Consider the following 85394-nt stretch of genomic DNA (forward strand, 5'->3'; position numbering starts at 1 on the left):
GATGCTCACAGCAAGGCGCTGGACGCACAACTGGCCAAGGTCAAGGACTCGTCCCTGACGCCATCGGCGCAGGTGTTGGCGGCGATGGCCGAGCACAAGGAAAGCTTTGCTCAGTTCTCCTTGCGTCAGAGTCAGGTGCACGCAGAGTTTTTCCGCAGCGAGCCGCTTTCAAGCGAAGAACAAGCTAAATTTGAAGAGCTGGCGCGCTCGTCGCTGGCTCAGCAGGTGGAGCTGGAACAGAACGAAGTCGGCGATTTCGATGTGTTTGTCGGGTCGTATCAGGCGAGTATTCTGGCGATCAGCAACTAAACTGCCAGAGTAGGTCCCCTCTGTGGCGAGGGGGCTTGCCCCCGTTGGACTGCACAGCAGTCTCAAAACCGACACACGCAATATTTCGGATAAACCGAGTCGTCTGCATTACGACTGCTTCGCAGCCGAACGGGGCGATGCGGCGGTCCGACAAGCCCCCTCGCCACAACGGCCTCTCTTAGAATTTTCCGCTCATAAGGTAATTCGAAAAAGTTATTTATTTTCGGATTCTTATATCATTTAGTCTCCTTTTCACGCCGACTCTCGGTCGCCTGACAAGGAGCTTCCCGATGAAACTGACTTCCCCTCTTCGCCTTCTGGCCGCCGCGTTTCTGGCTTCGGCGAGTTTCCTGGCTCAGGCGGCAGATGTGACCGTCGCCTACCAGACCACCGTTGACCCGGCCAAAGTCGCCCAAGCCGACGGCACCTACGAAAAAGCCACCAAAGCCAACATCGACTGGCGCAAATTCGACAGCGGCGCCGACATCATCGCCGCCATCGCTTCCGGCGATGTGCAAATCGGCTATCTCGGCTCCAGCCCCCTGACGGCAGCAATCACCCGCAAAGTTCCGGTAGAAACCTTCCTTATCGCCACCCAAATCGGCGCCGCCGAAGCGCTGGTCGCTCGCGATGGTTCCGGGATCAAGACTCCGCAAGACCTGATCGGCAAGAAAATCGCCGTACCGTTCGTTTCCACCGGCCACTACAGCCTGCTGGCCGCGCTGAAACACTGGAACATCGACCCATCGAAAGTCACCGTGCTCAACCTCGCGCCGCCGGCGATCATTGCTGCGTGGAAACGCGGTGATATCGACGCGACCTACGTCTGGGACCCGGCTCTCGGCGTAGCCAAGGAAAACGGCAAAGTACTGATCACCTCGGGCGAACTGGCCAAGTTCGGTGCACCGACTTTCGATGCCTGGATCGTGCGTAAGGATTTCGCCGAGAAGCACCCGGAAATCGTCACCGCGTTCGCCAAAGTGACCCTCGATGCCTACGCCGACTACCGCAAAGACCCGAAAGCCTGGCTCGCCAATCAAAGCAACGTCGACAAACTGGTGAAACTCTCCGGTGCCAAGGCCAGCGACATTCCATTGCTGTTGCAAGGCAACGTGTACCCGCTTGCGGCTGATCAGGTGATCACCCTCGGTGCGCCAACCACCAAGGCCATCACCGACACCGCGGTGTTCCTCAAGGAACAGGGCAAGGTCGAGGCCGTGCTGCCGGACTACGCGCCGTACGTCAGCGCCAAATACATCACCAATTGATCGGGAGTTAACCGCGATGGCTTTGCTTCAGCTGGAGCGCATCTGCGCACAGTACCCAGGCAGCACGGAACCTGTGCTGGCGGATATTTCCCTGAGTCTGGGGCCCCAGCAGTTGCTGGTCGCCCTCGGCCCGTCCGGCAGTGGCAAGACCTCGCTGTTGAACCTGATTGCCGGTTTCGTCGAGCCCACTGCCGGGCGCATCACCCTTGACGGCGTGCCGGTCAAAGGCCCGAGCGCCGAGCGCGGCGTGGTGTTCCAGGACGACGCCCTGCTGCCTTGGCAGGACGTACTGGCCAACGTCGGCTTCGGTCTGGAACTGGCCGGCACTCCGCGGGAAAAACGTGAACAGCGCGCCCGGGAAATGCTCGCGCTGGTGGACCTTTCCGGTTTCGAAAATCGCCGAATCTGGCAGCTCTCGGGCGGGCAGAAGCAACGTGTTGGCCTCGCCCGCGCCCTCGCAGCAGACCCTCGGGTTTTGCTGATGGATGAACCCTTCGGTGCCCTTGACGCCTTCACCCGCGAACAGATGCAGGAGCTGTTGCTGCAGGTCTGGCAACGCACCGCCAAACCGGTGTTCCTGATTACCCACGACATTGAAGAAGCGGTGTTCCTCGCCACGGATCTGATTCTGCTAGCGCCCAACCCCGGGCAAATCGTCGAGCGTCTGAGCCTGGACTTCGGTCAGCGTTACGCTGCCGGTGAATCGGCGCGGGCGATCAAATCCGACCCGCGCTTTATCGAAACCCGCGAACACGTGCTCGCCAAAGTGTTCTCCCAACGCAGTGCCGTTCAGCGGCAGGAGCGCGCATGAGCACCTATGAAATTCCCGCCGCGACGGTGAAGTCGGGTTCGACGGCAATTCCGCTGCGTCGCAGTTTGAACACGCGCTGGATCAGCGTGCTGACCCTGGTGGTCCTCCTTGCCATTTGGTGGGCCGTCACGGCCACTGGTTTGATCGAACCGCTGTTCCTGCCGCCACCCTCCGCCGTGCTGCAAAAAGGCTGGCTGCTGGTGACCACCGGCTACATGGATTCGACCTTGTGGCAGCACTTGGGCGCGAGCCTCAGCCGTATTGGCCTGGGCCTTGGTTTCGCCGTGCTGACCGCCGTGCCGGTCGGCATCGCCATCGGCCACAACCGCATCGCTCGCGGCATTCTCGATCCGCTGATCGAGTTCTATCGCCCGATTCCGCCGCTGGCTTATCTGCCGCTGATCGTGATCTGGTGCGGTATCGGTGAGTTATCAAAAGTGCTGCTGATCTACCTGGCGATCTTCGCGCCGATCGCGATTGCCACCGCCACTGGCGTACGCACCGTCGACCCGGCGAAATTGCGCGCCGCGCAGTCGCTGGGCGCAACTCGGGCGCAGTTGATTCGGCATGTGATTCTGCCCAGTGCGTTGCCGGACATCTTGACCGGCGTGCGGATTGGTCTGGGTGTAGGTTGGTCAACGTTGGTGGCCGCTGAATTGATCGCCGCCACCAGCGGTTTGGGCTTCATGGTGCAGTCGGCCGCGCAATTTCTGGTCACCGATGTGGTGGTGCTGGGGATTCTGGTGATCGCATTGATCGCCTTCGCCATGGAAATGGGCCTGCGTGCGCTACAACGCAAACTGGTGCCATGGCACGGCCAGGCTCACTGAAAATCATCATGTGAAAAACCCTGTGGGAGCGAGCCTGCTCGCGATGGCGGTGTATCAGCCACAGCCATGTCGCCTGAAACTCCGCTATCGCGAGCAGGCTCGCTCCCACAAAAGCTCGCCCCCCGAATTCAAAGAGAAATACCATGAGCAGCCTGACAATCGTCCCTTTAAGCTCCGCCCTCGGCGCGCAAATTAGCGGCATCGACATCAGCCAGCCGCTGAATCTGGAGCAACGCGACGCCATCGAACAAGCGCTGCTCAAGCATCAAGTGCTGTTCTTCCGCGACCAGCCGATCGAGCCGCAACAGCAAGCGCGATTCGCCGCCTATTTCGGCGACCTGCATATTCATCCGATCTACCCGAACGTGCCGGAGCAGCCGGAAGTGCTGATACTCGACACCGCCGTCACCGACGTGCGGGACAACGCGATCTGGCACACCGACGTGACCTTCCTGCCGACCCCGGCCATGGGCGCTGTGCTCAGCGCCAAACTGCTGCCGGAATTTGGCGGCGACACGCTGTGGGCCAGTGGTATTGCGGCGTATGAGGCACTGTCCGCACCGATGAAAACTCTGCTCGAAGGGTTGACCGCCACTCACGACTTCACCCGTTCGTTCCCGCTGGAGCGCTATGGCAATACACCGCAAGCTTTGGCCCAGTGGGAAGAAGCCCGGCGCAAGAACCCACCGTTATCGCACCCGGTGATTCGCACGCACCCGGTGAGCGGGCGCCGGTCGTTGTTCGTCAATGAAGGGTTCACGTCGAAGATCAACGAGCTGTCGGAAACGGAAAGCGAGGTGATTCTGAAATTCTTGTTCGCCCACACCACACGGCCGGAGTTCACTATCCGCTGGCGCTGGCAGAAAGAGGACATCGCGTTCTGGGACAATCGCGTGACCCAGCATCACGCGGTGGATGATTACCGCCCGGCACGGCGGGTGATGCAGCGGGCTACGGTGTTGGGGGATGTGCCTTTCTTCCGGTGAGCCGATCGTTCCCACGCTCCGCGTGGGAATGCCTCAACGGACGCTCTGCGTTCGGCTCTGCATGGGACGCGGAGCGTCCCGGGCTGCATTCCCACGCGGAGCGTGGGAATGATCAGTACAGAGTTATTCAGCCGTCGAAGGCTTCTCCCAAAGATTGACCCCACCCTCCTGGGCAAACCGGTCAATCTCCGCCAACTCTTCCACGCTAAAACTCAGGTTCTTCAACGCCCCGACGTTCTCGATGATCTGCTCCGGCCGGCTCGCGCCAATCAGCGCAGAGGTCACCCGTGGATCGCGCAGGGTCCAGGCCAGCGCCAACTGCGCCAGACTCTGACCACGGCGTTTGGCGATTTCATTAAGCGCCCGCACATGGGCGATATTGGCTTCGGACAAGTGCGACGCCTGCAACGAACCACCACCCGGACGATTGACCCGCGCATCCGCTGGCACGCCATTGAGGTACTTGTCGGTCAACAGCCCCTGAGCCAATGGCGTGAAGGCGATCACGCCGGTACCGAGTTCATCGGTGGTGTCCAGCAGGTCCTTTTCCACCCAGCGATTCAGCAGGTTGTAGGCCGGTTGATGAATCAGCAACGGCACTTTCCACTCTTTCAGCAACCCGGCGATTTCACGGGTTTTCACCCCGGAATAGGACGAGATGCCGATGTACAGCGCCTTGCCCTGCTGCACCGCCGTGGCCAGTGCGCTGGCGGTTTCTTCAAGCGGCGTGTCCGGGTCGAAGCGATGGGAATAGAAGATATCCACATAGTCGAGGCCCAGGCGTTGCAGGCTCTGGTCGAGGCTGGCCAGCACGTATTTGCGCGAACCACCGCCCTGACCGTAAGGGCCGGCCCACATGTCCCAACCGGCCTTGCTGGAGATGATCAACTCGTCGCGGTACTGCTTGAAGTCTTCACGCAGCAAACGACCGAAGTTGATCTCGGCGCTGCCGTACGGCGGGCCGTAGTTATTGGCCAGGTCGAAGTGGTTGATACCGAGATCGAATGCCGTGCGCAGCAACGAACGCTGGGTATCGATCGGCGTGCTGTCGCCAAAGTTGTGCCACAAGCCCAGGGACAGTGCCGGCAACACCAACCCGCTGCGGCCTACACGGCGGTAAGGGATGGAATCGTAGCGATTTTCGGCAGCGGTGTAGGTCATCGAATCCTCTCTTGTCTGTCTTGAATGTGGTATCGACTGCTTTGCAAGTTGCCCAGCATACGCTTGGACAAACGCCGATAAACCTCGGACTCGACTAATTGCTGAAACGTTTCACAGTTTTCATCTTCAGTGTCAGGCGTATCGCCAAGATCGCAGCCTTCGGCAGCTCCTACGCTCGACCGCATATCACCATAGGAGCTGCGGAAGGCTGCGATCTTTTGATCTTCGCTTGCCTTCAAACGGCGCCTCCACTGGAGCATTTGGGTCAGCCGGAGGATATTGCTCGCGTTGCGTCGTTTCTGGCGGGACCGGATTCGGCTTGGGTGAATGGGCAAATTCTGCGGGTGAATGGTGGGTTGGTTTAAGCGCAGCGGTGCCTATGCTCAATAAGTATCAAGGACACCGAGGTGACCCCATCGCGAGCAGGCTCGCTCCCACAGATGACCGAGCTCTCATCCAGCAACGCGGTTGAATGTGGGAGCGAGCCTGCTCGCGATGGCTGCCTCAAAAGCAATGTATACCTGAAGGGTGGACTCACCATGCACACAGCAATCATCATCTTCTTCGGCCTGGTTCTGCTGGCGCTGATGCTGTTCATCGGCGAGAAAATCGGTTTCCCCCGCCAGACCCTGGCCTTTAGCTTTGTCGTGCTGTGGCTGGCGTTGACCTTGATCAACGGCGCGGTCGGCATGGTCAACGCCGGCCAACCGTTGAGCACCGAACTGGTGGTGGGTAGCGCGGTGTTCGGCGTACCGGTGGCGGCGTTGGTGTTGTTCATGGCGATGAGCACTGACGCCTGACAAGACGTCAGCGCCACCCGCGTAGATCAACGCACCAAGTGCAGGAACTGCATGTGCCGTTCGTACTGGTCGAGGATGTCGTTGATGACCTGCTCCTTGGTGTAGCCCACCAGATCGTAATCCTGACTGCCCTCTCTCAAATGCACCTCGGCCCGGTGGTAGCGGCGGTTGTTGAGTTGCTTGGAACCCATGCCGCCACGGGCGAATGACGGAGTGAAGTAACCGCGCATCTGTACCTGATAGATGAACGGATGCAGTTCGCCGTGACCGATCTCCAGGCTGACGTTGTCATTGGCCGGATCAGGCTGAGCGACCACATGCAGACCCTTCTCGACGAACACTGCGGTCACGTCCTCAATCGCCGGACGCACCGTGGTATCGAGGAAGCGATAGACCTCATCCCGAGACGGGAAATGCACCGCCTGACTCAAACGCTGACGCCATCCACCGCGCCGTGATCCGGACACCGGCGCAAGGGAATGCAGTTGCGCGATCTGCTTCTGCGATTCCAGATAAAACGCCTTGTGCAGCCCCCACATCATCAGCAGCAAAATCATCGAGAACGGTAACGAAGTCAGCACCACCGCTGACTTCAACGCATCGATGCTGCCGGAGAACAGCAGCGCGCTGGTCACCAACGCCGTCATCGCGCCCCAGAACACTCGCAGCCATTTCGGCCCGTCTTCATCCGGGTTACCGCCCTTGGCGGACAACGTCGACAACACTACGGTGCCGGAGTCGGCGGATGTCACGAAGAATACGAAACTGATGAACACCGTGACCGCAATCACGGTTTTGCTCCACGGATAGGTTTCCAGCAGCAGGTACAGGGTCATCGACGGGTTGTCGATGGCCGACATGCCGAGCGCGCTCATGCCGTGGTTGAGGACTTGGTCGATGGCGCTGTTGCCGAAGATCGACATCCACGCCAGGGTGAAACCGAGCGGGATCAGCAGCACGCCGAAGACGAATTCACGGATGGTCCGGCCACGGGAAATCCGCGCGATGAACAGCCCCACGAACGGCGACCATGCAATCCACCAGGCCCAGTAGAACACCGTCCAGCCACCCAGCCAGTCGCTGGGTTTGTCATAGGCGTAGAGGTCGAAACTTTTCATCGGCAAGGCGCCGAGGTAGTCGCCGATGTTCTGGATCAGCGTATTGAGCAAGTGCTGGGTGGGGCCGGCGAACAACACGAACAGCAGCAGCGCACAGGCCAGCAGCATGTTGATGTCGGACATCACTCGCACGCCTTTATCGACGCCGGACACCGCAACGATGATCGCCGCGCCCATCATCAACGTGATCAGGCCGACCTGAATCCACTGGGTGTGGGCGATGCCGAACAGGTAGTCCAGGCCCGAATTGAGGTGCAATACGCCAAAGCCCATATCCGCGCCGAGGCCGAATACCGTGGCAATGATGCCGAAGCCGTCCACCGCGTAGCCGATCGGGCCATTAATGCGCTTGCCGATCAGCGGGTACAGCGCCGAACGCAGGGCCAGCGGCAGGTTATGTCGATAGGCGAAATAAGCCAGCGCCATGCCGACGAAAGCGAACACGCCCCAACCGTGCAGGCCCCAGTGCAGAAACAGAATCTGCATCGCCTGACGCGCCGCATCCGCCGTGCCGGCCTCGCCTTGCGGCGGTTGCGCCAGGTGAGTCAGCGGTTCGGACACGCAAAAGAAAAACAGCGTGATGCTGATCCCGGCGGCGAACAGCATGCCGGCCCAGGACAGGTAGCTGAATTCGGGCTCGTCGTGGTCGGCACCGAGCTTGATCTTGCCGTAGCCAGACAAGGCGGTGACCACCACGAAGACCAGATACAGCGTCATCGCGAGCATGTAGTACCAGCCGACCGTATTGGCCGCCCAGTTTTGCGCTTGCAACAGCCAGGCACCGGCCTGCTCGGGCATCGCCATGACGACAACGGCGAACAACAGAATAAAGGTCGCCGCGAAATAAAAAACCGGCGGATTCATGCGGACCTGGCCGCTTGCAGGGGTGGACGATGCACTCATGAAAGGTGCACCTCAAGGGGGTGAAACAGGGCAATCAATAACGGACTCGGCAAAGGCAAGCCTCCTGTTGTGAGCGGGCAGCAAACCGGCGGTTTAACTTGAATGAGCGTTCAAGTTAAACATGGATAGGGGGCTAAGGACTAATCGCAGGGCTCGGCGGTAGCTTTGTGGCGAGGGGGCTTGCCCCCGTTGGGGCGCGAAGCGGCCCCCCAAAATAACCCAGGCAACACATTCCTCCAGCCAGTTTGAGAGACACAGGTTTTACGACTGCTTCGCAGCCGAACGGGGGCAAGCCCCCTCGCCACAGGTGTTACAAACTGGCTTACTTCTGTGTCCCATCATCATGCTGCAGATTCGCCTGGGTCAGGTTGCACCCTGCCGGCACGCTGCGGGTCAGCCAGACGTTGCCGCCGATGGTCGAGCCCTTGCCAATGGTGATCCGCCCCAGAATCGTCGCGCCGGCATAGATCACCACATCGTCCTCGACGATCGGATGCCGCGGATGGCCCTTCTGCAACTGGCCGTCTTCGTCCGCCGGGAAGCGTTTGGCACCCAGGGTCACCGCCTGATAAATCCGCACGCGCTCGCCAATGATCGCAGTCTCGCCGATCACCACACCCGTCCCGTGATCGATGAAGAAACTGCGACCGATCTGCGCCCCCGGATGGATGTCGATGCCGGTGGCCGAGTGGGCGATTTCCGCGCTGATCCGCGCCAGCAGCGGTAAGCCGGCGCGATACAAATGATGGGCCAGACGATGGTGAATCACCGCCAGAATCCCCGGATAGCAGAGCAACACTTCATCGACACTGCGAGCCGCCGGGTCGCCGTGATAGGCCGCCAGTACGTCGGTGTCCAGCAGAGTGCGCAGCCCCGGCAAAGCGAGAGCGAAGTCCTGAATGATCTGAATGGTTTTGGCCTCGACTTCCGTGTCGGCCTGGGCACTGTGGCGCGCGGCGTAACGCAGTTCGAGCCGCGCCTGAGCCAGCAACGCGTTCAATGCGACGTCGAGTGTGTGACCGACGTAGAAATCTTCACTCTCCTCGCGCAAATCCACCGGGCCCAGACGCATCGGGAACAGCGCACCGCACAAGGCTTCAAGAATGTCCGCCATGGCCGCTCGTGACGGCAACTCGCGACCACCCTGCTCGCCGCTGGCACGGCCGTTTTGTGCGCGCCACTGGTCGCGCGCCGTACGCAGTTGGCTGACGATGGTCTGCAATTGCCAATGGCTGGAACGCTCGCTCACGGTAAAAACTCCTCACGGGCGGCCGGACTGTCTGGCCGCGTTAACCGCGATTACTTTACGGCAACGGCTTGCAGCCGAATTAAGAACCAATAGTGCTGTGCTCAATACTTTTGGCTATAAGCGATTGGCAGTTGCCCCACTAAATACCCGTGCCTATAGTCCTGACATCTTCCTCCGCCAGTACGGACCCATGATCAAACAACAGCTTGCCCGCTTTAACCGCCTCGACCTGCTCGGTCATCCTACTCCCCTGGAAAAACTCGAACGCCTGTCGACTTGGCTGGGCCGCGATGTGTACGTCAAACGCGATGACCTGACGCCATTGGCGCTGGGCGGCAACAAGCTGCGCAAACTCGAATACCTGGCCGCCGATGCCTTGGCCCAAGGCGCTGATACGTTGATCACTGCCGGCGCGATCCAGTCCAACCACGTGCGCCAGACCGCTGCCATTGCGGCCAAGCTTGGCCTGGGCTGCGTGGCGCTGCTGGAAAATCCGCTCGGCACCGACGACAGCAACTATGTCGGCAACGGCAATCGGCTGTTGCTGGACCTGTTCGATGCCAAGGTCGAGCTGGTGGAAAACCTCGACAACGCCGACGAGCAATTGGAAGCGCTGGCCGGGCGTCTGCGCAGCAACGGTAAAAAGCCGTATCTGGTGCCGATTGGTGGCTCGAATGCATTGGGCGCTTTGGGTTATGTCCGTGCAGGCCTGGAACTGGCTGAACAGATCAAGGACACCGGGCTGAATTTCGCCGCGGTGGTCTTGGCATCCGGCAGTGCCGGCACCCACAGCGGTCTGGCGCTGGCATTGAGCGAAGTACTGCCGGATTTGCCAGTGATCGGCGTGACTGTTTCCCGTAGCGATGAAGCACAACGACCGAAAGTCCAGGGCCTCGCCGAGCGCACGGCCGAACTGCTGGGCGTGAGCCTGCCGGCGAATTTCAAAATCGAACTGTGGGACGAATATTTCGGCCCGCGTTATGGCGAACCGAATGCCGGGACATTGTCGGCGCTGAAGCTGCTGGCGAGTCAGGAAGGGTTGTTGCTGGATCCGGTGTACACCGGCAAGGCCATGGCCGGTTTGCTCGACGGCATCGGGCGCCAGCGCTTCAATGACGGCCCGATCATCTTCCTGCACACCGGTGGGGCGCCGGCGTTGTTTGCCTATACCTCGGTGTTTTAAGTTCCTCTGTGGCGAGGGTGCTTGTCGGAACGCCGCATCGCCCCGTTGGGCCACGAAGTGGCCCCAAAACCTGTGATCAGGTTCTTTCAGATTGATCGCGTTGGCTGGCTTTGCGACTGCTTCGCAGCCGAACGGGGGCAAGCCCCCTCGCCACAGGAAGCATCACACCAATATTCATTTAATGAATAACAAACTGAATATTTAGTATTTTCCTATCTAAATACAACATCATATAGTCGCGCCGCAGGCGAATTTGCAGCAAGACGCATAAGCTGCTTTAGGGCAGGATATCGCAGTCGTTCAAATCCCGAATTTGCCAACTTTCCTTAAGCGTCTTCCATAAGAAAACACAGGGGCTTGTCATGAATTTTTCCGCATTACGTCGAAATCTGCTGGTGGGTTCGCTGGGCCTGGCGCTGAGCGCCGGCCTGCTCGGGCAGGCAGTGGCCGGTGAGCAGCTGCAAAAAATCAAGGACGCAGGCGTAATCAACGTCGGTCTGGAAGGCACTTATCCACCGTTCAGCTTCGTCGACGAGGCCGGCAAACTGAGCGGCTTCGAAGTCGAGTTCTCCGAAGCCTTGGCCAAAGAGCTGGGCGTGAAGGTCAAACTGCAGCCGACCAAATGGGAAGGCATCCTCGCAGCCCTGGAATCCAAGCGTCTGGACGCGGTGATCAACCAGGTGACCATCACCGAAGAGCGCAAGAAGAAGTACGACTTCTCGACGCCTTACACCGTTTCCGGGATTCAGGCGCTGACCCTGACCAAAAACAAAGACACCATCAAGACCGCCGCCGATCTGGCCGGCAAGAAAGTCGGCGTAGGTCTGGGCACCAACTACGAGCAGTGGGTGAAAGAGAATGTGCCTAAGGCTGACATCCGCACCTACGAAGATGATCCGACCAAGTTCCAGGATCTGCGCGTCGGCCGCATCGATGCCATCCTGATCGACCGCCTGGCCGCGCTGGAATATGCCAGGAAGGCCAAGGACACTGCCGCCGCCGGCGAAGCGTTCTCCCGCCAGGAAGCCGGTATTGCCCTGCGCAAAGGCGAGCCTGAGCTGCTGGCCGCAGTGAACAAAGCCATCGACAAACTGCGTGCCGACAGTACGCTGAAAAAGCTGTCGGAAAAATACTTCAGCGCTGACGTCACTCAATAATGGGAGAAGCTTTCCAACTTGCGCTGGACTCCGCGCCCTTTCTGCTCAAGGGCGCGTACTACACGGTCATCCTGAGCCTGGGCGGAATGTTCTTCGGCCTGCTGATGGGCTTCGGCCTGGCGTTGATGCGGCTGTCGCGCTTCAAACTGGTGAGCTGGATCGCCCGCATCTACGTGTCGTTCTTTCGCGGCACGCCGTTGCTGGTGCAACTGTTCGTGATCTATTACGGCTTGCCGCAATTGGGTATCGAACTTGATCCGCTGCCGGCGGCCCTGATCGGCTTCTCGCTGAACATGGCAGCCTACGCCTGCGAAATCCTGCGTGCCGCCATCAGCTCCATCGAGCGCGGCCAATGGGAAGCCGCCGCCAGTATCGGCATGACCCGCGCGCAAACCCTGCGCCGGGCCATCCTGCCGCAAGCGGCTCGCACGGCCTTGCCACCTTTGGGCAACAGCTTCATCTCGCTGGTCAAGGACACTGCTCTGGCGGCCACCATTCAGGTGCCGGAGCTGTTCCGTCAGGCACAGCTGATTACCGCTCGCACCTTCGAAATTTTCACCATGTATCTTGCCGCTGCGCTGATCTACTGGGTTCTGGCGACTGTACTGTCGCACCTGCAGAACCAGTTGGAAGCGCGGGTCAATCGGCACGACCAGGAGTCCTGACCCAATGATTGTCGTGGAAAAACTGACAAAGCAGTTCAAGGGTCAGGTGGTGCTCAACGGCATCGATCTGCAGGTGAAGGAAGGCGAGGTGGTGGCGATCATCGGCCCCAGCGGCTCGGGCAAGACCACCTTCCTGCGTTGCCTGAATTTTCTCGAGGAACCTAGCAGCGGCCGGATCAAGGTCGGCGACATCGAGATCGATGGCAGCCGTCCCCTGAACCAGCAGCAGAGCCTGGTACGGCGCTTGCGCCAGCACGTGGGTTTTGTGTTCCAGAACTTCAACCTGTTTCCCCATCGCACGGCCCTGGAAAACGTGATCGAAGGCCCGTTGGTGGTGAAAAAGATCCCGCGTGCCGAAGCCGTTGCCCTGGGTAAAAAGCTATTGGCCAAGGTCGGCCTGGCGGGCAAGGAAGACGCTTACCCGCGACGCCTCTCCGGCGGTCAGCAACAGCGTGTGGCGATTGCCCGAGCGTTGGCGATGGAACCGGAAGTGATCCTGTTCGATGAACCAACCTCGGCGCTGGACCCGGAACTGGTGGGTGAAGTGTTGGCGACCATCCGCGGCCTGGCCGAGGAGAAACGCACCATGGTGATCGTTACCCACGAAATGGGCTTTGCCCGGGACGTAGCCAACCGCGTGGTGTTTTTCGACAAGGGTGTGATCGTCGAACAAGGCGAAGCCAAGGCACTGTTTGCCAATCCGAAAGAGGAACGGACGAAGCAGTTTCTCAGCAAGTTTCTTAATAACGCTTAGTGCTGCCCCACTCGAAAACTGTCAACTTCCATGGATGGAAGTGACCTTAACTCCTCCTTATAAAGCCTATAGCAGCTTTTCACTTGATTCGCCCTCATCATAAATAACTTCCCGCCGTCCTATGCGGTACATATATATGTCCTGCAACAGATTCATATCGACTAAAATCTATAAAACACCTCGCTGTCCACACTCAAAGGGTTGCTGCCTCGGAGGCATAAAACCCACCAAATACCGGACTATATTCGACAGAGCGATGCGGTTTATTAACCACACCGCGTAGGAGCTTTCTGAATCACGCAAGAACTAACCTTTAACCAACCAACGCTATTGACACCTATTCAAGCGCACTCTTATCTAGTCCCCAACAGGCAACAGCCACCACACTCAATTATTGTTTAAGCGCACAAATAGTGAATCGTTTTGTTGCTTGGTAATTCACGCCTTTCGATCTTTCAGAAATGGACTTCGCGGCAAAGCTTCAAGGAGAGAAACCCATGACAAGCACTTCAAACAAACCTGAACTTGCAGCCCCGACCCTAGCGCAAAGCCACAAGGCCAGTATCAACATCACCTCGGCCGCTCATCTTATGATCGACGTGGCGCCCTACTCCGGTATGGATGAAGGCGATCTGATCGAGTTGTTCTGGAACAACTGCTACGTGGCCTCCAGTGTCTTGGGCCCCGATCATGGCGGCAAATCCGTGAGCCTACGGGTGCCGGAAAGCTTCATTGCCAATGGTTCTGCCCGCGTCCATTACAAGGTCATGCAGGTCGGGCAAGGGGCTGCGGTATCACCGGCGGCGCGCGTCCAGATCAAACTTGATTGCCCGGGTGGCCTGCTTCTTTGCGATGAGGAAAACCAGAGCCTGGCGCCCGTATTCATCCCTGAGACCATTCGCCGTCAGGGGGTCAATCCGAACCAGGTCAAACGCGGTGTCCCGTTGACCATCGAACCGTACCTGAACATGGCCGCCGACGACGAAATCACCCTGCGCTGGGGCGATGTGCGCATGGACTTGCCCAAGCTCAAGGCTTGCGATGTGGGTCAGCCGATTCAGGTCTGGGTACCCCCCGCGATCATTCTCGAAGCCGGCGAAGACCTTCGACTGGAAGTGACTTACTGCATCCTCGACCGCGTGGGTAACAACTCGCGCTGGGCACCGGCTCGCACACTGAAAATCGGTTGCGCCAATCCCTACCTGAAGGTGCCGCCGAAAGAAGCGCTCAAAGCCGCTGAGCCCCGCAAACGGTGAGGCGTCTGTAAAACCTCTAAAGATCGCAGCCTTCGGCAGCTCCTACCTGGATTGGCGTACACCCTGTAGGAGCTGCCGAAGGCTGCGATCTTGGCGATTTAAAGGACGATGACCTTCTATGCATATTCCTAAAAGTTAGTTCATTAATTATTTATACACGTTTAGGGTATATACACCGGACCACCGGACATTCGTGTTTTTCGTTCGCCGCAACTTGCGGCGCTTTCATGAGATGTGAGGTAGGTATGGTCCGGAACACAATCACCCCAGTGCAAATCGCCAGGGCATTGCGTGCAGCCAAGGAGCGGCACTGATGTCCAGTCTGGCAGATGCAATCGTCCAGAGTGATCTGGACATCGCCCCATTGTTGTTGCCCGCGCAGGTCTTGCGCAACGACGCACAAGCCATCAAGGCTGCCCATGAGCTGGCGCAAGTCGCTCGCCTGCAAGCAGCCAAACGTGACCAGCAGCGCAAGCTGCCGTGGTCGGAAATCGAACAGTTCACCCGCAGCGGCCTCGGCAGCATTGCTATCCCGCGTGAGTACGGTGGCCCGCAGGTTTCATTCGTCACCTTAGCCTCGGTGTTCGCGATCATTTCCGCGACCGACCCGGCTTTGGGGCAAATCCCGCAGAACCAGTTCGGAATTCTCAACCTGATACTCGGCAGCGCCACCGAGTCGCAGAAAAAACAGCTGTTCAAAAGCGTGCTCGAAGGCTGGCGAATCGGTAACGCGGGGCCTGAGCGCGGGACCAAAAACACCCTGGAGCTCAAGGCGCGGATCACCGCCGATGGCGATGGCTTCGTCATCAACGGACAGAAGTTCTATTCCACCGGCGCCCTGTTCGCCCACTGGGTGGCCGTCAAGGCACTGAACGACGACGGCAAGCAAGTGCTGGCCTTCGTTCGTCGCGGCACACCGGGGCTGCGCATCGTCGATGACTGGTCGGGCTTCGGCCAGCGCACCACCGCCAGCGGCACCATTTTGCTCAACAACGTGCGGGTCGACGCCGAGCTGGTGGTGGATAACTGGAAGATCAACGACAGCCCGAATACCCAAGGCGCCGTGTCGCAGTTGATTCAAGCAGCCATCGACGCCGGCATTGCCCGGGGCGCCATCGATGACGCCATCGAGTTCGTGCAAAAACGAGCACGGCCATGGATCGACGCCAAGGTCGAACGGGCCAGCGACGACCTCTATGTGATCGCCGACATCGGCAAGCTGAAAATCGAACTGCATGCCGCCGAAGCGTTGTTGCGCAAGGCCGGGCAAGTACTCGATCAGGTCAACGCCGCGCCGCTCACCGCCGAGTCCGCTGCGCGCGCCTCGATTGCCGTGGCTGAAGCCAAAGTGCTGACCACCGAGATCTCGCTGCTGGCCAGCGAAAAACTCTTCGAACTGGCCGGCAGCCGCGCCACCCTCGCCGAATTCAACCTCGACCGCCACTGGCGCAACGCCCGGGTGCACACGCTGCACGACCCGGTGCGCTGGAAATATCACGCCGTCGGCGCTTATCACCTCAATGGAACCTTGCCTGCGCGGCATTCCTGGATCTGACGACCAGAACCCTTTTGACCAGATCTCTGGAGAAACACATGACTCTTTCTCACCACGTCGCGGTCATCACCAGCGATGAGCAAGCCCTGATCGTCGCCAGTGACCTGGCCGATGATTTCAAACGTGACAGCGCCCTGCGCGACCGCGAACGTCGTTTGCCGTACCCGGAACTGGAAGTGTTTTCCCGTTCGGGTCTTTGGGGCATCAGCGTGCCAAAGGAATACGGTGGTGCTGGGGTTTCCAACGTCACCCTGGCCAAGGTCATCGCGTTGATCGCCCAGGCCGATGGCTCCCTCGGACAAATTCCCCAGAACCATTTCTATGCCCTTGAAGTGCTCCGCGTGAACGGCACCGATGAGCAGAAAAAACGCCTGTACGCCGAAGTATTAGCCGGCCAGCGCTTCGGCAACGCACTCGCGGAACTGGGCACCAAAACCGCCCATGATCGCGTCAGCAGCCTGACTCGTGATGGCAACGGCTACCGCATCAACGGTCGCAAGTTCTACGCCACCGGCGCGATTTACGCCCAGCGCATCCCGACGTCAGTCGTGGACGAAAACGGTGTGCAGCAATTGGCTTTCGTCCCGCGCAACAGCAAGGGCCTGACGGTGATCGACGACTGGAGCGGCTTCGGCCAGCGCACCACTGGCAGCGGTTCGGTGGTGTTCGAGGATGTCTACGTCGCGGCCGAAGACGTAATCCCGTTTCAAAGCGCGTTCGAGCGCCCGACCACTGTCGGCCCGTTGGCGCAGATTCTCCACGCCGCCATCGACACCGGTATTGCCCGCGCCGCGTATGAAGATGCCCTGCATTTTGTGCGCACCAAGACTCGGCCGTGGATTGAATCCGGCAACGACAAAGCTACCGAAGACCCGCTGACGATCAAGAGTTTCGGCCACTTGAGCATTCGCCTGCACGCCACCGAAGCCCTGCTGGAACGCTCCGGCGAACTCCTCGACCAGGCCCAGGCCGACACCACTGCCGAGACCGTCGCCGCCGCGTCGATTGCCGTCGCCGAAGCCCGGGCCATCAGCACCGAAATCTCCCTCGCCGCCGGCAGTACATTGTTCGAACTGGCCGGCAGCCAGGCGACCCTGGTCGAACACGGCCTGGATCGCCACTGGCGCAACGCTCGGGTGCACACCCTGCACGACCCGGTGCGCTGGAAGTATCACGCGGTGGGCAATTACTACCTCAACAATGAAAACCCGCCGTTGCGGGGGACCATCTGATGGCCGATGCCAAAAAGAAAATCCTGCTCAATGCCTTCAACATGAACTGCATCGGGCACATCAACCATGGCCTGTGGACGCATCCACGAGACACGTCGACCCAATACAAAACCATCGAATACTGGACTGAACTGGCTCAGTTGCTGGAACGCGGACTGTTCGACGGTCTGTTCATCGCCGACATCGTCGGCGTGTACGACGTCTATCAAAACTCGGTGGACGTGCCGCTCAAAGAGTCGATCCAGTTGCCGGTCAACGACCCGCTGCTGCTGGTCTCGGCCATGGCCGCTGTCACCAAAAACCTCGGCTTCGGCCTGACCGCCAACCTGACCTACGAACCTCCGTACCTGTTCGCCCGACGCATGTCGACGCTGGATCATTTGAGTCGCGGGCGGGTCGGCTGGAACATCGTCACCGGCTACCTCGACAGCGCCGCCAAGGCCATGGGCCTAAGCGAACAGGTGGAACACGACCGGCGTTACGACCAGGCCGATGAATACCTGCAAGTGCTCTACAAACTCTGGGAAGGCAGCTGGGAAAACGGCGCGGTACTCAACGACCGCGAGCAACGGATCTACGCCCAGCCAGACAAAGTGCACAAGGTCGAGCACAAGGGCGAGTTCTATCAGGTCGAGGGTTATCACCTCTGCGAGCCATCGCCGCAACGCACGCCGGTGCTGTTCCAGGCAGGCAGTTCCGATCGCGGTTTGCTGTTCGCCGGTCGGCATGCCGAGTGCGTGTTCATCAGCGGTCAGAACAAACCGGCGACCCGGGTTCAGGTGGACAAGGTTCGCGCCAGCGCCGTCGAGGCCGGGCGCAATCCCTGGGACATCAAGGTGTTCATGGGCTTGAACGTGATTGTCGGTGCGACAGAAGAGCTGGCCTGGGCCAAGCACGCCGAGTACCTGAGCTACGCCAGCGCCGAGGCCGGTGTGGCGCATTTCTCGGCGTCGACCGGGATCGATTTTTCCGAGTACGAACTCGACGAACCGATCCAGTACGTGAAGAGCAACGCCATCCAGTCCGCCACCAAGAACCTGCAAAACAACGACTGGACCCGCCGCAAACTGCTGGAACAACACGCCCTCGGTGGCCGCTACATCACCGTGGTCGGCTCGCCGCAGCAGGTGGCTGACGAACTGGAATCGTGGATCGCCGAAACCGGTCTGGATGGCTTCAATCTGACGCGGATTGTCACGCCGGAAAGCTATGTGGATTTCATTGAGCTGGTGATTCCGGAGTTGCAGCGCAGAGGGTCGTACAAGACCGCTTACGACGACGGCAGCCTGCGGGAAAAGCTGTTTCACGGCGAAGCGCATTTACCTGAGCAACATACGGGCTCTGCGTTCCGCCGCTGATCCCTGTGGCGAGGGGGCTTGCCCCCGTTCGGCTGCGCAGCAGTCGCAAAACCTGCGAAACGGTTTACCTGACACGCCTCATTGCATGGTTTTGGGGCCGCTTCGCGGCCCAACGGGGGCAAGCCCCTCGCCACAGATGTGTGCACCCATTAAACAATTGACTGGAAAACCATCATGACCAAAAAACTGTTCAACCACCCAGTCAAAGCACTGGCCCTGGCCCTCGGCCTCTTCAGCTCCATCACCTTCGCCGCCGACGCACCACTGAAAGTCGGCACCACCGCCGCCTTCGCCATTCCCCTGGAAGCCGCAGTAGAAGAAGCCAACAAACAAGGCCTGAAAGTCGAACTGGTGGAGTTCAGCGACTGGATCGCCCCCAACGTCAGCCTCGCCTCGGGCGACATCGACGTAAACTATTTCCAGCACATCCCGTTTCTGGAAAACGCCAAGGCTGCCGCCGGTTTTGACCTGGTGCCATTCGCCCCGGGCATCATCAACAACGTCGGCCTCTACTCGAAGAAATACAAAAGCTTCGCCGAGTTACCCGAAGGCGCCAGCGTGGCCATCGCCAACGACCCGATCAACAGCGGTCGCGGCCTGCAACTGCTGGCCAAGGCCGGGCTGATCACCCTCAAACCGGGCGTCGGCTACAAGGCCACCGAAGAAGACATCATCGCCAACCCGAAAAAAATCAAAATCCTTCAAGTCGAAGCCGTGCAATTGGTACGCGCCTACGACGATGCTGATCTGGTCCAGGGCTACCCGGCCTATATCCGTCTGTCGAAGACCTTCGATGCCAGTTCCGCCCTGCTGTTCGACGGCCTCGATCACAAGGAATACGTGATCCAGTTCGTGATCCAGCCGAAAAGCAAAACCGACCCGCGTCTGATCAAATTCGTCGACATCTACCAGCATTCGCCAGCCGTTCGTGCGGCGCTGGATAAAGCCCACGGCAAGCTCTATCAAGCCGGCTGGGAAAGCTGAGTATGACGGCCGCGATCCAACGGCGACTGGAACTTCCGGAGCCACATAACGCCACACAAACCGAACTGCACCCAGACCTGAATCGCGCTCACGTGCGCTTCATCGGCCTGGGTAAAACCTACAACGGCCAGCAAGGCCCGGTGGCGGCCTTGCACGGCATCGACCTGGCGATCCAGCGCGGCGAAGTGTTCGGCATCATCGGTCGCAGCGGTGCCGGCAAGTCGTCGCTGATCCGCACCATCAACCGCCTCGAACAACCGAGCAGCGGGCGGGTGCTGATCGATCAGGTGGACATCGGCAAGTTCGATGAAGACCACTTGGTGGCGCTGCGGCGGCGGATCGGCATGATCTTCCAGCACTTCAACCTGATGTCGGCCAAGACGGTTTGGCAGAACGTCGAATTGCCGCTGAAAGTCGCCGGCGTGCCCAAGGAGCAGCGCGAGCGCAAAGTCCGCGAACTGCTGGAATTGGTCGGCCTGCAGGAGAAGCACAAAGCCTACCCGGCGCAACTTTCCGGCGGACAGAAACAACGCGTCGGCATCGCCCGAGCACTGGTGCATGACCCGGAGATTCTGCTGTGTGACGAGGCAACGTCGGCGCTGGATCCGGAGACCACGCAATCGATCCTCGGCCTGCTGCGCGAGATCAATCAGCGCCTGGGCCTGACCATCGTGCTGATCACCCACGAGATGGCGGTGATCCGCGATATCTGTGATCGGGTCGTGGTACTGGAGCACGGGAAAATCGTCGAGCAAGGGCCGGTCTGGGAAGTCTTTGGCAACCCGCAGCATGAGGTCAGCAAGACCTTGCTCGCGCCATTGCAACACGGTCTGCCGGAAGAGCTGCAAAGCCGCTTGCGGGAGCAGCCGCAGTCTTCAGATGCTGCCGTGGTGCTGCGTTTGCAATTCACCGGCAGCGCCAGCGACGAGCCAGACCTGGCGGCGCTATTCAGCGCCCTCGGTGGCCGCGTGCGCTTGCTGCAAGGGGGCGTGGAACGGATTCAGGGGCATGCGCTCGGGCAATTGTTGCTGGCGGTGACCGGCTCGCCCCTCGGCGCCGAGGAACTACGTCAGCGCGCCGGCAACTGGGCGCAACAGGTGGAGGTGCTGGGTTATGTGGTTTGATCGGTTGCTTCAGGGTTTTATCGACACGTTCTTGATGGTTGGAGTGTCGTCACTGATCGCGCTACTGGCGGGCATTCCGTTAGCGGTGATTTTGGTCACCAGTTCCAAGGGCGGCATCTACGAAGCACCGGCACTGAACCGCGCGTTGGGCGCGTTCGTGAACCTGTTCCGTTCGATTCCGTTTCTGATTTTGATGGTGGCGTTGATTCCGTTTACCCGGCTGATCGTCGGCACCACGTATGGCGTGTGGGCTGCCGTGGTGCCGTTGACCATTGCGGCCACGCCGTTCTTTGCACGCATTGCCGAGGTCAGTTTGCGCGAGGTCGACCATGGGTTGATCGAAGCAGCGCAAGCGATGGGGTGCCGACGCTGGCATATCGTCTGGCATGTGCTGCTGCCTGAAGCGTTACCGGGGATTGTTGGTGGTTTCACCATTACGTTGGTGACGATGATCAACTCGTCAGCCATGGCCGGAGCGATTGGTGCCGGTGGGTTGGGGGACATCGCTTATCGGTATGGATATCAGCGGTTTGATAGCCAGATCATGTTGACGGTGATTGTGTTGCTGGTGGTGTTGGTGGCGGTGATTCAGTTGGGTGGCGACAGATTGGCGCGAGGACTTAACAAACGCTAAGCATGTTGCGAACACTCATTGTCGTGGGAGCACCTTTGTGGCGAGGGGGCTTGCCCCCGTTGGGTCGCGAAGCGGCCCCAGAACCATGCAATGAGGTGTGTCAGGTAAAACCGTTTCGCAGGTTTTGCGACTGCTGCGCAGCCGAACGGGGGCAAGCCCCCTCGCCACAGGTAATCACCGACCTCAGAAGGGAAGTTTTCGCACAAGAAAATCAGAGTGCCAGCAGGCCTGATCCCTTTCTTTTGCAGGACGTTTCCTAGATCATTCCGCTCGCTTGCGCCTGCCAAATTCCGTGGCTAGTCTCGGTCCGTCACTGTTCATCAGTGATCGGGTTTAGTAGCCCGGATCAATAGGCGCATAGCGATTCCATGCTCATGTTCGGCAATGTTTGCCGCATGCAGAATATGGTGGCTGTGCGTGGGGCATCTTCGGGTGCACCGGTTTTCCTATTGACCGGCCTACTAACCTGCGCACAGCCGCCACCCAATCGTTTAGTAGGCGATAAGTGATGGCTCCCATGTAGCAATAGGAGCAACACATGAAAAAATCCGTACCCGATCCACCTCCCGAAAACCCCACCAACGAAACCGCCACTGAAGACCCGCTCAGGGATCGATCGGCGCTTTACCGCGCGATCGATTTCCACCTCACCGGCAACAACCGTCGGCACCCGATGAATTGCGCTTCTACAACGTCAGCAAAGACATGAGCTTCGAAGACGCCCAGCTCTATGTAGCGGATCTCCTGCGTTGCGCCTCGGTCACGGCGTATCAGTGCGGCGATCAACTCAAGGGCGCGGATCGGGCATTGGTGTTTTCCGTCTGGCATTTGCTGGAGATTGCCAAGGCGATGGTTGATCGGTCCATTGAATGTCTGGGGATGAAACAGAGTTGAGTCTGGCTGAAGTCATTGGTCGCCAGTGATACCGCTTTCGCGAGCAAGCCCGCTCCCACATTCGATCTTCGGTGAACATGGAATTTGTGTTCGACGCGATCCAGTGTGGGAGCGGGCTTGCTCGCGAATGGCTGCGCAGCAGCGCCAGGCTTGATGGCGTATATTCGGTGAATCCCAATTGCCTGCGCAGCCGACCATGAAACAGACTTCCGACGACCTGGAGCAGATCACCGCCACCACGCTGGGCCATTACAATTCGGTGGCCGAAGACTTCCGTGAAGGCACTCGCGATCACGATGTCAGCCAGAACATTGATGCCCTGTTGCGGCATATTCAGGGTGAGGCGCCGTTCAGCATTCTCGACTTCGGCTGCGGCCCTGGCCGTGACCTGAAAACCTTCACGCGCCTGGGCCACACCGCCGTCGGCCTCGACGGTTCGGAAAAGCTTGCGCAGATGGCGCGGGAGGACAGTGGTTGCGAAGTTTGGCAGCAGGACTTTCTGAAACTCGACCTGCCGGCCGAGCGGTTTGACGGGATTTTTGCCAATGCGGTGCTGTTCCACATCCCGAGTCAGGAATTGCCTCGGGTGTTGAAGCAACTGCGCGAGGCGTTGAAACCGGGCGGTGTGTTGTTCAGCTCCAATCCTCGTGGGGAGAATCAGGAAGGCTGGAACGGGCCGCGATATGGGGCGTATTACGATCTTCACGCGTGGCAGGAGTTGCTGACTGAGGCGGGGTTTGTGGAGCTTGAGCATTACTACCGGCCGGCGGGGCTGCCGCGGGAGCAGCAGCCTTGGTTGGCGAGTGTTTGGCGTAAGCCGGTGTAGTCAGGTCGAACGCTTCGCGAGCAGGCTCGCTCCCCCATTGGAATGCGTTCTACTGTGGGAGCGGGCTTGCCCGCGATGGTCTTCAGGGTGACGAAGAAACCTGATAGTTGCTCACTGCCCCATCCACACCAAACGCCCTGATGCTCTGCCCAGCCAGTGGCTTGCCTCCAACCTCGCGCTCGCGCGAATCAAAATTGGCCACCAGCCGCGTACCATCGGCAAACGTCGTCTGCTGCACCAGGCGATCCTCCGTCAGCCAACGAAAATCCGTCATCGCCTCAGTCGCCAGACGTTCATGCAGCGGCCGAAAAAAAACATCCTGCCGTGCAATTACCGGCAGTCGCTGCTTCAACGTATCAGCGCTCAGGTGGTACAGCGGTGGCACGTTATAGAGCAACTGCATCAGTTCGTTCTCGGCCCGCACATTGCTCAGTTTAAGACTGTCGAACAGCCAGTGATGGGTGGTGATCACCGAACCGTGGAACACCGCCTGATACAGCGGCAAGCGCGTCTGCGGGGCAAAGTGCACCGTGCGATAGGGTTCCTTGAGCGGCACCGTTTTGAAAAAGACCTGGGGCTTTTCGTTGGGAAACCAGCGGCCCAGGTAATAAGGCGACTTGGGGTTCTTGCTCATGTCCGGATCACCCCAGCCGATCACCGGTGTCTGCATGCCATGGGCAAACAGCACGCCCCGGGCCGTGGTGGCGTTGCCGTCCTCGGAGCCGGCCGGCAGCTGTAACGTCTCGTTCAACCAGCGTGAGGCGTCGATATTGCCCTCGGCGTTTTGCGCCTGGGTCAGGGTGGCGCCGGGGCGATAACTGTCGAACACCATGCCCGTGGCGTAGGCATCGAGAAACCAGCTATTGAACCCGGCCTTGGTCTGTACGGCTTTGATTCGAGCCTCAAGCAACGGCCGCACACAACGCGGATCGGTGTAATGCCCGGACTGCTGGAAACCACTTTTGAAGGCGCCGCTGCTCAAGACAATCGCACACTCAAGGTTAGCCCGCGAGCCGAGGTGCGCGGTGGTCCAGTCCGGATTTTCAGTGGTGGTCAACGCCGTTTCATAAGAGTCGTAAGGCGCCACCAGATACCCGGCCCCTACGCCTTGGCGCACCGCCTCGGGATGCCAAAGGCCTCCCTCCCAGCCCTCGCCGAGGCCCAACCACAAGCGCGACAACCCGGCGGCTTGCAACTGGTCAAACGTTCTTGGCGACAACGTGCTGCCCCAGCGTTCAGGGGTTGCCGTCAGCGCCTCGACGAACGCTTTCGCCACTTCCGTGCGCAGCCGGCCATAACCCTCAGCCAGTTTTTGCATGTCCGGCTCAGCGACTGCCTGCCAACCGCTTCGCGCTTTTTGGTTGAACGCGCCATTGAGGCTGCGCAGCAACGTGGTTTGCTGGTAACGGTCGAGGGGCGGTTGGGCGCGGCTCAGAATCTGCCGGGTTTCAGCGTCGAAGCCGCCGCGCAACTCGCTGGCCAGAGCACCTGTGCCCCGCAGCAGTCTCAGCAATGCCGGCCAACTACGCACATCGTCGGGCCCGAGCAGATCATTGCCCCACAGATAAACATGGCTGGCTCCCAGCAATTTTTTCGCTTCGGGGGTTTTCAGCAGTTTGTCGCTCAAGGGTTCGTATTGCCCGTTGTCGATCAACCATTGCCGATAGCGTTTGGCACCCGCCAACGGATCGGCATCACCCAATGACAGCGTGAAGGTCAGCGGTGTGCCGGGCTCAAGCGCGGTGAAAGCGTGACGGACCGCCAGCGCCAGGGTCTTACCCTCGGCACTGAACGTCAGGTGATTGTTGTAAGGATTGGTCATCAACCAATTGAGGGTAAAGCCACCGTGATCGACGCCCCACAGCGGCAGGCTCAGGTCCTGGGTGGTATTGAACTCGCCCTGATCGAGCAAAAAGGATTGCCACAGCGGATCACCGGCGGGCACGTAATGCCCCTCGGCCAGCGGCCAGATCTGGCCTTTGCCCATGGCGCTGCCCGGTTGCCTGAGGAAGCTCAGCTCTCCGGGGTCGCGGGCGGTGATGGACAGGGAGAGGTCGCGCTGGTCGAGGATGGCACTCAGGGTCCAGGCGCCGTCGTCCCATTGCCAGTCCAGGCGATTGGCGCTTTGCTTGAGGTCGCTGACCTTGTGCCCAATAACGCCCGCCGAGGCTTGCACTGGCGAATTTAGTGCGGGGATGACGCGGATTGCCAGCGTGGCGGGATCGAGTTCGACGCGCCACAGCGAATTTTCCAGCACATTTCCGGCCAGCGTCGTAGGTGACAGCAGCAGAGCGCCGAGCAACAGCACACAGCGCAGGCAATAGGTCATCGGTGACATCGAAGTCCCCCTCCATTTGGAAAAGGGACCGTACAGCAACACACCAGGCATGTAAGTAAGACCGTTCCCAAATATTACCCGGGAACGATCAGCGCACCGATTACTGCGCCTCCTTCTTCGGCTCGCGAATCTTGTACCAGGCCACGTACAGCGCCGGCAAAAACAGCAGTGTCAGCAAAGTCGCGATGATGATCCCGCCAATCATCGCGTAGGCCATCGGCCCCCAAAACACTTCCCGGGCAATCGGGATCATCCCCAGGCTCGCTGCCGCCGCAGTCAACAGAATCGGTCGCCGCCGATGTTCCGTGGCCTGCACCACCGCGTCCCATGGCGTGTAGCCGCTCTTCTCGAAAGAGTCGATCTGGGTCACCAGAATCACCGAGTTGCGGATGATGATGCCGATCAGCGCCAGAATACCGAGGATCGCCACGAAGCCCATCGGCGTGCCGGTCGGGATCAGCGCCAGCACCACGCCGATCAACCCGAGCGGCGCGACGCTGGCCACCAGGAACAGCTTCTGCACACTGTGCAACTGGATCATCAGGAAGGTCGCCATCAAAAACAGCATCAATGGCACGACCTTGGCAATCGGCCCCTGGGCCTTGCCGCTTTCCTCCACAGTACCGCCGGTGGCGACTTTGTAGCCCACCGGCAAACTGGCGGCGAATTTGTCGATGTCCGGTTGCAGCTGTTTCACCAGATCGGTCGGCTGAATCTCGTCGCGCACCGCGGCCTTGATGGTGATGGTCGGTTTGCGATCGCGACGCCAGACCAGCGGCTGCTCCAGTTCATACCGCACCGTGGCAAACGCCAGCAGCGGAATCGAAGTGCCGCCGGGGGTGACGATCTGCAAGTTCTGCAGCGTTTCCGGACTGCCGCGCTCGGCATCTTCAGCGCGACCGACCACGTCGATCAGGTAGATATCGTCATCAACCTGCGTCACCGGCGAACCGACGACGATGCTGTTCATCAGGTTCGCCACGTCTTCAGATGACAGCCCAAGTTGCCGGGCCTTGTCCTGAGCGATGTCGATGCGCAGCACTTTGCCCGGCTCGTTCCAGTCGTAAATGATCTCGCCGATGTGCGAGTTCTTATCCAGTTCGGTGGCCAGGGCGATAGCGTGTTTGCGCACCTGATCAATGTCTTTGCCACTGACCCGGTACTGAATCGGCCGTCCCACTGGCGGGCCCATTTCCAGGGCCTGGACGTAACTGCCGACACCGACGAACTCTTCGCGCAGGCGCTTTTGCAGTCGCGCCGTCAGGGCCGTGCGTGACTCCAGGCCTTTGCTGACGATCACCAGTTGCGCGTAGTACGGGTTCTGCAATTGCTGGTCGAGGGGCAGGTAGAAACGGATCGCCCCTTCGCCGATGTAGGTGCTCCAGCGCACGATGTCCGGATCATCCTTGAATGTCGCTTCGAGCTTATCCACCACCTTGCGGGTTTCAGCGATCGAGGCGTTTTGCGGCAGGTTCAGGTCGACGAGAATTTCCGGGCGGTCCGAGGACGGGAAGAACTGGTTCTGCACGAACTGCATGGAAAACACCGAGAGCACAAATAGCGCCACGGTGATGCCGATGGCCCACCAGCGATTGCGCATCGCCCAGAGCAGGCCGCCATTGAACGCCCGACCGATGCGCCCTGGCTCTGCGTCATGAGGTTTCACCTTGGCGCTCAGAATATGCACGCCGAGTACCGGGGCGAACAGTACGGCGACGATCCATGACACCAGCATGGCCACCGCGATCACCGCGAACAGCGTGAAGGTGTACTCACCGGCGGAACTGGCGTTCAAACCGATCGGCACGAAACCGGCCACGGTGACTAACGTGCCGGTGAGCATCGGGAATGCGGTCGAGGTGTAGGCGAAGGTCGCCGCTTGCTCTTTGGTTTCACCCATTTCCAGGCGCGTGACCATCATCTCCACCGTGATCATCGCGTCGTCCACCAGCAGGCCGAGGGCGATGATCAGCGCACCGAGGGAAATCCGCTGCATGGTGATGCCGCTGTATTCCATGAAGAGAAAGACCATCGCCAGCACCAACGGAATCGAACACGCCACCACCAGCCCGGCGCGAACACCCAGACTGATGAAGCTGACGATCAGCACAATCACCACCGCTTCGAACAACGCACTGGTGAAGCCGCCGACGGCTTCTTCCACCACTACAGCCTGGTCGGAAACGGTGTGTACACCGACGCCCACCGGCAGGTCCGCCGTCAGCTCATCCATGCGCAGGTGCAGCGCCTTGCCGAAGTCCTGAATGTTGCCGCCCTTCTTCATGGCGATCGCCAGGCCGATGGCTGGCTGACCGTTGAAACGAAACTCCGGGGTCGCCGGATCTACATAGCCACGGCTGATGTTGGCGATGTCGGCCAGTCGGTAGAAACGGTCGTTGAGCTTCAGGTTGACGTTGGCCAGGTCTTTCTCGGAGGCAAACTGCCCCGACGTCCGCACCGAAATCCGCTCCGGACCGGCCTCGATCACCCCAGCCGGGGTCACGGCGTTCTGTGATTGCAGGCTCTGCACCACCTGACGCTGATCGATGCCGAGGGCGGCGAGTTTGCGGGTGGAGAAGTTCAGGTAAAGGACCTCATCCTGCTCACCGACCATCTCGACCTTGCCCAACCCCGGGACTTCGCGGATTTCGGCACGCACCTGTTCCACGTAATCGCGCAACTGGCGCATCGACAGGCCGTCGGAGGTAAAGGCGTACACCGAACCGAACACGTCACCGAACTCATCGTTGAAGCCCGGCCCTTGCAGGCCCTGCGGGAAGTCACCGCGAATATCGTTGATCTTCTTGCGCACCTGGTACCAGATTTGCGGGATGTCCTTGGCGCTGGTGGTGTCGAGCAGGTTGACGAAGACCGTCGATTCGCCGGGGCGGGTGTAGCTTTTCACGTAGTCGAGCGAGTCGAGTTCTTCGAGTTTTTTCTCGATCCGGTCAGTGACCTGCTTGAGGGTTTCTTCCTGGGTCGCGCCGGGCCAGCGGGTCTGGATCACCATGGTTTTGATGGTGAACGACGGGTCTTCTTCGCGGCCCAGGTTCAGGTACGAGAACACGCCCATCAGCAGCGCGACGAACATCAAATACCAGACAAACGACTGATGCTTGAGGGCCCATTCGGATAAGTTGAAACTCCCTTTCATTGCGGGCTGTCCTCGTCAATTTTCACTTTCTGCCCCGGCTTGAGGCTGTTCACACCGGCACTGACCACCCGCTCGCCGGACTTCACGCCGTTGGCCAGGACCACCGTGTCATCGGTCCGACTGATCAGGCTGACGTCCCGTGGGGAAACGGTTTGCGTCTGCGGATCGACGACCCAGATCCGCAGTTTGCCGTCGACCTCCTGCAGCGCGCTCACCGGCAGTTCGAGGCGTGGCTTGATCGCGGAGCTGAGGGTCACGCTGATCGCCGTGCCGAGGCGAAAGCCCGGCGGCGTATCGGTCAGGCTCAGGCGGGCGCGACGGGTACGGGTCGCGCTTTGGGCCTGGGGTTCGACTTCACGCACGATGGCTGTGCTGGTGATGCTCGGGTCCAGTTGTGAGGCGACCTGGAACACCACGTCGGCAGGCAATTGATCGACCAGGGTGTCGGGCAAATCGATCACCGCTTCCTTGATGTCCGGCTGCGCCAGGGTCACCACTTGCTGGCCGGCCGTCACCACCTGCCCGGCTTCGGCATTCCACGCGGTGACAATGGCTTTGTGATCGGTGCGCAGCTCGACGTAGTTGAGTTGGTCCTTCGCCTGATCGACTGCGGCCCTGGCTTGATCGAGGGACGCCTGGGTGGTTTTCAAATCGGTCTGGGCGATGTCCAGTTGCGCCTGCGCGCCAACCCCGCGATTGAACAGTTCCTGCTGACGCCGGGCGTTGGCCTGAGCATTGATGAGCTGCGCCTGAACACGCGCCAGATCACCTTGAGTAGAACGCAACTGGTTCTGCTGATCGGTGGGGTCGAGCGTGGCGAGTAAGGCGCCCTTATCGACTTCGGCACCGACATCAACGTTACGGCTGGCGATACGTCCCGGCACCCGGAAACCGATATTGCTTTCATAACGGGCCTGAATGCTGCCGGCAAACCGGCCGAGGTCTTCTTGATTGAGCGCTTTCACCTCCACGGACAGCACCGGCCGAACCGGTTCTGGCGGCGCTTCCTCTTTGGAGCAGGCGACCAGCAGTGCAGCGGCGGACAACAGCAACAGGCGCTTCATGGCTGGGCTCCTGTCATTGGCGTCTTATAGGTGTTTTCGACGATCTCCACCTTCACGCCCGGATGCAGTAATTGGCCGCCCGCGATGACGACTTTTTCGCCACCGTTGAGGCCGGCGCTGACAATCACTTTGCCGGTCAGGTAACGGCCGACGGTGACCGTGTGCAATTGCGCCTTGCCCTCGGCGTCCACCAGCCACACAGCCGGGTCACTGAGGTTTTTGGTCAGGGCCGACCAGGGCAACTCCACTGCGGTTTTGCCGACTGGCTTGGCGGTGGCGCTCACCACCGACCCGAGTTGCATGCCCTCGGGAAGGCTGTCGAGGGTGACTTTGACTTGCACCGTGCCGGTCTGCGCGGACACTGCCGGCGTGACTTCCCGAACAGTACCCGTAGTTTTGATCTTCGGGTTGTCGAGCAGGCTGACCACAATCGATCTATCCGACGGCGGCTCGGCCAGCAGCGATTCATAAACGTTGAACACCGCGTCACGCTCGCCGTCCCGGGCCAGGCTGAAAATCGGCACCGTGGCTTGCACCACTTGGCCGACTTCGGCCTGGCGCGCGGTAATCACCCCCGGCGCATCGGCAATCAACGCGGTGTAGCTCAATTGATCACGGGCGTTGGCCAACTGCGCCTGAGCGGCAGTCAATGCGCTCTGACTGCTGCGCAAGGCGGCTTGGGCGGAATCGTATTCGCTCTGGCTGGTGTAGCCCTTGGGCAGGAGTTTTTGTTGGCGAACGAAGGCCGCGGCGGTTTGTTTGACCCGGGCCTGTTCGGCAACGACTTGAGCCTGGGCTGAATCAACATTGGTTTGCAGGTCTTTCGGGTCGAGTCTGGCCAGCACTTGTTTGGCCGAAACCCGGTCACCGACATCCACCATACGCTGGATGATTTTGCCGCCCACGCGGAACGACAATTCGGTTTGTACCCGCGCCTGGACGTCGCCGGTGAGTGTCACCGCGGCGGCGTAATCCGATGGTTTGACCTCTTGCACGAAGACTCGTGGGCGATCCTTCTCGACGGGCTTTTTATCGCCACAGGCGGTCAGCAAGGCGATGAGGCTCAGGCCAACCATTAATTTCAATCCGGGACCCGCCATGCAAACTCCTTTGCGTTGTACGAACGTGCCAGTGACGATACGACTGTGAGCTTAGAACAGGGTTCAACAGGTGCATCCGACGGCTCCAAATAAAGCAGTCACGCCACTTTCCTTGTAGCAGCTGGCGAAGCCTGCGTTCGGCTGCGCAGCAGTCGTAAAATCGGCGCACGCAATGCATCAGGCACACCGTGGAGCCCGGATTGACGACTGCTGCGCAGCCGAACGCAGGCTTCGCCAGCTGCTACAGGGGATCACCGTGTTGCTGACAATAAGGCAGAATGACGAACCATGCAGCAGGAAGCTACCCATGCTCAAAACCCTCGCGGTGGCCAATTACCGCTCGATCAATAAATTGGTGATTCCGCTTGGCCGGTTGAACCTGATCACCGGCCCCAACGGCAGCGGCAAGTCCAATCTTTACCGCGCCCTGCGCCTGCTGGCGGAAACCGCTCAGGGCGGGGTGGTCAATGCGTTGGCCCGTGAGGGTGGGCTGGATTCGACGTTCTGGGCCGGGCCTGAAAATATCAGCCGACGAATGCGCAATGGTGAAGTCCCGGTCGAGGCTACGGTGAGACACGGCGTCAAACGACTGCGACTGGGGTTTGCCGGTGAGGATTTCAGCTATTCGATCAGCCTCGGGCTGCCCGATTCCAACGGCCACTTCATGCTGCCCGAACACAGTTCACCTATTCCGTCACGCTTCAACCTCGACCCGCAAATCAAGCGTGAATGCGTCTGGGCCGGGCCGATTTATCGGCCGGCCAGCCTGCTGGTGGATCGCGACGGCCCGATGATCCGTGCCCGAGCCAATCGCAGCTGGGATGTACTGGCTCAGCACACGCCGAATTTCGACAGCCTGTTCGATCAGGTCGGCAGTTTGCGTTCTTCACCGGAGGTTCTGGAATTACGTGAGTTCATCCGTCGCTGGCGTTTCTACGATCACTTTCGCAGCGACGCCGACGCACCGGTTCGCCAACCGCAACTGGGCACCCGCACACCGGTGCTGCACCACGACGGTCGCGACCTGGCGGCAGCCTTGCAGACCATCATCGAAATCGGTGATCCCGAAGCCTTGCAGGCGGCTATCAGCGATGCCTTTCCCGGCGCGCGACTGAACATCGCGCCATTGCAGGGCGGACGGTTTGCGATCGAGTTTTATCAGGAAGGGTTGTTGCGGCCGTTGTCTGCCGCCGAGTTGTCGGACGGGACGTTGCGTTATCTGCTGCTGGTCGCGGCATTGCTGACCCCTCGGCCACCGACGCTGATGGTGTTGAACGAGCCGGAAACCAGTCTGCATCCGGACCTGTTGCCGGCGTTGGCGCGGTTGATCATTCGAGCGTCCGAGCAGTGTCAGGTGTGGGTGGTGTCCCATGCGCGGCGCTTGATCTCCGCGTTGCAGCAAGACCCGGAATGCAATTGCATTGTGCTGGAAAAGAATTTCGGCCAGACCGGGATGGTCGGGCAGCGGATGCTGGATGAGCCGGCGTGGTATTGGCCGGATTAGAGGGAGCCTGATAAACCGCCATCGCGGGCAAGCCCGCTCCCACAATGATCTTCAGTGAACACAAAATCTGCGTCCACACCAAACCCTATGGGAGCGGGCTTGCCCGCGATGACGGCCGAGAGATCGCCGCAAAGGTCAGAGAATCAACTCTGCCACTTCCCACCCTCCCACAATGATCTTCAGTGAACACAAAATCTGCGTCCACACCAAACCCTGTGGGAGCGGGCTTGCCCGCGATGACGGCCGCGAGATCACCGCAAAGGTTAGAGAATCACCCCTGCCACTTCCCACCCTCAACAATCACGCTTTCCGGCTTGGTGTCATCGCTCAATTCTTTACGCACATACTGGTCGTACAGCTTGAGCAAAAACTTCTCCTCGCCCAACTTCGCCAGCTCCACATTCACCCAATCACGCAGTTCGATATTGCCCTTCTTCACCGCCGGCGCAATCGGTGCTTCGGCACCCAGTTTTTCCTCCAGCACGCGGTAACCCGGGTTCTGCTTGGCCCAGCTGAACAGCACCAGATTGTCCTGCGCATAAGCGTCGCCGCGACCATTGGCCAGGGCCTGCAGGGACTCGGAGTTTTTCTCGAACTTCAGCAGTTTCCAGTCCGGATGATTCTTGGTCAGCCAGATATCCGCCGTGGTGCCCGTGGTCACGATGGTGGTGCGGGTCGCCAGGTCATCAAGGTTCTTCACCGAACTCGCCTGCGGCACCAGTGCCTGCACCGCAACCTTGAGGTTCGGGTTGGTGAAGTCCACCGCGTCCTTGCGCTCCGGGGTGACCGTCATGTTGGCCAGGATCAGGTCGACCTTGTCGCTCTGCAGGAACGGAATCCGGCTCGCCGGCTCCACTGCAACGAATTCCACTTTGTTCTCATCACCCAACAGATCCTTGGCGAATTGGCGGCCGATGTCAGTATCGAACCCCACGTAACGCCCGGCCTCATCGACAAAACCGAACGGCGGTTTATCGGTGAAGACACCGACGATCAGCTTGTCCCGGGCTTTGATTTTTTCCAGGTAACCGGTCGGTGCGGTGCTGACGCTTGCGACTTTTGGCTTCGTCGGTTCTTCGGGTTTGTTGCAGCCGGCGAGCAGCGCCAGGCCGAACAGCGGGAGTAGCAGCAGAGAAGACTTGGCAGTTTTCATGGCAGTTCCAATTCCTTTGTTTGAGTCGTTTTGGGTAGTGCGGCGACGTAGGAGAACTTCTCCAGGAACTGCTGCGCTCGTGCGGTTTGCGGGTTCGTAAAGAAAATCTCGGGTGGGTTTTGCTCAAGAATGCGCCCGGCATCCATGAACACAATTCGGTCAGCCACGGCGCGAGCGAAGGCCATTTCGTGGGTGACGATCAGCAGCGTCATGCCTTCGCGGGCCAGGCCTTGAATCACTTCGAGCACTTCCTTGACCATCTCCGGGTCGAGGGCGGCGGTGACTTCGTCGAAGAGCATGACCTTGGGGTTCATGCACAGCGAACGGACGATGGCGATGCGTTGCTGTTGACCGCCGGAGAGCTGGCGCGGAAAGGCGTCGCGCTTGTCCAGCAGACCGACACGCTCAAGCAGCGCCTCAGCCTGAGCGCGGGCTTCACGGCGTTCGCGTTTCTGCACTTTGAGCGGGCCAAGCAACAGGTTGTCGAGCACGCTCATGTGCGGAAACAGGTGGTAGCTCTGAAATACCATGCCGATCTGCTGACGCACTTCGCGCCAGTCGGTGCCCTTATCCAGCAACTCGCGCCCGGCAAAATTCAAGCTGCCGCTGTGGGCGACTTCCAGGCCGTTGAGGCAACGCAGCAAGGTGCTTTTGCCACAGCCGCTGGGGCCGAGGATGACGATCACTTCGCCCGGTCTCACCTTCAGGTCAATGCCATTGAGCACCTGCTGCTCGCCGAAAAACTTGTTGAAACCCTTGAACTCGATCAATGCACTCATGCTTGCGTCCAGCGCCGCTCCAGCACGCGCGAAGCGGCCGACAACGGGTAGCAGATGAAGAAGAAAAACAGGAACAGCGCGCCGTAGATCAGCACTGATTCGTAGGTGCGTTCGATGATCTGCTGGCCGACCTTGATCACGTCCACCACGCCGATCAGCACCGCCAGGGAGCTGGTCTTGATGATGCGCGTGTAGACGTTGATGGTCGGCGGCGTCATGCGTTTCAAGGCTTGAGGCAGCAGCACATAGCCGTAGAGTTGCGGGCCATCCAAACCGATCGACAGTCCCGCCTCACGTTGTCCGCGCGGCAACGAATGCAACGCGCCGCGCACCACCTCACCGACTTCACTGGCGCCCCACAGCGACAACACCAGCACCGCGCACCAGAAGCTTGGAATGCTCAGGCCGAAAAAAATCGGCAGGCCGAAGAACAGCAAATACAGCCAGACCAGCACCGGGATCGCCCGGAACAGCTCCAGATAGACCCGCAGAATCGCGTTCAGCCATTTCGAATTCAGCGTGCGCAATACGCCGTAGAGCACGCCGCCCACCGTGCTGATGGCGATGCTCAGAAAAGAGATCGACAGGGTTTGCGCAGCGCCCTTGCCCAGCTGTGGCAACGACACCATGAGCAACTCAAGACCCGAACTGGCCATGCTGGAGCCTCCTTTCCAGACGACTGAGCAGCAGCGACAACGGCAAAAACAGCAGCACGCAAATCAGCGTTAGCACAGCGAGCATTTCGTAGGTTTTGTAATAGAGCGCGATGTAGCTCTTGGTGGTGTAGAGAATCTCCGGCACCGCCACCGCCGAGACCACGGTGGTTTCCTTGAGCAGGAAAATGAAATTGGCGAACAGCGACGGCAGGCTGAGGATGCCGGCTTGCGGCAGGATCACGTAACGCAGCAATTGCCCGTGGGACAGGCCAATGGAACGGCCGGACTCAAGTTGCGCCTGGGGCACCGCATCCACGCCGGCGCGCAGCACTTCGGTGAGGTAGGCGCCGCCAAGGAAAGTCATGGTGATGATCGCCGCCGCGAAGCCCGAGACTTTGATGCCCAAGGCCGGCAAGGCGAAGTAGACGAAGAACAACTGGATCAGCAGTGGCGTGTTGCGCGCCAGTTCCACGTACAGCCCGACCAGGCGTTGAAGATAGGGGGTGCGAAACACCAGAATCGTCGCGTTGATCAGCGCCACCAGCGACGAAGTGCCGATGGCGATAAAGCCGACCTGCAGCGTCACGCCCACGGCTTTGAGAAACGCCGGCAGGGTGCTGAGGATAAAAGCGTAATCGAAAGTCATTGAACATCCTGTACGCCGCTCGGTAAGCGACGATGGCGCAGTCCATGGGCAGTGGATAACTACCCGGCAGGCACCGACTTTAAAGGTATAAAAAGAAGAATTTAAATACCGTTAAAGCATATTGATATCACGCAAAAAACTATCCTGCGGATTTGCGGCGGCAGTGGAGGACGACTATTTTTCTTTGTGCTGTAGGAAGGATCTTTTTTTCAGAATGCCCCTCCAAGGACGTGCAGCTTTTGGCCAGACTCCCGGCCGAACCATCACAAGGAAGAGAAAAATGGCTGACGTAAACGTGCCACAGCGGCTGGATCCGCAGGACATCGTGAAATTGCTGGTGGCGTTGCGCAAGGCGCTAAAGGCCAGAGTGGCCTGAACGATCTTGAGGTGAGCAGGTTCCTCTGTGGCTGGGGACTTGTTGTGGCGAGGGGGCTTGCCCCCGTTGGGCTGCGAAGCAGCCCTATAATCTGCATCCCGATTCCCTCTGTCACACCTCATGGACTGATCGGCGACTGCTACGCAGCCGAACGGGGGCAAGCCCCCTCGCCACAAAAGCCCCTCGCCACAGGTGCCCCCCCCCAATAAAAACGCCGACGCTGTATTAGCCGTCGGCGTTGAAATCTTGAAGGGGTTCGAGATTGCGTTCAATCAGAACGCCGGCAGTACCGCGCCGCTGTACTTCTTGGCGATGAATGCTTTCACTTCAGGACTGGTCAACGCCTTGGCCAGTTTCTGGATGGCGACGCTGTCCTTGTTGTCTGGACGAGCCACCAGGAAGTTCACGTAAGGCGAATCGGCACCTTCGATCACCAGCGCGTCTTTAGCCGGGTTCAGACCCGCGTCCAGCGCGTAGTTGGTGTTGATCATGTCCAGGTCGACCTGGTCCAGAACACGCGGCAGCATGGCCGATTCCAGTTCCTTGAACTTGAAGTTGTGCGGGTTCTTGGCAATGTCTTTCGGGGTGGCCACGGCGTTTTTCGGGTCTTTCAACTCGATCAGGCCGGCCTTCTGCAACAGGATGAGGGCACGACCACTGTTACTGCCTTCGTTCGGGATGGCGATGGTTGCGCCGTTTGGCAGGTCAGCCAGTTTTTTGTACTTCTTCGAGTAGCCACCGAATGGTTCAACGTGCACGCCGATCACGGTCACCAGGTTGGTGCCTTTGCCTTCGTTGAAGTTTTTCAGGTACGGCAGGGTCTGGAAGTAGTTGGCGTCCAAACGCTTCTGGTCGACCTGCACGTTCGGCTGAACGTAGTCGGTGAAGACTTTGATCTCCAGGTCCACGCCTTCTTTTGCGAGGGTTGGCTTGATCAGTTCAAGAATCTCGGCATGTGGAACCGGCGTCGCCGCAACCACCAGTTTCTCGCCAGCCTGGGCCAGGCCCGCGGTCAGGGCAGCCGCCAATGCGGTGAACAACAGAACCTTTTTCATGCAGTGTCCTTATGGAAATTCGCGGCCATCATCGACGACGGCTAATGAGTACGAGTGCCAGTGATGTGCTATCGCTGGCGTGACGCGGACAATACCGGGATTTTTTATTCCCGAACAATATCTTTTATTCACTTTCATATTCCATTTTGTTCATACAACTGCCACGCCCGATGTAGGAGCTGCCGAAGGCTGCGATCTTTTGATTTTGGCGATTTCAAAGCCACCAACGATCAAGATCAAAAGATCGCAGGCTGCGCCAGCTCCTACAAAAGCCCCGTGGCTTTGAGCAGTTTTTTCAACGCCTCTTTCTCGGCGGCGGAACCGTTGCCAAGAATCTGTTTGAGTTGCTGCTCGATCGTCACCAGCGACACAGCCGCCTCGGGCAGATTCAAATGCTCCGGCAAAATCTCGTCGCCGGTACTCACCAACAGCGCAAAGTGAATGACGTTCTCCAGCTCCCGGGTGTTGCCCGGCCAACTGTGCTGCTCCAGCAGATGCTGCGCGGCTTCGCTGATCAATGGCACCGGCAGGTCGAGGCGTTGGCTGTAGATGCCAAGGAAGTATTCGGCCAGCGACAGAATATCGCCCACCCGTTCACGCAAGGCCGGCAGTTCGAGCTGGCCTTCGCCGAGGTAGTGATAAAGCCGTTCATGGAATTTTCCGGCAGCCACGGCCTGAGCCAGATCGATGCTGGTGGCGGCCACCAGACGTACGTCCACCGGGCTTGGCTGCTGAGCACCGACGCGAGTGACTTCGTGGTTTTCCAGGGCGGCGAGCAACTTGATCTGGATTGGCAACGGCAAGTCGCCGATCTCGTCCAGATAGAGCGTGCCGCCATTGGCCGAACCAAACCAGCCAGCGCGACTGCTGGCCGAACCGCTGTAGCTGCCTGCGGCATAGCCGAACAATTCAGCATCGGCGTAGGTCGGGCTGATCGCCCCGCAATTGACTGACACGAACAATCCACCACGGTCACTGGCGCGATGGATATGTCGCGCCAGCAGTTCCTTACCGCTGCCGGTTTCACCGCGAATCAGCACCGAAATCGAACGTGGCGCCAGTTGTTCCAGCTCTTGGCGCAACTGCCGGGAACGCGGATCGACGAACACCAACGCCTTGGCGCGAATGCTCAGCGGGCTTTTTTCCGCATCGGGAAAGGTCAGCAGCGGCTGACCGAATGTTTCATGCAAGCTCATGGCAGACTCCCGCCCAAAACCGCCGGGAGGCGGAGGCCGATTCAAAAAAAAGAAAAAATAAAAGGTTCAGGCGCGACGCAGGGCGTGCTGTTCCATGCGGTTTTGTAGACGATAGAGGTACGCAAAACCCTGCTCCCAGCGCTGGTGACCGGACTTCACGTTGATGTGCCCGGCGCCCGATAAAATCCCCGCCTCGGCGCCCCATTGGCGCGCCAATTCAAGGGCTCGTGGCGCGCTCACCGCGCTGTCGTTGTCGGAGCTGACGACCTGGCTCGGAAACGGCAGCAAATGAGTCGGGATCGGTGCGAAGTTGCGCAGGGCCGGCGCGCAAGCCGGGCGCTCGACGTCCGCTGGCGCGACCAGCAACGCGCCGCGCACCTGACGCAAAAATGGCAGCGGTGCCGTGGCTGCCCAATGGGCGACGGTGATGCAGCCCAAGCTGTGAGCGATCAGAATCACGGGCGTGCTGTCGGCGGCAATCGCCTCGGCCAGTGCCGCGACCCAGTCCTCACGACGAGGCGTCAGCCAGTCGGCCTGCTCCACCCGCGCACTGTTGGGCAGGCTGTTCTGCCAATGGGTTTGCCAATGATCTTCTGGCGATCCTTGCCAGCCCGGCACAATCAGGTAGCGAATTGATTCGTTGCGCATGGGGGAGCTCTCCTGCTGCGTGTCTGTTCCTGATCGAGTATAGGGAGGAGAGTTATATTCGTTAAGGAATAAGAAGCTATTTATTAATATCTTTATCGAATATACAACCGATCACCTGTGGGAGCGAGCCTGCTTGGACGTGGCGACGCCCTCGCGAGCAGGCTCGCTCCCATAGGGGTTGGTGTTTGCCAAGAATAAAAAAGGGGCCGCACCCTGCCAAGGAGACGGCCCCGGAAATCGATGAATTCAAGTGGAGAGTCCCGCGTAATGTCACGCGGTATGCCTTTAGTAAAACGTTAGCGCGCAAAGGTTTCGGTTTAATGAAATCGTTGTTGCCGCTTTGGCGCTCTAGCCGCCGTTGAATGAATCATTGATCAAAACCATTATTCGTCAAAACAATATTTAAAGTTATTTATAGATCAAAAAGAAATATACCCCAGTACATGAAGGCATGGGGCAAGGTGTTCAGCCGAGAGGCGCTTGAGGAAAGGGAAGAGAACCGGGAAACCTACATTCCTCCTTACAACATCAATCTTGCATGACGCGCGATAGACGCATTATATCATCAGCACTTTGTATCAATGGACAGTGCGATTGCACTTCAACACACTCAGGAAGAGTACCTATGAATTCAATTACCAAGCCGCTGATTTACCTGCTACTGCTGTCAGCATCATTTCCGCTCTTCGCTGCGCCACCTAAGGACGCAGCCAAGGTTGAACTTGAGATCAAAAACAAAACCAGCTTTCCTCTGCAGGTTTTTCAGGGACAGTGGAGAAGAGTCGTACTGCCAGGTGATCGCCTTCAAACCCAAGACTACAAAAACGCCACCATTACGATTTCCACCTCCACCCCCGACGCCGCAATAAGGTTCGTCACCCTGAGCAATGCCAAGGGCTGTAAAGCACAAACCTGCATGCTGATTACAGGTAACTGAGCAGACCTTTCGGCGGTGAACACCACATGCTGAAAGTTATGACGACCGGGTAAATTTTGTTCCCACACAAAGCGTGGGAACATCCCGGGCTTGAACCGTCAACCGGTTCGCTCGCCCGAACGTGCCGAAATCATTGAACCGCACGCCCATCTCGCGCATCACCTTATGCGCCACCGGGACGGTCATCTGGCGGATATAAAACGGTTCTTTCACCACAAAATGATGGATCCCGTGGCTGCTGCCAAAATTGAAGCAGAACGCCTGCAACGGCCACATCCACCAAGGGTTCAACACCTGCGTTTGCTGGATCACATTGCCGGGTTCCACGTCACCGTAGTAGTGCATGTTCGAGCTGACAAAATGCAGGCAGAACGTGCGCAACACGTTCGGGCCGATGATCACCACGGCAGCGATGTCGATCACCTGCATCATCGTCAATGTAGTCGCCGACCATTCGATAGGCGCACCCAACAGATGCGCAATGCCATTGGCGGCGTGAAAACCGAGAAACACGTACCACGCCCCCCAATGCACCAGCGCCAGTGGCGCATAGACTTTCAGAGAACGCTTGATGATGCTGAACTTGTGCGCCCAGGTCCTGGCCCGCAGCATGCGGATGAACGCAGACATCACGTTGTCGCCGACCATCAACAGCCGCGCGATGCCCCAGGGCTCACCGTTGGTGATCGCCCGCTCTTCCATGTCGGCTTCGCTGCCGGACACCTTGTGATGGTTTAGGTGCAAATGGCGGCGGATCCAGGGGTTGATGGTGCTCGGTCGCGCCAGCCACACCAGACCCATCATCAGGTTGTGCGGCACGCGCTGTTTGCGGAAGTACATGCTGTGGATCAGGTCATGCTCCAGCTCGTGGGTCAGCGAAGCAAAAAACGCGTTGAGTAGCAGGCATACCCACCAAGCCATGTACCCGGTGATGTACAGCGCTGCGGAACCGATCATCCCGGCCAAGGCGAAGGCCAGAATGCCCGCACCCAAGGCGTCCTGATGGTTGAGAATCGGGTAGCGTTGACGCAGTTCGACGCCTTTGGCCAATACCACCTCGCGAATATGCGCTGATCGCTGTGCTGCATTCAGTCGCTGGGGACTTGCAGAAGTACCGTCCATGCTTCCATCCTCTGGTTATTGATGTTCGCATCCTGCCCCGTGATGCTTTACTGAGCGGTAGCCGTGAACGCCAACCTGTTGACCGGACGCGCCAATCAACATGACAGAACCGACCTCCCTCGCCAGCTGGACCCGCGCTCTGCGCAAGCAGCTCGATGCGCTGGGGCTCGACAGCACCGCCCTGTGCCAACAGGCGGGGCTCGACCCGCAGTTGATGGACGACCCGAACGCCCGTTACCCGTTGTCCGCTACCACGCGCCTGTGGCAAATCGCGGTGCAGGTCAGCGGCGATCCGGCGATTGGCTTGCGGGTGTCGCGTTTCGTCAGCCCCACCACGTTTCATGCGTTGGGTTATGCGTTGGTGGCCAGCGGCAGCCTGCGGGAAGTCTTCGAGCGCATCGTGCGTTATCACCAAGTGGTCAGTAACGCGCTGGATCTGGAGCTTATCCGCGCGGAGGATCGCTACTACTTCCGCCTGAAAATCCCCCAAGGCAACCCCGCGCCAGCCTTCGAAGCCATTGATGCCTTCGCGGCGATTTACGTGCGCACTTGCCGCAATCGCTTGGGCCGTGACTACGCCCCGCTGGCGGTTTACCTGCGTCGTCCGGAACCTGCCGACCCGCATCAATGGCACAAAGTGTTCCGCTCGCCGGTGTATTTCAACGCCGATGAAGACCGACTGGAGTTCGCTCTGCTGGATTTCGACAGCCATCTGGACGACGCCAACCCGGAACTGGCCGAGCACAACGAAACCGTGCTCAAACGCACCCTGGCGCAACTCAAACCGCTGACCTGGGAGCGCAAGGTTCGCGACGCCATTGAAGAGCAATTACCCGAAGGTGAACCGTCGGCCGATCACATCGCCCAGGCGCTGCATTTGAGTCTACGCAGCCTGCAACGGCACTTGGCGGACGAAGGTTGTCGGTTCGATACGCTGCTCAACGAAAGCCGGGAAAACCTGGCGCTACTGCACCTGCGCGACCCGCTGTGCTCGCTGGGTGAGATCAGTTATCTGCTGGGTTTCGCCGACACCAGCAGCTTCAGTCGTGCGTTCAAACGCTGGACCGGGATGACGCCGGGGCAGTTTCGGGATGGCTTGCGGTGACAGATCCGAGAGGTGTGTTGAGTTTTCCGGCCTCTTCGCGGGCAAGCCCGCTCCCACAGGTTTTTCGGTTGCTCACAACACAGTGATTCACCCAGAACCACTGTGGGAGCAGGCTTGCCCGCGATAGCAATTTCTCAAACACCACTGAAACCGCTACCGCCCGCGATCCCGCCGCAACAGCTTGCGCACCCGCTTCACCAGTTCACTGACGGCAAACGGCTTGAGCAGGTAATCATCCTCATGCAACTCCAGCCCGCGCAGGCGATCTTCGATGCCGTCCTTGGTGGTGAGGAGCAGCACCGGTGTGTCGCCGAGCTTGCGGATCTGCTGCAGCAACTGCCAGCCGTTGAGCCCCGGCAGCATCACGTCGAGGATGATCAATTCGTACTCGCCGGACTCGATAAAGCGCCGGCCGTCCATGCCATTGAGCGCCACGTCCACCGCGTAACTCGCTTCGCTCAGGCCTTTGGCCAGGAGACTGGCGGTCTCGGGTTCGTCTTCCACTAGCAATACACGCATGGCACACCTCGATTATCGTCGTCACAGGCTAGGCGCGTTCATGGACAAAGCCTACCTATATCGCAGGCTTCGCCAGCTCCTACATGGGCAGCGATCTTTTTCAAATCACCGCCAACGCTCGCAACCGCAGCGCATCCAGAATCTCGATCTCGCCATACTTGAGGTTCAGAATCCCTTGCCCCTGCAAATCCTTGAGGAGCTGGTTGGTGGTCTGGCGCGACAGCGACAACATCGACGCCAGTTGCTCCTGAGGCAGTTGCAGAACACGGCGCGGGGGATCGATTTCACCGTAACCCTCGGCGATCATCAGCAAGCGATGGGCCAGGCGCGCCGGCGCTGGCATCAGGCTGAGCTGTTCGAGGTTGATGAAGGTCAGGCGCAGTTTGTGGCTCATCAGCAACGCCAGTTGCCGCCAGTAAACCGGTTGTTGGTCGAGCAATTTCAGCAGCGTCACCTGCGGGATGTGCAACAGGGTGCACTGGCCAACGGCGTAGGCATCGTGGGTTCGCGGCTGGCCATCGAACAGGCAGATTTCGCCGAACCAGTGCGGCGCTTCCACCAGGCTCAGCAGCGCTTCCTTGCCCTGCTCGCTCACCGCGCCAATGCGCACCGAACCTTCGAGCACTGCATACAGCCCGCACGGCGGATCACCGCGTTTGAATAGCAGTTGCCCCGACGGCAGGCGCCGAACCCGGGCCGCAGCCAGCAGACTATCCTGTAAAGGAACAGGTAAATGACTGAACCACTGCCCCGTATCCAGGCGCGAACGCCAAACCTGCATGCCCATGAAAACTCCTGGAGATTGTCGCCTGGCTGACAGAGCGAGAGATGAAGCCCGGGGCATCATCCATCACCCTACAGGAGGAATAACAATGAAAAGCCTCGTTGACCATCTCAGTCAATACGCCGCCTACCACCGTGACCCGCGCAATATTGCCAGCCACTTTATCGGTATCCCGCTGATTGTAGTGGCGGTCGCGGTGTTGCTGTCGCGGCCGCAATGGGGGGCAGGCTGGATTTCGCCGGCGGTGCTGGTCGCGATGGCATCGGCGTGGTTTTACCTGCGTCTGGAGGTGCGTCTCGGGGTGTTGATGACCGTGTTGCTCGGTCTGTGCATTTGGGCGGGTCAGGTTCTCGCGCAGCAAAGTACGCTGGTCTGGCTGGCCAGCGGCATCGGGATGTTTGTGGTGGGGTGGGCGATTCAGTTTGTCGGTCATCACTACGAGGGACGCAAACCGGCGTTTGTCGATGATGTGACGGGGTTGATTGTCGGGCCGTTGTTTGTAGTGGTTGAGTTGGCGTTTTTGCTGGGGTTGCGGCATGAGCTGAAAGAGCAGATCGAGGCTCGGGCGGGGGGTGTGCGTTTGCGTCAGAAAAACGCAGCGGTGTAGGACGCCATCGCGGGCAAGCCCGCTCCCACAGTGATCTGTGTCGCTCACAAATCCCCTGTGGGAGCGGGCTTGCCCGCGATGCTTTTGCTTTTAAAGGTTGGCGACTTTCTGCCAGACCTTCGGTTTGAAGTACAACGTCTCACCCTTCGCCAATCCAACCAGGCTGTCGTGATCCTTCACCACTTCGGCTTCGATCAGCTCGCTCTGGCCTTCGACCTTCAGCGTCACCCGCGTGGTGGCGCCCAGCGGACGAATATCCCGCACTTCAGCCGCGTGGTGGTCTTCCAGTTCATGCCGCGACAGCGACACTTCGTGTGGACGGAACAGCACGTGCCGGTCTTCACCCAAATGCAGACGGTTCGAGTCCCCGAGGAAGTGATAGACGAAATCGCTGGCCGGGTTTTCGTAGACGTCGCCCGGTGAGCCGATCTGCTCGATCACACCCTTGTTCATCACCACGATACGGTCGGCGACTTCCATCGCCTCTTCCTGGTCGTGGGTCACGAACACCGAGGTCAGGTTGATGTCTTCGTGCAGCCGCGCCAGCCAGCGACGCAGCTCTTTACGGACCTTGGCATCCAGCGCACCGAAGGGTTCGTCGAGCAGCAAGACTTTTGGTTCCACCGCCAGGGCGCGGGCCAACGCGATGCGCTGACGCTGGCCGCCGGAGAGTTGTTCCGGGTAGCGATCGGCCAACCAATCCAGCTGCACCATGTTCAGCAGTTCGTGGACTTTCACCGCGATCTGGCTTTCATTCGGACGCTGGTTTTTCGGCTTCATGCGCAGGCCGAATGCGACGTTGTCGAACACCGTCATGTGCCGGAACAGAGCGTAGTGCTGGAACACGAAACCGACATTGCGATCACGCACGTCGTGGCCGGAAACGTCTTCACCATGGAACACGATGTTGCCCTGATCCGGAGTTTCCAGGCCGGCGATGATCCGCAGTAATGTGGTCTTGCCGCAGCCGGACGGCCCCAGCAGCGCCACCAGCTCGCCGCTTTGAATGTCCAGGCTGATGTTGTCCAGCGCCTTGAACGCGTGGAAGTTCTTGCTGACGTTACGCACTTCGATCGACATGACTTATTCCTCCGCGGCGCTGGCGCGCAGGCGGTTAATACGGTTTTCGCTCCACTGCTTGAGCAGCAGGATGAAGAGCGCCAGGATCAGCAACAGGCTCGCCACGGCGAACGCGGCCACGTGGTTGTATTCGTTGTAGAGGATCTCGACGTGCAGCGGCAGGGTGTTGGTCACCCCGCGAATGTGCCCGGAAACCACCGACACCGCACCGAACTCACCCATGGCCCGGGCCGTACACAGCACCACGCCATAGATCAGGCCCCATTTGATATTGGGAACGGTGACGTGCCAGAACATCTGCCAGCCATTAGCGCCGAGCAGGCGCGCGGCCTCTTCTTCCTGAGTACCTTGTTCCTGCATCAGCGGGATCAACTCACGGGCCACGAACGGCACGGTGACGAAAATCGTCGCCAGCACGATGCCCGGCAAGGCGAAGACGATCTGGATGTCGTGGTCCTGCAACCACGGGCCGAACAGCCCCTGGGCGCCGAACATCAACACGTAGACCAGACCTGCAATCACCGGCGACACCGAGAACGGCAGGTCGATCAGGGTCACCAGCATGCTCTTGCCGCGGAACGAGTATTTGCTCACGCACCACGCCGCGCTGACACCGAACACCAGGTTCAACGGCACCGAAATCAGCACCGCGATCACGGTGAGTTTCAACGCCGACAAGGCGTCTGGCTCAAAGATCGCGGTGAAGAACGCACCCAGGCCCAGCTTCAGGCCTTGGGACACCACGATGAACAACGGCAATAACAAAAACAGCGCGAAGATCAGCCAGCCGAGGCCGATCAAGACTCGCCGCGACGTGGCACTGCCACGGCGGGCGGCGTTCGAGGAGGCTGCTGCAATAGACGATTGGGACATGTTCGCGCCTCCTTATGGGGTTTCGATGCGCCGCTGCAGCAAGTTGATCAGCAGCAACAGGACAAAGGAAACCACCAGCATCAGTACACCAATAGAGGTGGCGCCGGTGTAATCGTACTGGTCGAGTTTGACCATGATCAGCAGCGGCAAAATCTCGGTTTTCATCGGCATGTTGCCGGCGATGAAAATCACCGAACCATACTCGCCGACCCCGCGGGCAAAGGCCAAGGCGAAACCGGTGAGCCAGGCTGGCAGCAGCGCGGGCACCAGAATATGGCGGAAAACCTGCAAGGGTTTTGCCCCAAGGCAGGCCGCCGCCTCTTCCACTTCACGCGGGATATCAGCCAGTACAGGCTGTACCGTACGTACTACGAATGGAAGCGTCACGAAAGTCAGCGCCAGGGTGATGCCAAGGGGGGTGTAGGCGATCTTGAAGCCCAAGTCCGCAGCGAACTGACCCACCAGACCGGTAGGGGTGTACAGCGCGGTCAGAGCGATACCGGCCACCGCGGTGGGCAAAGCAAAGGGCAGGTCGATCATCGCGTCGATGACTTTGCGCCCTGGGAAGGTGTAGCGCACCAGCACCCAGGCCAGCAGCGTGCCAATGATGCCGTTGATGATCGCGGCATAGAGCGCGGTGCCGAAGCTCAGCTTCAACGCCGCCAGCACCCGTGGCGCCGAGATGATGGCCCAGAACTGGTCCCAGGTAAGTTGGGCGGCATGCACGAACATCGCCGCCAGTGGAATGAGCACAATCAGGCTGAGGTACACCAAGGTGTAGCCCAGCGTCAGCCCGAAGCCGGGTATGACGGGGGAGATACGACGCGACATAAAAGTCCTTGGTTGAAAACGCGCTAAGCCCCGACGGTGAAATCGGGGCCTGTTGGCTAATGCCAGCCAGTTAAGGATTTGGACACCACAGCCCCTGTGGGAGCGAGCCTGCTCGCGATAGCGGCGGGTCAGCCAACATTTATGCTGAATGTACCGCCGTCATCGCGAGCAGGCTCCGCTCCCACAGGTTCAGCACCTTAACTGACTGGAATCAGGTCCATTGACTGATCCATTTCAGGTTACTGCGCCTGATAAATCTGGTCGAACACGCCACCGTCATTGAAGAATTTCGGTTGCGCGGTTTTCCAGCCACCGAAGTCCTTGTCGATGGTCACCAGCTCCAGTGTCGGGAACTGTTTGGCGTACTTGGCGGCCACGTCCTTGTCACGTGGACGATAGAAGTTTTTCGCCGCGATTTCCTGGCCGGCCGGGCTGTACAGGTGTTTGAGGTACGCCTCGGCGATGTCGGTGTTGCCCTTTTTCTCGGCGTTCTTGTCGACCACGGCCACCGGTGGTTCGGCAAGGATCGACAGCGAAGGCACGACGATGTCGAACTTGTCAGCGCCGCCGTCTTCTTTCAACGCCAGAAAGGCCTCGTTTTCCCAGGCCAGCAACACGTCGCCCTGACCGTTGTTGACGAAGGTGATGGTCGAGCCGCGAGCACCGGTGTCCAGCACAGGCACGTGTTTGAACAGGGTCTGCACGTACTCTTTGGCCTTGGCTTCGTTACCGCCGTTGGCTTTCAGGCCATAGGCCCAGGCCGCGAGGAAGTTCCAGCGTGCGCCGCCGGAGGTTTTCGGGTTCGGGGTGATGACTTCCACGCCGTTCTTGGTCAGGTCGCCCCAGTCCTTGATGCCTTTCGGGTTGCCCTTGCGCACCAGGAACACGATGGTCGAGGTGTAAGGCGTGCTCGCTTCCGGCAGACGCTTCTGCCAGTCGACCGGCAGGCTCTTGCCGAGTTTGGCGACTTCATCGATGTCGCCGGCCAGGGCCAGGGTCACCACGTCGGCCCGCAGACCGTCGATCACCGCCCGACCCTGCTTGCCCGAACCACCGTGGGACTGCTGGATTTTCACGTTGTCGCCAGCGTGGTCCTTTTTCCAGAAGTTGATGAACTCGGCGTTGTATTCCTGGTACAGCTCACGGGTCGGGTCATACGACACGTTGAGCAGCTCGTAATCCTTGGCAACCGCGGAACCAGCAAAAAGGGCACTGGCCAGGGCGGCCAAAGCAAAATGACGAATCGACGACATGGTGAAAGCTCCTGGAATTCTTGATGTGTTGGCTTTTTCTTATGGGCTGGAACGGGTTGCCTGTTCAAAGATCGCAGCGTTCGAAAGCGCCTAATATCAGCCTCCCGTAGGAGCCGCCGAAGGCTGCGATCTTTTGATCTTGCTTCAGCTCGATTTGTTGTTCGGGTTCTGCAACCGGAATTTCTCTTTGCGTTCGATCTGAACCACCTGGGCGTTGTGCACAGTGATTTCCACCGCACCAAAGCGCAGATCGCGCAAGGCGCTCTGGATCTCACGCAAAATGGTGGCTTCGTCCTGCCCGTCAACACTACGTAGGGATGCGCTCATGGTGCTGCTCCTTTAATGAGAGATGCCTGGCAGTGGCGGGCACTGCTTACGGCGTAGGGGCAATAGTAGATAGGCGCTGATATTCTTAAAAAGACTATTTAAGAATGTTTATATAACCATAATGAATTAATTGATAAGGCAAGGGTTTGCGGGGGACAAGGGGCGCACAAAACCCTGTGGCGAGGGGGCTTGCCCCCGTTCGGCTGCGTAGCAGACGCAAAAATTGGGGGCCGCTACGCGACCCAACGGGGGCAAGCCCCCTCGCCACAAAAAGCAGATCAAGCGCTCAGCCAATCGTTGGCGACGAATAGCCTGTGCCGAAGTCATCGATGGCCAGCCGCACGCCCAACTCGCGCAAGCGATGCATCTGCTCCAGCGCCACTTCCGGGTCTTCCATTACTGCGCTTTCAGTGACCTCCAGCTCCAGATAGGCCGGATCCAGGCCCGTGTCGTGCAGCACGTGAGCCACCTGCTGATACAACTCGCGCCGGGCGAACAGGCGAGAAGAAATGTTCACCGCGACAAACGACAACACCACGCCCGCCACTTGCCACTGGCACATCTGCTGGCAGGCCTGGCGCATGATCCAGGCATCGATCTCGGCAATCAGCCCGGTGCGTTCGGCAATGGGGATGAATTCAGCCGGCGACACCAGCCCACGTTGCGGATGCTCACGGGTGCAATCGAACACCGCTGCCGCCTGACGCAAACGCTCCCGGTCTGCATTGCGCTCACGCAATTTGGCGCCGACACCCAGGCAGCGAAACAATCGTGCCCGTGCAATGAAGATCAGCCCGGCGCTGAACGCCACCCAGGCATAACCGTTGATCAGTTGCCAGCGCAGCAGGTCGGTGGAACTATCGAAGAACCTGTTCAGTAAATAACCACTAAACTGGAGCCAGGCTACGGAAAGCACCAGATAGAGCAGCGCTGCACGCAAAGCATCGCGATAGGTGGCCGACATGAGAGCCTCCATGTCCCTACAAAAAGGCTGGAATTATAGATTAAAGAAACATCCAGCCACTCTTATCTGAAAGGGCGACTGGTTTTATCTGTGGGCTAAGTGATAATGCAACGGCTGTTTTTTTCTTTATCGAGGGTCCTATAGGCTATGTGGTACGAAGGTTTTCTTGGCTTATCGCCCTGGTCACTGGTGGCAGTCACCCTACTGATGACCCACGTGACGATCGTCGGCGTCACGGTTTATCTGCATCGTTATTCAGCCCATCGCTCGCTTGAGCTCAATGCCGGCCTGAAACATTTCTTCCGCTTCTGGCTGTGGTTAACCACGGCGCAGAACACCCGCGAGTGGACGGCTATCCACCGCAAGCATCACGCCAAATGCGAAACCGTCGATGACCCGCACAGCCCGGTCATCAAGGGGTTGTCCACCGTTCTGCGCAAAGGCGCCGAGCTGTACCGCGCCGAAGCGGAAAACCCCGAGACCCTGCGCATCTACGGCAAAAACTGCCCCGAAGACTGGATCGAACGCAACCTCTACAGCCGCTTTCCGCTGCTGGGGGTGGCGATCATGGGCGTCATCGACCTGCTGCTGTTCGGCACCATCGGTATCACCATCTGGGCCATCCAGATGATGTGGATCCCGGTATGGGCCGCAGGCGTGGTGAATGGCCTGGGCCATGCCATCGGCTACCGCAACTTCGAATGCCGCGATGCGGCGACCAATCTGGTGCCCTGGGGCATCCTGATCGGCGGCGAAGAACTGCATAACAACCATCACACCTACCCTAACTCCGCCAAACTGTCGGTGAAGAAATGGGAATTTGACCTCGGTTGGGCCTGGATCCAGGTCTTCAGCTTCCTGCGTCTGGCCAAGGTCCAGCGGGTCGCGCCCATCGCCCACCGTGTCGAAGGCAAAGGCAGCCTGGACATGGACACCGCCATGGCGATCCTCAACAACCGCTTCCAGATCATGGCCCAGTACCGCAAGCTGGTGATCGCGCCGCTGGTCAAGCAAGAGCTGGAAAAGGTCGATCACTCGGTCCGCCACCAGTTCCACCGGGCCAAGCGTTTGCTGTCGCGGGAAACCAGCCTGCTGGACGATAAACACCATATGCGCATCCAGACCATGCTCGAGCACAGCCAGGCGCTGAAGGTAATTTACGAAAAACGCCTGGCCTTGCAACAGATCTGGGTCAAGACCAGCTCAAATGGTCACGACATGCTGGCTGCTATCAAGGATTGGGTACACGAGGCCGAGGCCAGCGGGATTCAATCCCTGCGTGATTTCGCCGACCAGTTGAAAACCTACTCCCTTCGCCCTGCCAACGCCTGATCCTCTGTGGCGAGGGGGCTTGCCCCCGTTCGGCGGCGAAGCCGTCGCAAAACCTGACGACGCGTTTTACCCGTAAAAACGCGTCGTCAATTCAAGCAGCCATACCGCCCAGCGGGCCCCTGCCCCCCAAGCGGGAACTTCGCTCCAAATCCCCTATCTCAAAGACACTTCGCCATCCAGGCGGGCTTTGTTCTCGGCCGCTGTCGACATAGCGGCACGCCCTTTGAGATTTGTGCCGATGGTTAATAAAAGCCTACAAGACACATCCCTTCCCCAGTGGCCCGAGGCCGCGCAAACGCTGATGGCGCTGATGCATGCCCAGGGTGAAGTGGCACGCCTGAGCGAACGCGAACAGCTGTTCAGCTCGCTGCTGGTCAGCGTCAACGCCGTGCTTTGGGCATTCAACTGGGAAACCCGTCAGGTGCTCTACGTCAGCCCGGCCTATGACCGGATTTTTGGCCGCCCCGCCGGCCTGTTGCTGTCCGACTTCAACCACTGGCGCGACAGCGTCTATCCCGACGATCTGGACTACGCCGAGCGCAGCCTCGCCCAAGTGCTGGTCAAAGGCGCCGTCGAAGATCGCGAATACCGCATCATCGCCGCCGACGGCCAGGTGCGCTGGCTCAGCGACAAGTGTTTCATCAACCGTCAGGCCGAGCCGGGCCAACCGCTGATCATCGTCGGCATTGCCGAAGACATCACCGAGAAAAAGCAGATGGAAGCCGAGCTGCAACGCCTGGCCAGCACCGATGTGTTGACCCAAAGCAGCAATCGCCGACACTTCTTCGAATGCGCGAATCACGAATTCGAGCAGGCGCGGTTGAACGGCGCGCCAATGGCGTTCCTGTTGCTGGACATCGATGACTTCAAAGTGGTCAACGACACCTACGGCCATCAAGAGGGCGATAAGGTGCTGCAACGTATCGCCGAGAGCGGTCGCGCGGCGCTGCGGCGTGGTGATCTGTTCGGACGGATCGGCGGTGAGGAATTCGCAGCGGTGTTCCCCGGCTGCGCACCGGACATGGCCATGCAAGTGGCCGAGCGCCTGCAACGGGAAATTCAGCGGTTAGGCTTCAGCCATGACGACCAGACCTTCGGCATCACCGTCAGCCAGGGCCTGAGCAGCCTCACACACGAGGATGAAAGCATCGACACCCTGTTCGCCCGCGCTGATGCGGCGATGTACCAGGCCAAGCGTCAGGGCAAGAACCGGATTATCTCTGGCTGAGCTCGAATCGAAACTCAACGCAAAACTTGTGGGAGCGGGCTTGCCCGCGATAGCGGACTATCAGCCTACATCAATGCTGAATGTCAGACCCTCATCGCGGGCAAGCCCGCTCCCACAAGGTTTTGCGTGAAGCTTATTTTTTGCGCAAACGCATCAACTCCGGCAATCCGATCTTGAGCAATCGTGCCGTACGGCTTTTGGACAGTTCAATGCCCCCCCTGATGTTTTCAAGCGACATAAAAAAACCCGCCGAAGCGGGTTTTTTGTCGATCAGATCACAAATGGATCAGAGCTCGGCGAAGCACTCTTCGATGATCGCCAGGCCTTTGTCCAGTTGCTCGTCCGGCGAGGTCAGCGGTACCAGTACGCGCAGAACGTTGCCGTAGGTGCCACACGACAGCAGGATCAGGCCCTTATCGCGAGCCTTGGCCACAACCGATGCCACGGCAGCAGCGTTAGGCTTGTGGCTGTCGCCGTCGACGAACAGCTCGACCGCGATCATCGCGCCCAGGGCACGCACTTCGCCGATGACCGGGTACTTGGCCTGGATGGCTTTCAGGCCAGTCACCAGACGCTCGCCGACCGCTTTGCAGCGATCCAGCAGGTGTTCTTCTTCGAACACTTCCATCACGGCCAGGGCCGCGGCGCAAGCGATCGGGCTACCGGCGTAAGTACCGCCCAGGCCGCCTGGAGCGATGGCGTCCATGTATTCGGCCTTGCCGCACACACCGGCCAGCGGGAAGCCGCCAGCGATGGATTTGGCGAAGGTGGTCAGGTCGGCGGCAACGCCCATTTGTTCCATGGCGAAGAAAGTGCCGGTACGGCCAGCGCCAGTCTGCACTTCGTCCGCGATCAACAGAATGCCGTGCTGGTCGCACAGGGCGCGCAGACGCTTCATGAACTCTTTAGGCGCGACGTAGAAACCACCTTCGCCCTGAACCGGCTCGATGATGATGGCAGCGATGTCACGCGGCTCTGCGTCGTTTTTGAAGATGCGCTCGATGCTGGCGATCGAATCGTCGATGCTCACACCGTGCAATTCGTTAGGGTACAGCGCGCGGAAGATGCCGCCTGGCATCAGGCCCATGCCGGCCGAGTAAGGCACGACTTTACCGGTCAGGCCCAGGGTCATCATGGTGCGACCGTGGTAAGCGCCAGTGAACGCGATCACGCCGGCACGGCCAGTGGCAGCGCGGGCGATCTTGATGGAGTTTTCCACGGCTTCGGAGCCGGTGGTCACCAGCAGGGTTTTCTTGGCGAAATCACCCGGCACCTTGGCGTTGATTTTTTCGCACACTTCCACGTATGGCTCGTAGGCCAGTACCTGGAAGCAGGTGTGGGTCAGCTTGTTCAGCTGCTCGGTCACCGCTTTGATGATTTTCGGGTGCACGTGACCGGTGTTCAGCACGGCGATACCGCCGGCGAAGTCGATGAACTCGCGACCTTCAACGTCGGTCACGGTGGCGTTCTTCGCGTGGTCGGCGAAGATCGGGTGAATCTGGCCAACACCGCGCGGTACAGCGGCTTCACGGCGTTTCATCAGGGATGCGTTCGTCTTGCTCATAGTGTCCTCATTCACCGCTCATCGGGCGGCGTGGTTCAAGGAAAATGCGGCGGGGAGGTAACTACGGCAGCATGCGATGATCGACTGCCACAGCTTTCCCGGCCACAGAGAAATTCCGTTTGAAGCGTCGCAAAGGGACAGCGCTCTCGTGCCCTTTGCGCTTGAAGCAATGGCCTCAGATACCCAGGCAGAGGTATTTGATTTCCAGGTAATCTTCGATGCCGTACTTGGAGCCTTCACGGCCCAGGCCCGACGCCTTGATGCCACCGAACGGCGCGACTTCGTTGGAGATCAACCCGGTGTTGACGCCGACCATGCCGTATTCCAGGGCTTCAGCCACACGGAACACACGGCCCAGGTCACGAGCATAGAAGTACGAGGCCAGACCGAACTCGGTGTCGTTGGACATCGCGATCACATCGGCTTCATCTTTGAAGCGGAACAGTGGCGCCAATGGACCGAAGGTTTCTTCCTTGGCCACGGCAGCGTTATTCGGCACGTTGGTCAGGATGGTCGGCTCGAAGAAGTTTCCTTCCATCACCTTGCCACCGGACAGCACGGTTGCGCCTTTGCCGACGGCGTCAGCAATGTGCTCTTGAACCTTGGCCACGGCTTTTTCGTCGATCAGCGGACCAGTAGTGGTGCCGTCTTCCAGACCGTTACCGATCTTGAGCTTGCCCACGGCCACTTTCAGCTTCTCGGCGAACGCGTCGTAGACCGAATCCTGAATGTACAGGCGGTTGGCGCAGACGCAGGTCTGGCCGTTGTTGCGGTATTTGGAAATGATCGCGCCTTCGACGGCCTTATCCAGGTCCGCGTCGTCGAACACGATGAACGGCGCGTTACCACCCAGTTCCAGGGAGATTTTCTTGATGTCCTTGGCGCATTCAGCCATCAGCTGACGACCGATTTCAGTCGAACCGGTGAAGGACAATTTGCGCACGATCGGGTTGCTGGTCAGCTCGCTGCCGATGTCGCCGGCGCTGCCGGAAACAACACTGAACACACCGTTCGGAATACCGGCACGCTGGGCCAGTTCAGCCAGAGCGAAAGCCGAGAAAGGCGTTTGCGAAGCAGGCTTGAGCACCATGGTGCAACCGGCGGCCAGGGCCGGGCCGGCTTTACGGGTGATCATCGCGGCAGGGAAGTTCCACGGGGTAATGGCAGCGGTCACGCCGATCGGCTGCTTGATCACGATCAGGCGCTTGTCTGGCTGGTGACCCGGAATCACATCACCGTAAATACGCTTGGCTTCCTCAGCGAACCACTCGATAAAGGAAGCGGCGTAAACGATCTCGCCCTTGGCTTCAGCCAATGGCTTGCCCTGCTCCAGAGTCATCAGGCGAGCCAGGTCGTCCTGGTTCTCGATGATCAGTTCGAACCAGCGACGCAGCTTGTTCGCGCGATCCTTGGCGGTCAGTGCACGCCAGGCCGGCAGCGCTTTGTCCGCGGCTTCGATTGCACGGCGGGTTTCGGCAGCGCCCATTTTCGGCACAGTGCCCAGAATTTCGCCCGTTGCCGGGTTGTTGACCTTGATCGTCTGACCGTTGTCCGCATCGACCCAAGCGCCATCGATAAAGGCTTGCTGGCGGAACAACTGGGTGTCTTTAAGCTGCATGTCGGCTTTCCTTAACAGCACCGCGGCACGCGCGGAGCGAATTATGATTGTAGAAAGGCGCCTTATAGGCTGCCGTCAGGGAAATCATTCACCGGGCTGAAGCACATAAATAGCGCACAAATCGAACTCGTGCGGTTCAGCACCCAGACAAGAGCGTTTGAAATCTCAAACGAATCCTAGGATCAAAGGGGGTAAAGGACAATAGGCTGTTCGAAAAAAAGAACGAAAACGCCGCATTTGCCTATTTTTTCAGATCAGCGTAGCAATCGTAGGTTACGCTTTTGAAAAAGGCAGACGATTCAGCAGCATGGACGCCTGCAGCGCATATGAGTATCATGGCGCCCGCATTGCACCAGTAGCTCAGCTGGATAGAGTACTGCCCTCCGAAGGCAGGGGTCGTGGGTTCGAATCCCGCCTGGTGCACCATACGTAGAAACGAGAAAGCCTCAGATCTTAGGGTCTGGGGCTTTTTTGTGCGCACAAAAAAACCGCCAAAGCGGTTTTTTCATTCTGTCGTCCAGTCAAACTCGTCGTAGTCATCATCCTCTTCGTCCTCGACCACTTCATCATCAAGGACGTCTTCCTCAAGCGCTTCTTCTGCCTGCTTCGCCAGAAGAAACTCCTTACGACTCTCAGTCACTGCTCGCCGTAGTTCCTCACCCTTCACCGGGCAGTTGAGCATTTGGGCGATGCGGTCGATTTTTTGTGCCACGGCATCCTCCAACGCATCGGCTATAGGCCGATAGTGCGCGCTTTCGGGTGTCGATGCCAAATTTGCCGACCGCTGTTCACCTCATTTCTTCTGCAAATCCTTGAGTCGGGCCGTGAGATTTTCCTTGGGAAAGCGCTTGTGCAATGTCGTCAGCAGCGCCTCGGCGGCTTGGGTTTGTCCGGTGTCTTGCAGGTGTATCACTTCACGTAATTGATCATCCAGTGACTTGGTCGGCGCGGCTAAGCGTTTACTGACTTTTGCTTCGTCCGCCATTTCGCTATTGATCGACTCGCGCTGCAACGGCGCCGAGAACTCCGCCATGGGCGCAGCAGGTGCCGGCGCGGATATAGCGCCGGTCGGTGCCGCCTGGGACCGGGCAGCGGCTTCCGGTTTGGCGGCCGGGGCGGACGTTTTAGGCGCTGGCGCGAAGTCATAACTCGGCAGTTGTTCCGGTGTGCGTTGCACCAGTGCCAGCATCAGCGCGACGCCGACGAGGCTGGCGAATGCCACTTGCCAGCGGGGTTGTTGGCAGGCGCGGAGCCAGCGTTGCCACAGGTTCGGCTTCGGTGCCGGGGCTTCGCGGTGTGCGGCGGCCAGGATGAAGGCGTCGAGATGCGCCGGTGGTTCGCCGGTTGCGTGGTCGCGAAAATGCTTGAGCATTTCATCGTCAGGCGGTGGCGGTGTTTGTCGGGCGTCAGTCATGTCAGTACCTCCTCGGCCAGCAGCCGACGCAGTTTTTGCTGGGCGTAGCGCAAGCGACTTTTGACGGTTTCCAGCGGTGTTTCGGTGAGGGTGGCGATCTGCGGCAGGTCGAGGTCGCCGTGGGCGCGCAGCAGGAACACTTCACGCTGGTCGGCGGGAAGGGTTTGCAGGGCGGCTTCGAGGCGTTGACCGTCGCGGCTCAGGCTCAGCAGTTGTTCGGGGTCGGCTGCGTCATCAATCAGGGCGTGGGTTTGTTCGTCATAGCTGTCGTGCAAGGGGTTGTGGATTCCGTGTTTGCGCCAGTGATCGATCAGTCGGTTGCGGGCAATCTGGTAGAGCCAGGTACGAAAGTTCGCCCGGCCTTGTGGCTGACTGGTGCTGCGGATCAGGCTCAGCCAGGTTTCCTGATACACCTCTTCGGCCAGTTCAGGCTTGCCGCTGAGGCCGAGGAGGAATCGATAAAGGCCTTGGCGATGACGGGCGTACAAAACTTCGAACGCCGGCCCGTCGCCGGAGCGATAGCGTGCCAGCAGCGATTCGTCGCTGCTGGCGGCTGAGCTGATTGCAGAATCGGACATGTCAGCGCGGGCCTCTTTCACTCTATCCGGTTGTCGTTGGGCTGTTGATTCGAGGCGGTCGGGGTTCGCAGGCTCTGCGCCAACTCCACCAATTGCACGAATTCACTGCGCAGGCCGAATTGATCATCGCCTCGTGCGCCACGGGCCAGGGTTTCGGTGTCCTTGAGGCTGAAATTACCGGTATAACGCCCGTCCTTGAGTTGCTGGGAAAAGGCAGCGACGGCAGCGGCAAAGCGCAGATCATTGCTGGCTGCCGAGAGTTTGCCGGCCTCACCACTCAGGATTGGCCGCTCGATCAAGCGACTATTCCCACCTTCCGGCAACTGATAACGCACTCGCAGCATCGCCAATTCCCCGGTTTTTGCGGAAACATCGGCCGCAGGATTGCCATAGCGCAGCGGTTCCAGCCAGCCCTTCTCACCCTTGGGCACAATTTCATACAACGCTGTCACCGTATGCCCTGCACCGATTTCTCCGGCGTCGACTTTGTCGTTGCTGAAATCCTCACGCTTCAAGGCGCGATTCTCATAGCCCAACAGCCGATATTCGCTGACCTGGGCCGGATTGAACTCCACCTGCAGCTTCACGTTCTTCGCCACCACCGCCAGGGTCGAGCCGAGCTGATCCACCAGTACTTTGCGCGCCTCGCGCAGGTTGTCGATGTAGGCGTAGTTGCCGTCGCCAGCGTCGGCCAGTTGTTCCATCAGGTGTTCATTGTAGTTATCCGCACCAAAACCCAGGGTGGTCAGGGACACGCCGGTTTTGCGTTTATCCACAGCCATCTGCTTGAGGCTGTCGAAGTCGCTGATGCCGACGTTGAAGTCACCGTCGGTGGCCAGCAGGATGCGGTTGATGCCTTTGGGGATAAACGCCTGTTGCGCCATTTGATAGGCCAGTTCGATACCCGACGCGCCGGCGGTCGAACCGCCTGCGGTCAATTGATCGATGGCGGTACGAATTTTCGCTTTTTCACGGCCGGAAGTCGGCTCCAGCACCACGCGCGATTCTCCGGCATACACCACCAGCGAAACCCGGTCCTGCTCGCGCAGTTGATCGACCAGCAATTTCAGCGTGCTTTTGACCATGGGCAAACCTTCGCGCCGGTCCATCGAGCCAGACACGTCCACCAGAAACACCAGGTTCGCCGGGGCCAGCTCCGCCACCGCGCGATCAGATGCCTTGATGCCGATGCGCAGCAAGCGGGTATGCGGGTTCCAGGGCGACGGCGCCAGCTCGGTGGTCAGGCCGAATGGCGAGCCATCGGTGGGCAAGGCGTAATCGTAGGGGAAGTAATTGACCATTTCTTCCAGCCGCACCGCCCCCTCGGGAGGCAAGCGCCCCTGATTGAGCAAGCGCCGGACGTTGGCATAAGCGCCGGTATCGACATCGGCACTGAAGGTCGAGACCGGTGCCTCGGCCACGCTGTGAATCGGGTTATCGGCCAGCGCCTGATATTGCTCCCGCTGCTCATCCCGATAGCCCTGTGGATAAGCTTCACCGGCCGGCATGGGCGCGAAAGCGACCGACGGTGCCGGTCGCGCGTTGCGCTTGGCCTGCGCGGTATCCGCCATGACCGCCTCGCGCACCAACGCTTCAGTTTTCAGCGCACCTTGAACCGGAGGCGCAACCGCTGCCGGGCTGTCTATCTTAGAGTCTGGCGTGGATGAAGCGCCGCAACCGGCAATGGCCAGCAGCAACCCGGCGGCGAAACCCTGGGCTGCAGGGCAGAGGTAGTGCAGAGGGAGGGACATGGGGGCTGACCTCAGGAGGAAATTGACTCATTCATCCTCTGAGACGGACAGCCCGTCAGCTTCGGGTTAACTCACCAAAAAAATCTTCAGCGGTGATAACGCCGCACCACGCTGCTGTTTTTCAGCACATGGCCTTTGATCTGCTCCATCAGCTGCGCGCGGGTCAGGCCGGCAGGCAAGGCGTCTGGCGCCAGGTCCAGGGCGTAAAGCTGAATGAGGTAGTGGTGGGAGCTGTCGCCGATGGGCGGGCAAGGGCCGATGTAACCGGTGGTACCTTTGCTGTTGCTGCCGCCCACGCCTTCGAGGGCGGATTTGGCGCCGACGCCGGCCGGGATCTGGCGCGTCGAGGCTTTGATGCCGTAATGAATCCAGTGATCGACGCCCAGGCCTTTCTGGCCGTCCGGGTCGTGCATGACGATGGCGTAGCTGAGGGTGCCCGGAGGGCCGGCGTTCCAGCTCAGGGCCGGGGACTGGTTTTTGCCGCCGCAACCGTTGGCATCGCTGGCCGCCACCGACGTGAACAGGCGATTGTCCGAAACACCGGGAATGCTGAGGGTGAAACGCTCCTGGGCCTGCGCCGGAAACTGCACGCAAAGGGCGACTGCAACGGCCGCCAGCCAAGGGTTCAAAGAGGTCAATCGGGTCATACCGGAGCACCTTTGTGCGGGTGGGGGCCGTCGTCGGCTGGCAAACTATAGCCGGACCGTTCGTGCGGTGGCAGCAGGAATTGGCTGAACCTCGGAATAGGCGCCAAACTCTTAAGTGAAACACCTGCCTGGAGATCGATCATGGCACTGCACCGCGTCGCCCGTTTCGCCGATGTGCCCCAAGACCGTGGTCTTGAGGTTCGGATCGACAAGATGAAAATCGTCTTGCTGCGGGTCGGCGATCAATTGCGCGCTTATCAGGGCAAATGTCCCCACGCCGGGGCTCCCTTGGCCAAAGGCGCGCTGTGTGAGGGACGGCTGATTTGCCCGTGGCACAAGGCGGCTTATCGGCTCGAAGACGGCGCGCTGTGCGAGCCCCCGTCTCTGGACAGTTTGCGGCGCTACCCGCTGGAGTTGCGCGACGATGAGGTCTGGGTCGATGACCAGCCGATGCCTACCCCCAGCACTCCACCGGCGGACGATAAGCGAACCTTTGTGATCATCGGTGCCGGTGCCGCAGGTACGGCTTGTGCGGCGGCGCTGCGAGAGAAAGGTTTCGGTGGCCGGGTGTTGCTGATCGACCGCGAGCCCGAGGCCGGTTACGACCGTACGGTATTGAGCAAATTCGTGATTGCCGGGGAGATGCCGCTGGACGAAGTTCCGCCTCTGCGGGATGAAGATTTTTATCGTGAACAGCGCATTGAACGGATAAATAGCGATGTGATGGGCCTGGATGCACCGAACCGGACTCTGCGCCTGGCCGATGGTCAATCGCTGAGCTATGACGGCGCAGTGATCGCCACCGGCGGCGCTCCCAACCATCTTTCACTGCCTGGCGCCGATCTGCCACAGGTGTTCGTATTGCGTTCGAAAGCGCAGGCGCTGCAGATTCTTTCAGCCGCCAAACCCGGTCAACGGGCAGTGATTGTTGGCGACAGTTTCATTGCTCTGGAGTCCGCCTCTTCCCTGCGTCAGTACGGCCTGGAGGTCACTGTCCTGGCCCGCCATGCCATCCCTTTCGAGGCGCAATTCGGCGATGCCGTCGGCAAGGCAATTCGTGCCCTGCACGAGGCCAATGGCGTGGTGTTTCATACCGATGGCGAAGCCGCGCAGATCGAAGGCACAGGCAAGGTCGAAGCGGTGCTGCTGGATAATGGTCAGCGCTTGCCGGCGGATCTGGTGCTGGTTGGCATTGGCGTCACCCCGGCGACCACCCCGTTTACCGATCTGCCGAAGGAAAAAGATCAGTCACTGAAGGTCGACGGCGGAATGCGCGTGGCTGACGGGCTCTGGGCCGTCGGCGACATTGCAACCTTCCCGCTCAACGGCCAGCCGCAACGGATCGAGCACTGGCGCCTGGCTCAGCAACAGGCGCGAATTGCGGCGGCGAATATGCTCGGCGGCGATGAGCGCTACCTCGACGTGCCGTATTTCTGGACCTGGCACTTCGGCAAAAACTACGACTACCTCGGACATGCCGAGGCTTGGGACGAGGTTGAGTTCAAGGGCGATCCTGACCACCCACCGTTTATCGGCCTGTTCGGCAAGAACGGCGTGGTGGCGGCGGCCGTTGCCTGCGATCAGGAGCGGGCCATGGCAATGCTCGCCGAACGGATGAAACAACCGCTGTCGGTGGATGAGGCCTGGCGGCTGATTCGGGACGTTGGCTGACCGACCCAAACAACAGGAACGTACCAGGCTCAGACGTGGCTCAGCGGCTCTCGGTTATCGTCATCTTCGGCTGACAGGCGGATAACCAGCGGATGCTCCAGCGGCGCCAAAGGCGGCGGTAGGTCAGCCGGGTCGACCGGGAAGAAGTGCGTAACGACATGGCTGACATCGCCATCTTGATCGTTATGAATGGTCATCGAGCCCGGCGTGCGCAGTTTCGCCAGCCGGTCGCCGGTCAGCTTGAAGCTTTTGCTGAGCCCCTGATCATCCACCACCGGCGCCGGCAAACGGCGCTGGGCGAAGCTCTTGCTTTTACGCTGTTGATAACGCGCCCACGTGATCAGGATCACCGCATTCAACAACGCTATCCACAGGTAAATCTGCAACGTGCCGAGGGCGTCGAAAAAAGACGCATCGATGCGCGGGCCCTCATGGGTATCGATCAACGGCCACAAACCCCGCGCCAGCAAATACAGCAGACCGACCCAGGCGAGCACGGTGAGAAAAACATCGATCAAGACCAGAAAGGGCCGCTGCCGGGTTCTGATGATTTTCATTTGATGACCTCCTCTTCATCGTCATTCAGCGGCTTGATGCCCCGGTCCGGGCTGACCCAGCGCGCGCGCTTCTGATGTTGGCCGAACAGCACTTTGGGAAAACTGACCAGGGTGGTGAACAAGCTGATAAGCCAGAACACCAGCGGATACCAGACCACCCAGAACATGGTCTTGCCCAGGCCCTTTTCATAACGGCGGTCGATCAGGATGCTGACCGCGAACTGCACCAGGCAGACCACCGCCAATAGCAGACCGGTAAACGCCGGCGGCATCAGGTGATCGACGGCAATGGCTGGCGGCATTTCGACAAATTTGCCGACGCCCCAGAAAATCACCGACAGCAGAAAGGTGAACGCCCAACCGGTGGACAGGCAGTATTCGAACAGCAGCGGCCAGAGGTAACGATGGCGGTATTGCCAGATGCCACGGATGTTCTTGAACAGCACCTCGGCGCCGCCCTGGGCCCAGCGCAGACGCTGCTTCCACAGGCCACCGAGGGTTTCCGGCATGAGGATCCAGCACAACGCGCGGGGCTCGTAGAAAATGCTCCAGTGATCCAGTTGCAGCTTCCAACTGATGTCGATGTCTTCAGTGATCATGTCCGGGCTCCAGTAGCCGACCCGGTTCAGGGCCGTGCGACGGAAGGCGACAATCACCCCGGAGACGGTAAAGATCCGCCCGAACACCCGTTGGGTGCGCTTGATCAGGCCGATGATCGACGAGAACTCGCCGACCTGCACGCGGCCGATCAAGGTCGAACGGGTGCGGATTCGCGGGTTGCCGGTCACCGCGCCCAGTCGCGCATTGTCGAGCATCGGCGCCACCAGATACGCCGCGGTGTTCGGCGCCAGCAGCGCGTCACCGTCGATGCACACCAGATATTCGCTGCGCGCCGCGATGGCGCCCATGCGCAGGGCCACGGCTTTGCCCTGGTTTTCCGCCAGATGCAGCACCCGCAAACGCGGATCCTGCAACGCCAGTGCATCGAGCACCGCGGCGGTATTGTCCTTGGAGCCGTCGTTGATCGCGATCACTTCGATGTTCGGGTAATGCTGGGCCAGCGCCGCGTGGATGGTATCGGCGGCGTTGTCGCCTTCGTTGTAGCAAGGGATCAGGATCGAGATCAGCGGTTCGCCGGCCAGCGGTGGCGGTAAAGTGTCGTCCTGCCACGGCCAGTGCCGCTCCCAGTGCAACCAGAAATACAGGCCGCCGGCAATCCACAGTCCCGACATGAACAGTGGATAGAAGAACACGAAGTCCATCAGGAATTGCCCGGTGAGCAGAAAGATCAGCCCGAGGGGAACCCCAAGGACGATCGCCAGAACCAGCAGGGCTAAAAGTCTGTCCAGCATGTTATGGATTCCACTTGTTGGAGAGCGCGGGCCGCACGGTTTTCAGGTCCGGCTGGTTCTCGAGGAAGTTGTCCGGGTAGTAGCCGAAACTGGTGGCGCCCTGACGCTTGAGGCGGCCCATCCAGTCAGCCAACTGTTCGCCGTCGATGTCGGCGTCGGCGTTTTTCGTCCAGTCACGGGCCTGCAATTCGAACACCGTGCGGTCGAGTGCGCCGGGGCGCGATTTCACCGTCGCCACCAGCGTTTCGAGCCAGGGGCCGGATTGCTGGAGGCTCTGTTTTTCCATGAGTGGCATGGCCATTGGCGCCGTCCAGTCGTAGGCGCTCAGGAAGTCATCGAGGTTCTGCGCGAACCAGGCTTCGCTCTCGGGGTTGAGCATTGGCTCGGCGAAAATATTGCGCGCCGTTTTCACTTGCGGGCCACGAATGGCGCGGACCTTGGCAGTCAGTTCGTGAGTGAAATCGATCAGGTAGCGGCTCTTGAACCGCGTCCAGCGTTGCAGCATGGCTGGATCCGCACGCAGGGCGGCAATCGAACCGGGTAGACCGTTGGCGGCATAGACCTTCAGGGCATCAGGCCCGGCGTCTTCGAAGTCCGACAGCACCGCGTCATCGTGATAGAGGATGCCGTCGACCGAGGTCAGGCGTGCCACGTCTTCGTAGATTTCACCGATGATGCGCCGCACGTTCGGATCGAATGGCGACAAGCGCTTGTACTGATCCGGATCGATCGACGTGGTAGCGGTTTTCGGGTCCCAGCGAGTGACCCGTGGCAACTTCGAGTCCAGGGCAAAACTCAGCACCGGCATCCACGCGAAGACCTTGACGTTAGCCCGAGTACGCAACTGCCAGGCCACGCGGTCGAAGAGGTCGGCGCGCACCGGCAGGTGACGGTTGGGGAAGTACAGCGAATGCACCAGGCCATCACCGGCAGGGTCGGCGAAGGCTTGCAGGAATACGGTGTTGGCGCCCATGTCGGCCATGCGCTGGATCAGTTTGCCGAGGTTGATTTCCTGTTGGGCCGGGTCCGCGTCGTAGACGTTGTCCAGGTCCACATGCACCACGCGCATCGGCGATTCAGCCTGCACCGAGACGATGCTGTTGGCGAAGTGTTCGCCATCCGGGTCCGAGGCCACCAAAAAGCGCGGGCTGCTCATCAGGTCGTCGAGGGCATCGAGGCCGTCTTCCAGGGTCAGGGCCATCTGATAACCCTGTTCGTTGACCACTTGCAGCGAGGTGCCGTCCGCCGCGCCGTATGGCCAGACCCAGACACGTGGTTTGTAACCGGTGACCTTGCGGATTTTCTCCGAGATGGCCGCCACGTCGGCGCGCATCCGGGCCTGGAATTGGGCTTCGGTTTCATAGCGTCCATTAACAGCGTCATAGCGCCGGGTCGCGGCCGCCGGTTGCAGGTTGCCTTGCGGGTTGGCCAACACGCCTTTGTGGCTGGCGTCGGTGTGGGCGGCGATTTCCACCAGGCCGGATCGGGAAATCTCGCGGATCTGCTCCCAGGTCAGGAAGTCCGAACGCTTGCGCGGTGTACCGGCAAAATCCACCGGCTGGTTCAGCGGCGTATCGATCCATACCCCGACCGGTGCCAGCAAGGCATGCCAGTTATAGGCGCGCAGTACTGGCAACACGCGGGTGTAGAAGCTCGAATAACCGTCGTCGAAACTCAGCATGATCGCCCGTGGCGGCAGTTCAGGGCCGCCGTTGCGAGCGGCCATGACCTGGTCGACGGTGACCGGTTGGTAGTTGTTCTCCCGCAGCCACGCCAGTTGCTCGAGCAGGCGTTCGGTGCGCACGGCCACTACCGCCTGATCGGGATCACGGTCTTCGACATCGTGGTAAGAGATCCCGAGTACGTGGTTTTTCGGCCACGGCTTTTCATTGGCCGACACCGGGCGTTCGGACGGCGGTGCGAAGGCCGGGGCTTGCTGGGCGCAGGCGCTGATCAACAGCGCTCCCAGCAGAAGGATGAAACGCGAAATAAAAGGCATCTTCAAACTCTTCTAGAAGCGGTAAGTGAGGTCGACGAGCAGGCGCAGATCGGTTTCGCGGTCACCGTCATAAGGCCGGTTGATCACGCTCAGCAGGCCACCCACCTCGAATACGTCGTTCCAGCTGTAGCGCTGGCCGTAACCCAGCAGGCCGACGCCGCCGGTCCCGTGATCACGCTGGCTATAGGTGCCCGCACCGGCCTGGAACTGTTGGCTCCAGGAGGTTTCGTAGCGGTGATAGAGCACATGGTTGACGTTCACCGTCGGCAGCACGCTGAAGTCGGATTTTGGGTTGAAGTACGGCACGTCGTCGGACTTGGAGTTATGGCTGGTGCCGACCTCCAGGCCGAGGTCGACTTGTAACCCCGGCGCGCGGTAAACACCCTCGCGTCCGGTGAGCAACGCTTCGACACGGTTGTTGCCGTCACTGAAGTGCGAGGGGCTGACCGCCAGTCTCCACTCGCGGCTCTCATTGGCGCGCCAACGGATGAAACCGCTGCCGCCATTGGCGGTGATGTCGCTGTTCAAGGCCCGCAACGGCGTTTGCGCCGACAGGTATTCGAGGCTGCCGCCGTACTGCCAGTGATCGTCGATGTCTCGGGCAATCGCCAGGCGCGCGCCCTGTTTGTCACCGAAGCCATAGGAATGATTGGAGACTTCCGCCTCCAGGGTCATATCGCGAGTCCGGCGTTCTAGCCCGACGCGCTGAAAGCGATGGTGGCCGGTGCCTTCCTGGAAGTCGCCGGTGGCGTAACCGGCACCGACGAACACACGCCAGTCTTCATCGATGGGCGGGCTGTACAGCGTGGTTTCGATGCCGAAATCGCGACTGCCGTTGACCGCCCCGGCGTCGCCGTTGCCCCCGCCATAACTCTTGCCGCCGTAGGCCTCTACCCGCAGCTCGGCCATGTCATGGACTGCACGCTGACGCTGCAAACGCTGGACCTGACGGTTGTCCGGAAAACGCGCGACCACATCGTCGGTCAGCGCATCCATCTGCCGCCATTCCTGTAGATCCATGGCGGTGTGGCCTTGCGCAACTTCCAGGCCGATGTCCCGCGGCGCCATGCTCTCGGTTTCCTTGAGCTGATTCTCGGCGCGCCGTGGCCAGTCCCGGGCCAGGTACAAATCGGCCTGGGCCAGACGCAGGCCGAGGTTGCCCGGGGCCTGATCCACCAGCGTCTGCAAACGCTGCTCGCCCGACGGCAGATCAGCGCCGTAGGTGCCGGCCTGGGCGGCGAGTTGCTGCGCGTCCATCCATTCATCGTTGGGATTGCCCACCGGCAAGCCCTTGAGCTCGACCCGTGGCTTCTGGGTCTTGGCCAAGTCTTCAGCGACCTTACGCGCCTCATCGGCCTTATCGCTTTCGAGCAAGGCGTAATAGAGCGCGGTGCTGTCTTCCAGGCGGTCGCCGACATCGGCATCCGGCGCCACCAGCACCTGACGATACAAATCGGTGGCGATTTCTGGCTGACGCTGGTCCAGATAGGACGACGCCACCCAACGCAGGGCGTAGGTCGGAATCTTCACACCTTCGGCGAGCAGCTTCTGGTATTCGGCGATCACATCGGCGGTGCGTGCACGGGCCTTGAGGGCGCCCATGCGATCGATTCGCCAGCGGATGACGTCATCGTGGGCCTGAGGATCCGGCGTCCATGTCGTCAGCAATTGGTCGTAATCGGCCAGAGCCCGATCAGCGATCAGATAACGTTCTTTTTCGCTGCGAGTGGCCAGCTCGGCCAACCGCACGCGTTCTGCGGCCAGGTCACCTTCGAGGCGTCGCAGTGTAACCGGGTCCAGCAATCCCGGCCGCTGACGCGCCAGGCGCAAGGCCGGTTCCGGCAAACGGGCGCGTTGCAGGGCAATCACGTATTCCCGAGCGACGTCGGGCTTGCTGCCAGCGCGGATGAAGGCCTGGTCGTATTCAAACAATGCGTCGTAGGTGGCGCCGGCGCGGGTCAAGGCGTAGGCCAGGGCCAAGCGGCGGGAAGGATCATCCGGTTTCGCCGCCACCAGCGCACTGGCGCGGGCAACCGCCTCGTCAGGTTTACCGGCATCGGCCTGGGTCATCGCCAGCCCCAGCTGCAGGTCGGCATTTTGCGGTTCAAGGGCCAGGGCCTTGTTGTACACCCGGGTCGCCGAGTCCCAGCGCTTGAGGTTGCGATAGGATCGCGCGGTGGCGGTCAGGGCCTGAACCGGCAGCGCACGATTGTGCCCCTGGGTTTCATAGACCTGGACCACTTCGGCGTCCAGCCCCGCCCAGCTGGCGATCTGCAAGTGATCGCTGATCTGACCGGTGGTGGCCTGGTTTACCGGTACCTGGCGCAATACAGTCAGCGCAGGCGTGTAGTTGCCGGCCCGTGCATCGCGAACCATTTGGTCGTAGGGGGTGTCGGCGAGCGCCAGCATCGGCCACAGCAACTGGCCGCACAGCGCAACGCGAAACAAGGGGCGCAAACCACGATGAATAAAGGGACCAGCAATACACGGCATTCGTCAGCATCCTTACATGGCCAGCCGGGTCGCAATGTCCCTTGCCCATTCGTAGCGGAAAGCCGGGTCGAAAGACCCAGCCAAGCTTTATCGATGCAGTCTTGCATGCAAGCGTAGTCGACTATTCAGAACACAAGAATTCTTCAGATTCGTGACGCTCCGGTTCTCTGGTGCCAGTCAGCCAAGCGCAGCCCCTGTGGGAGCGGGCTTGATTGACTGGCATTGGAACCTCCTCCCCCTCTCCCCGTTTCGAAACCCCAGACAGCAAAACGCCCGGCGTCTGCGTGTTGCAGAGGCCGGGCGTTGCGCTGAAGCCTGCGGTTTTACTGGATGCTGACGTCGCCCGTGCCGCCGAGTTTGCTCATCACGAAGCCGACAAATTCTTCGAGGGTCATTTTCTGGCCGTTGAAGTCCACCTGATTGTTGGCGTAGTGCAGCTTGGTGACGACGTTGTTGCCGTCCAGTTTCGCCAATTGCGTGCCGACCGCCATGCTGCTGAACATGTCGGCGGTTGCGCTCGCCTGATCGGCGATGAGCTTGGCGTCGGTCTGGCCGTCGATTTGCGACTGCACGGTGAGCACGTCAACCAGCATTGGCTTGGACACCAATAGGTTGAAGTCCAGCAGCGCGATCAATTGCTTGACCAACTGGTCTGGCGGCAGGTCCATGGACTGCGGTTTGGTCAGGTCCAGCACCAGGTTGGCGCGGCTTTCGCCGTTGCTGGTATTGAACGACAGGTTTTCCAGAGCCACCTGCGGGCCGGCGGCCAGCAGTTTCTCCAGGCCGGTCTTGACCTGTGCCTCTTCGGCCGGCGTCAGGTTCAGTTCCGGCGCCGGTAGACCAGCGGCAGCGGCTTCAGCGGCGGCCTTCTCGTACGGTTGCAGTTTGGTCTGGTAGATCTGCATCAGCGACATCGTTGACGGGATGTCGAGGTTTTTCAGGCTCATGGCCATCTGCGCAGAGCCGATAACTTTGCCGTTCAAGGACACTTCACCAACCTTGTAATCGGCACGCCCTGAAGCGTTGGTGCCCGATTCCTCAGTCTTGTTCTTCATTTCAAAGTTCTTGACGCCGAGTATCGACTGTTTGGCGCCGAAGGTGGTCTTGCTGTTGGTCAGCTCGATGGTGTTTTCGCCGGTGTAATAGCCGTACGTGCTTTTGTTCAGGTTACTGGCCACGGTCAAGCCGTTGAGCTCGACCTGCACCGGGGTCTGATCTTCGGCCACGGTGGTCAGCTTCAGGCTGTCCATGTAACCGTCAGCCTTGACCTTTTGCGCCTGGGCACTGGCGGCTACGTCGAGTTTCATGCCGGAGAAGGTCAGCTTGGATTTGTCATCCAGTGCTGTTTCCAGCGGCAGGAATTCGAGGGTGCCCTTCGTGGAGTTGTCGTAGCCGATGTTGACCACGCCTTTGACCGGGGAATTGTCCTTGGCGGCCGCAAACCACTTCTCGGTCAGCGGAGTCTTTTCCAACTCGTAGTGACTGGTGGCCAGGACCGGCAACCACTTCAGCGATACCAGACGCGAAAACGGCAGCGGGCCGTGTTCGATGCGGTCGACGAACAGCAACTCGACCGGCGCTTCACCAAACATCTCGCCCTCGCCCTTGAGGCGGTAGTGCGCGGTGCTGCTGAACACATGGCGGTCCAGCGACACCAGCTCCAGCGATGCCGTACCGTTGGAACCAGCCAGCGCGGCTTGCAGCTCTTTGTTGGCGTCGGCGATCGAGGTGTTCAGCACCCCATCGAGTTTGGAGCCGGTGTACCACGCACCGCCAGCGCTGATTGCACCGATGGCCACGACAATTCCTAGAAGCACGCCTGCTGATTTATTCATGAAGTACCCGTTCAGTGTCCGTTGTTGAAAGTGTGGTCGTCTTCCCTGAACCCATGACAGGTTGCGGTCACGACTGCGCTAAAAGTGGGATGGAGATTAGCATTTGCGCCGCAAAGCGGCTCAATGATTAAAGGTGAAAGAGTGTCTATGGATCGCGCAGAAGGGGCGATAGTTTCAGCGGCTGTAAGATTGCCATCGCGGGCAAGCCCGCTCCCACAAGGATTGCGCTGAACCTGTGGGAGCGGGCTTGCCCGCGATGGCGTCAGTCCAGCCAACCTCAATTCAGGAATACTGAACCTCAATCTCATCCAATTGATGATCAAAACTCTTGAGCCGCGCTGTCCACGTATACACCAGCACTTCAAAATCCCGATTGATCACCGCCCCGCCGGTCACTTCCGCGCGCGGGTCGCAGAAATCCAGCTGATAGCGTTCGCGGGCCATGGCGTTGGCGACATCAGACAGCTCTCGCGCATTGTTGAGCCAGTGCCACCCCTCGTCGGCCACTTGCTTGTCCAGCGCCAGGCATTGTTTCTTCAAGGTTTCGAGGCTTTTTTCCAGCGGCGTGCCGGTGAGTTCGCCCATGACTTCCTGGAAGGTGCGCCCCGGTTGCCAGTAACTGCCCCAGAAATACCGGTCGAACACCGTTTCGACGCGACGCAAAGCCACCTTGGTGTCCCAGATCAGCACCAGGGTTTTGCCTTGTTCGAGTTGTCGTTTCTTGATGCGCTGGCCCTGTAATGAAGCCCAGGCGACCACCACGATAGCCATCACGGCGATCAACGCCACTGCGCTGTCGAGGAATATCAGCGCCGTGTCGAGCTGGTGGGCCAGCATGACGCCGTAGAAATAGGTGGCCGACAGCAAAACCAATGCTGCAATGGCGCACCAGAAGCCGGGAGCGTAAGGGTTTTTCATTATTAGATCCCCATGACCAACGCAAGCCTTGATCGACGGGTTCGCCGCGCGCCCCCATCAAATCAAAGCATAGCAACGGCCTCAGGGTTTGCCGGGTTGTGACCCTTGCGTTCGTCCGCTTTCCCAGCCGCCACCCAAAGCAAGGAACAAATCGATCTGGCTCATCGCGACTTGGGTGCTGGCCGAGGCCAGTTGCGCCCGTACGTCGGTGTAGGTGCGGGTGGCTTGCAGGTCAGCCAAAAACGACGCGCGGCCGGCCTGAAAGAAGCGGTGGGTCTGGTCGGCCGCCAGTTGCGCCGATTGCTCGGCATCTGCCAACGCATCGCGGCGCTGAAGCTGCGCGGAATATTGCGCCAGGCCGGTCTGAGTTTCGCGGATGGCGTTGAGCACCACGCCATCGAAATGCGCCAGCGCGCCTTGGGTCGCGGCCTCGGCCTCACGGATTCGCGCGCGGGATCCGTTGGACGGCACGGTCCAGCTCAGCAACGGGCCGAAGCCCCAGCGATTGGTCGCCGGTTTGCCGAGGTTTTCCAGAATCCCGACCGTACCAACGGTCGCGCCGATGCTGATGTCCGGGTACAACTCGCCGGTTGCAATACCGATACCGGCCGTCGCGGCCGCCAATCTGCGCTCGGCCTGCCGCACGTCGGGTCGACGCTTTAGCAGCGTGGCGCCGTCACCCACCGGCAACAATTGCGCAATTTTCGGCAGCTCAGCGCAGTCGCTGGTGCCTGCAGGCAATTGCTCGACCGGTTTGGCCAGCAGCATCGACAAGCGGAACAGTCCGGCCTGACGTGCCGCTTCATAACGCGGCAATTCGGCGCGCAAGGATTTGAATTGGGTTTGTGAACGGGTGACCTGGGTTTCATCGCCGCGCCCGGCATCGCGCAAGCGCTGGGTCAGCTTGGTGCTCTGGGCTTGCAGGTCGAGGGAATGCTGAGCGATTTCCCGCTCTTCGTTGGCCGCGCAGACCTGGGTGTAAGCCCGCACCACATCGGCCACCAGCGTGATGCGCGCGGTGTCCGCTGCCGCCTGAGTCGCATCGGCATTGGCTTTGGCCGCTTCGATGCCGCGCTGCAATGTACCAAACAGGTCGAACTGATAGGACGTGGTGATGCCGATATCACCGACGTTGGCCACCGGCACTTTATCCGCCAGCAAGAACGCCTCGCCAGACTCTTGCAAACGCTGGGCACCGACTTTCACGCCACCGCTCCAACCGCCCGCCGCCTGCGCTTCGTCGACCTGAGCGCGAGCCCGCGAAAGATTCGCCGCCGCCACCCGCAAATCAGTGTTGGAGGCCATGGCCTGCTGCACCAATTGGTCCAGACGCGGATCCTGATACAACCGCCACCAATCGCTGGGCACCGGTGCCGAAACGACATTTTTGCCGTTCACCGCCAGATCGCCCTGAAAGTCGTCACGGTGCACGGCGGCCTCGTCCGGCAAGTGATAATCAGGCCCGACCACCTGACAGGCCGACAGCAGCAGCCCTAACCCGGCCACCGCCAATCCAGAGGCCCTGCTCATTGCGCCGGCTCCCCGGCTTGATCGTCGATGATCGACACCGTGGCCGTGCGGCCGGCAATCATGCGGAAGTCCGCTGGCACCTCGTCGAAAGCGATTCGTACCGGAATCCGCTGCGCCAGCCGCACCCAGCTGAACGCCGGATTGACGTTGGGCAACAGGTTGCTGCCGCTGCTGCGGTCGCGGTCTTCGATACCGGCGACGATGCTTTCCACATGCCCGCGCAGCCGAGCGCGGTCGCCGACGACCCGAATATCGACGCTCTGGCCGACATGAATGCCGTCCAATTTGGTTTCTTCGAAATATCCATCGATGTGGAACGAGTTGCTGTCCACCACCGACAATACCGGCCGCCCGGCGGTGACGAACTCCTGGGAACGCGGCGCCCGGTCGTTAACGTAGCCATCCACCGGGCTGCGGATCAGCGAGCGGTCAAGGTTGAGCTGAGCGCTGTCCACCGCCACCTGCGCCTCCATTAACGCCACTTCGGCGCGGGCGACACGGGACTGGCTTTCTTCCAGTTGTTCGGCCGGGACCAGGTTGCCGAGGCCACGGTTACGCTTGGCCTCGCGCTGAGCCTGGGCCAGGGTTTCCTGGCGGTCGGCGACGGCCGCTTTTGCCTGGCGCAACGCCAGTTTGAAACGGTCCTGATCGATACTGAACAGCACCTGGCCGCGTTTCACCCATTGGTTGTCGCGCACCTCCACCTGCTGGATCAGTCCCGACACGTCCGGGGCGATCTGCACGATGTCGGCGCGGATGTGCCCGTCCCGGGTCCAGGGCGCGAACATGTAATACATGACCATGCGCCAGACCACGACAACGGCGAAGGTCACGATCAACAGCGTCAAGACCACGCGGCCGAGGGTCAAAAAAGGTTTTTTCATGTCATCAGGTATCGACTGAGTGAATCCACGGCGCCGAGGAGCAAGGCGTAGAGACCCACGTTGAACAATGCCCGGTGCCAGACCAGACGGTAAAAGTGCAGGCGCGTCAGCAACCCGTGCACCAACAGGTACAACACGTAGGTAATGCCCATCAGCACCAGCAGCGTGGGCAGGAACACCCCGCTGATATCCAGATCACCGATCATAAAGGCGCTCCATCGATGCCATGGGGAAGCGGTTCTTCGAGCTCGCCTGTGCCGACGAACTCCACACCCGGCAGCAAGGCCAGGCGCAAGCCGCTCAGGGCGTGCAGCAAATGCAGACGGGCGCCGTCGTCGCACTCGGTATCGAGGGCGCGACGGGTGCGGTCGAGAGTCATCAGCAACGGGCTCGGCGCTGGCAGACGTTCGTCGGCCTTGAGACAGGCCTTGAAGTACTCACCGACTTCGGCCACCACTTGCTGCAGCAGCACCTGCGGCACGCCCACCACACGCGGCGTATAGGCCAGCAGGTCGAGCAGATTCAACGCCACGCGTACTTCCCGCAGCGCGATCCCGGTGTCCTGGCCGGTCATGGCCAGCCGCGGCAAGTGCTGCATCAGGCGATCGAGGACCTGCACGCCCAATTGCCGGTGTTCGGCCAACGAAGCCGGCTCGGTGAGGCTGACGATGTCGCGCCAGCTGAAACGGGTCAGGCGCTTGGCCGCCAATTCCGCGCCGAATGGCCGGGCGATCAGGGTCCAGATGAACGCGAACAGCAAACCCATGGGACCAGCCAGGTTGGAGTTGGCGAAGCTGAGGAAGTCCGCGTCGTAGGCGCCCTGAATGCTGATGAAAGATGACGTGTTGACGATGGTCAGCAGCATGCCCAGGTAGAAACGCGGCTGCACCGTCAGGGTGCCAACGCAGATGAACGGGATGGCGAATGCCAGCACCAGCATCGGGAAGTCATGCAGGTTCGGCAGGATCAGAAACAGATAGAGGCTGGCGAACAGCACCGACATCGCGGTCCAGAAAAAGAACCGGTAGATCTGCGGCGCCGGGTCGTCCATCGAAGCGAAAAAACTGCACGCCACCGCCGCCAGAATCACCGCACTACCGCCGTCGGTCCAGCCGAGCAGAATCCACAGCACTGAGGCGACGATGATGGCGGTGACCGTGGACGCGGCCGAATAGAGCATCAAGCCACGGTCGAGAAACGGCGACAGCCGACCGAGGCGCCAGTGCCGATACACCGCGCGCCAACTGTCCTGGCTCTCGCACTGAATGGCGTATTGCAGGCTGCGGCAGTCTTGCCACACATCGATCCATTCGCCGAGGCGATACAGGGCGTTGGAGAACAGCAGCTGCTTGCGGTCGTCCAGCGCCTCGGCATTCGGTTGCAGCGCTTCGAGCTGGTTTTTCAAGGCCTGCCAGCGGTCGAGGTCCGCGTCTTTATGGTCGAGCCATTCGGCGGTCGCGGTCAGCAGTGGCGCGAACTTATCCACAAGCTCCGGCGTACGCCGCTCGAGGGCATAGAGCGTGTCGTCGAGGGCATCGATCACCGGCAGCAGATGGATCATTCGCCCGCGCAGTTCCTTGGTGTTACGCACTGTCTGCGGCCGCGCGCCCTCGTGGGGCAACTGACCGATCATCAATTCCAGGCTGTTGAAGTTCGCCACCATCGATGAACGCAGGGCGCTGACTTCGTCCGGCTGCACGTTGCGACTGAGGAAGCGCAGGCTGTAGGTCGAGGCATCGGCGAACCATTTGTTCACCGAATCGTTGAACACCGGCGCCAGCCGCCGAGGCCAGAACATCGCGCCGACCACTGCCGCGCAGGCGATGCCGAGAAAGATCTCTTCGGTGCGCGCCTCGGCCACGTCCCACACCGCCAGCGGGTTATCCACCACCGGCAATGCAATCAGCGGCAAGGTGTAACCGGCGAGCATCAAGGCGTAGCTGTTGGCGGTGCGCAGGTGCAAGGACAGGAACAACAGAATCCCGGTCCACAGCGCGATCACCACCACCAGCACATAAGGGCTTTGCACAAACATCGGCACGAAAAAAACCGCCGCCGCCGCACCGAGCAACGTACCAACGGCGCGGTACAACGCCTTGGAGCTGGTAGGACCGACGAACGGGCTGGAAACGATATACACCGTGGCCATCGCCCAATACGGACGGGGCATTTGCATGAGCATGGCGATGTACAGCGCAATCATCGATGCCGCGAACGTGCGCACACCGTAGAACCAGTCTCGCGCCGGGGGCACGCCGGTGAAAAATCCGCTCAAGGTTGAGCTACCGCTGGATGATTGGCCGCTTCGAAAGCTTTCAGTACCCGCAGCGCCGCTTCCAGATCACTCGGGGCGATCCCTCCGAGCACTTCATGGCGCAAACGCACCAACTCGACTTCGACTGCCTGCACCAGCTCGCGACCGGTCTCGGTCAGGCTCAGGCACTTGGCGCGGCGGTCTTGGGAGTCTTCGGTACGACAGACGTAACCGGCATGGCACAGCTGATCCAGCAAACGCACCAGAGAAGGACTCTCCATCCCCGCCGCCTGCGCGACCGTCACCTGCCGCACACCCTCGCCCAAACGCCCGATCATCAACAACGGCACGGCACAGGCTTCGGAGATTCCATAGTTGACCAGCGTGGTCTGACAGATTTTCCGCCAATGCCTGGCGGCCACCACCATGGAGCTGCTGATGTTCATCTGGAGAGCGTCGAGGTTCTTTGGCACGAGGGGATGCACACACTGTTAGTTTGCTAACTATCAATATGGCATTGGAGGGGAAAGTTGGTCAAGTTTTGAAACAATTCTCATGCTGGCAATGAGTTTTCACAGGTCCTCAAGACTGATTGGTTCGCCAGTTTCCTGATTGCGAGCGCGTATGAGAGTTGCAAGGTCGACATCATCCAGGCGGTCCAGCATCGCTTCGTAGAGATCCGCCGAAACCAGATACGCCCTGATTCGATTGTTATCCACTACCGCGACTGGCCCGGCTTGTGTATCCCGCAAGACAGCACCGACGTTTTTCGCAAACTCGGAGATGCTGATGATTCTTTCGGCCAAAACATATTGCATGGGTCAATCTCATCTTGGATTTGTCGCCATGGAAGCTACTTGAACCAAGTTAATAAGACCCAGAAGAAACCTGTGACGAGGTTTTTCGTTTACACACCCCGCCCCTTCCTCAGCAGCACATCCAGCTGATCCACCACCTCCGCCCAATCCGCATCATCCAGAATCTCCTCACGCAGCAGCTCTGCCTGGCTCTCGTTCCAGAAGAACGCGTCCGCCAGGTGCAGTTCGGGTTTGAGCGGTGAATGGGTAGCGATGAATTTATCGATACTTTCGGCGTCATCAGGCAGGCCGAGTTGTTTGAAGAGAGATGGGAGGCTGTGGGTAGGGGATTCCATGTCTGGCTCCTTCGTGATTGCGTGTTGGATGGGTGACCGTGGCGCGGCTATTCGCGGGCAAGCCTCGCTCCCACAGGGTTTTCGCAATTCCTGTAGGAGCGAGGCTTGCCCACGATGATGGCAGTTATGTCGACGCTACGCCGACTGACTCAACTCGCACACCTCGGCATGCGGCACCATTTTCAGAAATTCCGGCACGCTCATGTGTACCAGATTGTTGTGGTTGCCGGCTTCGAGGTAGATGTCTTTCTGCCGGGTCAGCTGTGGGTCGATGACCATGTCCATCCCGTAGGATTCACCCAGTGCAGGCACGGCACCGCGTTCGCAATCGTCAAACAGGTGCGGCAGGTTGCTTTCACGGGTGATTTGCCATTCGCTGCTACCACGTACTTTGCTCAGGTCCAGATGACGGCTGGCGGGTAGCACGGCCATTAAGTAATGCCCGTGGCGATCGTCGAGAATCACCGATTTGGCGACCCGTTCGGCGGGAATGCCCGCGAGCCGAGCCGTTTCAAGGCTGCTGGCCGAGTGCGGGTGGGAAACGATGTCATATTCGCAGTGAGCCTTTTCCAGGCTGTTCTGCACGGTTTTTGCCATACGCATGATGCACCTCGGTGTCCGCAGCAACGAATCGCGGACGGTGGTTAGCTTTTGGTCTCCCTTAAAAGTCTAGGCCCGCTGGTGGGATCCGGCGGGAAATCCGCCCGTCGGACGCTGTCGACAACTGATCAAAATTCATACAAGTGCAGGCTCAACTAAACTTGTATACAGAGTCATGAACGGCTCGCGGACGGATGACTCTCCCGGAGGGTCAAGTGAACACTCGTTGCTGTGCAATTGCGCTGCTGTTGGCCTTGAGCGGATCGGTTTTCGCAGCGGACACCGTCGTCCTGCTGGTTCCCAACCCTATCGGGATCTGGCTGATCACGTTCGGCATAGCGTTTCTGATTGCCGAAGCGGCCTTGCCCAATTACGGCGTGGTCGGTCTGGGCGGCATTGTGATGTTCGTGATCGGCGCGGTGATTCTGACCAATACCGAGGTCCCTGTTCCCTTGATGATCGGCCTGGGGTTGATCAGTGCCTTGCTGCTGACTTTCCTGCTGATCCACGCCTTGAAAACCCGACCGCGCCGCAACGTCAGCGGCGATGACGCATTACTCGGCAGCGTGACGCCGGTAACGTCATTGCAGGCTGGCGATGCGTATATCGGCTGGGTGCATCTGCAAGGCGAACAATGGCAGGTATTGAGCGAAACACCGCTTCAACCGGGTCAACAGGTCCGGGTGGTGGCACGCAAGGGTCTACTGCTGGAAGTGGCCGCGGCTGACGCGGCGCCCGCAATGAACAATGATGGCGGAGAATAGTTATGGGCCTGCAACTGGGTTTTGCCGCGCTGCTGTTATTGCTGATTGCACTGGCGGGGTCGACCTTCCGCATCCTGCGCGAATATGAGCGCGGCGTGGTGTTCCAACTCGGACGCTTCTGGCAGGTCAAAGGCCCCGGCCTGATCCTGCTGATTCCGGTGGTTCAGCAAATGGTTCGCGTCGACCTGCGTACCGTGGTGCTCGACGTGCCGCCACAAGACGTGATCACCCGCGACAACGTCTCGGTCAAGGTCAATGCGGTGCTGTATTTCCGCGTGCTCGATCCGCAAAAGGCGATCATTCAGGTCGAAGACTTTCTCATGGCCACCAGCCAACTGGCGCAGACCACGTTGCGGGCGGTGCTCGGTAAACATGAGCTCGATGAATTGCTGGCCGAACGGGAACGCCTGAACGTCGACATCCAGCAAGTGCTCGATGCGCAGACCGATGCCTGGGGGATCAAGGTGGCCAACGTCGAGATCAAGCACGTGGACCTCAACGAATCGATGATTCGCGCCATCGCCAAACAGGCCGAGGCCGAACGGGAACGTCGGGCCAAGGTGATCCACGCTGAAGGCGAATTGCAGGCCTCGGAAAAACTCATGCAGGCTGCTGAAATGCTCGGGCGTCAGCCGGGAGCCATGCAATTACGTTACATGCAGACGCTGAGTTCGATTGCCGGGGACAAGAGTTCGACCATCGTCTTCCCGCTGCCGATCGAGTTGCTTAAGGGGATGGCGGATTTGTCGTCGAAATCCTGAGGCATTAATCTGCCGGCCCAAAAGATCGCAGCCTTCGGCAGCTCCTACAAAAGCTCGGGGTACACCTGTAGGAGCTGCCGAAGGCTGCGATCTTTTTCCAATGCCTCATAAGGCTCCCGCGCCCAGTGTTCCACCCGATCACGAAGCAGCATCGTGGCTTCACGACGCTTGCCATCACTGTCACCAACAAACACCTGCGACGGCTGCTTGGCATGTTGCCCCACCGCCGCAAACACTTGCCTGCGCTGCTCGAGATCCAACGCAAAGAACGTTGCCAACCGTCCCGCCATGGCCTGCGGCAGTTCGCTGTAATTCACCGCCCATCCGCCAAACGCCTGGCATTGCGCCAACCCCGACGCCAGCAATCGCCCCAACCGCCGGGCGATGTAATCCTCACGACTGCTGAACGGAAATTCCTCATCCAGCATGCTCGCCCCGATCATCCCCGGCACCATGTGCATGCCCGGACGACGCAAATGCGAGACAGCAATTTCCAGCGGATCGCGATAAAGAAACAACCACGGTGTTTCAGGAAAACACTCGCGCAGCAACGGCAGTTCACCGATGTTCCAGGCGTCGAGTTTGATCACCAGCCGTTGCTCCACGCCAAGCCGACGTTGCCCGTAGGCAGACAGCAACCCTTTGATGGCGGCACAGCGTTCGACGGCGGGCAAATCACTGCGCAGCAACGCATCCAGCGGCGGTGGTTCGCTGATGACGATGTGGTTATCGAGTTGCGCCAGCATCTGGCTGATCAGGGTCGAGCCGCAGCGGGAGGCGTGAAAGATAAAAGCGCTCGGCGTCAGATCAGGGCTGCAAACCTGCCAGTCAGCAAGGGTCGACAATGCGGTTTTCCGGCGAAACGCCTGATTGAACGGCAGCCGCAGCGCATCCTCCACCGCATCACGAAAAAACGGCTGATGCAGCCGCGTGTCACCGAACCAGCACCAGTCGACTTGCCATTGCCCGGCCTCTTGCCACACGCGGATCGGCAACCAGCCTTCGAGGTTCAGGCGCTCCATTGTTCATTCCATTGGCGACGACCGTCGCGCATCGCCGCGCGCAGTTCTTCACGGGTGAACGCAAGTCCACGCTCAGCGGCCAGTTCCAGGGTGCGGGTGATAAAGGCTTGGTTGTCCTGCAACCCCTGCAAGGACTTGCACAGCTGCGGATCGCTGGCCACCAATACCTGGAACTGCGCCAAAGCGTCTTGACCAATTTCCAGCGACGGCGTGGTTGCCAGCCCGTCGATGATTGCCTGCTCCAGCCAGGCACCGGGCCGGCAATCGAGCACCAGATGAATCCGTGCCTGAGTATCGCGATTGTCCACGCGATGAGGCAGCGACAGGTCGAGAAACCAGCATTCGCCAGCGGCCATCGGCATGCGTTGGCCGCCCAGCAGAAAGTCCACTTGGGGTGGACTGAGCAGCGGGATATGCAGACGCAAATCAGCGTCTGGTTCGCCCAGATCATAGTCGCGATGCTCGTGAATCCGCCCGCCCGGACCGAGCCGCAGCAGACGTGCACAGACGATTTCCAGCGGCAGATCCCGCAGCCCTTGCTGCCATCGAACATCTTGCAGCCAGGGCGCACGCAACAGAGTCTCGCCGCGACCGGGCGACAATTCAGTCAAGGCATCGGCCGCGGAAATCAGCGCCACGCCGCTCCAGTCGCCAGCGTAATAATCGCTATTGAAGTGGCCGTGCCAGTCGTCCTCGCCAATCGCTGCCAGTGCCTGCAGCAGCAACGGCAAATCCACCGCCACCGGCAACCGGGAGAAGGCCGGCCGACTCATCGTTTCGGCAGCACCGCGCATTCGCCGAGCCAGGTCAGCAAACGATCGAGACAGGCCTCGACCGACTGCGCGCCCGTGTCGAGCACTAGCGACGCAGACGGCGGTGGTTCGTAAGGCGCGGAGACACCGGTAAACCCCGCCAACTCACCCCGTCGAGCCCGGGCGTAATGACCTTTGGGATCACGCTGTTCACACACCGCCAACGAGGCGTTGCACCAGACTTCGCGGTAATCCTCGCCCAACCGTCGGGCGAACAATTCACGCAACTCCACCAAGGGCGCGATCATCGCCAGGATGACAATCTGCCCGTTCTCGACCAACAGCGCCGCGAGTTCGCTGGCGCGGCGGATGTTTTCCAGACGATCGCTGTCGGTAAACCCCAGATCGCGATTGAGCCCGACCCGCAGTCCGTCGCCATCGAGCACCACACTCTGCACACCGTGTTCGAACAGCTCGGCGTGCAGTGCCTGGGCCAATGTCGACTTGCCCGCGGCCGGTAAACCGGTCAGCAGAATCGCCGCGCCACGATGGCCGTTGCGGGTCTCCCTTTGGGCGCGGCTGATGCTCGCCGTCGGCGCCAGCAGGTTATTGGACCGGGGCATGGGTCACCGGCATTGAGATGTTGCCCGCCGCCCACGCCTCTTCGCGATTGGCCAAGGCGGTGGCGATGGACTGGACTTCGGTCGATTGCACTTCATCCGGCAGCGGATCGAGACCGGCGCTGGCGAAAATTTGCCCGTAAGCGTTGCGCAAGTCAGCGTAAGACAGGTCACGACGCAGATCGGCCTGCAAGGTGTTCAGCTCGCCCTGGATCAGATCCAGTTCGCCCAGCCCGGCCGCCTGATAGCGATTGCGCAGTTGGCCGACGATTTGCCCATCGATGTCTGACAGTTGCTGATTGGTCTTGAACTGCCGCATCGCCTCGCGATAGTTGGCGTTGGCCACGTAAAGCTGCGCCAGTACGGCAATCGACATCGCTTGTCGACGCGCCGTGGCGACTTCTTCACCGGCCTTGGCAACGTCGATCGCGGCGGGCGCGGAAATCACATTGAACAGGTTCCAGGTGACTTTCACCCCGTAATCCGCCCAGCCCTGCTCCACCAAAAACGAGTTGCTGTCGTAATGCCCACCGGCGGAAAACTCCAGCCCCGGCAGCAGACGCAGCATGGCTTTGCGGGTTTCGGCGGCGCTGATGCGGGTCTGGTAATCCTGCTCTCGCAATTCCGGCCGACTGGTCAGGGCTTCCTGTTCCAGGCTGGCGAGGTCGACCTTGAGTTCCGGAATGACGTAATCGTCCTGGGTCGCCAGCGTCAGATTGGTACTCGGAGGCAGGTTGATCAGGGTCGCCAGTTCGGTTTTCGCCAGCGACAGTGCGCGGCGTTGCTCTTCCAGTTGCCGAGTGGCTTCGATCAGCGAGCGCTGATAACCCAACGACTGAATCGGATCGCCGATGCGCTGTTCGCTCATGCTCTGGCTATTGTTGCGAGCGGTTTCGACCCGGGCCATCAGGCTGTCGATCTGCTTGAGCAAACGTTCGGCGGCCATGGCTCGCCAATAGGCCGAGCGTACGTCCTGAACGATGGTGTTGATCACCTTGCGCCGACGCTCCTGCACGATCAGCCGCTGATCGCCCTGCTGCTTGGCACTGATGTAACTGACACCGAAGTCGAGCACGTTCCAGACCATGGTCAGGTCCGCCACTTCACGGTCGCGGTCCTGGGAGGTCGACGGTTCCAAAGACTGGGTGCCGGTTTCCACGCTCTGGCTGCTGGAAGCGTTTACGTTATTACGCCCCACATACCCGGCGTCCAGCGCCATGCGTGGCAGCATGTCGAAACTGGCGAGGTCGAGTTGGCGCTTGGCCAAGGCCTCTTCCATGATCTTGAGCCGGCCTTCGAGGTTGTACTTCACCGCGCGGGCCATGGCCTGGTGCAGGGTCAGTGGGCCGCTGAGAGGCTCCTGCCCCGTGTACATGTTTTGCAGATCGCTTTTGGCGCGCTGTTGGCTGACGCTGCGTTCGATCGGTTCACTGGTGACTGCACACCCGCTGATCGCCAGCGCCAGCAGGCTGGCGCCGAATAACTTCTGACTTCTCTTCATCCTTGGAGCCCCCAGGTGCCGCCCTGCTTTTAATGGTTTTTTCAGGCCTGCATTTCACTGATGCCGACCTGTTGCAAAGCCGCGGCCAGGCTTTCGACCTGCCGCTGCTCGGTGTCTTTGAGTTGTTGTAATTGCTGACCAAGACTCGGTGCGCCAAACACGCCGCGCAGCCCTTGGGAAGCATCTCCTGTCCTGATTGAGTTATTGCCGAAGGTGCTCAGCGAATCCCCTTCGCTGCCAGTGTCCTGATTGAACAGATTCGACAGCGTGCTGCTGCCAAAGACCCCGCCGTCCCCCCCGCCAAAACCGAGGAAGCCGTGGCCTGAGCCATCGCCACCGCTTTCACTGCTGCTGAACACCTGCGCGATAAAGCTAGGCGTCAGCGCCCCGTGGTTCATGAATATGTCGCCCAGAGGGCGAATGCCATTGCCGATCACCCGTTGTTCAAACAGCGGGGAAAAGCTCAGCGGCGAGCCAAGATCGCCAGTGGGTGGGGTGAAGACGATTGGCTGCAATGGCACGTTAGGCTGAGCGGGCACGGTGACAGGTGGTAAGACCACAAACGCCGGCACGGTGTTGATCGTGTAGTTGTTGGAGACCGCGACGCTGTCGCCTATGTTGCCCGCCAGGTCCGTCACATTGCTGGTGTCCAGCGCAATGAAGTTGCTCGGGTCGGTGATATTCGCGGTGGGCGTGAAGGTCCCGGTCCAGGTCTTGCCGCCGTCGCTGCTGGCCAGGTTGGTCAACTCGCCGTTGGTCACGCTCAGGTCCGACAAATCGAAGTCACTGACCGCCTCGTTGAAAGTGAAGGTCACCAGCGTCGTCTGGCCAATGCCCAGGTTCGGGTTGGCAACCACGATGGTGACGGTCGGGCGAGTTGCATCGAGCGCATAGTTGTTGGAAATGGCGATGCTGGCGCCGGCATTGTCCGCCGCGTCGAGCACATTGCCAGTGTCGAGCAGGATCAGGTTGGTCGCATCGTTGAGGTTCGCGGTTGGCGTGAGCGTGGCGGTCCAAGTCACACCGCCGTTGTTGCTGACCAGGTTGGACAGCACACCATTGGCCACGCTGAGGTCCGACAAATCGAAACCGGACACCGCTTCGCTGAAGGTAAAGGTCACCGTGGTGGTTTCACCAATGCCCAGCTTATTGTCCGCGACCACAATGGTCGCGGTCGGGCGGGCGGTATCAATCGCGTAGTTGTTGGAATCGGTCACGCCGACGCCGCTGTTGCCCGACGCGTTGGTTACACCGCTGTTGTCCAGACTGATCAGGTTAGTGGTGTCCGTCACGCTGGCCGTAGGTGTAAAAGTTGCGGTCCAGGTCACGCCGCCATCGCTGGACGAAACACTGCTAAGAGTGCCGTTGGCTACGGTCAGGTCGGCGTTGCTGAAACCGCTGACCGCTTCAGAGAAGGTAATTGTCACCAGCGAAGTCTCACCGACCTTGAGGGCATTGTCGGCAACCACGATGGTAGCGGTCGGTACCTGGGTTTCCACCACATAGTTGGCCGAGTTGGTGGTGCCCGCCCCAGTATTGCCGGCCACGTCCGAGATGCCGCTGTTACTCAGGGTGATGATATTGCTAGTGTCGGTAATCCCGGCCGTCGGGGTGAAGGTCCCGGTCCAGGTGATGCCTCCGTCGCTGCTGCTCACCGCGCTCAAGGTACCGTTGGCGATGCTCAAATCACTGTTGTCGAAACCTGTCACCGCCTCGCTGAAGGTGATGGTCACCAACGCAGTTTCGCCCGGTTTCAGCGTCGTATCGCTCAGCACGATGGTGGCGGTCGGACGTAGGCTGTCGATGGCGTAGTTATTCGAATCGGTGGTGCCGGCGCCCGTGTTGCCGGCCCCATCGATCACTCCGGTGTTGTCCAGGGTAATCAGGTTGGTCGAATCGGTGACGCTCGCTGTCGGCGTCAGGGTTGCGGTGTAGGTGATGTTATCGCTAGTGCTCAGATTGCTCAGGGTACCGTTGCTGACCGTCAGGTCGGCCGTGGTAAACCCGGTCACCGCCTCCGAGAACGTAATGGTCACCACCGATGTTTGACCCACCGCCAGCGCTGCATCCGCGACCACGATGGTGGCCGTCGGACGCACGGTGTCGATGGCGTAATTGTTGGAATCGGTGGTGCCGCTACCGGCGTTGCCCGAGCCGTTTTGCACACCGCTGTTATCCAGGGTGATGACGTTACTGGTATCGGAGATGGCATTGGTCGGCGTAAAGGTTGCGGTCCAGGTGATGCCACCATCACTGCTGGTCACGGAGGTCAAGGTGCCGTTGGCGATGGTCAGGTCGGCGTTGTTGAAACCGCTGACGGCTTCACTGAAGGTGATGGTTACCAGCGACGTTTCACCGATGCTCAACGCATTGTCGGCAACGACGATGGTGGCGGTCGGCAGCACCGTATCGATGGTGTAGTTGCCGGAGTTGGTGGTGCCGCTGCCGGTGTTGCCGGCCACATCGGTCACACCGGTATTGACCAGAGTGATGACGTTGCTCGAGTCATTCACGCCGACGGTTGGGGTGAAAGTCGCGGTCCAGGTGATGCCACCGTCGCTGCTGCTCACCGCGCTCAAAGTGCCATTGGCGATACTCAGGTCGGCGTTGGTGAAACCCGTTACTGCCTCGGAGAAGGTGATGGTCACCAGCGAGGTTTCGCCGGCACTCAGGGTAGGGTCGGCCAGAACGATGGTCGCGGTCGGGCGCACGGTGTCGATGGCGTAGTTGTTGGAATCGGTGGTGCCGCTGCCAGCGTTGCCCGACAGATCGGCCACACCGGTGTTGTCCAGGGTGATCAGGTTGGTCGTGTCGTTGATGCTCGCGGAAGGCGTGAAGGTGGCGGTCCAGGTAATACCGCCGTCGCTGCTGCTCACCGTGGTCAACGTGCCGTTGGTAATGGTCAGATCCGCGTTGGTGAAACCGCTTACCGCTTCACTGAAGGTGATCGTCACCAGAGAGGTTTCGCCGATTCTCAGCGCGGTGTCCGCCACCACGATGGTGGCCGTCGGGCGCACGGTGTCTATGGCGTAGTTGTTGGAATCGGTGGTGCCGCTGCCCACGTTGCCGGTGGCGGCAGCCTGCACGCCGGTGTTGTCCAACGTGATCAGATTGGTCGTATCAGTAATGCTGGCAGTCGGGGTGAAAGTCGCCGTCCAAGTGATGCCTCCGTCACTGCTGCTCACCGCGGTCAATGTGCCGTTGGCAATCGTCAGGTCGGCGTTGGTGAAACCGCTCACGGCCTGGTTGAAGGTGATGGTCACCAGTGACGTTTCACCGATTCTCAACGCAGTGTCCGCCACCACAATCGTCGCGGTCGGCGGGGCGGTATCGATGGCGTAGTTGCCCGAAGAACTGATCCCGCTGCCGGTATTGCCCGCCAGATCCGCCACGCCGGTGTTGGCCAGGCTGATGACGTTGGTCGCGCTGACGATGCCTGCTGTCGGGGTGAACGTAGCGGTCCAGGTA

75 protein-coding genes, 1 tRNA gene and 3 pseudogenes (1 of these 79 running past the window's edge) are annotated in these 85394 nt (G+C 59.9%); 30 read left to right on the forward strand and 49 right to left on the reverse strand.

Translation table 11 applies throughout. From position 1 onward, the window contains the following. From gshA to tauD, 5 genes are all read left to right on the forward strand, one after another. On the forward strand, positions 1–309 hold the 3' portion of the coding sequence (gshA, locus tag JFU11_RS17775; RefSeq protein ID WP_123721710.1) for a glutamate--cysteine ligase. The gene continues 1275 nt to the left of window position 1, outside the view; 309 of the gene's 1584 nt are visible here — the last part of the coding sequence; its start codon lies beyond the left edge, outside the window; the stop codon is at positions 307–309. Positions 310–599: 290 nt separating this feature from the next. Further along, positions 600–1577 (forward strand): taurine ABC transporter substrate-binding protein, encoded by a 978-nt coding sequence (tauA, locus tag JFU11_RS17780; protein ID WP_201061566.1) that lies wholly within the window; start codon positions 600–602, stop codon positions 1575–1577. Positions 1578–1593: 16 nt separating this feature from the next. Continuing rightward, entirely contained in the window at positions 1594–2388 is a 795-nt protein-coding gene (gene tauB, locus JFU11_RS17785; RefSeq protein WP_201061568.1) for a taurine ABC transporter ATP-binding subunit, read from the forward strand. Further along, the gene (gene tauC / locus JFU11_RS17790; RefSeq protein ID WP_201061570.1) at positions 2385–3218 is read left to right on the forward strand and encodes a taurine ABC transporter permease TauC; all 834 of its coding nucleotides are present in this window, start codon (positions 2385–2387) and stop codon (positions 3216–3218) included. Before tauB ends, tauC begins: the two co-directional genes overlap by 4 nt. Positions 3219–3361: 143 nt before the next feature. Further along, positions 3362–4204 carry a taurine dioxygenase gene (gene tauD, locus JFU11_RS17795; RefSeq protein ID WP_201061572.1) on the forward strand — a complete coding sequence of 281 codons (843 nt, stop codon included), beginning with the start codon at positions 3362–3364 and terminating at the stop codon, positions 4202–4204. A 123-nt stretch (positions 4205–4327) separates the two neighbouring features. On the opposite strand, the gene mgrA is transcribed toward tauD, so the two are convergent. After that, entirely contained in the window at positions 4328–5365 is a 1038-nt protein-coding gene (mgrA, locus tag JFU11_RS17800; protein WP_201061574.1) for an L-glyceraldehyde 3-phosphate reductase, read from the reverse strand. A gap of 245 nt (positions 5366–5610) precedes the next feature. Here mgrA and JFU11_RS17805 point away from each other — a divergent pair. Both JFU11_RS17805 and JFU11_RS17810 read left to right on the forward strand, forming a co-directional pair. Continuing rightward, positions 5611–5730 (forward strand): annotated as a pseudogene (locus JFU11_RS17805) (SDR family oxidoreductase); the annotation flags it as partial. Positions 5731–5904: 174 nt separating this feature from the next. Continuing rightward, entirely contained in the window at positions 5905–6165 is a 261-nt protein-coding gene (locus JFU11_RS17810; RefSeq protein ID WP_123721735.1) for a hypothetical protein, read from the forward strand. A gap of 26 nt (positions 6166–6191) precedes the next feature. On the opposite strand, the gene betT is transcribed toward JFU11_RS17810, so the two are convergent. Both betT and epsC read right to left on the reverse strand, forming a co-directional pair. Next, positions 6192–8147: a choline transporter BetT gene (betT, locus tag JFU11_RS17815; RefSeq protein WP_201121340.1), complete on the reverse strand. Its 1956-nt coding sequence runs from the start codon at positions 8145–8147 to the stop codon at positions 6192–6194. Between the two features lie 361 nt (positions 8148–8508). Further along, positions 8509–9435 carry a serine O-acetyltransferase EpsC gene (gene epsC / locus JFU11_RS17820; RefSeq protein WP_008005160.1) on the reverse strand — a complete coding sequence of 309 codons (927 nt, stop codon included), beginning with the start codon at positions 9433–9435 and terminating at the stop codon, positions 8509–8511. 190 nt (positions 9436–9625) lie between these two features. On the opposite strand from epsC, the gene JFU11_RS17825 reads away from it, so the two are divergent. The 13 genes and pseudogenes from JFU11_RS17825 to JFU11_RS17885 all read left to right on the forward strand — a co-directional run bounded on the left by JFU11_RS17825 (position 9626) and on the right by JFU11_RS17885 (position 23057). Further along, the gene (locus tag JFU11_RS17825) at positions 9626–10618 is read left to right on the forward strand and encodes a D-cysteine desulfhydrase (protein ID WP_201061580.1); all 993 of its coding nucleotides are present in this window, start codon (positions 9626–9628) and stop codon (positions 10616–10618) included. Positions 10619–10980: 362 nt separating this feature from the next. After that, complete coding sequence (tcyJ, locus tag JFU11_RS17830) at positions 10981–11775, forward strand: cystine ABC transporter substrate-binding protein (RefSeq protein ID WP_201061583.1); 795 nt, start codon at positions 10981–10983, stop codon at positions 11773–11775. After that, a complete protein-coding gene (gene tcyL, locus JFU11_RS17835) occupies positions 11775–12440 on the forward strand; it encodes a cystine ABC transporter permease (RefSeq protein WP_007903115.1) in 666 nt (221 codons plus the stop codon). Before tcyJ ends, tcyL begins: the two co-directional genes overlap by 1 nt. 4 nt (positions 12441–12444) lie before the next feature. Beyond that, positions 12445–13194 (forward strand): L-cystine ABC transporter ATP-binding protein TcyN, encoded by a 750-nt coding sequence (tcyN, locus tag JFU11_RS17840; protein WP_008068688.1) that lies wholly within the window; start codon positions 12445–12447, stop codon positions 13192–13194. 497 nt (positions 13195–13691) lie between these two features. After that, the gene (locus tag JFU11_RS17845; RefSeq protein ID WP_201061585.1) at positions 13692–14450 is read left to right on the forward strand and encodes a hypothetical protein; all 759 of its coding nucleotides are present in this window, start codon (positions 13692–13694) and stop codon (positions 14448–14450) included. Positions 14451–14763: 313 nt separating this feature from the next. Beyond that, positions 14764–16005, forward strand: a complete 1242-nt coding sequence (locus tag JFU11_RS17850; RefSeq protein ID WP_201061586.1) for an SfnB family sulfur acquisition oxidoreductase — start codon at positions 14764–14766, stop codon at positions 16003–16005. 38 nt (positions 16006–16043) lie between these two features. After that, positions 16044–17237: an SfnB family sulfur acquisition oxidoreductase gene (locus JFU11_RS17855; protein WP_201061588.1), complete on the forward strand. Its 1194-nt coding sequence runs from the start codon at positions 16044–16046 to the stop codon at positions 17235–17237. Beyond that, a complete protein-coding gene (locus JFU11_RS17860) occupies positions 17237–18595 on the forward strand; it encodes an LLM class flavin-dependent oxidoreductase (protein ID WP_201061590.1) in 1359 nt (452 codons plus the stop codon). Before JFU11_RS17855 ends, JFU11_RS17860 begins: the two co-directional genes overlap by 1 nt. A gap of 174 nt (positions 18596–18769) precedes the next feature. Then, entirely contained in the window at positions 18770–19579 is an 810-nt protein-coding gene (locus JFU11_RS17865; protein WP_201061592.1) for a MetQ/NlpA family ABC transporter substrate-binding protein, read from the forward strand. Between the two features lie 2 nt (positions 19580–19581). After that, positions 19582–20703, forward strand: a complete 1122-nt coding sequence (locus tag JFU11_RS17870; protein ID WP_201061594.1) for an ATP-binding cassette domain-containing protein — start codon at positions 19582–19584, stop codon at positions 20701–20703. Further along, positions 20693–21337: a methionine ABC transporter permease gene (locus tag JFU11_RS17875; protein WP_030128490.1), complete on the forward strand. Its 645-nt coding sequence runs from the start codon at positions 20693–20695 to the stop codon at positions 21335–21337. The genes JFU11_RS17870 and JFU11_RS17875 overlap by 11 nt, the downstream gene beginning before the upstream one ends. A 538-nt stretch (positions 21338–21875) precedes the next feature. Continuing rightward, a pseudogene (locus JFU11_RS17880) lies at positions 21876–22231 on the forward strand (hypothetical protein). Positions 22232–22427: 196 nt separating this feature from the next. Further along, positions 22428–23057, forward strand: coding sequence for a class I SAM-dependent methyltransferase (locus JFU11_RS17885; protein ID WP_201061599.1), 630 nt, complete (start codon positions 22428–22430; stop codon positions 23055–23057). Positions 23058–23139: 82 nt separating this feature from the next. Here JFU11_RS17885 and JFU11_RS17890 read toward each other — a convergent pair whose 3' ends face one another. The 4 genes from JFU11_RS17890 to JFU11_RS17905 all read right to left on the reverse strand — a co-directional run bounded on the left by JFU11_RS17890 (position 23140) and on the right by JFU11_RS17905 (position 30713). Continuing rightward, complete coding sequence (locus JFU11_RS17890) at positions 23140–25386, reverse strand: glycoside hydrolase (protein ID WP_201121341.1); 2247 nt, start codon at positions 25384–25386, stop codon at positions 23140–23142. A gap of 109 nt (positions 25387–25495) precedes the next feature. Further along, entirely contained in the window at positions 25496–28549 is a 3054-nt protein-coding gene (locus tag JFU11_RS17895) for an efflux RND transporter permease subunit (RefSeq protein ID WP_201061603.1), read from the reverse strand. Next, a complete protein-coding gene (locus JFU11_RS17900) occupies positions 28546–29613 on the reverse strand; it encodes an efflux RND transporter periplasmic adaptor subunit (protein WP_201061605.1) in 1068 nt (355 codons plus the stop codon). Before JFU11_RS17900 ends, JFU11_RS17895 begins: the two co-directional genes overlap by 4 nt. Then, on the reverse strand, positions 29610–30713 hold the full coding sequence (locus JFU11_RS17905; RefSeq protein ID WP_201061607.1) for an efflux RND transporter periplasmic adaptor subunit: 1104 nt from the start codon (positions 30711–30713) through the stop codon (positions 29610–29612). The genes JFU11_RS17900 and JFU11_RS17905 overlap by 4 nt, the downstream gene beginning before the upstream one ends. A 307-nt stretch (positions 30714–31020) precedes the next feature. Between JFU11_RS17905 and JFU11_RS17910 the strand changes: the two genes are divergently transcribed. Next, on the forward strand, positions 31021–32217 hold the full coding sequence (locus JFU11_RS17910) for an AAA family ATPase (protein WP_201061609.1): 1197 nt from the start codon (positions 31021–31023) through the stop codon (positions 32215–32217). A gap of 271 nt (positions 32218–32488) precedes the next feature. Here the strand turns inward: JFU11_RS17910 and JFU11_RS17915 are convergent, their stop codons facing one another. The 7 genes from JFU11_RS17915 to JFU11_RS17945 all read right to left on the reverse strand — a co-directional run bounded on the left by JFU11_RS17915 (position 32489) and on the right by JFU11_RS17945 (position 38726). Then, positions 32489–33370 carry a transporter substrate-binding domain-containing protein gene (locus tag JFU11_RS17915; protein ID WP_123719077.1) on the reverse strand — a complete coding sequence of 294 codons (882 nt, stop codon included), beginning with the start codon at positions 33368–33370 and terminating at the stop codon, positions 32489–32491. Continuing rightward, positions 33367–34149 carry an amino acid ABC transporter ATP-binding protein gene (locus tag JFU11_RS17920; protein ID WP_201087436.1) on the reverse strand — a complete coding sequence of 261 codons (783 nt, stop codon included), beginning with the start codon at positions 34147–34149 and terminating at the stop codon, positions 33367–33369. The genes JFU11_RS17915 and JFU11_RS17920 overlap by 4 nt, the downstream gene beginning before the upstream one ends. After that, positions 34146–34805 carry an amino acid ABC transporter permease gene (locus tag JFU11_RS17925; RefSeq protein WP_123719075.1) on the reverse strand — a complete coding sequence of 220 codons (660 nt, stop codon included), beginning with the start codon at positions 34803–34805 and terminating at the stop codon, positions 34146–34148. Before JFU11_RS17925 ends, JFU11_RS17920 begins: the two co-directional genes overlap by 4 nt. Continuing rightward, positions 34786–35451 (reverse strand): amino acid ABC transporter permease, encoded by a 666-nt coding sequence (locus JFU11_RS17930; protein WP_201061610.1) that lies wholly within the window; start codon positions 35449–35451, stop codon positions 34786–34788. The genes JFU11_RS17925 and JFU11_RS17930 overlap by 20 nt, the downstream gene beginning before the upstream one ends. Positions 35452–36099: 648 nt before the next feature. Then, a complete protein-coding gene (locus tag JFU11_RS17935; protein WP_123719073.1) occupies positions 36100–36882 on the reverse strand; it encodes a MetQ/NlpA family ABC transporter substrate-binding protein in 783 nt (260 codons plus the stop codon). Positions 36883–37145: 263 nt separating this feature from the next. Continuing rightward, a complete protein-coding gene (locus tag JFU11_RS17940) occupies positions 37146–38078 on the reverse strand; it encodes a sigma 54-interacting transcriptional regulator (RefSeq protein WP_201061612.1) in 933 nt (310 codons plus the stop codon). A gap of 66 nt (positions 38079–38144) precedes the next feature. Further along, positions 38145–38726, reverse strand: a complete 582-nt coding sequence (locus JFU11_RS17945; RefSeq protein ID WP_030131588.1) for an alpha/beta hydrolase — start codon at positions 38724–38726, stop codon at positions 38145–38147. A 625-nt stretch (positions 38727–39351) separates the two neighbouring features. Here JFU11_RS17945 and JFU11_RS17950 point away from each other — a divergent pair. Further along, positions 39352–39663: a hypothetical protein gene (locus JFU11_RS17950; RefSeq protein WP_052962914.1), complete on the forward strand. Its 312-nt coding sequence runs from the start codon at positions 39352–39354 to the stop codon at positions 39661–39663. Positions 39664–39699: 36 nt separating this feature from the next. Here the strand turns inward: JFU11_RS17950 and JFU11_RS17955 are convergent, their stop codons facing one another. Further along, positions 39700–40785, reverse strand: a complete 1086-nt coding sequence (locus tag JFU11_RS17955) for a fatty acid desaturase (protein WP_123719070.1) — start codon at positions 40783–40785, stop codon at positions 39700–39702. A gap of 100 nt (positions 40786–40885) precedes the next feature. On the opposite strand from JFU11_RS17955, the gene JFU11_RS17960 reads away from it, so the two are divergent. Then, complete coding sequence (locus JFU11_RS17960; RefSeq protein WP_201061614.1) at positions 40886–41890, forward strand: AraC family transcriptional regulator; 1005 nt, start codon at positions 40886–40888, stop codon at positions 41888–41890. 153 nt (positions 41891–42043) lie between these two features. Here the strand turns inward: JFU11_RS17960 and JFU11_RS17965 are convergent, their stop codons facing one another. Both JFU11_RS17965 and JFU11_RS17970 read right to left on the reverse strand, forming a co-directional pair. Then, positions 42044–42409 (reverse strand): response regulator, encoded by a 366-nt coding sequence (locus tag JFU11_RS17965; RefSeq protein ID WP_030131593.1) that lies wholly within the window; start codon positions 42407–42409, stop codon positions 42044–42046. Between the two features lie 100 nt (positions 42410–42509). Beyond that, the gene (locus JFU11_RS17970; protein ID WP_123719068.1) at positions 42510–43196 is read right to left on the reverse strand and encodes a Crp/Fnr family transcriptional regulator; all 687 of its coding nucleotides are present in this window, start codon (positions 43194–43196) and stop codon (positions 42510–42512) included. A gap of 85 nt (positions 43197–43281) precedes the next feature. On the opposite strand from JFU11_RS17970, the gene JFU11_RS17975 reads away from it, so the two are divergent. Further along, complete coding sequence (locus JFU11_RS17975) at positions 43282–43800, forward strand: Mpo1-like protein (RefSeq protein WP_201061616.1); 519 nt, start codon at positions 43282–43284, stop codon at positions 43798–43800. A 90-nt stretch (positions 43801–43890) separates the two neighbouring features. On the opposite strand, the gene JFU11_RS17980 is transcribed toward JFU11_RS17975, so the two are convergent. From JFU11_RS17980 to JFU11_RS18005, 6 genes and pseudogenes are all read right to left on the reverse strand, one after another. Continuing rightward, positions 43891–44880, reverse strand: coding sequence for a sulfate ABC transporter ATP-binding protein (locus JFU11_RS17980; protein ID WP_201061618.1), 990 nt, complete (start codon positions 44878–44880; stop codon positions 43891–43893). 3 nt (positions 44881–44883) lie between these two features. Beyond that, positions 44884–45753, reverse strand: coding sequence for a sulfate ABC transporter permease subunit CysW (gene cysW, locus JFU11_RS17985; protein WP_008068643.1), 870 nt, complete (start codon positions 45751–45753; stop codon positions 44884–44886). A gap of 12 nt (positions 45754–45765) precedes the next feature. Next, positions 45766–46584: a sulfate ABC transporter permease subunit CysT gene (gene cysT, locus JFU11_RS17990; RefSeq protein WP_033058556.1), complete on the reverse strand. Its 819-nt coding sequence runs from the start codon at positions 46582–46584 to the stop codon at positions 45766–45768. Between the two features lie 239 nt (positions 46585–46823). Further along, complete coding sequence (locus JFU11_RS17995; protein WP_123719067.1) at positions 46824–47837, reverse strand: sulfate ABC transporter substrate-binding protein; 1014 nt, start codon at positions 47835–47837, stop codon at positions 46824–46826. 144 nt (positions 47838–47981) lie between these two features. Then, positions 47982–48164, reverse strand: coding sequence for a sulfur starvation response protein OscA (gene oscA / locus JFU11_RS18000; protein WP_123719066.1), 183 nt, complete (start codon positions 48162–48164; stop codon positions 47982–47984). A gap of 301 nt (positions 48165–48465) precedes the next feature. Beyond that, a pseudogene (locus tag JFU11_RS18005) lies at positions 48466–49128 on the reverse strand (EAL domain-containing protein); the annotation flags it as partial. Between the two features lie 147 nt (positions 49129–49275). On the opposite strand from JFU11_RS18005, the gene desA reads away from it, so the two are divergent. After that, positions 49276–50460 carry a delta-9 fatty acid desaturase DesA gene (gene desA, locus JFU11_RS18010; protein WP_007899628.1) on the forward strand — a complete coding sequence of 395 codons (1185 nt, stop codon included), beginning with the start codon at positions 49276–49278 and terminating at the stop codon, positions 50458–50460. Positions 50461–50698: 238 nt separating this feature from the next. Then, on the forward strand, positions 50699–51688 hold the full coding sequence (locus JFU11_RS18015; RefSeq protein WP_201061622.1) for a sensor domain-containing diguanylate cyclase: 990 nt from the start codon (positions 50699–50701) through the stop codon (positions 51686–51688). 286 nt (positions 51689–51974) lie between these two features. Here JFU11_RS18015 and gabT read toward each other — a convergent pair whose 3' ends face one another. Next, positions 51975–53252 carry a 4-aminobutyrate--2-oxoglutarate transaminase gene (gene gabT / locus JFU11_RS18020; protein ID WP_201061624.1) on the reverse strand — a complete coding sequence of 426 codons (1278 nt, stop codon included), beginning with the start codon at positions 53250–53252 and terminating at the stop codon, positions 51975–51977. 175 nt (positions 53253–53427) lie between these two features. Beyond that, entirely contained in the window at positions 53428–54870 is a 1443-nt protein-coding gene (gene gabD, locus JFU11_RS18025; protein ID WP_201061626.1) for an NADP-dependent succinate-semialdehyde dehydrogenase, read from the reverse strand. Between the two features lie 349 nt (positions 54871–55219). On the opposite strand from gabD, the gene JFU11_RS18030 reads away from it, so the two are divergent. Next, positions 55220–55296 (forward strand) — tRNA-Arg (locus tag JFU11_RS18030). A 79-nt stretch (positions 55297–55375) separates the two neighbouring features. On the opposite strand, the gene JFU11_RS18035 is transcribed toward JFU11_RS18030, so the two are convergent. The 5 genes from JFU11_RS18035 to JFU11_RS18055 all read right to left on the reverse strand — a co-directional run bounded on the left by JFU11_RS18035 (position 55376) and on the right by JFU11_RS18055 (position 59260). Next, positions 55376–55642 (reverse strand): hypothetical protein, encoded by a 267-nt coding sequence (locus JFU11_RS18035; RefSeq protein WP_207189013.1) that lies wholly within the window; start codon positions 55640–55642, stop codon positions 55376–55378. 21 nt (positions 55643–55663) lie between these two features. Continuing rightward, positions 55664–56284 carry a hypothetical protein gene (locus JFU11_RS18040; protein WP_201061628.1) on the reverse strand — a complete coding sequence of 207 codons (621 nt, stop codon included), beginning with the start codon at positions 56282–56284 and terminating at the stop codon, positions 55664–55666. Then, positions 56281–56862 (reverse strand): RNA polymerase sigma factor, encoded by a 582-nt coding sequence (locus tag JFU11_RS18045; RefSeq protein WP_095054474.1) that lies wholly within the window; start codon positions 56860–56862, stop codon positions 56281–56283. The genes JFU11_RS18040 and JFU11_RS18045 overlap by 4 nt, the downstream gene beginning before the upstream one ends. A gap of 17 nt (positions 56863–56879) precedes the next feature. After that, complete coding sequence (locus tag JFU11_RS18050; RefSeq protein WP_201061630.1) at positions 56880–58613, reverse strand: VWA domain-containing protein; 1734 nt, start codon at positions 58611–58613, stop codon at positions 56880–56882. 86 nt (positions 58614–58699) lie between these two features. Continuing rightward, entirely contained in the window at positions 58700–59260 is a 561-nt protein-coding gene (locus tag JFU11_RS18055) for a YbhB/YbcL family Raf kinase inhibitor-like protein (RefSeq protein ID WP_201061632.1), read from the reverse strand. A gap of 141 nt (positions 59261–59401) precedes the next feature. Between JFU11_RS18055 and JFU11_RS18060 the strand changes: the two genes are divergently transcribed. Continuing rightward, positions 59402–60931 (forward strand): FAD-dependent oxidoreductase, encoded by a 1530-nt coding sequence (locus JFU11_RS18060; RefSeq protein WP_123719059.1) that lies wholly within the window; start codon positions 59402–59404, stop codon positions 60929–60931. A gap of 29 nt (positions 60932–60960) precedes the next feature. Here JFU11_RS18060 and pgaD read toward each other — a convergent pair whose 3' ends face one another. The 14 genes from pgaD to JFU11_RS18130 all read right to left on the reverse strand — a co-directional run bounded on the left by pgaD (position 60961) and on the right by JFU11_RS18130 (position 76509). Continuing rightward, positions 60961–61488 (reverse strand): poly-beta-1,6-N-acetyl-D-glucosamine biosynthesis protein PgaD, encoded by a 528-nt coding sequence (gene pgaD / locus JFU11_RS18065; RefSeq protein WP_201061634.1) that lies wholly within the window; start codon positions 61486–61488, stop codon positions 60961–60963. Then, a complete protein-coding gene (gene pgaC, locus JFU11_RS18070) occupies positions 61485–62840 on the reverse strand; it encodes a poly-beta-1,6-N-acetyl-D-glucosamine synthase (protein WP_052962937.1) in 1356 nt (451 codons plus the stop codon). Before pgaC ends, pgaD begins: the two co-directional genes overlap by 4 nt. 1 nt (position 62841) lies before the next feature. Next, a complete protein-coding gene (gene pgaB, locus JFU11_RS18075; RefSeq protein WP_201061636.1) occupies positions 62842–64839 on the reverse strand; it encodes a poly-beta-1,6-N-acetyl-D-glucosamine N-deacetylase PgaB in 1998 nt (665 codons plus the stop codon). A 12-nt stretch (positions 64840–64851) separates the two neighbouring features. Beyond that, a complete protein-coding gene (pgaA, locus tag JFU11_RS18080) occupies positions 64852–67332 on the reverse strand; it encodes a poly-beta-1,6 N-acetyl-D-glucosamine export porin PgaA (protein WP_201061638.1) in 2481 nt (826 codons plus the stop codon). Between the two features lie 323 nt (positions 67333–67655). Then, a complete protein-coding gene (locus JFU11_RS18085; protein WP_123719055.1) occupies positions 67656–69167 on the reverse strand; it encodes a YdgA family protein in 1512 nt (503 codons plus the stop codon). 282 nt (positions 69168–69449) lie between these two features. Next, positions 69450–70085 (reverse strand): NADH:ubiquinone oxidoreductase subunit N, encoded by a 636-nt coding sequence (locus tag JFU11_RS18090; protein WP_123357223.1) that lies wholly within the window; start codon positions 70083–70085, stop codon positions 69450–69452. A gap of 81 nt (positions 70086–70166) precedes the next feature. Continuing rightward, positions 70167–71615, reverse strand: coding sequence for a TolC family protein (locus tag JFU11_RS18095; RefSeq protein WP_201061640.1), 1449 nt, complete (start codon positions 71613–71615; stop codon positions 70167–70169). After that, positions 71612–72499, reverse strand: a complete 888-nt coding sequence (locus JFU11_RS18100) for an HlyD family secretion protein (protein WP_123719052.1) — start codon at positions 72497–72499, stop codon at positions 71612–71614. Before JFU11_RS18100 ends, JFU11_RS18095 begins: the two co-directional genes overlap by 4 nt. Further along, positions 72496–72705, reverse strand: coding sequence for a DUF1656 domain-containing protein (locus tag JFU11_RS18105; RefSeq protein WP_030128598.1), 210 nt, complete (start codon positions 72703–72705; stop codon positions 72496–72498). Before JFU11_RS18105 ends, JFU11_RS18100 begins: the two co-directional genes overlap by 4 nt. Further along, positions 72702–74774, reverse strand: coding sequence for an FUSC family protein (locus JFU11_RS18110; RefSeq protein WP_201061642.1), 2073 nt, complete (start codon positions 74772–74774; stop codon positions 72702–72704). The genes JFU11_RS18105 and JFU11_RS18110 overlap by 4 nt, the downstream gene beginning before the upstream one ends. Beyond that, entirely contained in the window at positions 74771–75199 is a 429-nt protein-coding gene (locus JFU11_RS18115; RefSeq protein WP_201061644.1) for a MarR family transcriptional regulator, read from the reverse strand. Before JFU11_RS18115 ends, JFU11_RS18110 begins: the two co-directional genes overlap by 4 nt. A 126-nt stretch (positions 75200–75325) precedes the next feature. Then, positions 75326–75571, reverse strand: a complete 246-nt coding sequence (locus JFU11_RS18120) for a type II toxin-antitoxin system Phd/YefM family antitoxin (protein WP_201061645.1) — start codon at positions 75569–75571, stop codon at positions 75326–75328. Positions 75572–75660: 89 nt separating this feature from the next. After that, a complete protein-coding gene (locus JFU11_RS18125) occupies positions 75661–75906 on the reverse strand; it encodes a DUF2789 domain-containing protein (RefSeq protein WP_030128603.1) in 246 nt (81 codons plus the stop codon). Between the two features lie 135 nt (positions 75907–76041). Next, positions 76042–76509: a YbaK/EbsC family protein gene (locus JFU11_RS18130; protein ID WP_123719048.1), complete on the reverse strand. Its 468-nt coding sequence runs from the start codon at positions 76507–76509 to the stop codon at positions 76042–76044. 212 nt (positions 76510–76721) lie between these two features. Here JFU11_RS18130 and JFU11_RS18135 point away from each other — a divergent pair, with 212 nt between their 5' ends. Both JFU11_RS18135 and JFU11_RS18140 read left to right on the forward strand, forming a co-directional pair. Beyond that, complete coding sequence (locus JFU11_RS18135; RefSeq protein ID WP_123719047.1) at positions 76722–77270, forward strand: NfeD family protein; 549 nt, start codon at positions 76722–76724, stop codon at positions 77268–77270. A 2-nt stretch (positions 77271–77272) separates the two neighbouring features. Next, positions 77273–78031: a slipin family protein gene (locus JFU11_RS18140; protein WP_123719046.1), complete on the forward strand. Its 759-nt coding sequence runs from the start codon at positions 77273–77275 to the stop codon at positions 78029–78031. A 44-nt stretch (positions 78032–78075) separates the two neighbouring features. Here the strand turns inward: JFU11_RS18140 and JFU11_RS18145 are convergent, their stop codons facing one another. From JFU11_RS18145 to JFU11_RS18165, 5 genes are all read right to left on the reverse strand, one after another. Then, positions 78076–79053, reverse strand: a complete 978-nt coding sequence (locus tag JFU11_RS18145; RefSeq protein WP_123719045.1) for a sulfotransferase family protein — start codon at positions 79051–79053, stop codon at positions 78076–78078. Beyond that, a complete protein-coding gene (locus tag JFU11_RS18150) occupies positions 79041–79826 on the reverse strand; it encodes an aspartyl/asparaginyl beta-hydroxylase domain-containing protein (RefSeq protein ID WP_201121342.1) in 786 nt (261 codons plus the stop codon). Before JFU11_RS18150 ends, JFU11_RS18145 begins: the two co-directional genes overlap by 13 nt. Beyond that, entirely contained in the window at positions 79823–80428 is a 606-nt protein-coding gene (gene cysC / locus JFU11_RS18155) for an adenylyl-sulfate kinase (RefSeq protein WP_123719044.1), read from the reverse strand. The genes JFU11_RS18150 and cysC overlap by 4 nt, the downstream gene beginning before the upstream one ends. Beyond that, on the reverse strand, positions 80412–81926 hold the full coding sequence (locus tag JFU11_RS18160) for a TolC family protein (RefSeq protein ID WP_201061649.1): 1515 nt from the start codon (positions 81924–81926) through the stop codon (positions 80412–80414). The genes cysC and JFU11_RS18160 overlap by 17 nt, the downstream gene beginning before the upstream one ends. A 41-nt stretch (positions 81927–81967) precedes the next feature. Further along, a partial coding sequence (locus tag JFU11_RS18165; RefSeq protein WP_201061651.1) for an Ig-like domain-containing protein occupies positions 81968–85394 on the reverse strand: 3427 nt, incomplete at its 5' end.

Source organism: Pseudomonas sp. TH37, from assembly GCF_016650735.1.
In the GTDB taxonomy this organism is placed as follows: Bacteria; Pseudomonadota; Gammaproteobacteria; order Pseudomonadales; family Pseudomonadaceae; genus Aquipseudomonas; species Aquipseudomonas farris.

What these genes read in the sequence shown, in the direction of transcription:
- JFU11_RS17865 (WP_201061592.1), top strand. Translation starts at nt 18,770, where the DNA reads ATGACCAAAAAACTGTTCAACCACCCAGTCAAAGCACTGGCCCTGGCC.
- JFU11_RS17945 (WP_030131588.1), bottom strand. Translation starts at nt 38,726, where the DNA reads ATGCGCAACGAATCAATTCGCTACCTGATTGTGCCGGGCTGGCAAGGA.
- JFU11_RS17950 (WP_052962914.1), top strand. Translation starts at nt 39,352, where the DNA reads ATGAATTCAATTACCAAGCCGCTGATTTACCTGCTACTGCTGTCAGCA.
- JFU11_RS18160 (WP_201061649.1), bottom strand. Translation starts at nt 81,926, where the DNA reads ATGAAGAGAAGTCAGAAGTTATTCGGCGCCAGCCTGCTGGCGCTGGCG.
- tauA (WP_201061566.1), top strand. Translation starts at nt 600, where the DNA reads ATGAAACTGACTTCCCCTCTTCGCCTTCTGGCCGCCGCGTTTCTGGCT.
- JFU11_RS17975 (WP_201061616.1), top strand. Translation starts at nt 43,282, where the DNA reads ATGAAAAGCCTCGTTGACCATCTCAGTCAATACGCCGCCTACCACCGT.
- JFU11_RS18145 (WP_123719045.1), bottom strand. Translation starts at nt 79,053, where the DNA reads ATGGAGCGCCTGAACCTCGAAGGCTGGTTGCCGATCCGCGTGTGGCAA.
- JFU11_RS17970 (WP_123719068.1), bottom strand. Translation starts at nt 43,196, where the DNA reads ATGGGCATGCAGGTTTGGCGTTCGCGCCTGGATACGGGGCAGTGGTTC.
- JFU11_RS18150 (WP_201121342.1), bottom strand. Translation starts at nt 79,826, where the DNA reads ATGAGTCGGCCGGCCTTCTCCCGGTTGCCGGTGGCGGTGGATTTGCCG.
- JFU11_RS17965 (WP_030131593.1), bottom strand. Translation starts at nt 42,409, where the DNA reads ATGCGTGTATTGCTAGTGGAAGACGAACCCGAGACCGCCAGTCTCCTG.
- JFU11_RS17905 (WP_201061607.1), bottom strand. Translation starts at nt 30,713, where the DNA reads ATGGCGGGTCCCGGATTGAAATTAATGGTTGGCCTGAGCCTCATCGCC.
- JFU11_RS17825 (WP_201061580.1), top strand. Translation starts at nt 9,626, where the DNA reads ATGATCAAACAACAGCTTGCCCGCTTTAACCGCCTCGACCTGCTCGGT.
- JFU11_RS18100 (WP_123719052.1), bottom strand. Translation starts at nt 72,499, where the DNA reads ATGAAAAAACCTTTTTTGACCCTCGGCCGCGTGGTCTTGACGCTGTTG.
- JFU11_RS18115 (WP_201061644.1), bottom strand. Translation starts at nt 75,199, where the DNA reads ATGAACATCAGCAGCTCCATGGTGGTGGCCGCCAGGCATTGGCGGAAA.
- JFU11_RS17910 (WP_201061609.1), top strand. Translation starts at nt 31,021, where the DNA reads ATGCTCAAAACCCTCGCGGTGGCCAATTACCGCTCGATCAATAAATTG.
- JFU11_RS18105 (WP_030128598.1), bottom strand. Translation starts at nt 72,705, where the DNA reads ATGATCGGTGATCTGGATATCAGCGGGGTGTTCCTGCCCACGCTGCTG.
- pgaD (WP_201061634.1), bottom strand. Translation starts at nt 61,488, where the DNA reads ATGAAAATCATCAGAACCCGGCAGCGGCCCTTTCTGGTCTTGATCGAT.
- JFU11_RS18085 (WP_123719055.1), bottom strand. Translation starts at nt 69,167, where the DNA reads ATGAATAAATCAGCAGGCGTGCTTCTAGGAATTGTCGTGGCCATCGGT.
- cysW (WP_008068643.1), bottom strand. Translation starts at nt 45,753, where the DNA reads ATGTCCCAATCGTCTATTGCAGCAGCCTCCTCGAACGCCGCCCGCCGT.
- JFU11_RS17960 (WP_201061614.1), top strand. Translation starts at nt 40,886, where the DNA reads ATGACAGAACCGACCTCCCTCGCCAGCTGGACCCGCGCTCTGCGCAAG.
- gabT (WP_201061624.1), bottom strand. Translation starts at nt 53,252, where the DNA reads ATGAGCAAGACGAACGCATCCCTGATGAAACGCCGTGAAGCCGCTGTA.
- tcyN (WP_008068688.1), top strand. Translation starts at nt 12,445, where the DNA reads ATGATTGTCGTGGAAAAACTGACAAAGCAGTTCAAGGGTCAGGTGGTG.
- desA (WP_007899628.1), top strand. Translation starts at nt 49,276, where the DNA reads ATGTGGTACGAAGGTTTTCTTGGCTTATCGCCCTGGTCACTGGTGGCA.
- pgaC (WP_052962937.1), bottom strand. Translation starts at nt 62,840, where the DNA reads ATGCTGGACAGACTTTTAGCCCTGCTGGTTCTGGCGATCGTCCTTGGG.
- JFU11_RS17930 (WP_201061610.1), bottom strand. Translation starts at nt 35,451, where the DNA reads ATGACTTTCGATTACGCTTTTATCCTCAGCACCCTGCCGGCGTTTCTC.
- JFU11_RS18125 (WP_030128603.1), bottom strand. Translation starts at nt 75,906, where the DNA reads ATGGAATCCCCTACCCACAGCCTCCCATCTCTCTTCAAACAACTCGGC.
- JFU11_RS17845 (WP_201061585.1), top strand. Translation starts at nt 13,692, where the DNA reads ATGACAAGCACTTCAAACAAACCTGAACTTGCAGCCCCGACCCTAGCG.
- JFU11_RS17920 (WP_201087436.1), bottom strand. Translation starts at nt 34,149, where the DNA reads ATGAGTGCATTGATCGAGTTCAAGGGTTTCAACAAGTTTTTCGGCGAG.
- pgaA (WP_201061638.1), bottom strand. Translation starts at nt 67,332, where the DNA reads ATGCCGTGTATTGCTGGTCCCTTTATTCATCGTGGTTTGCGCCCCTTG.
- betT (WP_201121340.1), bottom strand. Translation starts at nt 8,147, where the DNA reads ATGAATCCGCCGGTTTTTTATTTCGCGGCGACCTTTATTCTGTTGTTC.
- JFU11_RS17890 (WP_201121341.1), bottom strand. Translation starts at nt 25,386, where the DNA reads ATGACCTATTGCCTGCGCTGTGTGCTGTTGCTCGGCGCTCTGCTGCTG.
- JFU11_RS17810 (WP_123721735.1), top strand. Translation starts at nt 5,905, where the DNA reads ATGCACACAGCAATCATCATCTTCTTCGGCCTGGTTCTGCTGGCGCTG.
- tauC (WP_201061570.1), top strand. Translation starts at nt 2,385, where the DNA reads ATGAGCACCTATGAAATTCCCGCCGCGACGGTGAAGTCGGGTTCGACG.
- tauD (WP_201061572.1), top strand. Translation starts at nt 3,362, where the DNA reads ATGAGCAGCCTGACAATCGTCCCTTTAAGCTCCGCCCTCGGCGCGCAA.
- cysC (WP_123719044.1), bottom strand. Translation starts at nt 80,428, where the DNA reads ATGCCCCGGTCCAATAACCTGCTGGCGCCGACGGCGAGCATCAGCCGC.
- JFU11_RS17885 (WP_201061599.1), top strand. Translation starts at nt 22,428, where the DNA reads ATGAAACAGACTTCCGACGACCTGGAGCAGATCACCGCCACCACGCTG.
- JFU11_RS17870 (WP_201061594.1), top strand. Translation starts at nt 19,582, where the DNA reads ATGACGGCCGCGATCCAACGGCGACTGGAACTTCCGGAGCCACATAAC.
- JFU11_RS18055 (WP_201061632.1), bottom strand. Translation starts at nt 59,260, where the DNA reads ATGACCCGATTGACCTCTTTGAACCCTTGGCTGGCGGCCGTTGCAGTC.
- JFU11_RS17855 (WP_201061588.1), top strand. Translation starts at nt 16,044, where the DNA reads ATGACTCTTTCTCACCACGTCGCGGTCATCACCAGCGATGAGCAAGCC.
- JFU11_RS18095 (WP_201061640.1), bottom strand. Translation starts at nt 71,615, where the DNA reads ATGAGCAGGGCCTCTGGATTGGCGGTGGCCGGGTTAGGGCTGCTGCTG.
- mgrA (WP_201061574.1), bottom strand. Translation starts at nt 5,365, where the DNA reads ATGACCTACACCGCTGCCGAAAATCGCTACGATTCCATCCCTTACCGC.
- JFU11_RS17995 (WP_123719067.1), bottom strand. Translation starts at nt 47,837, where the DNA reads ATGTCGTCGATTCGTCATTTTGCTTTGGCCGCCCTGGCCAGTGCCCTT.
- JFU11_RS18090 (WP_123357223.1), bottom strand. Translation starts at nt 70,085, where the DNA reads ATGAAAAACCCTTACGCTCCCGGCTTCTGGTGCGCCATTGCAGCATTG.
- oscA (WP_123719066.1), bottom strand. Translation starts at nt 48,164, where the DNA reads ATGAGCGCATCCCTACGTAGTGTTGACGGGCAGGACGAAGCCACCATT.
- JFU11_RS18045 (WP_095054474.1), bottom strand. Translation starts at nt 56,862, where the DNA reads ATGTCCGATTCTGCAATCAGCTCAGCCGCCAGCAGCGACGAATCGCTG.
- JFU11_RS17955 (WP_123719070.1), bottom strand. Translation starts at nt 40,785, where the DNA reads ATGGACGGTACTTCTGCAAGTCCCCAGCGACTGAATGCAGCACAGCGA.
- JFU11_RS17860 (WP_201061590.1), top strand. Translation starts at nt 17,237, where the DNA reads ATGGCCGATGCCAAAAAGAAAATCCTGCTCAATGCCTTCAACATGAAC.
- JFU11_RS18015 (WP_201061622.1), top strand. Translation starts at nt 50,699, where the DNA reads ATGGTTAATAAAAGCCTACAAGACACATCCCTTCCCCAGTGGCCCGAG.
- JFU11_RS17935 (WP_123719073.1), bottom strand. Translation starts at nt 36,882, where the DNA reads ATGAAAAAGGTTCTGTTGTTCACCGCATTGGCGGCTGCCCTGACCGCG.
- JFU11_RS18130 (WP_123719048.1), bottom strand. Translation starts at nt 76,509, where the DNA reads ATGCGTATGGCAAAAACCGTGCAGAACAGCCTGGAAAAGGCTCACTGC.
- JFU11_RS17895 (WP_201061603.1), bottom strand. Translation starts at nt 28,549, where the DNA reads ATGAAAGGGAGTTTCAACTTATCCGAATGGGCCCTCAAGCATCAGTCG.
- tcyJ (WP_201061583.1), top strand. Translation starts at nt 10,981, where the DNA reads ATGAATTTTTCCGCATTACGTCGAAATCTGCTGGTGGGTTCGCTGGGC.
- pgaB (WP_201061636.1), bottom strand. Translation starts at nt 64,839, where the DNA reads ATGCCTTTTATTTCGCGTTTCATCCTTCTGCTGGGAGCGCTGTTGATC.
- JFU11_RS17915 (WP_123719077.1), bottom strand. Translation starts at nt 33,370, where the DNA reads ATGAAAACTGCCAAGTCTTCTCTGCTGCTACTCCCGCTGTTCGGCCTG.
- tcyL (WP_007903115.1), top strand. Translation starts at nt 11,775, where the DNA reads ATGGGAGAAGCTTTCCAACTTGCGCTGGACTCCGCGCCCTTTCTGCTC.
- gabD (WP_201061626.1), bottom strand. Translation starts at nt 54,870, where the DNA reads ATGCAGCTTAAAGACACCCAGTTGTTCCGCCAGCAAGCCTTTATCGAT.
- JFU11_RS17940 (WP_201061612.1), bottom strand. Translation starts at nt 38,078, where the DNA reads ATGAGCTTGCATGAAACATTCGGTCAGCCGCTGCTGACCTTTCCCGAT.
- JFU11_RS18120 (WP_201061645.1), bottom strand. Translation starts at nt 75,571, where the DNA reads ATGCAATATGTTTTGGCCGAAAGAATCATCAGCATCTCCGAGTTTGCG.
- JFU11_RS18060 (WP_123719059.1), top strand. Translation starts at nt 59,402, where the DNA reads ATGGCACTGCACCGCGTCGCCCGTTTCGCCGATGTGCCCCAAGACCGT.
- tauB (WP_201061568.1), top strand. Translation starts at nt 1,594, where the DNA reads ATGGCTTTGCTTCAGCTGGAGCGCATCTGCGCACAGTACCCAGGCAGC.
- JFU11_RS17850 (WP_201061586.1), top strand. Translation starts at nt 14,764, where the DNA reads ATGTCCAGTCTGGCAGATGCAATCGTCCAGAGTGATCTGGACATCGCC.
- JFU11_RS17900 (WP_201061605.1), bottom strand. Translation starts at nt 29,613, where the DNA reads ATGAAGCGCCTGTTGCTGTTGTCCGCCGCTGCACTGCTGGTCGCCTGC.
- JFU11_RS18140 (WP_123719046.1), top strand. Translation starts at nt 77,273, where the DNA reads ATGGGCCTGCAACTGGGTTTTGCCGCGCTGCTGTTATTGCTGATTGCA.
- JFU11_RS17875 (WP_030128490.1), top strand. Translation starts at nt 20,693, where the DNA reads ATGTGGTTTGATCGGTTGCTTCAGGGTTTTATCGACACGTTCTTGATG.
- JFU11_RS17925 (WP_123719075.1), bottom strand. Translation starts at nt 34,805, where the DNA reads ATGGCCAGTTCGGGTCTTGAGTTGCTCATGGTGTCGTTGCCACAGCTG.
- cysT (WP_033058556.1), bottom strand. Translation starts at nt 46,584, where the DNA reads ATGTCGCGTCGTATCTCCCCCGTCATACCCGGCTTCGGGCTGACGCTG.
- JFU11_RS18050 (WP_201061630.1), bottom strand. Translation starts at nt 58,613, where the DNA reads ATGTCCCTCCCTCTGCACTACCTCTGCCCTGCAGCCCAGGGTTTCGCC.
- JFU11_RS17980 (WP_201061618.1), bottom strand. Translation starts at nt 44,880, where the DNA reads ATGTCGATCGAAGTGCGTAACGTCAGCAAGAACTTCCACGCGTTCAAG.
- JFU11_RS18040 (WP_201061628.1), bottom strand. Translation starts at nt 56,284, where the DNA reads ATGACTGACGCCCGACAAACACCGCCACCGCCTGACGATGAAATGCTC.